Raw genomic sequence first — 115,343 nt, 5'->3', positions numbered from 1 at the left:
ATACTTGGTTCTGTGACCGGAATAATTGCCGCTGATCCAGCTCCAAACGCGACCACGGGACCAGCATCCGATTATGTTGAATATAATGGTGCAATAGGTTCAAATGTTAACGCATTTGGTGTCGGATCAAATGCACTTCGTTTTTATTATAACGGTGTTCATGTGGGGGTGAATTTGCTAGGTGATGGTATTTTAACTTTGAACCTAGGTAATACCTATGGTCGTGAAGCAACACTATGGTCAAGTGATAAACAATTAAACTTACTCGGACTGGCCGGTGTAGGTGCGTGGGGATACCATGCTGCAAGAAGGACTGCACTCCTTGGAGGTAATTATATTAAAGCGCAAAAAACAGCAGAATTACTTTCAAACATTGATATTCTTGGCATTAACCTATTAACTTCTACACTTAAAAATGTTCGTTGTGTGAGGAATTAAGAATTCGAAATACAATTTAACGAAGTGAAATAGTTATTACTTTGAGTTATTACTAATCTCAAGTGCCCTTGAATTTGATTCATGGGCACTTTTTTTATCCTTTTTTTTTAAAAATACACAAGTTCCAACAGCCAAAAGTTAAAAATTGTAAAAGTGAGCTGTAATTGTTGCCATTTTATGTCTATACAATTCTCTTTTTGATATTTTTTTATTCCTGAATTTATACATATAATATATGGTTAACTCTTTATTTTTATAACTCCAATAGTCAATCTCCTATGTTAAATTTCATATCCTTGGCCAGTTTTTACATAACTGGCCATATTTACTATTATGAAGAGACTTTGTGCTTAAAAATTGGATAAGATCCCAGGTAGGAGAATCGTAGTGGTAGAAGTGATATATATTATTTGAGTTTGGTGAAGATAAAAGCAGCAAATGGGAGAGAAGCTGTAAGAATAAGATAATGTTACTGACGACACTTTATAAATAGAAGATATTATGAATAAGACAACAATAATTATAGATGACGATAAGATATCTGTTTTTTTATTGAAAATTTTGCTTAAAAATTCTGAGATAGTCCCTGGGGATATATTGACTATGGATGGTGAAAAAGTACTTGAGTATTTTTCTAGTAGTGCCAGTCATCATACTGAGTTTCTAGTATTCTTGGATCTCCGTATGCCAGGAATGAATGGATGGGAGTTGCTGGAACATTTTAATCGTTTTAGTTTTTCTGAAAATATTTTTGTTGTTATCGTTAGTGCGTCTGCGGAGAAGAATGATTATATAAAAGCTTTTGAAAATAAACTTGTGGTTGATTATCTAACAAAACCGCTGGATAAATATAAAATTTGCAATCTAACAAGTACTCTTGAAATTTTGGGTTTCGGCTGTGTTAATCGTATTTAGGCTTCGTGCGATATTTCAGCCGTGAAGATTACTCATATTGTACTATGGTTATTCTCTTATACGCTTTTGCCGCTTCATTTCCCCTCGCAGTAATAGAATGAAGTAAGGGAATAAGGGTTTTGCCAAAATCAGTCAATTCGTATTCCACTTTTAGAGGTGGTTTGCTGGTATAAACGGTTCGGGTCATCAATCTTTCTGCTTCCATTTCTTTTAGTGGCAGATTCAACGAGGATGTTATTGTTATATAGCATTAATAATAGTAGTTTTGTTCTATTTTACTTAATAGAATGAATGATGTATGAGAGTCGGTTTCTTTCAATATGCAGTTGTTTGGCGTGATAGAGATGCTAATTTATCTTATATAGAATCGAAAATACTGAATGAGAAATTCGATCTGTTAGTGCTGCCCGAATTGTTTACAAGTGGATATGCCTATAATGACAGGAAAGAATTACTTCCATTTGGCGAAGATTTATCAAACAGTCCAACAATAAAATTCTTCACCCAATTGATGCAAAGATGCGGAGGTTATATCACCGGTAGTATACCAGAACTTTACGATGGCAAGTTGTACAACTCGTCTATCCTCGTAGGTCGAGACGGATTAGTCGCATCGTACCGAAAAATTCATGTTACAGATTATGAAAAACGAGCTTTTACGGCAGGCAATGAACCGATATGGGGACAATGCGGAGATGCAAAAGTGGGATTGACCATCTGTTTCGATGCTTGGTTTGCTCCACTTTCTTCCCTGCTAAGAAATCAAGGTGCAGCTATTATTTGCAACTCTGCAAACTTTGGCGGCGAGGTTACTCCAACCATCATTCCTATTCGCGCACTCGAAAACCAGTGCTTTTATATCAATTGCAATAGAGTAGGAACAGAATTTTTTGAAGGAGAGGAAGAAGCATATCGTGGCGAAAGTCAGATTGTTAGTCCTGACGGAAAAGTGATAGCCAAAGCTGATAACAAAGAGTCATTGCGTATTATAGATATAGACTTGGCAGAAGTCAATCATCCGGCATTTGGTAGTTTTATTACAAAAGATTTTGTGACGGAACACAATAAATATAGGGTTGAAATGTAGTGTTTAAGCTAGTGTTTACCTCATGATATTTTTAGCAGCTAGCGTTAACATTTTTTTAAACTCTTTGACAGCTTCCGTTTCATAACTGCCTTTTAATGAAATAATCTTTGCATATCTCATCAAACCCTCATCCTGGATTGCAATGGAAGCCAAAGTAGTTCCCACAACACTTGTTTTAATAAAGATACTGTACCAATTTCCAGAGTTGACGAGTCTAATCGCTGTGGGTATATCATTGACTTCAATCGTAAATTTTGGACTTAACCCTTTTGCTGAGAACGCCCTGTGAACCGTATGAGTCATATCATATCCCATTGTTGCAATGACCAAAGGAAGTTTGCAGATTTCTTCGAGGGTAATATTAGTTTTATAGGATACTTCCGTACCCGCTAATGCTGCCAGTACCATTGGACAGCTGAATAAATTTTTATAAGTAAAATAGGGGGCTATTTCAGTTTCATGAAGAGCCAAAACAAAATCCACCTGAGCTTGTTGAAGCTTCTCATAAAGACTGTGGGATGGCTCATAGATAACTTTAATGTTTATTTGAGGAAATTTCTCTGTAAAGTTTATTAAAGTTTCTACAAAAAAATCCTTAAGACCATAAGCTACACCTATGGTTATCGTGCCAACCTTTATCTTTTTTAAATCCTGGAGCATCAATTTTCCATCTGCAGCTTTTCTGACACTCTGTTCGGCATATTCAGTAAATAATCTACCAGGTTCTGTTAGTGTTATCTGCTTACCAATACGGTTAAAAAGAGAAACATCCAATTCCATCTCCAGTTGTTTGATTTGCTGTGATAATGTACTCTGGCTGATATTTAAGCGTTTTGCAGCTTCAGTAAAACTCAGTAATTCTTGTGCTTTAAGAAAATATTTAAGTTGTCTAAGTTCCATTTTACTTGTATGATTTGCTCGTCCAAAGGTATAAAAAGTATCATTAATCCATCGAAAAAACCGATCGATGTGATCGAATAAAAACGTTTTGCCGATTTGAAAAAAGGACAGAGATTTGTCATTATATGAAATCAGCATCTCAGTCTATAGAAAGTGAAAAGTTGGACTTTTTTAAAGTTCTGAATTTGGGTATAGCGCAAATCGTACTTTGGGGTGGTTCGTATTTTTTACTTTCTGTCTTAGCAAAGGATATTATGGCGGAAATGAACTGGTCTTATCAGCAAGTTTATGGTTGCCTCTCACTTGCCCTATTGGTTTCAGGATTGCTGTTACCTACAGTGGGTAGAACTATACAGCATACTGATCGTCATGCTGTATTACTTTTTTCGGGATTAGTGATGGCGATAGGTTTGATCGTGATCGGCAGCTCAAGTAATTTTCTGATATTTGCTTCAGGGTGGGTGATTATCGGTATAGCCATGGCAATGGGGCTATATGATGCATTGTTTGCTGCAATCGGTAAAAAGTATAGTTTTAATGTAGCAAAATCACTCGTTTGGATCACTCTAGTATCCAGTTTAGCACCTTCCGTTTCTTGGATATTTACCAGCTATATTTTGGATAGTTTTGGATGGAGAAATACTTGCTATACATATGCCATATTGCTGATAATTTCTATATTCCCGATTCATCTGTATGTTTTCAAAAATAAAGAAGGAAACAAAAGCACCTTAAAAAATGAGACTTTCCGATCATCAGTCGAGCTCTTCCGTTCTAAATTGTACTATTTACTATCAGCAAATTTTACTCTTGGTTCGGTCATAAGTTCCACCGTTATCATATACTTAATCGAAATATTACTACACGGCAGGATTGAGATGTCAATGGTACTAGTAATAATTGCATTTTTAGGCCCAAGTCAAGCCATGGCACGAGTTATTGAGTTGATCATTGGAAAAAGGACTGCTATTGAAATGTCCTTTATTTCTACCATAATCATTTTTTTGGGTATGGTATTGATTTTTATATCACCAATACTTGCAATACCAGGAGTAATAGTTTTTGGCATAGGAAACGGGATGCGTTCAGTTTTGAGAGGAACCTTGCCATTGTCGGTTTACGGGAGGGACAATTATGCCTTGATTATTGGAAGACTTGCAAGGATGCCGTTACTAGCACAAGCAACAGCTCCTTTCCTAGGAGGTTATCTTATTCAGCAATTTGGTATGGTATTTTTTTTATGTGTAATCAGTTTTATGGCAATCATAAATATTTTTTTAATTGCACTCATCAAACAAGCAATAGAACAGTATAAATTAATTTCAATCCATGAATAATATAAAATATTCTTTTAGACAGGCTACAGCAGGAGATGCTGTTCAAATTTGGAAAATTTTAGAAAAAGCGATCAAGAGACGAAAAGAGGATGGGAGTACGCAATGGCAAGATGGCTATCCCAATCTATCCGTTATTGAAAATGATATTAAGAATAGTGTTGGTTACGTATTGGTGGATGATGATATCATCACTGGTTATTGTGCTATTTTGATCAATGATGAACCAGCCTATGCTAATATAAAAGGAGCTTGGTTGACTAATGGTGATTTTGTGGTTTACCATAGAGTTGCAATTTCCGAAAAGTATCTTGGTCAAGGATTGGCGCAGAGGATTTTACAGCATATCGAAGATTTTGCACTTAAACACAATATTTATAGCGTCAAGGTTGATACTAATTTTGATAATACGGGCATGCTCTGGATATTGCAAAAAATGTGTTATCACTATTGTGGTGAAGTAACATTCAGAGGAAGTCCAAGAAAAGCCTTTGAGAAAATTTTAAGATAAGGTAGATTAAATGTCTTCATAATTACAGCATTCGGAGGTTTGCGACTATTGCATCATATTTGAAAAATTTATCATGGAAGCCAAGTTTCAAAGGAATTGACTGCACTGATCAGTGTATACTTCCCAAAAAACATTAATCCATTTGGTTTACATTTGTGAAATTGATAAGTGACTTGCAAACGTTATAAAAAAAAGTAATAGCAGTCGATTCATTTTTAACTCGTTATCTGTGACAAACCTTGCAAAGGGATAAATATTTGAACCCATCTAGCGTTAACATTAACGATCAACTATTTGTGGGATTAAGTGAAGCTTAAGATCTCTGACCGGTTAGCAAGTGTTTCGCTCATCTCCAATAAGTATCTTTTTTTACCTGATACTTTGAAATTTACCATTAAATGATCGTTTTCTTTTACAATTTCCATCCGTTCTACAGTAAGACCTTTTGTATTTAAAATATTTTCCAATTGTGGGATCTGATCAAAGTCAGGATTACGAAAGGTTACACTCAGGAGCTGTTCTTTTTGTAGTTGAGCAACCAGTCTTTCCACCCTGGTAACCATTAATAATACCCCAAGAGTAATTAAAGTAAGGCATAGTGCAAGCGCATGATAACCTATTCCTGCTGTCATTCCGATTGCAGCAGAAGTCCAGATCACAGCAGCAGTCGTCAAACCACGGATAGAAATTTTATCTTTAAAAATTACACCAGCCCCAATAAATCCAATACCTGTAATAATATTTGCCGAAATTCGGTCATCAGTACCTGCACCATGCTGCGAAACTATAGTGAAAATGGTTGAGCCCAGTGAAATTAAAATTATTGTTCGAAAGCCGGCAGATTTATTTTTGTATTCCCGTTCAAAGCCAATGGCTCCTCCACATATGATAGAAATAGCCATTGCTACCATGTCATTAATTTCTACTGTAAAATCCATTTGTAAATCCTCTTATATTTATTGCTTCTTTTAACTGTTTTGGTTTATTTTGTTAAGGCTGCAAAAGTAATTAGCTATTTTACAAACCTGTTGACAGAGATGCATAGCAGTCAAGCCCGTATATGTTCAAAGACCCTTCGGTCAGTGTGAGTTCAAGTAATAAAAATTGTGACGCATTTCATTTTTCCATAATGATCAAATTATTTGATATCTATAGTTTACGAATATAGCTAAATCAGTTGAAGATTATATTGTGTGATAGGTTTTTAATCAGCAAACAATCCCTTTTATCAAAAGCCATCAGGCGAACCTGAGTCGTATTAGGAGTGAAATCAAGTGATGATTTTTTAACATTTGCAAAATATTTGAGAATTTCTAACTGCTACCTTTGTATTAAATATTTAAAAATACTTAAGATGAATTGGATAGCATTAATTTTTGCGGGCATTTTTGAAATTGGATGGCCGTTGGGTATGAAGATGGCACAGACATCTTCGATTAACAAGTTTGGATGGATTGTATTGGCAATTACAAGTATGGCAATCAGTGGTTTCCTTCTTTTTTATTCTCAGAAAACTATTCCTATTGGTACAGCTTATGCCGTCTGGACCGGAATCGGAGCAGTAGGAACTCTCGTAGTTGGCATTTTATTTTTTAATGACTCAGCAAGTATCTTTAGACTTCTTTCTGCTTTGCTAATAGTTATTGGTATTATCGGATTGAAAGTATTTTAAATTCTTTTTCTATAAGAATTGCTTTTTAGGAGACATTACCATGTTCTCCTTTTTTTGTCAATACTTTTTCGGTAATTGGCTCTGTATCAAAAATATCTGAACAGTCAAAAGTCATGCAGCAGGTTTATTTGATATTTGCAAAATTCTTTGTAAATCAAAACGACGTTGTTAACGTCTAAAACGCGTGCGTAGGGATAAAGGAAACTATAATGATCTTATTTTAGCAGCCATCTTACTTGTAGATCAATTTCTGTATAAATACTATTTTTTTGTCCCCCGAATCCCAAGTTGAAACTTCTTGATCTACCAATTTTTTATGTTTTTTACTGATATCCCGCAACGAATTACCGATAGATTTTCGTAAGTATTCATTGTCATCTGATCTAAATTTTGCAATCAGTTTAATGGCATTTTCAGGATTCTCTTTGAAGTATGGTCTATTTGTCCAAATTCTTAACCCTTCAATAACGGCTCTTTTTACATTGGGATTGTTATCGTTGATCCATTTTTCAATTGTGGGCAAAGATTTCTCATAACCATTAGCGTGACAATAAAAATCAAATGCTTTGGCTAACATTTCCTGTACTCTCCAGTTAGCATCCGTTGCAACTTTAGTTTCAAGTATTTCAAGTGCTTTTGCATATTCGACTGACAATTGTCCTAAAAGATAAGTCGCCAACATTCGGATCTGATAAGCGTCATCATCCATTAGCTTTGTTGCAAATTCCAAATGATTGATTAAAATGTCCTTTAAAATAAGATTACCTGTTTCAATGATATGTGTGAAACCATGTTCAATGCTTTTTAATTTTTCAATGATTGCATCCATTTGTTTTTAATGTAAATATTTGATTCCAACATTTTAGAAATACTTTACAAAACATGTGCATGTAATTTCCAGAAGCTTATTTTCCTTCTTGTCAAAAATCCCAATTTCTCATACAGTCTAATGGCATTAAAATTAGTATTAGCGACGTGCAGGTATGGAATTTTGGATTCATTGAAAATCCTATTGCTTGCATGTACGATGAGTTGTTTAGCATAACCTCTTCCTGTATGTTCAGGGTGGGTCACGATTGCACTCAGTTCAGTGTAGCTCTCCATTTTCATCCGCTCTCCGACAACAGCAACAAGCTGATGATTTTTGTAGATACCATAATAATTTCCCAGATCAGCTGTCATATTTTTGAAATAGCCTGGCTGCACAAGATTAACAAGCTTAAATAGGTCATTCTTATGTATTTCTGTCTGAAGTTCAGTAATATTTTCGTGAATGTCCATGTCAATTCTACTGTCAAGAACCATTTGATTACAGATTAATTCACTTTCCACCCGAACTTTATCAGTGATATCTGGTCTATTTCCTATTACAAAAAAACTGTCAGTAAGAGTGGCGTACTTTGCAATTCCTGATGCTATCTCTTCATCATTCAACGCTCCTCCAAAAGGACAATAATTAGGGTCGTAAAATTTTATTTTCTCATAGTCAACTACAAAATCTTTGTGAGTTTCATTTAAGGAATACCATGCTGGATTATCTAATTTATTTATTTCCATTTTTAAATATAGTACTTTCTTTCAAAAAAATATTTTCTCACTGTCATACTTTTATTTGATAAATTCTTGATTTCTCTTCGGTAGGCGCTTCCCCAATTATGAAATCAAATTACAGGAGCTAGACAAGATTGTGGAGCTATAGAAGTCAAAACACAAGAATTAAGTTAAATAAGCGCAGAAAAAATACGATAGTTTAAATTTCTTATAAACAACTTATGCGATTTTATGAATGAGATTAAGTAAAAGCTTAAAATATAATAACAAAATCATTATGTAAAGTTTATTTTGCATTATTGAACAGTGTTCAGTATTTTTGTTGTCAAATATTTTTAAAATCATTATGAAATGAAAACAGCATTAATAACAGGCGCCAGTGGGGGTATAGGCCTCGAGGTTGCAAAACGTCTTGCAGCGCAGAACTATCAACTTACCTTGGTGGCACGAAACGAACAGAAACTCAAATCACTTCAAGCGCTATTAGGGAGAGATCACCATAATATTCTCGTAGCAGATTTGACAAATAAGGAAGACATTCAAAAAGTTTGTAATCATTTAATGAGCAACGCATATGATCTACTGGTCAATAATGCTGGTACTGGTACTTACGGCAAATTTATTGAAATAAGACTTGAAGAGCAGTTAGATACAATGACGCTCAATATGGAATCCCTGGTAGCTTTATCATATGCATTTCTAAACAGAGCGAAATCTGGTGATGCTTTAGTAAACGTAGGATCATTGCTCGCTCATTCATCTTTGCCGGGAGGGGCAGTGTATGCCGGAACAAAAAGTTTTGTTGCTAACTTTTCAGAATCACTTTGGTACGAATTTAAAAATAAAGGTATATTTGTCACATGCTTTAATCCAGGGGCGGCCGATTCTGATTTTCATTCCAATGCAGGACGGAAAACAAGTTCATTTCCGAAATTTGCAGTATCTTCTGTTGCACAGGTCGCTGACGAACTGATACATGTGTTAAATAAAAGAAGTAAGCCAAGGACCGTTCAAGGATTTAAAAATAGATTTATGCTTTTTGCTTTTAGATTCACGAGCAGAAAAGTCATTATCAATTTAATGGGCAAGATAAGTCCTGGAATGTCTTATTAATTTAATAACGCCGAGCAATAATTTTATAACGATTTGATTTTATCACCGAATGAGTATAGCTGAAAGAAAACAAGAAGAGAAGCAGGAAATGCACAAGCGTATTTTGGATGCAGCACGCAAGATATTTCTTGAGAAGGGATATGAAAAAACCAGTATGAGAAATATTGCAAACGAAATCCATTACAGTCCAGGAATGATTTATTTTCATTTTAAGGATAAAAGTGAAATATTTCAGGAGCTTCATAAAGAAGGTTTTAGGCTGTTGCTCGCTCAGTTGAAAATTTTAGATACAGTAGGTGACCCTTTCGAACGTCTAAAAGCAGTAGGACGAGTCTTTATTCAATTTGCACAGGATAATAAAGACTATTATAATTTAATGTTTATTGTCGACGAACCTGCAAAATCAAGTGAAGAGGGCGGCTTCCAAATTGCACAAGAAGCGATCAGTCATCTCATGGAACTTGTTAAAGAATGTCAGGCTGCAGGTAGATTTCAGGGAATGGATGTCGAGTATTTTTCCTTTATGATACTTTCATCTTTTCATGGTATATGTGCTTTATTCTGTAAAGATCGGACCACTAGTTTTCAGAACAGATCAAATGAAGAATTAATGAAGTATGGGTATGAATGCTTTATTTCATTACTCGAAAAAGGTTAAACCTTTTTTTTAACCAATTATTGAACAGTGTTTAAATTTATTACAATGATTAAAAATTATCAAAAACTAGCATGTTGGTGTTATCTAGTTCTCATCCTATTTTGTGCCCCTATAGTAAAAAGCCAAAGTAAATTGGATGATTATATTAAACAAGGTCTTGAATCCAATCAAAGCATAAATCAGCAAAATTTTATTCTGGAAAAGAATGTGTACGCCCTCTCTGAGGCAAAAAGCATGTTTTTTCCGAATATCGCTTTTTCCACTACTTATACAAAAGCAGATGGCGGCCGTTCGATAGATATCCCCATAGGTGATTTAATGAACAGCGCTTATGCTACACTTAATCAACTTACCGGTAGCAACTCCTTTCCTCAGTTGCAGAACCAGAGCGTACAGCTAAATCCAGATAATTTCTACGATGCAAAATTTCGTGTTACCCAGCCTATTCTGAATGCAGAACTGAACTATAATAAAAAAATAAAAAGTAAGCAGCTTGATCTTCAAAAAACAGAAATACTCCTGTACAAACGGGAGTTGGTAAAAGAAATAAAAACAGCTTACTATAATTATCTTAAGGCCGTAAATGCTGTCGAAATCTATCATTCCTATTTGAAATTGGTCAATGAAGGAGAAAGAGTCAATAAAAAACTTTTTGATAATGGCAAGATAAACCGAACAGCATTGATCAGAAGTCAAAATGAAGTTTCAAAAATTGAAGCTTCGATCGTTTCAGCGGTAAAAACACAAGAATCTGCACAATACTATTTCAATTTTTTACTGAACCGTCCTCTTTCAGACAGCATTTCAATTGATGAAATTATGGATCTGCCTTCAGGAAGTCTGTTAAAAGTCGAAGATGTCAACAACCGTGAGGAACTCTCAAAGCTCAAAATAGCCAAGGCGATCAATGAAGATCTAACCGGTCTAGCAAAGTCGCATTTGATTCCAAAGATTGGAGCTAGCCTTGATTTAGGCTCGCAGGCATTTGATTTTGAAGTAAAGAAGCAGAGCCGATATTATCTTTTCGGAATTTCTTTGGAATGGAACCTGTTCACATTTGGGAGGGATAAATATCGAATCAAACAAACTATTTCTGATCAACACGCGATCAGCTCAAAGACAGATTACTTACAGCAGCAGCTGCTTACCGAGCTTAAAGTTCGACAGGCAAATATGCAGAGTGCAATTGCGCAGTACGATGCTGCCCGCAGTCAGTTAAAAACCAGCCAGACCTACTTTAATGACATATCAAAATTGTATAAGGAAGGTATGGCTATTTATATTGAGCTGTTAGATGCCCAGAACCAATGGGTCGACTCCCAGCTCCAAGCAAATATTGCACTATTCGATACCTGGGTATCCTATTCTGCTATCGAACGTGCCAACGCCAGTTTTAATATACAATAAATCAAACATGAAAAATATTCAATTTACCATTGCAGCATCTGCATTATTTCTGATCTCATGCAGCGAACAACCAAAAAATACCAATCCTTTAGGCGAACCAGACATTATAGCTGTAAAAGTTGCTGATGTTTCTTCATTAACAATGCCCAGTTCTATCGTTGCGACCGGATTGGTGGGGACAGAAGATCAGGCAAATTATTCCTTTAAAATCGGTGGAGTCATCAGTAAGATACTGGTTAACGAAGGCGAGTTTTTCCGAAAAGGTCAATTATTGGCAACGCTTAATATTACAGAGATTGCTGCAGGTGTTGCACAATCTGGTCTGGCTGTCGAAAAAGCCCAGCGTGACTACGACCGTGCCCATAATCTATACCAGGACAGCGTCTTTACTTTGGAACAACTAGAGAATACAAGAACAGCTCTTGAGGTTTCAAAGAAGGCAAAAGAAGCTGTTGCTTTTGACGAGCGCTATGCAAAAATATATGCCGCCTCTGATGGATTTGTCTCCAAAAAAATTGCCAATCAGGGAGAAGTAATTGGCGGTGGTATGCCTGTGCTATTAACCAATTCAATAAAGCACAACTCAAGTTATCTGCTGAAAGTCGGCGTCACTGATCTGGAATGGGGAGACATCAACATCGGTCAAACAGCTAAAGTTACCTTGGATGGCTATCCAGACCAGCAATTTGATGCAACTGTGTTCCGTAAGCTCCAGTCGGCAGATAGAGAGATCGGCACTTTTCAAGTTGAATTGAAACTACAGTTAAAAAATGTGACACCTCCAGTTGGCATGTTTGGCAAAGCTAAAATAGCAGTCATTAGAGATCAAAATGCCGTTGTTATTCCTTATAGTTCGTTAATAGAAGCAGATGGTAATCAAGCTTTCATATATAGCGCGCACGAAAAAAACGGAGTTAAAAAAGTGCCTGTTCATATTGTGAAAATTGAAAACGATCGGGTATTCGTAAGTGATAAGTTAGAGGGAATCAATCAAATTGTTATTTCAAACAGTGCTTTCCTAAACGAACAATCTATTATCAAAATAATCAAGTAAACTGTATCAAATGAAAATTACAAATTTCGCTGTAAAAAATTACCAGTTTACCCTTATCATATTTGTTTTGATATCGGTAGTCGGTATGCTTACGTTATTCAACATGCCGCGGTCCGAAGATCCTACAACTAATCCGCCGCAATACCTGGTAACAGTTATATATCCTGGTACCAGTCCAAAGGATATGGAAGAGCAGGTCGTAAAACCTATTGAAAATAAAATCTATGGACTTGAAAATATAGACAAAGTCTTGACCACCATCGCGGATGGTGTTGCCGCAGTTCAAATTAAGTTTAAGTACGGTGTAGATGTGGACAATAAATACCAGGAAATATCGACCGAAATAAACGCACTTAAAAATGGGGCACTGCCTAAAGATATTTATCTGATTAAAACAGAAAAGATATCTTCTGCAGATGTGAAAATAATACAGACAGCATTGATCTCCAACACCGCTTCGGCAAAAACATTGAGAGACCAAGCAGACCTCCTAAAATCAAAGCTTGAAAAGATCACTGCACTACGGGAAGTGACGTATTCAGGAATGCCGGAACAGGAAATACGTATTGACATGCAATTGGATAAACTAGCCCAATTAAAAATACCGTTAAATCTGGTTATAGGCAGCTTGCAGAGCGATGCGGCAGATATCCCTGGTGGTACTATTAATTTGGACGACAAGGTATTCAATGTAAAAACTAGCGGTAAATTTAAAAATGTGGACGATGTCGCCAATACCATCATCTTCAATGCAAATGGAAAAATAGTTTACCTGAAAGATGTTGCAGAAGTAAGTTATAAAGATGGCGTGGTTAATTATATCACGCGTATCAATGGGCATCGTTGTATACTTGTAAATGCTGCAATGAAAGATAATGTTGACATCAGTAAGGTTAAAAAAGAATACACCCCTGTGTTGGACGAGTTTAAGGAAAGTTTGCCTGAAAACATAAAAATGGTCAAAAATTTTGACCAGGCAGATATGGTCGAAAAACGTTTGGGACATCTCGGTTTCGATTTCGGAGTGGCTATTCTCCTGGTTGTGATTACCTTATTGCCGTTAGGTTTTAGGGCGTCATTCATTGTCATGATTTCTATTCCTTTGTCTCTTGCATTAGGTCTTATTGCTATGGATATGATGGGCTTTTCTCTTAACCAGCTCAGCATAGTGGGGCTTGTTGTAGCTTTAGGATTATTGGTTGACGACAGCATTGTTGTGGTGGAAAATATAGAGCGATGGTTAAGGGAAGGACACTCGCTGAAAGACTCGGTTTTAAAAGGTACCAAACAGATCGGTATCGCTGTTGTCGGATGTACCGCTACATTGGTCATTGCCTTTTTACCCTTAGCTTTTCTTCCTGATATGGCAGGAGAATTTATTCGCAGTCTTCCTGTAGCGATCATCACTGCAGTATTGGCCTCTATGATCGTTGCATTGACTTTGGTGCCCTTTATTGGAAGTAAAATACTAAAAACGCATGCCCATGGAGAAGGTAATTATTTTTTGAAGAAATTACAACAATTCCTGACATTTGCTTACCGGAGAGTAATGCCAATGGCACTAAAATGGCCCAAAGTCACTATTGGTATATCTGTTGGATTGAGTGTATTGGCTTTCTTACTATTTCCCCTTGCTGGGTTTAAACTGTTTCCGACTTCAGAAAAACCGATGTTCTTAGTTAATATCAAAATGCCTTTGCAAGCTGCTATTTCAGAAAGTGACCGTGTCACCAAGTTAGTGGAGAGCGAACTAAAAAATCACAAAGAAATTGTTTATTATACTTCCAACGTGGGGAAAGGAAATCCACAGATTTACTACAATGTGCGTCAACAGGATCTTAAACCCGATTTTGCACAGATTTTTGTACAGATGGACAAGGATACGAGTCCCATTAAAAAAAACCAACTCATTAAGAAACTTCGCAACAATTTTGATAAGTTTCCCTATGCCCGAATAGAGGTCAAAGATTTTGAACAAGGGACACCTATTGAAGCTAATATTGTTGTCAGGATCTTCGGAGATAATCAGGATACGTTAAGATCCCTTTCATTTAAAGTGGAAGAATTGTTGCAAAAACATGAAGGAACATTTTTCACAAACAATCAATTAAACACCTATAAATCAGATGTAAAAATCACGATAAATAAAGAAAAGGCCAGAACCCTGGGGGTTTTGACCAGTGATATTGACAAGATTATCAGATTGGCTGTTGCTGGATTAAACGTCGGAGATTACATTGATGATCGGGGAGATGCGAGAAATGTCGTCATAACGATGCCGAGGGCGAAATTTTCAAATCTTGATGCGTTAAAGAACCTGTATGTCAATAATATGCATGGAGAACCAGTTAAGGTTGACCAGATTGCAAGCATCGGATTTGAAACGTCACCCACCACAATCAATCATTTTAATAAGTCCCGCTTTGCTAAGGTAACAACATTGACAAAGGATGGCTTTTATGCCAATGATGTATTAAAAGACATTGTTCCGCAACTTGACAAAATGAAATTTCCAAAAGGATATTATTATAAATTATCAGGAGAGGCCGAATCAGAGGGTGATGCATTAGGCGGAAACTTCCTTTCTGTAATCATTTTAAGTGGCTTTCTTTTTATAGCCGTTTTACTTTTGCAGTTCAAAAATTTTAAAGGTATAATCATTGTATTATCCATCATCCCATTGGGGGTACTTGGGGGTGTTATCTTTTTATTACTTACAGGAAATCCTATGTCTTTAGTGTCCATTATTGGTTTCATAGGCCTGTCGGGCATTCAGGTCAAAAATTCACTCTTATTGGTTGATTTCACTAACCAATTGCGAGTAAAAGGGGAAAGTTTAGATACAGCAATTCATATAGCTGGTGAAACCAGATTTCTACCAGTAGTGTTGACATCTATAACCGCAATTTGTGGATTGATTCCGATAGCGATGAATCCTAATCCGCAAATTGCGCCATTAGCAATCGTACTGATAGGCGGATTGATAAGTTCGACCATTCTTTCAAGGATTGTAACACCGGTCATGTATAAATTAATACCGCCAGAAATTGAAATTGAAAGCCAGGAAACAGTATAGTTGAAACAATCATCGAAGAAGTTGAAAAGCTGAAATAAATCCGATAGGTCATAAAAAAATAAGGAAAGCCATTTTATCAAGAATGGTTTTCCTTATTTTTTAATCAAACCGATCATCACAACAATCCCATTTCAGCAACAGCTATGATTGGAGCCCATGCTCTGAGTGTAATCCGGAGCCAGCTTCGTAGTGTTGGCTTCGCAGATATTTTCGGGATTCTTCGGTGGCCGCTCCCGCAATTATGAAAACAAAAACTATATAAGAGCTTAGTGGAGTCTTTAAAAGCAAAATGTAGATAGCTTTTAACTGGCAAAACTATCGGTATTTCAGACGGCGTTAGGGCTTGAATGGTAAGGTAAAGGAGAATATACTTCCTTCATCTTTTACACTCTGAACCTGAATGGTTCCATCATGCAGTTCGATGATTTCTCTACAAAGATAAAGTCCAATACCGAACCCCGATATCACGCCGCCACTAATTTCCTTCACGCGATAATAGCGATCGAATATCCGTTGCTGATCTTCCTCTGCAATCCCTTTTCCAAGATCTTGAACATTTACTTTTAAACTGTTATCATTGGCAGCATAATCTACTCTGATCGTCGATCTGAGAGGCGAATATTTGACCGCATTTCCAATAAGGTTATGGAGTACCTGCGCTACTTTTTCACGATCTGCATGTATCATTATTTTTCCAGGTGCTTTAAACAGAAAATGATGAGTTTTGATCGTCGACAGCACTTCATCTTCAATTTCGGCAAACAGTGATTGAAAATCAAAAACAGTTTTCATTAGATGCAGCTGACCCGAATCAAGCCTGGATACGTTAAGAAACCCATTAATCATGGTGTTCATATAGTGTACCTGCTTTACAGATTTCCCCAGCATATTTTGCGACATAGGATCTTTTGTAGGTAAGTCCATCCGTTGCAATATCTGCAGATAAGCCTTAAGAGAGGTAAGTGGTGTTTTAAGTTCATGGCTTACCATTCCAATGAAATCATCTTTTCGCTGTTCCTCTTTTTTTTGTTCAGTAATATCCCTCAAGGTTCCATTTAAGCTGAGTGGATTACCATTACTGTCATAGAACACTCTTCCGTTGGCCTGCAGCAATCTAATTTTTTTATCAACATTATTTTGAATCCGATATTCTATGAAATATTGACCATCAGAATCTTTACTTAATACGTGCTCGATGGCCAGTGAAACCCGATCCCGATCTTCCGGCAAAATAACTGCGATGGCCAGAGAAAGATCCATGTTTTTGTCCGATGAAAGTCCGAACCAACTCTTTAAAAGCGTATTTCCGGAAAAGAGATTTGTTTCAGTTTGATAGTAAAAGGTCGCGAGCTCGCCAGCATCTACTGCTAGGTTCAGCATCTGTTGATCATTTTCATTCTTCTTCCGCAGCATGATCTGCTGGGTAATTTCTTCAAGGATGACCAAAACACCTGAAATAGTACCGTCATTAGAAAATATGGGCTGATAGATGGAATTGACGATTGCCTCTCTCAATCCACCTTTATCAAACAGCTTTACTGTCAATTCTGTGTTTATCTTAGGCTCACCACTTTGGTATACTTGTTTAAGCCAATTGTTAACAGGCTGTCCACGCATTTCTGGACGGGCACTTTCGTGCGGGTATCCAATGACTTCAGACTCCTTTCGACCCCATATCTTAAGAATTGTAGGATTGGCGATTTCAATATGATGTTCAGGCCCATTTAACATGGCGATACCAACAGGCGCCTGTTCTATAATTGTACGAATGTATTCCCTGCTGTCGGCCAGTTGCTTTATATATCTGTTGAGCTCTTCGTTCGTAGATGTCAATTCTTCGAGAGTAGCAGCCATTTCCTCGTTGAGCATCTGCTCTCTTTCTTCTTTAAGCTTGATCTGCTCTAAAAACTCACGGCGAGAGGTCACCTCCAGGGCCGTATTCAGTATACACCATGTCCTATTGTTGTCATCAACAAGAGCTGTATATTCGTAATCGAAATAATCAAGTGTCTCCTTTCCGTTCTTTATTAACCTTGCAGGAGCCGCAGAAACGGAGTACGTTTTCCCAGTGCGCCAAACCTCTTGCAACAGCTCTAAAAAAGGCTGTCCTTCCAATTCAGGAATAGCCTCTATCAAAGGTTTGCCTATGACCGAAGCATCTTTACCCCAAACAGCCAGCATTCCTTTATTAGCAAAACGGATGATCATATTCTCACCGCTATAAATGGCTGTAGGTGAAGGCGAAGATGCCAGTGCCTGAATAATTAAATCAGAGCTAAAGGGAATCATATTTGGACTTTCTTGGAAATTCATTACAAACAAAAATATGAAAGATAATTAATTTATGTATACTGGTTTTTAAAATATTATTTTGGTGTAAAGACCTATGTGTTATCATTAAATCGCATGGGGGGCTTATGCGCCGTAGCCCTTTTCTTGCGGCGCGAATGCTGCTACTTCCTCTCGAAATAAAAATCGTTGAAATTGAGGATAGAAGAAAAGAATACGTTAGAATGAACGTAGTGAAGAGGTGCATAGACTACACTTATTTGAAGATACTTCTCTGAAAAATACAGCTTCTCTGATTAAATGCGAAGTGAAATCTGTTATTAGGAAGAAAGTTAAAGCAAGTTTGATCATAGAACGCCACACCGGTATTTATACGATGGACAATGCTACAGCCGAATTTATAGTTGCATCCCGATTGACCGAGTTTGTACCTTGGTTATTTAAAGCAATGAATGAAATTTTAATTCCTACTTAATTAAAACTGTATTAAGTTTGGTGATGGGCTAAAGCTACATAGAAACTTTTAAGAGAAACCAATGACCGAGTTGGTGAACACTCCCGTCGGTACTTTACGTGCATTTCGAATTGAAATGCACGTAAATGAAAATATAAACTTTATTTTTTCTGAAGGATTAATTTTTCAGTTGGTAAATTGTCTTCCTCTCCGACAAAATAGCTTTTGAAGCCAAATTTTTCAAGTAATCCTTTCGATGCCACATTGGCGGGATCAATAATTCCGATTATATCTACTGCTGGAAATTCCCCCTCAGCGAGCGACAGTAGCTTTTCGCATATCATAGTACCATAACCCTTACCCCAAAATTCTTCTTTAAGAATATATCCAATCTCCAACTTGGTTCTATCCCGCTTATTCCACTCCATTTTTCCATCTCCGATAAATTTGCCTGCATTATTATAAATTTTAAAAATACCGATTCTGGCCTCTTGATTATTTATATTAATGATTGAGTCAAACTTTTTTCTTGCTTCTTCTTCAGTTAATCCCTTACCGGAAATATAACGCATTATGTTGTCTTCTTTTACCAGTGAAAAAAACGTTGAGAAGTCATTTTTTAAGTACTTTGTTAAAGTAATAGATTCCATATCAGTTCCGTCCTAAACGTTTAAAAATTGGCGGTGTTTTGGTATAGCAAAGTTGCTATATTTAAATCGCTAAATTTTCTTACACCGCCATGGTAAATTTAAACGTTTTTAGTCAGATTTTATCCCTTATCGACCGGGAATTATTCAAAGATTTGGTTGCTAAACATAAGAGTGACAAACATTGCAAAGGGATCAACAGCTGGACTCATCTTGCAAGCATGTTATTCTGCCATTTTTCTTCTGCAGATTCAGTTCGGGATATCAGTAATGGCTTGCGTAGTACGACCGGTAATCTGAACCATTTAGGTGTGGGCAGAGCTCCCAGCAAGTCCAATATTTCGTATATCAATAAGCATCGCACCCATGAACTCTTTAAAGATCTGTATTTTTCGCTATTGGATAAGCTGTGGCAAAAAGATACCCATTTCCGTAAAGAGCTTAACCAATTAAAGCGCAAGGTTTATCTAATGGATGCCAGTGTTATCCCATTATGCTTATCGGTATTTGACTGGGCTAAGTTTAGAAGTACCAAAGGAGCTGTAAAGTTGCACACTGTTTTGGATTATGATGGCTGTCTGCCTGTTTTTATGCAGATTACGGACGGAAAGGTTCATGAGAGCCAGCGTGCGGGCAGCTACAGTTTTTCTAAAGGAAGCGTCATGGTGGTGGACCGAGGTTATGTAGATTACAGCTGGCTCGGGGATTTGGACAGCAACGGCTGTTATTTCGTTACCAGGAGTAAAACTAACATGAAGTACAATGTTATCAAGTCATACCAGAGTGAAGCGCTCCTGGAAAAGGGAATCATTAAAGATGAGATCATTGCGCTTTCTGGCCCTTCTGCCAATAAGTACAATTCCAAACCACTACGCCTGGTTCACTTTTGGGACAGCACCACAGGCAACCAGTACCACTTTCTGACCAACAACACTGGGTGGAAAGCCTCCCTGGTAGCAAACATTTACAAACAGCGCTGGCAGATCGAAGTCTTCTTCAAGCACCTCAAACAGCGCTTAAAAGTATCGACATTTGTGGGTACATCCGAAAATGCGGTGATGATCCAGATATGGACTTCCTTGATCGGCATCTTGTTGCTAAAATACCTTCAAAAGAAGGCTAAATATGACTGGAATCTGTCTAATTTGGTCGGGTTTATCAGGATGAATATCTTCGTGAAAATAAATATATGGCAATGGATAGATGATCCTTTTATCAGGCCACCAGTTAAAGGGGAGAATGGACAGTTACAGATCTTTTCAGACTAAAAAATAGGGTCAAAATTGAAATGATCTAAAAATAGCTGTTTTTGGAATAGAAACATGTGTCTAAAATTTATTTAGGACGGAACTGATTCCATATCAATAAATATTAAATCTAAATATAAAATTTTTTTATTTTAAATATAAATTTAACTTCCCATCTTTTAGAATTTCTATTGATAATAAGATAGATAAGTTGTCAAAATCTCAAGCTGATAAAATTTGTTTGAATTTTGGTTAATGCACTTTAAGTGCAAATATCGATTTCACTGATCGGAGTTTTCAGTAAAACCATATTATCTAACGTACAGCTAAATGCGAGAGTTGAAGTTGCGGTGTTTATTCTATATAAAATTTAATAAAAAATTTGTGTCGAAATATCAAATAGCCTTTGAAATTTTATAAATAAATGATAATTCACATTCTAAAGTTGGTTTGCGCTAATATACCGTTAGACTTTGCTATTTTACATTTACAAAAGATAATTGGACTATAGTAATTTGGTGTTGTGTTATTTAAATGTTTTTGAAGCTATTTAAGTGTATAGATTCATACTTATGCAAAAAATCACTTGTGACACTGAATATTTCCGGAACTATTTAAATATCAAATTCGACGAAATTTATAAACAAAACCATGAAAAGCCCCGTTAAATTATTTCTTTTACTACTTTTAATTTATAGTGTAAATGTAAAAGGCCAGCAAACCAAGTCTAAATCCAAAGCTTTATTTCAAGCTGAAGTACAGTCTTTGCAACAGTATGAATGTCCAGAATGGTTCAGAGACGCAAAATTTGGAATATATTGCCATTGGAATCCACAGTCAGCATCTAAAAGTGAAAATAACGGTTGGTACGCTCGCGATATGTATATACAGGGAAGCCCAGCCTACAACGATCACCTTAAAAATTGGGGACATCCTTCAAAAGTAGGGTATAAAGATATTATCACAAATTGGAAAGCAGACAAATTTAACGCTAAAGAATGGGTAGATCTGTTTAAAAAATCGGGAGCTAAGTTTATTATTAGCATGGCTGTTCATCATGATAATTTTGATATGTGGAATTCTAAATATCAGCCGAAGTGGAATTCAACGAAATTTGGTCCAGAGATAGATGTATGTAAGGTAATCAAAGAAGAAACCCTAAAAGCAGGCCTTCGTTGGGGTGTTACCACACATCTTGAACGAACTTACAGTTGGTTTCAAACAAATAAATTGATGGATAAAACTGGAATTTATAAAGATATTCCATACGATGGTAACAATAAGGCTGATCAAGATTTGTACTTACCTAATCCAGACTTTGCAAGCCTTGGAAGTGCGGACGACCAGTTAAGGCATCCATTAAAAAGTCCGATCATGTGGCGCAACATGTGGAAAAACAGAATGTATGATTTAATAGATAATTACGATCCCGATTTCTTTTATTTTGATGGTGCACTGCCATTTATGGATGATGGAGGAAAAAGTGGTATGGAGGTACTGGCACATTATTACAATCACAATGCCGCAAAACATAATGGTAAAAATGAAGGGGTAATGGTCATTAAAAATATAACCCGTCATGGTTACTTCTATCCAAGTGTTTCTTCAATCGCGTTGGAAAGACAATACGCAGATAGTATTCAGGAGAGTCCCCAGGTGACAGATGAATCTATCGGACCATGGTTTCACACTGGAACCAATGCGGAGTATAAAAGTACCGAAGATATTATTAATTTATTGACTGATGTAGTATCAAAAAATTGCAATTTTTTATTGAATATTCCAGCTAAAGCAGATGGTTCATTTGATGAGGACGCAAAAACAGCCCTGATTGAAATCGGAAACTGGATGAAAGTCAATGGATCGGCAATTTATGGAACAAGGCCTTGGAAAACATTTGGTGAAGGAAGTGTACGTTTCACTACTACAAAAGATACTTTAAATGTCATACTACGCCAAAAACCAATTAATATTATTTTCCTAGGTTCATTCAAAGGTTGGAAAAAAGGAGATATAAAAACGATTGAGTTATTGGGATCCAATAGTAAGGTGCAATATCATGTCACTGAGGAAGGTCTTTTGATTATCCCTCCCAAATCTCTTAATCCTAATTTGGCAAATGTATTTAAAATTACGAGCAGAAATCTTGCATTATTGCCTTCAACCAGAGTAAGTCTTGAATCTACTAAAAAATTAAATGATGATGCTGAAAGTAAATTTGGGGCCGACGGACAAGGCAATCATAAAATAAATAACTAATCACTGAGTAAAATTTGTTTTTACAATAAACGTTTTAAATCATAAAACATCTTATAGATTTCATTGAAATAAGATCTGTAAGATGTTTTTTAATTTTTTTATGGATCTTGATCATTGTGATTACCAATTTTTGATATACACCGAATGCGTATTGTTAAACTATTAAGCAATAAACAATCCCGTATCTTCCAAGGCAATTTTCGTTAATTTTCAGCAAGCAGTAGAAAAGGAGCTATCCAAGAAATTACATTATTCCTTCTTTTATCAGCCAAGGAATACTGAGCATAGCTCCATTTTATCAACTATGAAGGAGCAGCAGTTGACAGCCTCGATTCATGGAAGTATACTTATCGCTTCACCAGAGACCAATCAGCAAATTAAGTAAATGTATATTAAGCATGTTGCGAAAGTCGTATACGGCTGCGCAAGCGGAATCACTGGACATTTTAGAAGTAAGATAACATTGAGTCAAATCATGGTAATATAGATGTAATACACACGTTTGGGTTAGGTTAATTTTGGAGTATAAACCTTATGGACTGTTCGATTGATGTAATCCAATAGCTTATTAGCTGTTTTCCAATCTAATCATCGTTGTATAAATATACATCTGAAGAAGCAGGTTTTAAGAAAAAGTGGAATACATGTATCTGATTCAAATCAGTCATTGCGTATGGCTCAATAAAGACTTTGAAACGAAAGATAACCTTAAAAAACTTAATAAAGATATGATATGAAATATTGTTTAAACATTCTCTTATTATTGACCATTGGTGGAACGTTGTCTGCTCAAATTAAAAAAGAAACAACTATTGTCAAAACATCGAAAGTCGTAATGGACCAATTTATGGATTTACGTTTTGGCATGTTCATCCATTGGGGACCTGTTGCATTGCGTGGTACTGAAATCGGGTGGAGTCGAGGAAATCAAGTTTCCTTTGAGGACTATGACCAATTGCATAAAGAATTCAATCCCGTATTATTCAATGCTGAAGAGTGGGTACAGAGTGCAAAAAATGCAGGTATGAAATATTTGACCATTACAGCCAAACATCATGATGGATTTTGCTTATGGCCCACCAAATTTTCAGATTTGAATATCATGGAGACACCTTTTAAGCGTGATGTTGTAGGCGAACTGGCCACAGCCTGTAAAAAGCATGGCTTGAAATTTTGCGTATATTTCACTGTACTAGATTGGCACGATCCACATTACCCTTATGTACGTGCAGGAGCAAAGGATATTAACCCAACGACCGATATGGCAAAATTTGTTGCTACTATGAAAGATGAGTTAACGGAGATCTTGACCAATTACGACCCATATATGCTTTGGTTCGACGGTAACTGGGACAAAGAATGGACCGATGCACATGGACAAGAAGTATATGCCCTGTTAAAACAGTTGAAACCCGATATAATTATTAACAATCGTTTAAAAGGTATAAGTGATTTTGATAGGACACGAGAAGATCATACACGTTTGTCTCCGGATGCTATCGGAGATTATGCGACACCGGAACAGAAGATAGGAGCTATAAATATGGTTCATCCATGGGAATCTTGTATGACCATTGGATCCCAATGGTCATGGAAACCAAATGATGAGGTAAGATCCACTAAGGAGTGTATACAGACTTTGGCAAAAACAGCCGCCGGAAATGGCAATCTTCTGTTTAATGTCGGCCCGATGCTGGATGGCCGTATTGAAGCCAGGCAGATCAATAGATTGAAAGAGATGGGCGACTGGTTACACAATTACGGCGAGAGTATTTATGGCACCAAAGGGGGCCCATTTATTCCGAATAGTACCTATGCTTCCACACGAAAAGGGCATATGTTGTACGTGCACATTTTTGACAGAAAAGAGGATGTACTGACGCTCCCTGCTTTAAAAGGGGTAAAAGTCAAAAAAGCCCGTGTATTAAACGGAGATGTAATAACTTTTTCACAAAATGTCACAGGAAGTATAGCGCTAAATTTACCAGCGAAATTACCGAACGCGGATGATACGGTGATTGTACTTGAATTAAACAAAAATGCCGAAAGCATTCCTGTTGTTGCGCAACTGTAACTAATCCACATCTGTTCCTAACGACCCATGACAAGTTCAAGTGAAAACTTAAACTTGTCATCCATGGAACAATCAAGATCTATCTTGGATATTATTACAACAACTATCAGCAACTTTATTAAGCTGCTGATAGAAAAAAGCGCTGTCTCATAGCGTTAAAAGATCAATTAATTTAAAACTTAGCAGAATTTCTTATAACACTTCGTAAGATGCGCATTTATTTTTTGCTCATTTTACAACTTTTGGTTAACAAGAGATTGAAAATCTTTTAAATGATAACCGACAGCAAACGACTACTATCCTTATGATATTCCTAATTTTCTAACCAGTCCGATCATCCCAACAAGGCCATTTCAGCGAGATTCAAGATGAGGCATCAAAATCACTTAGCTTTAAACATTAAAAAGAAGGTAAGTTCAAAAAAATGGAGCAATACTCTATAAATAGAAGGTATAGAAAAGAGGTGAGGTGACATTTTTGGTCCTAAAAGTATAATTTTTTACATAGTAACTCAACGGTTCAATTATTACAAAACTATTTTTATTAGTCATTTTAATGTCATCTTACTTTGTTTTTTTTGAGGAAAAGTTTATTTAAACGGCTTTGGAACCTCTGTAGTTAAGGAACTACAGGGACTTCTCTTTTTTTTATCAAATTTTGTTTCACTAAGAAAAACTAAACAAACACACTATGTGGGACAAAAAAAAGAGAATCCTTGTTGTCGAAGATAATGAGATTCTGTTAGGCACTATGCAATTTGTTCTTTTGCGTGAGGGATATGACCTAATACTTGCCAAATCTGGTAAAGAAGCCCTTTCTCTTGTTTCAGACGAATCGATTGATTTAGTTATTACTGATCTGGCACTACCTTTTGCCAATGGTTTTGAAATTATAGACCGTATCAGAAAGAGCGATACCAATAATCAGGTACCAGTTATTATTATTTCAGGATATCACGATGATAATAGTATCGTGGAGGGCTTTGATGTGGGGGCAAATGACTATATGAAAAAGCCCATATCTCCCTCTGAACTTATTTCCCGTGTACGTTTAAGAATCGGCCATGCTTAGTACATTAACACATATCATCCGTGATATACGTGCCTTTTTCGAAGGTGACGGCTGGCCGGTACTTGTTATCGTTGCCCTAGTCTTGAGCGTGCTGTTTTGGACTGTTTGTCTTATTGGAATCGCTTTTTTTTATTATCGCGATTATTGCTATCGGACAACCTATTTTAGAATCTATCCGGTATTACGTGATTTTATCTATGAACAGGTTCTGGTGGAAAACAGAACCAATCATTTTCCAGTAGAAAGATTGGGATTGGATTTGCATGATAAATTTGAGAATAAGGTTGTTCGTCATATTTTACACGAGTTCATCTTCACGATTGGAGGAGAGAAAGGTCAAAGCATGCGGCATCTTTTCAATGAGCTGGGCTTTGATAAAGAAGCGCAATATGAAATTCGACATTCGGCCACAAACATGGTGACAACGGTGAAATCATTATCTAATCTGGCTTTAATGAATGTTTCCATTCAGGAAAAGATTCTTGATCAGTTGCTAAAAAGCCCACAGACTGAAATTCGTGTCGAGGCATCTAAATACCTGTTGCAGGTAGAAGGTGAGCAAGCTTTTGACAGAGTATTTGAAGGACTATATGGAATTAATCAACTTCACGCGCTTGATATCTTTCAGGTAATAGTCCAGACTGATTATTTTGGTGATTATCCATTTTCGCAATGGCTGGATGTGTCAAAATCTTTTGCAGTTAACAGCTTAGTTATGGATTTAATGGTCTACTATCAGGAGTTAAATGAACCACATCTCTGGAAATTAATTACTGCCAATAAAGAATCAAAAACGGCATTAAAAGCTGTTAACTCTTTGGGAAAGCTGTTGGCAAAGAATAGTGAGGAAGGATTACTGGATTTATATAAGGAAGAAAGCAGCCTGGCAGGTAAGCTTGAAATACTGAAAGCTCTTGGTCGTGTGGGACAAGGAAAATCGATTGATTTCCTTAACGGATTGTTTATGGATACCAATTTAACTTTAAGCCTTCGAAAACATGCTTATCGCTCCTTGGTCGCTCAAAAGCCTTACAGTGCACTTCTTTTGCGAAAAATTGATCAACAGGTGGATTTTGTAGATCACAAACTTATCCACTATGTCAATCACCCAATGGTCCATTACATTTAATAGTTAAAAGGAAAGGTTTCGATATGACACATTTTATTTCTTCAGTCGAGTTTGTTTTTGGATTGTACTGTCTCTCGCTTTTAGTTGTGTATGTGATGCTATTTCGGCTGTCATCACTTTCGATTCGCAAGAATCTCCGAAAACGTAATTCCAGACGGGTTCAAACGTTAATGGAATCTGAAATTGCACCGGGAGTCAGCATTGTCGCACCTGCTTATAATGAGTCAGTGACTATCGTAAATAATGTACGTTCGTTGATGACGCTGTTCTATCCACGATATGAGGTGGTGATCATTAATGACGGCAGTAAAGATGATACGCTAATAAAGTTGATCAAAGAATTTGATCTAGTAGCGGTTGACTTTGTTGTTGATTATTTAGTTCCATGTAAGGAAATTAAAGCAATTTATAAATCACGTGATATTTCGCATAAACACTTGACTGTCGTTGATAAGATCAACGGTGGAAGTAAAGCTGATGCGGTCAATGCAGGTATAAATGTCGCTGCTTTTCCATACATATTGAATACAGATGTTGACTGTGTGCTTGCAAATGATACATTGGTATATCTAATGGAGGCTGTATTGGATGCTAAGGAGCGCGTCATTGCTGTGGGAGCCACTTTACGGATGTCCAATTCGAGTTATGTGGATTCAGGAATGTTAGTAGAAGCGGCTTTACCTAAACCGATCCTAGCCCGATTTCAAGAAATGGAATATATCCGATCTTACCTTCTTGGTAAAATGGGATGGAATTATCTGAATTGTATTCCGAATGTATCCGGGGGCCTCGGCTTATTTGACAAGGAGATTCTTATTGCAGCAGGCGGATATGATCCCAAATCCTTGGGAGAAGATATGGAGATGGTGACCAGGATGTGTATGAAGATGTGCGACAATAACGAAAAATATGAGGTCAAGTATATTCCACAGACATTATGCTGGACAGAGGGACCGGATAGTCTGAAGATGCTGACCCGCCAGCGGATCCGTTGGGCTAGGGGGTTGATGCAGATTATGCGTACCCATCGCAAGGCTTTCTTTAATCCCCGTTATAAAAAATTTGGTCTTGTGGTATTTCCATATAACGCAATTTTTGAATTCTTCGCGCCGATTATGGAAATTTTAGGTATTTTCTTTTATATCTATCTGATCCTGACAAACGGGATCAACTGGCACATGGCCATCCTGCTGCTGGTTTTTGTGTATATGTTTTCGGTTTTTTTAACCAGCTTTTCGATCTTATTGGACAATTATGTCTATAAGTATTATAAGCGCAGACAGGATATTGTTCGCTTATGCTTCACCGCATTTTTAGAACCTTTTATATATCATCCGATCATTGTGTACAGTTCCATCAAAGGATATATACAGGAGCTTTTTGGTAAAAAACACACTTGGGGAGAGATGAAACGCAAAGGTACCTTAACACCCTTACCACTGGACGGGGCTAAAAAATAGAGCAATGAAAAAATTATTGATATTAATAGTCGTTTTTTGTCAGTTCTTGTTAGCGGATACCATTTCAGCACAGGTGGTCTGGCAAAATAAAAAATACGATGTGGATAGTTTGGTACCGAAGGCAATAAGCTATCTACGCGACGGGAAGATGGATCAGTCGGTTATGCTGAGCCGGGCGGTATTGGCAAAATACCCGCAATACACTGATTTTAACTATATCTTGGGGTTGAGTTACCAAAAAATGGGGCGCGGTGATTGGGCGATTCCGTATTTCGAAACTGTAATGGCAAGTGATCCAAAGTATAAAGACAGCTACTCGCCCCTGGCATTATTGTATGAAGCGAAAGGTGATATAGAAAAAGCCAGAAAAATTTGGCAGCTGACACGTACGCGATTTCCTGATGATATGGAGCTTGCAGCAGCTTATCAGGAATTTGAAGCCAGGGATATGAAAAATGCTGTCAATCGTAATATCGACAATTGGTACAAAGAAGGTTTAAAATCTCTTGAACAGGGCGAATTTCAAAAAGCCATTGCCATTTCGGACAGTATGCAGCAGGCGGATGCTAGTGATAATCGCTATTTATACCTCAGCTCCAAGGCTTATGTGTCAGGAAAGGAGTATAACAAAGCAAAAAGTGGGTATGAGTTGCTGTGGGCTAAAGGTGATAGTACAGTGTTTATTCGTGAACAGTTTGCGAATATCGCCGCAGCAAATAAAGATTATCAGACAGCTTTGACTTATGTGCAACAACTGCAGCAGCAATTACCAGAGGTAGAACGCTATCGTCAACTGGCAAAAGTATATCGGGAAAATTTACCCTATAGTTTCTATGTTGGATTCAATCACACCCAAAGCGCACAAGATAGACCTAACGGACACTTCTTTATTTCTGGTGTGGAATATGGAAAAAAAGTGGGAGAAAAAAATATGCTTGTTGGTCAGTTCAACTATGGAAATAGAAGAGGAGAAAAAGGTTATCAGGTGGGACTTGATGCCTGGGTGAATTATAGTGAAAAAATTTATGCTTACCATCATTTAGCTTGGGCCGATGGCACAGTATTTCCGACATGGCGGGCCGCATACAGTATTTATAGGGAGACTGGTCCCTGGCTTTTTGATGTAGGTGGGCGTTATGTAAAATCTTTCGACCATACCCATAATTATGGAATGGTTGCTTCCGCAGGCCGTTATTTTGGACCGACATTTGTTTATCTTCGGGGATTTTTACTTCACGATGAACAACGTTGGAATCAAGCATACTCGCTGGCAATTAGGCATTATTACAATAGTGAAAAACCAAATTCCTATGTCACTATCATTGGTAACATTGGAACATCGCCGGACGACCCCTCGCGGTATCAATTTTTAAACAACAGTTTTGGTTTTTTGTCGAGATCAGTCAACGCTGGATGGCAGCATCGTATTGAAAGCTGGGGATTTATGCTAATGGGTGGATGGAGTTATTACAAAGTTGCTGAAAATAGATTTATGAATCAGTATGATCTGAATCTCTCATTAAGGAAATATTTTTAATATGTGGAAGTATATGTTATGTCTGCTTTTTATCGCAACAATTGCTCAGGGCAAAGAGCGCATTACATTGGTGAATAATGGAGTGGCCAAGTATGTTATCCGTACCGACCAAAACAATTCGACGCTACTGAAAGCAGCAAATGTAGTTAACGAATTTACAAGATTGAGTACAGGAACAGCATTTGAGTTTCAGGCAGATGTGCGAGATTTACCAGCAATCGTACTGGAGCAGGTTCCAATAGATAAAACATATCCCGAAGACAGTTATTCAATACAGTTTAGTGGGGCTAATATGTATATTAAAGGTAGTGGTAAGGGAGTTCTTTATGGCGCCTACCGGTACGTGAGAGATGTGATCGGTGGACGAAAATGGTATATTGGCAGGGAAAATACATCCATTCCAAAGTCATCTTCCTTGCAAGTTGATGCCACATTTTATGTTTTTGCGAAACCCAGATTTCAGTTTAGGGAAGTTTATTTTCCAATCGAGCTGGATCAGGAATATTTGGACTGGTATGGATTACATAATTTAGAAGAAAAATGGGGGGACTGGGGACATACATTTAACAAGATATTACCACCATCCGTTTATTTTAAAGAGCACCCCGAATACTACTCATTGTATCATGGAAAACGACAAGCTACCCAGCTATGTCTTTCTAATGAAGCTGTTTTTGAGCATGCCGTCGCTTATTTTAAACAAAGGATGGTTGAAAATCCGCAAGCGACTTATTGGTCTATTGCGCCAAATGACGATATTGGTAGCTGTACCTGTGAACATTGTCAAGCTATTGATAGACGAGAAGGCGGGGCTCAGGGTTCTTTGATCCATTTTGTGAATAGGGTCGCAGCTCAATTTCCGGATAAAAAATTTACAACACTCGCTTACTTGCAGACTGCTAATGCTCCTGCCCATCTCCGCGTAGCCGAAAATGTTTCGGTCATATTGAGTAATATTGATGCTTTTCGGAAAGGAGATATCGGCATTGAACCTTCAGCCGCGGCATTCCGAAGACAGCTGCGTGACTGGAAAATCAAAGCAAAGCATGTGTTCGTATGGGATTATTTAACTCAATTTACGAATTATCTTGCTCCTTTTCCTATTCAGGGAACTTTGGAGAAAAATCTGGACTATGTAAAAAAGCAGGGAGCTGAGGGAGTTTTTTTGCAGGGGGGAGGATCTAGCTATAGTGACATGGCTGAATTAAATGCTTATATTTTAGCCCATCTGGTATGGGACAGCAACATCTCCGAAGATCAACTTACAGATGAATTTTTAAGTGGTTATTATGAAAAAGCCGGTCCCATCATTAAAACGTATCTAAATGACCGAAGAAATGCATTGCCTGCCGTTTCATCAGCCTTGTCCATATACGGAAATCCAATTGATAATAGGAACGATTATTTAAGTCCCGAGAAAATGGATCACTATAGTACGTTATTGGAGAAAGCTGAAGTTATCAGTGAAGGCAATACACTTTTAGAACAACGTATAAGAAGATTGGGTTTAGGGTTAGATTACACCTATTTGCAACAAGCCCGCTTTTATGGGCCGCGTCAGCATGGGATATTTACCAAAGATAATGGAGAATGGAAAGTAAGGCCAGGTTTACAACGCAAGCTGCAGCAGTTTGTCGATGACACAAAGAAACTAGGCGTAATTGAACTAGCAGAGGGAGGAGCCTCTCCAGATCAGTATGCTGCAGAATGGACCGAGATATTTAAGACAGGAGTACTCCTCAATAATGCGTCCGAGGCAAAAGTGACAATGAAATACCCTTTTGATCCGTCATTCCCCGCCAATGGTTTAAGTACGTTGACCGACAGTGTTCCCGGTTATTTGGATTATAGTTATAATTGGCTTTTATGGACGGGCCAACCTATGGAAATTACCTTTAACTTTGAAAAAATAAAAAGAATTGATAGCTTGGAACTAAATTTCCTTCAGGATGCACGGCATTGGATTTTTCTTCCAAAAGAAATTCGTATAACAGTTTCAAAAGACGGTAAAAATTTCAAGGAATTACTTTCATCTAAAATTGAAAAAATAGAGGAAGACTATACGGTGCAGAAAGTCAATTTTAAAGCTCAAGTTGCCGACGATGTTAAAATAATTCATGTATATGCTATGCCATTTTCCTCACTTCCTGAATGGCGCTATCATCCTACGCGAAAAGTATCTATTGCCTGCGATGAAATTTTGATAAAATAACCAACCTGATGGTGTTTATTTAATACCTGATTGGTCTATTTTTAGATCTATATCAGTCATTCCAGTTTTACTCTGTGCCTGTTTTCAAGCTGTCTTGAATTTGTAACGGTGGTGATTTTGCCAAAATGTTTTATTTTACGCTCTTATTATATTATTAGCTAAAGTCTAGTCAAATGTAGCAATTCCACTCAGCAAAGAAAAAAAGGGCCCCATCTTCAGTATCATCATTTTGCGTAACGATATGGTTATAAACGCAAGTGCAAGTATTTAAAAATGCAATTATCATTATGCATTTTGACAAACTAATTGAATAGGCATTTATCTAAAATAGTCGACAACTTCGTAATTCCCGTCGTGATACTTTTCAAGTAATTCTTTAATATAATATTTATGTTGCACCCCAGTTAATATTACTATTTTCTTTCCTTTATGCTGGTAAGCTGTTCTTATAATATTTATTGCCATTGAATTATTTCTTAAATCCCAGAAATTACACCAAAGTTTATAACCCTCTCGAAATGAAATTCTTTGTCCATCAGGTTTTGTAACGAAACGTTTTGAGAAAATAATTTCAGAGTCAGTGATTTTGGTTAACGAGTGGTGCTGGATGTGCTGACGATCCCTATTTATTGAATCAAATTCAATAGAGTTTAAAGCCTTAAATCCCTTTTTAGAAAATTCTATCAGCGATTTATTTGCATCCACGTATTCTTTATAAATTTTGGTGTTTTCCAAATTCAATAAATTTTTGTTGTAAAGACTATCGATAAGCTTAATCGTTAAATTATCTGTAGGGGTCATTCCATTCGCCCTTCTATAAGCATTTCTTCCTTCGAATTCAAAAGGTAGATTTAATGTCTTAGGATATTTTTCCAAATATTTTATTGATGCATTTTGTTCATTTGAATTTGGCTTTACGTCTTCATGATACGCCGCTATTTGTTCACTATCGTTTTCTTGTAGTAGAATATCAGGTTTTATTTCATCTAAAAGTTCGAAAAGCATTTCAGGATTTAGAATATTCGAACTTTCATGCACTGTACCAATTATATATAATTTAGTCTTATCAGAATTTTGACCAAATAGCGTATTAATTGATAAACTAAATAAAATTAAAAATAGGAATTTCATCTTTTAAGATTTTAGGAATTATATTTACGGCAAACACTCACATATACCATAATGCGTATTAATATTTATCAATAAATATTAAATCTAAATATAACTTTCCATCTTTTATAATTTCTATTGATAATAAGATAGATAAGTTATCTAAATTTCAGGCTGATAAAATGTGTTGGAAGAAAGCAAATTTAGTTCATCTGCTGTTTGGGCACTTAAACTTTGACAAAGTATAAGAATGATAGATATTAATTTTTTCATTTATGGTATATCTAAAGCTAATATTATGGTTTGTCAATATATAAAAAGTTTTATAAATGGACGTTCCACAATATACTCAATCATCCTGAATTTGTAAAGAACGCTACCTATTTGCACACTTCTGAAAACTGTAAATTTGTCAAGAAAGTTTAATCATAATCACATTGGTTTTTTTTGTAAATTAGATGTTGATAAAATAACTTTACCAATTCATAATGGATATATTTATAGAAACTGAACGACTAATTTTAAGAGAGTTAGAATATACAGACCAAAGTGATTTGTTTGAAATGGATTCTGACCCACAAGTTCATTTATATATTGAAAACAGTCCTGTTAAATCTATTGACGAAATAACGAAAGTAATTGCAATGCTAAAAAAGCAATATGCTGAAAATGGGATTGCTCGTTGGGCTGTGGTTGACAAATTAACTAACGAATGTATTGGTTGGGCTGGATTAAAATATTTCAGAGAGCATTTGAATAATCACGTTAATTTCTACGAGCTTGGTTATAGGTTTAAGAGAAAACATTGGGGCAAAGGTTTTGCGACCGAAGCGTCAACTACAATACTTGACTATGGATTTAAAACCCTCAATGTAGACAAAATTTATGCAATAACCGACCCTAAAAACTTAAAATCAAAGAAGGTTTTAACTAAATTAGGCTTTGATTTGCAAAAAACTTTTGATTATGAAGGCGACCTCACAGATTGGTTTGAAATATCAAGAACAAGTTGGTTGAATAAAAGTTAAATCGCTAATAAATATTTTATCAGGTTAAAAAAGGTCTATAGCCAAGTCCAAGAACGTGTAGTTTCTAATCTAAGATAAATGGATATAGGTTTTCATTATTGCTATAATGACTAAAAATCGAAATTTTATAAAGAGTAAAAATAAAGAACAAAAAGATAAAGGTTCTGGAAGGCTACACATTGTATGGCGGATAACAATAATTCTGTACATTGTTGTCATGCTGTACTTTCTATTTACATGTGGTGGCAACGGAGCTGATTGGTTTCCAGGAAAACCTGTATATACGAGATAGCTAAGGTAGAACTTATCCGTTTCGAGCACTTCAAAAGCAAGTTATGCAGGGCATTTTTAAATCAAAAGTTTAGCTTCAATTGATGGTAAGGTATACTCCTAAACAACTCATGATTTTTATTTTATTTGAGCAATATTGATTGTATTTGATTTATCGCTATTCAAAATTAGAAATTATCTTTTTTAATAAAGAAACCTGACCTAAGTGATAATAGCTATGCTCAATAACACCTTCAATATTTCGTAAATAACTTCCATATTTTTCATCAACAAAAGGTTGGTCCAAAAGATTATCAGGTAATTGTTCTACCTGTTCTACAAACTTTTCAGAATTGGTTAAAAAATCATCTACTTGAATTTTCCAGTCCATTTCAGAGTGAATCTCTGGAAGGTCAAAACTATATTTATCACTAATATTAAGTTCTCCACCATTAAAAACATGCAACAGTCCCTTCAAATAATAATTGATATGAAAGGTTATGGCCGCGATAGTATTTAATTCTCCAACTTTTTGAGTTGCTTGCTTCCAATTTAGACTTAGGATCTGTTCTTTAAAATTTGTATTGGCAATCCATTGCCCATTAAGTAGAACCTCACGAAGTCGGTTTGCAATAACTAAGTTTCTTTCCATTAGTATAATTTTATTCAATCAATTTTCCGTCTAAATATTGGGATGACATACTACCCAAATAAAAACATCTTAGTTATTCATCTTATTTTTAATCAACCTAGCAACCTTTTTATTATCATATTTAACTGTTGTCTAACCTGATCATTAGAACATATTTACAGTGAAAAGATGGGTTTTATTTGATTGAGATTGTATTGCTTTTACTGGGATAAATAGAACTCATTAAAAGCAATACAATCGACACTTATCTCTTTTTGTTTTATGATAGCTCTTGAAGCAAAATATAATGATGGACTTATCAATTTAGATTCTTGTCCATACGATTTTATCTTTTCAATATTCCACATTTCTACCAGACCTACTGTCTTCTTATCAAAGAGAGAAGGACCATTAAAATTAAATTTATTATGAAAATACTGGTATGCGAGAGATTTATGCTTATTCCATATCATACCGTGCGTAATTCCAGTTTCATATTCAAAGGTCTCAAGAAAAAATACTATATCCCTATATGATAGAAAATTTAAACTATCCATATTGATGAGTTGTTTCCTAATATTTTCATAAAAATCATAACCCTTTTTTTTCACTTTATTCTTTAACTGACTTTTAGAAATTTCAGACGAAATATCTTGTATAAGTGTTGACTGTGCAGAGGAATACGCACTAAAGAATAATAATATCCAAAATACTAATAGAATCCTTTTACATTTCATTTTACCATTTCTTTAAACATCAATATAAGCTATCCCTTGTAAACATGTGATCATTACATTAGAATTCTATCATTGGTATATTTTAGCTCCTTTAAAATATCGGCAAATGTTGACCAATCTGCTTGGTCAGCATTTTTATTTTGCTTCGTGTTATCATAATATCCCTATATGTCTTCTGCATCCATACTTCGTGCTTCCAGTAAATCAGGTATTGATTTATTTTCCTAACTCTCGTTATTTTCCACAAAGTCCTTTTATAATAAATTAAGGAATTCGACAAAACTTTTTCTATCCGTGACCTTAAAGCTATTAATATCTTCTTTCATATATAGGAGGGCAACTAAAATTTATCTAAATATAACAAATCATTGATATTCAAGACGAACAAAATAAAACTCAATATAACTAAAATTTATAGTAAATAAAAGCTAATATATTTAGCTTTATTATTTATCTTTGGATATTGAATAAGGATGGGCGCGCTAAAAGATAACCGGTTGCTCAACATTCTTGCGTGTTCATCCTGTTCAATATTGATTTAAAGCAGGGGAGAATTCTGTAAGTTCACTTTATAGTAAAGGAATTTAAGATCGAAACTTAGACCTGTTTGAATGAGGTGAAAACGATAAATACTAATTGCTATGAATGTACCATTGACAACCGAGATCTTGAAGGACTTAAAGCATAAGGGATATAATATCCTGAAGTCTGACAATAGTGTGGATGATGTTATTCAGCATTTTGTCCCGACAAAAGTAAACGACTTATGGGCGTTTATGAGTGAATTTAAGGAAGAGTCTGCGACAGTCGTGATCGAGCAGATCCTAGATGTGCCCGAAGAAGTGTTAGAAGGAAAATTCCTAAGGGTTTTCTGATTGATCTATTAATTTTTAAAAACTATACAGATGAATTTAAAGCAAATACACCAAGAATATATACTTAATCATCCTACAGCTGTAAGAACAGGTAAAAGTAGATCACAGCTAACTTTTAGACAGATTGCTGGTATCCGAGAGTCTGCCTTTAGCATTTCTCAGTTATTTACCATAGCTGATGGGGAAGAGATTATTAGACAAGGTTTTGCTCGTTGGCCAGATGTAATAGCAGGAGAGTTGGAACTGCTCAAGAAGAGAATGGTTGATTAACATGTATAATGAGAGAGTTTTCGTCTTCAGTAGAAACTTTTCATTATGTAGAATAATGACATTTTCTTAAGAAAAAGACTAACAAAGTTGGGGAGGCTTATCTGAATTTTCTAATCTATATATATTGGTTAATTTTTACATTATTTTTTAATCAGTGTGGAAACTTTAGGCATCATATTTGTGTCGTCAGGTCGTGCAAACAGTTGAGGGACAATTTCCCAGTGTTTTGTACGACTATAATATAACCATTTATACCAATGTACATTTAAATATATAAATCAACCACAAAAATGATGAAGAGAAGTAGCCGGACCATGCTTTGCCTTATGGCAGGTATTGTTGTATTAGCATCCTGTAAAAAGGAACTTGTAGAAACATTGAAAGATAATCAGAACCAGCTCAGTTCTATAAGATCTTCTGAAGTTTTAAATTTTTCTACCGCAGAATTAAAGAATTATTTCGATCATGCCAGGAGTCAAGATGCGAGTGGAGTTAAAAAGTTGAAAGCCTCTTCTTCTGGGGGACCTGAAGGTTTTAGTTCTTTGGGAGCACTGGCAAGCACTGATCCCAACGCGCAGATGCTTGTTTCCGTGATCGATGATAATTACATGGAAGATGTACTGAATGGCAACGGCGAAATTGTTGTCAGCGATGTGCTTTATAAAGTGACACCTTATGGAACGTTCTTTGCCGGTAAAAACAATACCGACAACCTCAATAAAATGTACGCGTCAATTGCCTCTGCCTATCCCATTACAACAGATGATGACTCTTATAAACGTCTCGATCTTACTGCTTTCATGGATACGAATGCAGATTTAGGTCTTGGTGATGAGGTAGTTTTTTTAAAGGATAATATCGGCTTTATTCCAACTTTTGTCGATGATAAATCACTTAATTTACCTACAAGACCAAATAGATTAGAAGGTTTCATGGAAGATGAAGCCGATACAGGTCGTCCCACTCGTGAAAGCCGCCCTGATGACGGCACTACACGACCTAGCCGTTCCGGTGATGGAACGGATGGTACTACACGTCCAAGCCGTGGTGGCGATGGAACAGGTGGCACACGTCCTCCCCGTGAAGGTGGTGGTACTACCGTAACGAATGGTCCTCGTCCAAGTCGCGGCGGTGACGGTACACCACGTCCACCTCGTAACGCAGGAACACCGGTCACATCGAGTAATGAGCTTGATCCTGCTATGTTTGAGAACCTAGTGGCCCGCCAGATGAATAATCCTGAAGGAAAAATATTGAAAACAATATTTGAAAACAGTACAGAATACAATTATTTTGACGATAGTGATTATAGAACCAGTGTTTTACTATACAACCGAAATTATGGCTTTGCAAGAAGTGTCGGAATAAAAGTAAAACAGCAAAAAGCGGGTGGATTTTTTCAACTCGGAATCTGGGGTAAGGTCAATGCCGAAGAAATCGTTGCCGGTTGGACTGCGGTAGAATTTGAGACATTAGATCTTATTCCTCCTATGAGCTTAACTTCAGATGCTTGGCGCAGTTTTACCGATCCTACCTGGAATAAGCCCGATTATATTCCTGTATATAAAGCCGGTGATATCTTTCAGATTCTAGTTCCCTATGATATTCCTAATATCTTTCCGATTGGTCCCGATAATATTGCGGGAGAATTCAAGATTAATGAAAAGACAATTAAGCCTCTTTTGAAACTAGGGTGGGATGCACTTAAGAAAAAACTAGAAACCCCTGGGGGTGGCAAAGTGAAGACTATCAATGTTAAAGATGGGACTATTGAAGAAGTCGCGCTGGTAGATCTGGACAAAGCAACTTTAGGCTTGATCTATAAAAAGGTAGAAACAGCAGGAGCAGATGGTAAAGTTAAATGTGTTTTGATGCCATATGCAGCTAAAGAATATAATCAGGATAAAATCGAGAAAGAGTTTGCGTTTGCTATTCAGGACTTTGAAATTAAGGTATCAACAGATTTTACGAACATAAAATTCGATCCTAAAACACTTGATAATCTTAAGAAATCGATAAAAAATGGCTTTAAATTTACCAGAGCTGATGTATTTGGAGCTTCAAAAAGAAATGGAGCATGGCGTGGCGTTCGTGTTTATACCAAGTAAGAGCAGCGCTGTAAATGATTTACTTACTGCTTTATTAAATAAATACTTTGCTCATTAGCAGGACATTTTATTCGTCAAGGCGTTTAAACAACTATTAAGTATTATTCATAGCATCATGATGCATATGCCTTACTTTTAGCGAGTCACGGGAACACAGATTCCCGTGACTTTTTTATTTGACCTGCTTAAGTCAAAGGACAATCCGCTAACCCAGCCACTCGCTGCATTTGAAGAGCATATTGGTGTACCACTTTTGGTCTTTCCATCACTCATAATCACCATTCGGCAATGTCTACTTGAGAACAACCTTTATAAACTATGAAACGACTACGAACCATATCAATAAGTTAATCCGTTTTTTGGAAGAAAAGACGGACAATTTGAAAGCAATTAATAGTAAAATTTGATTATGAAAAAATGCGTATTAATAATAAACCCGATTTTATCAACAGGAGTGATAGCTAACGTTGCATTGCCATTTATGGTGATAAAACAACCATAAATAACTAACAAAAAAATTAAAACTAATAGGGGTTTAGCTTATGATCAGGAAGTAATTTTAAGAAAAAACAGGAGTATAATAGATAGCGCTCTCATAATGCAGATAATTTTATGTTTTAATGTATCATTATTCCCGAAAAGTGATATTTTCCGCACCTTAATTCCTTTGTGGAGCATTCATTATCAAGTACCTTCGTATAGTAAATTTTATAAGTTATGGAAACAAAAGAAACAGGAGCTGCTTGGCAGTACAAGACTGAAGAAGAAAAGCAATTAGCAGCGCACATCATAGGCTTAGAAGAAGCTGCACTTGAAAAATGGTTCAAAGGTGATACATCAGGTTACGCACAACTTTGGTCTAAACGAAGCTTTACCTATTTTGATGCCGTGGAGACCAAGCGTTTGGAAGACTTTGAATCAATGGAAGATCTTTTCCAGAGAGTTGAAGGCAAATTATCAGCCAACAGTTATGAAGTTTGTAGCCCACGTGTACAAATCGGTGTGGATATGGCAGTTTTGACCTATCAGCTCTTTGCAAAGTCAAACCTGCTAGATATGGAATACAACTGCATCGAGGTTTTTCAGAAAGAAGAAGATGGAAATTGGTATGCCATCCATTCCACCTGGTCAATTATCCGTCCGATGGAAAAGGACTTTAGTAAATTGAAAGATATTGTTTAGTGAGCTGCAGACCATTAAATATTTTCATTCCATAAACTATTTGTTAAACTTATATTTGTTTCAGTAGTTTATGGAATCTATCTTGTTTGATTTTCAACGATCGTTAACTTTTAAATATTGATCTGAATATATTATGAAAAACATTCATAGATACAATTTCTTCAAGAAAAAATATGGGGTGCATTTGCTCGCGGATGTTGTCGCGATTTCAGAATTCAGACAATATATTCAGAAAAACCCAACGCATAGGCTGACCTATTTTGATCTTACATTCATAACCGAGGGGGTTGAATACATTACCATTAATCAAAACAAATTACTTGTCCAAACTGGGGATGTGGTCTGTTCAACTCCTGGAGATGTTTGGACCTGGGAAAAAAATACAACTTTAGAAGGATTTGCATTGGTATTTGAAGAAGATTTTTTTCAATCTTTTTTCATCAACAAGTTGTTTCTGAATGATCTGAGCTTTCTAAAAGCTGATCGCTTATCTCCGCTCATAAGCCTCAAAGCTGATTTGTTTGCTGAAATTCTGGAATCTTTACAAAAGATCAGAAATGAACTAAAAGTAAAAGATAGAAGCGAACATGTCATCAGGGCGCTCGTCTATTTAATTTTGGCTCAACTAAACCATGTGGAGAACGGGCAAGATAAATCGGATGTTGCTGCCTTACCTGACAATCAAAATAACAGACACCTGCAGGCATTTGTAAAGCTTGTTGAAGAGCATTATCTTAAGGTACATGATGTTCAGTTTTATGCTGACGAGCTTTTTATATCAGCCAATTACCTCAATAAGATTGTGCGGGAGCTACTGGGCACAACTTCTAAAAAGTATATCGCTCACAAGATAGCCCAGGAAGCGAAAAATTTGCTCGTTTTTACGGACCTGTCAATTTCGGAGATCAGTGATCAGCTGAATTTCGAATCGCCAAGCTATTTCACACGGTTTTTTAAAAAATCAGTAGGCTTAAGACCAAAGGAATATCGCATTGAAAATAAGTCTGCTACAAATACTTAATTTATGGATATAGAAACCTTTAGAAAATATTGCCTTTCCTTTGATGGTGCTATGGAAAAGCTTCCTTTTGAAAAAGCAACCTCACAATACGATAAGGACCTGCTTGTGTTTTATGTGGCAGATAAATGGTTTTGCTTCGTCAACATCGAAAAGTTTGATTTCTGCGATCTAAAATGCGACCCGGAAGAGTCGAAAGATCTGCAGGAAAAATATCAGGGCATCAAGCCGGGATACCATATGAATAAGAAGCATTGGATCAGCGCCTATTTTAACGGTGATGTCCCCGATTCAGTCATCAAGGAACTTGTCCGAAAGTCATATGATTTGATTGTTAATAGTTTGCCCCTTAAAGTGCAACAGTCATTAAAAGATGATAAGTAAATTTAAACTATGGATATCGAAGCGTTCCGGGAATTCTGCCTGTCATTTCCCGATACACATGAAGGCATGCCCTTTCAGGGATTTTTCAAAAATTCAAGGTCTATCCTTGTATTTTATATTGGAAAGAAAATGTTCTGCTTTTTTGACATCGATAAATTTGATTACTGCACGTTGAAATGTGATCCCGAAGCTGTGCAGAAACTTAGGCAACACGAGGGTATCCAAAAACCTTTTAATCTGAGTGAGAAATATTGGATCAATGTCGCATTAAATGGCCAGGTGTCCGAGGAAATGGTACAAGATCTCGTTAAAAAATCTTATACGCTGGTTGCAGCAGGTATTTCAAAGAAAAGCACATAAAATTAGCGAACCGTATGTCAGTAATATGGAATTTATGGCATGGATGCATCAAGATCAGCGAAGGCTGTAAAAACTGCTATGTCTTCCGGCGGGATTCATTATACGGAATTGATAGCAAACAGGTATATAAGACCAAAAATTTTGATTTGCCCCTGAAAAGGAAAAGAGACAGAAGTTACAAAATTCCCTCTGGCGAACATGTTTGGACCTGCTTCACTTCGGATTTCTTTATAGAAGAAGCGGACAAATGGCGTGACGATGCCTGGAGCATGATAAGCCAACGTCAAGACTTGACTTTTTCGATGGCTACAAAACGGATAGATAGGGTAGAGCAGTGTCTGCCGGATGATTGGGGTACAGGTTATGATAACGTAACGATCTTATGCTCCGTTGAGAACCAAAAACAGGCAGAGCTTCGGCTTCCAGCCTTTAGAAAACTTCCCTTTAAACAAAAGTCGATTATCTGCGAACCCCTTATAGGACCAATAGATCTGTCAGAACTTTTAGAAGGGGACTGGATTGATAAAGTGATCGTGGGTGGGGAATCCGGGGATAAATCCCGTGTATGCAATTATGATTGGGTCATGGAGATCAGAAAAGCCTGTGTTCAGAATAATGTTTCCTTTCTATTTAAGCAGACGGGTACATTGTTTTTAAGAGATGGCAAAGAATATAAGATTGAGAGAAAACACCAGTCCTGGCAAGCTCGAAAAGCTGGGATCAACTTTCACGATCATGTCAAATAAACTTTGTTTTGTAAAAAACCTTCTCTTCATATTTAACACCATGATGAAAACCTTTCCATTTTTTGATGTTGTATTAAGTGCTTTCCAGCCAGCCTAATACCCTGTGTTTCATTTCTTCAATGTTTAAAACTCCATAGGCAAAACCTTTTCTGATAAGCTCCTCTTGCAGGATATCGACATATTTATCAAATACCGGAGCCTCTTTGGGATAAAGGAATGTCATCGGGTCTTTTTCTTTTTTATTTCTTCCTCCACTATACGGTAAAAATCATGTTCAGTCACGTTCATGGTGAATTGCATGTAGTAAGGAAGTTTCGAGTAGAACCCTTTAAGACCCATTAAAGAAAAAAATATCACGAAAAATCTTTCTTAGCGTAGGTGATAGAAACGGTATCCCTTTGCTAGGCAAAAGACATAGTGGACAATAAGGCCTCCGTTACTTTTAGGAATGTAACGTGGAGGAGTGAGGGAAGCACCCAAAAGAGCTCGCTCATGCTAATGGAAGGGTTTTCCTACATGATTTCATAAATTATTAACGCAATAAGGACATATAAAAAGAAAAAAGAATTATATTGTTTATCTGTATTCTCATGAATACTGGCCTGTAAGAATAATTAATTTCGGCATGCCACCGACCGAAATGTAATTGTATTTTTATAGAACTGACGACAATGACAGGAAAGATGAATAAAGAATAAAAATATGACACATAGATATTGGGGAAATGTTGAAGCAGATTGGGCTGGATTTTCGTCCGACATAACTTTCTCAAATCCTTTTTTTGACACCCAAAACGTTGAAGTTTTTTTGGGAGATGAATATGATGAAGATGGAGAAGAAATTGATGAACTACCGAGCGAAAAACAGCTGACAGAATTTGAAGAAACTTATCAAAATTTTATAACGGATATTGAGACGAATATCAAAAGTATTCAAGACAAAGCCTATGAAAGATATTTAAAATTATATGCACATTTCTATGAAAATTCTGAAAAATCAGGTGAACCAGCATTGAATATTGACAGCGCCGATAAACATAATGGCCATATTAAAGAGATTATGTATTTGAGAGTTTTGGATGAAAAGACAATTAAAGTATCTATTCGTTACAAATTGGATTCAGAACATGGACTTGAATTTAAGTTTGTAGGTGGACAAATAACAGATATTGGTGGAATTGCAGAAACATAACGATAAAAAATTCCACTAATAAGGGTTTTGCATCAGGCTGGATGAAGTGCAAATTCAACAGTAGTTTTTCAATTGAATTTTAGTAATACAGATCTGTGTTTCGATTTTCGGAAAATCGTCTATCCCCGAAACACTGACTTTGGAGATACAGCATGATGAGCTTTGGACGAAGGACTAGACTGATGGAAAAACCAAAAGCATCATCTCCAGAAGACAGAGCTAAAATTTAAATAAAATGAGTAACATACCATTTTAGACAATAGACTGGTTATTAATTGAATACATAGGAGAGTCAGCAGCATTTTGCCGGACAATTCAATTTGTAAGAATTTATAATACGGTTGGTGGAATATTCAAATGGATATTTAGCACACCATTGGTGTCTAATATGACACATTGTTTAGAAGGCGAATTCAAACAGGAGAGAAAATTAAATTAACCTTAGCTGTAACCATAGAACTGATGACGACCATGAAAAATAATGTAATTTTAGTAATACTTGCCATCTTTTTGAATTCTTGCAATTATGCGCAAGAGCTAAAAGTAAATTCAGAAATTCAAGATTTTTTTGATGTGAAAGGAAATGTAAAAGAAATTACTACCACTAAAAAAATTTTTACAACAATGGGCGAAAGAAAATATGAGAGTAAAACTACTTTCAATAAAGTAGGAGAACCCATTGAAACTATTGATTATGATGAAAACGGAAATGTGGAAAGTAAAAAACCCTGGACAAAAGCTAATGAAAATGATTTCAAAGGATGGGAAGTAAAAGAGGTATTTGACGTACAAAAAAGGTTAATAAAAAGGACAAAATACAATAATGGGAAAATTTCATTTGAAAACTATTACAAATATGATTTAAATGGAAATAAAATTGAAGATTTTGAGAAAATAAATAATGAGAAAACAGAATTCAAATACATAAACAATCTTTTATCCGAAGAAATAACTTTCATTATTAATAAAGCGGAAGGCAGCAAATTTTATTGGTACTGTAAAAAGAAGTTTTATTATGATGAGAAATCAAATTTAACAGAAATGGTGGTCTATTATTATCCTGATGACAAAATAATGAAAGGAAAATACAATTATAAATATGATAGCAAAGGAAGTTTAATAGAAACAATAGCATATGTTGAAAATAAAATTTCGGAAAAATCGACAAGGAAAATAGTTTATTACTAAAAATACCTACAGCTAACAAGGGTTTTTAGCCACTTTAAAAGAGAACACAAAAACAAAATTTAAAGAAATCTATGGATAAAAAAGCCAAAAACATATTGTTCAAAACGTATTGGAAAAATGGTTGGATTGATGCTAATGAAATACAAATAGGTGCTGCTGACTTTGAGTATGCAAAATCAAAAGGTTTGATGTTTGAACCTTTGACCATTTCTCATGACCAATGTTTGGACAAGATTTTTGAGATACTTCCAACAATTTCAATCGACAAAGTTTCAACAGCATTTTTAAGTAGTCTTTCTAATAGGCGTTTAGATTGGCGTTCCAGTTTGGCTTCCTATTTTATAGCGAAACAATTGGTTCCTCATCAATATACAAAAGCAGTAAGTGGACAAAGTTTTGGAGAAAATGGAGAAGTAACACACGAGAGTTATACTTGTGGAATTTGCAGAGATTTAAAATATGGTATTATAGGAGACAAGGATTATATCAATGAGGACTTAAATGTATTGAATTTTGAACGAATAAAATGGGGCGGAATTAGACACGGAAACCTTATTTACACTTTGTTCGACCTTCAACAACTACAAATAGCAGAAATCCCGGAACCTTCTACTGAAGATGTTGAGATTTTTAAAAATATATTATCGATTATCAAAAATTCTCAACCGAACGATTATCCAAGTGCATTAGAAAAAAACTTATCTACTGTTTTGAAATCAACGAAAGATGAGCGAAAAATATTAATTGAAATTTTAGCTTGTATTAACATTCTTAAACCAACCTCCTACGACAGACCGAGTAGAGGCAAGCACGATTGGACTTTTGTTGAATACTGGCGTGGAGAAGACAAATATAATGAAGAAGCTCTGAATACATATTTTGGAAAATATATGATGTAAAAAAGCGAACTAACAACGTTGAATTAAGAATTTCGTAACTGAAATGTTTATCTTATATTTTTTGTAAACTTGAACTTTAGTGCTTCATAGCAAAGAAAACATCATGAAAACTCAGAACAACATGTGCGGTCAGCTGATCTGAAAAAATAAGATATACTTATAAGAAAATCAAAGCGTTATGAAATTTCAGACGCTTTTTTTATTTAAATGTGTAACATTTTCTTTTTCTTATGCTCTAAATCCTAAAAACAGCAATGCAGGTTTTAAATTTCGAAGAGATATACCACGAGTACTGGAAGAGAATATTTCGTCTTTGTATGGGTTATGTGAATGATCATGATGCGGCAAAAGATCTTTGTCAGGAAACATTTGTGGCTGTTTTTCAGCAATTGCCAAAATTCAGGCAGGAAGCATCAATTGGAACCTGGATTTATAGAATTGCTACCAATATCTGCTTAAGACAGATGAATATCGACAAGAGAATGCCAAAAAGCGAGCTCCCTGTTGAGATCAAAGATAATTCGGAAAAAGATAAGAAACTGGAACAAGATAAAATGACCGATTTTCTTTATCAATGCATCTCAGAATTACCTGAATTGGAAAGGATCATCATCTCTCTGGAACTGGAAGAAATGAAACAGGCTGAAATTGCTGAAGTCGTAGGGATTTCGCCTGCCAATGTCAGAGTCAAAATACACAGAATCAAAGAAAAATTAACCAAAAAATTTAAGAATTATGCAAACCGATAACATCAATTTCCGAGATATTTGGAACAATAAAAATGCAGATATTCCTAATATTCAGCAAATAAAAACTACTGCAGAAAAATACAGAAAAAAACAATTGAGCGGAACAGTTTTAATGATGCTTTGTTTTTTGGCAACAGCATTCGGAATGATTTTCATTTGGAATGTCATTAATTTCAAAATGTTTACAACCAGTTTAGGAATTATATTAATACTTATTGCGCTGGCTCTCTTCATTTATTTATCTTATCAAAACGTCAACGTGATCAGGACAATAAATCCATCGATCAGCAATCAGGAATACCTTTCTTCTCTAAAAAAACTACAGCGTCAGCAGCTTTATATGCAGACGAAAGGGATTAGTATCTATTACATTTTGCTTTGTGCTGGCTTTGCCTTTTATTTTTATGAATTTGCTTTATTCATGTCAACAACGTTTGCGTTTTTAGCTTATGGATCAACTTTCTTATGGTTGGCAATCGCATGGTTTTTCCTGAGACCCAGACAGATCAGAAAGCAGAACCAAAAGATATCAAAGATTATCGATTCTCTGGAAACTATTGAAAAAGATTTAGGAGAATAAATGTATTCAATTAATACCTATCAATAGTAATTTCCGATCATGCAAGTAATGGAAAAATGTACAGTCTGCGAGAGAAACGAACTCGAACTATACTATATGCATAGAAAATAAGCTTTACCTTTGGCACATTTAGATTATCAAATTTATGATTTTAGAAAAATTATTTAAGGAATTTGATGTTGATACGAGCTTATTTACTTCAAAAGAAGCAGAATTATTTGATAATTCTTTTGAAAAAATACTTGTCAAACGCAACGGCTTCTTAATTCGGGAGGGGGAGTTAGAAAAGTACAGTTATTTTATTTTTGATGGAATTGCACGCTGCTGGACATTAAATGATAAAGGCGAAGAACAAACTTTTTGGTTTTGTAAAGAAGGAACATTTTCCATGTCGAATATATCATTTACCTTAAAAAAGAAATCGGACTTCAACGTACAAACTCTTGTAGATAGTATAATTTATAGAATCGACAAAGATAGCGTAATCCAAATTTATGAAGTAATTCCCCACTTAAAAGCAATTTTTGATGATATGACGGCTATATTGTTAAGTAGAATCTTAAAAAGAAATATTGACTTGATTAAATATTCACCTGAGCAGTATTATTTACTGTTGATGGCTCAATATGGTAGTGTGTTAAATTTTATACCACTAAAAGATATTGCATCTTATCTTGGAATAACTCCACAAGCCCTAAGCAGAATACGCAAGCGTGTATTTTAACTTGAGTTCAGTAGTCAGTGTGATAAAACCCGGTTGCTCAATATTCTTGCTTGTTCATCCTGTTCAATAATTGGATTAAAGCAGGAGAGGGTTCTGTAAATTCACTCAGTCCCGATTGACCGAATTTTTACCCTTGCTATTCAAAGGGAAGAATGAAACAGGGGAGGATCAGGTATTTTTCGGTCAACTTCGATCTTTTCATCTGTTTTCCTCCTATTTAGAATTAGTAATTCATCTCCAAATTCTATACTATTAAAATGTCAAAATTTTTTGGAGGAGGTAAGAGGTCAATCTTTTTGAGGGGGTAAAACGATAGGGAATATGCTAATGTTGCTTTCGGACAAAGACAATATAATCTGTGCTGACCGGCTCAAGACCATTCTTTCTCATTTCTGTTGCTATTTGAGCTCTATGATAGGTTCCGTGATTAAAGGTATGTAGCAATATCTCTTCAATGGAGTTTACAAATTTATCATTTTTAGTGTTTTTATATTGAATGCTATGTTTGTCATAATCGTTGTGTTTTTTGATCTTTTCACCTAAGCCAGCTGAAGCCAAATTATGGTATTGTTCGCATTCCATAATACTATGTTCATCCCAAACGCCTAGGTAAGGTTTTTCACCATTTAATCTACTTAACCAGATTATTTGTGCATTAACAATATGACTCATTAGTCGTAAACAGGAGGGAGGAATTATGCTTCCTTGAGATTTTATTGTACTGATGACAGATTTATTGGCCCAGTCATTATATAACCATAAATGTTCAATCGGATTTGACATTGTAAATAAATTACTTTGATTTAAATATACGCAATAATTTCTCTAAGAATTCATTTTGTGAACGGACTTCTTATTTACTTTGGGGAGTGATTACTTTAAAAAAGATGGATAGCTTATCATTTTATTATAAATGTGTTATCAAGCCTAGTTGAGTAGGTGTCGCGATGAGCATTTCTTAATAGTCACCTAGATTGTAGTGGAAGCATTGTTCCTATGGAAGAGCAAGCACTATTGGTCATTGACGATGCACTTGCCAATATAGATGAGGGGCAGCTTTTAGGAGAAGTATTTATAGAAATAGATCATTTAGAAGAATTGGAGGATAAAATCCCGTTTTACGGCAAGCAGTATAAGTTTATCTCCAATCCAGAATATTATGTTTTTTCATTCGATCCAAAGCGGGTCTTAATACGCAATTATGCCTTACGTACAGGCAATCATCTTCTGTATTTAGCTTATATTGGCGTAAATTATCCCACTCATATCATCGATGAGATGCGAGGTCTTGAAGATCTAACCCGTTCCCTGATCTGCCTAGATCAAAAAGAGGCAAGGGAATGGTTTAACAAACATGATGTTACTATGGTACAATCTGATATCTCGATATATGACAAGGATGCTATTTTAACCTTTTTTTTACTTGAAACGGATCAACAAATAACGATTCCTTTAGACGAGAAAGATGAGCTGGTTTATAACTTGATGGACATAGAAAAACTACTGCAACTCCGTGATCTATTCTGGATAGATCCAAGAATAAATTAAAGGTTCATTAGTTCAATATTTATTTGTTAATGGTTGCGATGGAGTAAATGACAGACGATGAGGATTATGTTTATAACCAAAAGTTCAATAAAATATCATTTTGCTTATTGCAGAGTCATTTATTGTGGCAACGGAGAGTCCATATTAAGAAAAGTGAAAGTCTAATAAAAAAGAAGTAATATTGTTAGGTCACCAGCTTGAATTAGGCTTTATTCTTTATAGGGGAAGAACAGCAGTATTTCATCTTTAGCCGTCATAATATGGACAATTCAAAATATAGGAAAGTACTTTTTCGACAAGAAAACAAAGAAACTGACTTGACGAATGAATATCGCCAAAAATTGAAAAATTTATTTCCGGAATTTTTGAGTTCAGACGTTGAAAAAGTGTTAGCTATAATGCCATTGGCAGGACCAATTTATGGTGATCCATATGAACAACGATCTAAAGTTAAAAATGGTATACATGGAAAATTAACAGACATTCAATTGACGACAGGTGAAGTCATTTGTTTAATTTCAAGAATTTATTTTGCGGAACCAAGTGTAGAACTTGAAAATGAACTGACCGAAACGCAGAAACAAATCCTAAATTGCATATACTCGAGACATCACAATGGATACATTAGAGAAGAGCGGCTAAAACACTTATTTGGTTCTGACCACGAATGGGTTATATTTTTTAAATTGCAATTACTTGGAGAATATGTTATTGAAATACTTTTTGAACTTGATAAGCATATAAATGGCAGCAATATTAATCAGTATAAACAGTTGATATTTAATAATATAAAATATTGGGAACAAACAAAAAGTAGAGTTACAAGTTATTGGAACGAGTATTACAGATATCCAAATTACAAAAAAATAGAGGACTATATCGGTTACAAAATAATGAAAAGGATAACCTAAACACATGATCAATAAAAGAGTGATTTTTTTCTTCCAGTGCAGATTCTTCAAGAGCTCAGTTACAGGAATAAGGTTATGATGTATTGGTTAAGTTTAATATGAAGCCAGATGCAATGAATTACTTTAATCAAGTTGGTGTAATCCATAGAACAGCAGCAATGGCATGCGATTGAGCAGGTAGGGGAAGTTTTCTGTGGAAATCAGAATAAGTAGTAATGAATTTAAGTATACAGTCTAATACACATATATTTAATAATTGGATTAATAGCTTTAAAGTAATTAAGTAATGTTTAATTTTTGGAAATTTTATAAAGGACTATTTAATAGGGATGACCATTTCGATAATTATTGGGATAAGTTCCCTGAGGGGGAAAATTTACAGTTTAAAAAAGAAACACTTTCTTTACTGAAAAACAATGTTGCAGATAAAGATGAAAAGGGATTAGCTAATACCTTCGCAGTTCTTTGTAGTGATGGAGCAGACAGCGATTATACAGATATTTTGCTACAACTTTTAGATGAGAAATGGCACATTTCTGAAGAGGACATTATAACCGTTCTTGAATTAATTAAAGACCCTAAAAGTGTGAACAAATTATATGAAGTTGCTCTTGATGTTCCTGATTACGATGAAATGAGAGCTATAGCAAAAAAATGTATATGGGCATTTAGTGCAATTAATACACCTGAAGCAGTTCAAAAGTTAAAGTTGTTAACACAAGTTGATGACCCAATTATAAAGGAAAATGCAATATTTGAACTTGAAGTGGTTCTCAAAAAGAAATAACTGTTAAGGTAATTATGAGTTGGAGTAAATAACAAAAAAGTTTTGACAATATGCTTGACGGCAGGTATTGCACTACAAAAAACTGAATGACGACAAAAAAGGCATATGAAGTATTGGCATCTTTGCCAGTTTATGGACCAATGTATGTGTCAGTAACAGAAAATGGAGAACCATTTTATTCCGAAGGTTTTCCTGTTCGTTTCTATAAAAATGACGGCACAGAATGGGTAGCGAACTTTCAACCAGGTTGGACAGACTTTGCAGAAATTATAGAACTAGAAAAAACTCAAAACTTGTTAGTAATTGCTCGTGGCGCGTGTTACATAATGAATCCCAACGACACAAAACCTATCGACGTTTTCGGAGTTGGCTATTGTAATATTTTTAAAGCAAGTAAAAATAGATATGTATTTCAGGACCAGATCGACCTGACAATTTTTGAGCAAGATGGAACACATTGGAATACAGAACCAATTTCGTGTGATGGATTAAAAGAAATTAAAGTTGAAAATAATTTAGTATCGGGATTAGCGTTTTATCCAATGAATGATGCTGACGAATGGATTGAGTTTCAGTATGAACTTGACTCAAAAACTTTGACGGGTGGAAGTTTTATTCATTTTGAGAACAAAAAACCTTGGTGGAAAATATGGTAACAGAAAAGTTTGCATACCCCTGTTGTGGCTACAAGACATTTATAGAAAGATCCAATGGTTTAATAAAATAAATGCTAATATATTTAGTTTTTGTTTGTATCTTTATTACTGTTAACCAATTGATAAACAGTAATGAGTGTAGATTCAAGACGTTTTAAGCCGCCTAAGAAGAATGATGAGCTTTTGAAAGCCATTTTTGAGGATAATTTTCCTGATTTTTTGCGGTTTATGTATCCAGATGCCGATGCTACCTTTGATCTCGGGCGTGGATTGACTTTTATGGATAAAGAACTGTTGGAGATCATTCCCTATCGTGAGCGTAAGAAAGGGAAGCGAGTAGCAGATCTTCTGGTCAAGGTTTATTTAAAAGACGGAAGCGAGAAGTGGATTTTAGTGAATACGGAAATTGAAGGCGGACATGATTCCGATTTCTCACATCGTATCTTTCAGTATTTTTACAGACTACTAGATCGTTACCGTGTTCCTGTGGAGACCATTGCTGTTTTTACTGGAGGACGTTCGCAGCCATGTACTGATGAATACCATTTTGCCGTTTTCCGTACGTCGTTACGCTTTCAGTATTTGAGTTATCAAATTTTTGATCATGACGAATCAGAGCTACTCGATATGGACAATATATTTGCGTATATTGTTTTGGCATGCCAGAAAGCTTTAGATGAAGATAAGATTCCAGAGCAGGAGCTCGCCGAGCAGCGTAGTACAATCGCTCGAAGGCTCATCGAGACGAATAAGTATAGTAAAGATCGTATAATGAGCTTTTTAGTTTTTTTAAAGAGTTTTCTTTTTATACGAGATAAAGAAATAAATAGTAACTTTGATCAATACATTTATCAAGTGACAGGAGGCACAATTCAAATGGGTGTAATAGAAACAATCAAACGACAAGAAAGAGAAAAAGGAATCCAAGCTGGAATCGAAAAAGGAATTCAGTCAGGAATTGAAAAAGGAATTGAAAAAGGCAAGCGAGAAGAATCTATTGCCATTGCTTTAGAATTCAAGAAAATGGGCTTGCCTATTGCAGATATTGCAAAAGGTACAGGTCTTACCATTGAAGAGATCGAAAAACTGAAATAAAACTCAGATCATATAAAAAACGTATACAGCCATTCTGTGAAGAATGGCTGTGTACGTTTAATACCATCCTTATGGCTTCCCGTATTTTTTAATCAAAGTGATTCTTTATTTTCGGGCTTTTAAAACAGTATACATCATACACCATGATCGTTACCAGTACCAATATCATCGAGGATAGAGAAGTCCTGCGTTATTTTGATCCCATATCAGCAACAGTCGTTATAGGAGCAAACCGTTGGTGTTAATAAACATCAAAAGGGCCTAATTCTCATTAGACCCTTTATCTTGGCGTTTAACTGCACAGTAAGTTTTATGTTTCCTATCGTTTCCTCTTTTTTGTTTCGTCATCCAAATTGTTTTCAAGCAATTGGATTTATTTACTGTACTACGTCATTTATCGTTTTACACTTTCATGCTGAAAGTATGTTTGTTATCGCTTTGTATAATAAGAACACCTGTCGAATAGAATAGTTCAAAAAAGTTTAAAATAATTTCACCTATTCATTTCCTTCATTCACCGAATTTTTAGTTGGTTTAGTCTAATTGTCATAGGGTAGGGACGATTTACACCCTACTTTTGAATCAACAAATAAGAACTAACAAACTATAAAATAAAGACATTATGAAAACTTTAGCAAAAACATTCGCAGCAGCAGCCTTGATCGCAGTCTCTACTTTCACTATGGCAGCAGGCAAACCTGAGGTATCAAACCCTAAAAAAGCGGTTGTCAATTTATCTACAGCAGATCTAGCCATTGATCATTACGTTGCGGTTATGACAGCAGGTCAATCGGCAGGAGTGGAGCAGTTGTTTACAACAGACTTCAGCCAAAAAGTACAGGCATCAGAAGATAAGACTAATAGCCGTTCAGAAGTCATATCCTTTTTGAAAAAGCAAAAAGGTGAGCAGTTGAATTGTAAAACCAGCACCTCTATCATACAGGAGTCAGCAGACTATATGATCGCCAAAGTAATGATGCAGTTTGAAGGTTTTACCAAAACCGATCTCGTGACTTTAGTCAATGACGGTGGTAACTGGAAAGTATCCCAATCGATCAATTCGTACAAGTAATATACTGTTTAATCATATGTTTAGTTAAGGCCATGTCGTAAGATGTGGTTTTTCTTTTTTCTGTTGTATTTCTAAAGACTGATTCAAGTTTCACTAGCCGACAACAAACGACTACTGTCGACAACAAACGTTTAATAACCGTCTAATAATTTTAGTTTTTCTGATGTTTGCTTAGCAACATTAATTATTTAAGCAGATCCTAAAATTATGAAAAATCACGTTCAACCCGTTTTTATTGATCCGACCACCGATGAGGGCTTCAAACGGTTATTCGGAGACAAGATCAACCTGATCAACTTTCTTAACATCATCTTTCGAGGTCGAAAGACCATTGTTGATCTGACGTATCGAGATACAGAGCGTATCGGTGTAACCGAAGAAATCGGCAAAGTTATCTTTGATCTTGTAGTTCAGATCAGTACAGGCGAAGAGATCATCATTGAGATGCAGACGAGCAGCCAGTCTAATCTAAAGCAACGCATGCTTTATTATGCCAGCAAGGTTATTTCAGATACGGCTCCCAAAGGAAACCGTAAAGCCTGGGGCTATGCCATTCCCGAGGTTTATACCATTGTCCTGATGGATGGTTTTCATATGCCAGGAGGTGATCATAAAACCTATTTCCACGATACTTGTCTGTGTAATAGAGATTCAGGGCAAATTTTTTACGAGGGTTTGGGGTTTATCTATTTAGAAATTATTAACTTTGTTAAAAGCGAAGCTGAGGTTGAAGACGAACTGGATAAAGTATTCTTTATGCTCAAAAATATGTCTACGTTAAAGACCTTGCCACGGATCATGAAATCGGCGGTATTTCAACGATTCTTTCAATTGGCCAGCTACGCAAAATTGACAAAGGAGGAACGAACTATGTATGATATTAGTTTAAAACGAAAATGGGATGCCGAAGCAGTGCGGATGTATCAACAGGAACAAGTTGAAGGACTAGAAAAGCAATTGGGAGGACTAGAAAAACAATTGAAAGAGGCTAAGAAAGCTGCAATAGAGGCTAAACAAGTTGCAATTGAAGCTAAAGCTGAAGGCCAACACCAAAAAGCTATTGAAACAGCTTTGAATTTGAAAGAGATGGGGCTGTCTACTCATCAGATTGCTAAAGCTACAGGCCTTACCATCGACAAGATCGAAAAACTGAAATAAATTTCAGATCATATAAAAAACGTATACAGCCATTCTGTTAAGAATGGCTGTATACGTTTAATACCATCCTTATGGCTTCCCGTATTTTTTAATCAAATTGATCAGTACAAAAATCCCATTTCAGCAACAGCTGTCATTGGAGCCGATGCTTTGAGTGCAATTCGGTTTCAGCTTTCTTGCATTTGCTTCGCAGATTCCTTCGGGATTCTTCAGTGGGCGATCCCGCAATTGTGAGAACAAAAACAGCAGCTTAATAAGAGCGTAGTAGAGACTTTAAAGCAAAATGCACATATTGCTATCGGGCAGATGCCGAAATAGGCTTCAGCGTCAATATTGATGAGCTCTTGGGTAAAGGAACACCAATCATTTAAGATCACTGCTATCGATACACCCGTATTGCTCAATGAAATTAAACATATACAAGTCAAAACTGAGGATATTATCTTACTCTTTGTTTTACACTCGATTTAAAAATAGATATCTTCATTGGTAAGTTTCGAAATTTCGGACAAGAGGAGAACCGAAGGTAGGGTACAGCTGTTATAGTAAAAATCCCAATGATGTAGTAGAATAAACTATGAATCGACTATTAATTTTATTTTTAACATTTTTTGTTCTAACTGGTTGTTCTGAGAAAAATTCGAATGACGCACTTGAAACTTTTAGATATTGGTCAGGAACACAACCATCGACAGATTTAAAACTACTAAAAGGACAGTATTGGCAATCTGGAAATTGGTCAAATGAATACATAATGTATTTAAAGTTTAAACCGACTGAAAAGTGGTGGACTGAATTTATAAAACAAAACAATATTTTGGTAGACAAGGAGGATTGGGCTATACCTGATGATGCACCAACGTGGTTTATTCCATCTACCAATTCTATAAGATTTGGTGGCGGAGGCAACTTCGACCAAGGTTCAAGATATCTGCGTGACACTATCACGGGAATTTGCCTAATTTATGAAATTCAACTGTAAAATAGATTATACAATATTTAGAAGGTAATTTACAAAAAAATATTTCATCTAGATTTTCAAATAAAAACTGGAGACTGTAACGCGAACTGTGTCAACGAATAATTTGAAAAATCTTTTATATTTAATTACTCATATGACAAAATCACTCAACACATTTAATCTTTTGATTATTGCAAATACTTAACTAGCGGGCGATCCAATTTGAGTAGTTTTGAAGGTTTTTCACTTTGAATGTCCACTCTATTTCTAAAGTTATTTCCAAAGATATTCATCAGAGTTTTTGTTTTACTTGTCGTCTGCTTTGTTTTCAAAAGCTTGAATTTCTTTAATAAGCAGATTTAATTCTTTCATATAAGTATATGGGGCAGGTTTTAGTTTTTAAAACACTTTAATAACAATCCAATAGATCCCATTTTAGATAGCTAGTTATTTACTGTCAATATGTAACGAAATTAAATTTTATCTATCTTCATTGGATGTTTTTGAATTGGTCATTATATGTTTTTACGTGATGTGGAAATTCTTCTTCAAAAAATGGATATGATATACCACAAATTATAATTTCAAAAATGTCACTGTCCATTCCTTCAATATTTGTTACTTGCCCTTTAATTTCAATTCCATTTGGATTGACCACTGTCAAATTAGGAATGTTCGCTGTTCCAATCAATTTGTCTTCTGGATAGTCAGTAATGATTACAATATTGTTATTCACGCAATAAGTTTTTAAAAAGTCATAGCCTGAATCAATATGGTCAAACATTACGCGACCAAAAACAACACCCATTGGTGCATCTGCTTTTTCAAGTTCAGTCGCACCTATTTTTTTGTTGTCAAGAATTATGTCGTAAAGTTTTATTGTCATAGGTCGCGTGTTTACTAAAATTCTATGCTTTTATTGCCTTTTAATAATTTTAACAATCCAGTATAATACACAAAATATCAAAGCAATAGCAAATAAAGCTAAGCTAAAGTACAACGCGAACTTAATTAAACCATGTAAGTCATTCCAAGGAATTTTACCAGTGATTATTGAAATAATAATAAATCCAATAAGGAGTCTTAAATACAGTTTTAAAAAAGATACTAAACTGGATTCACGTTTCATATTACATAGGTTAATATCATGGCAATTGAAGAGGATGTTTTAATGATCATTTTTTTAATAACTTTCCAATGATGACACCCGATATTAAAGTGGGAATAAAGCCGTAGAAGAATGGTTTAGCGTAATATTCAATGACAGCTTCCAAAATCGGTTCCTATTATTATCAGTGCGTATTTTTAATCTCTTCGTTTTCTATTTTCTTTAATAACCTGAAATAGATAATGTTGTCATTTCCACCATCCAGCGTCATCATTAAATTTCCTTTTTTTAAATTTTCATTGATATCAATAGCAAATAAATTTACTCCCCATAACTCTTTGTAGTTTTTATCCTCTTTATTATCAACAGTTAAAAATTGTCCTTCCAGTTTGTAGTTAGGAGTCTTGTCGACAGGTAAATTACTGAATATTTCTTTAAGCTCTTTCACAGAGTAATTGCTATCCTTATCAGACATCATTGAATAAATCTTTCCATTTTCATAAAATGCAAACCATTGATATTTTTGTGGCCAAGGGTTTGTTAGATTCATTTTTTCCTCATCAGGAATTTCGACTTTTTTCCAAAAACCAATTAATTCAGAAAGTTTTGGTGGACCGCCAAATTCAGATTCTTTTTCTTGACCTACTGCTGTAGCAAATGAAAAAAATAAGAATAGAATTAGTATATTATTTTTAATTTGTGACGGTAATGATTTTGCCATAATGTTTTATTTTACGCTCACTTATTTTATGATCAGGTTCTTACTTTTTTAACGTAAGGTTAGCCTTTATTCTCTTTGTTAACCTCTACTTTTGTTTCACAGTCGACAACAATTATATTCACCAACACATTATTCATTAATTTGGATAGGATACTGTTTGCTTTTTCTTTCGACCTTTTTGCTCATCTTCAGTTAAACAGCTAGAGAACTAGACCTTTATCTGATAAATTCTAGTTTCCTCGTCCCATGGGTGGTATCCTTGCCCAATGTACTCAAATCCTAATTTCTCATAGTAACCGATATGGTCAGTAGAGAGGTTCAGATATGGAAAGCCAAATTTTTTTGTATCCGTCTTTGCCTGTTCAATGAGTAGGTTTCCATAATTCTGGCCTCTGTACTTTTCATCAATAAATAGCGCACACAGCCATGGATACAAATCCATTCGGCTAATGAAATCATTCGTAATCAAGCCTGCACAACCGATAATTTCATTTTCTTTCTCTAGCAGATACCATTGCGGTAATGATTGCGGAGCATTTATACAGTTTAAGATACAATCTTCATAGATAATTGGTAATACTTCAGACCAACTATTTTGGAAGTATTGGATTGCTTTTTCCTTATATTCTGGATTATCTCTTATGGAAATTATTTTCATTTTATTCGTTATTATTTTAAAAAGTTAATCTTATTTAAACGTCACAAAATCGCGAAGTATGAGATCTACATAATCCTCAGCATGGTGATCTCATTGGTCTCTACGGTAATTTTTTTGTTCTTTCTCATAATTTCCCCGTGTTTATAATTGGTCTAAATGCTACTTTTTGTTTTTAGATGCAGCAACATTCAATAGTAGAGGTCTTAAAAATTCAGGAATGTAGATTCTCATGAAATTATTCAGGAAACCTATTTAAGTTATTTACTTCTCTATTGTATGCTTTGATCAGCTCCAAATTATGTAAATATTCCTCTTGGTTATTAATTCTTAAATCTGGGAATCTGAAAGTACATAGATTGCCTATATTTTCCCCTAAGGTTAGTTCTAACTTGGTTATCTCCTCAATTTTAATATTTTCATCCTCATGGAAAATTAAATAGTCGCTTCTACTTGATTTTACGAATGAATTTTGAACAAATTCCTTTTTTGGAGAATTTCAAATTCTAAATTTAGATTTCGAATAAATAATACAAAGAGCGTGAATATCCCGCTATATTTTAGACCTTAATTAGTTTTGAAACTAAACCTTTTCTTTACATCAGTTATTTCTTTTTTTATTTCAATAAGTTCAATTCTTAATTTTTCAATTTCTTTGTCTTTGTCTGTTTTAGCACTTTGGATGATACTGTAAATAGAAAGTGCTGTTGGAATAATCAAAGCCAATATTGCAATAGCTAAAGTTGCTTTTGAACGTTTAAGGTCAGCAACAGTTAATAAGTTTAATTGTTTTTCGGTTTCAACATCTCTTTCATTTTTTTTATACCAACCTACTTGAGCTGCTTTTATTCCTGTTGGGGTCAACTCATAAGGTTCAATCCCAGATTCTGGTAATTTAATAAACCCATCATTTAAGAGTGTTTGTTTTAAAAATTCCATCTGCCAGGACTCAGTTTCTTCCCGTTTGGTCTGAGTATTAAATATGAAGTCGAAAGTCATCTTGAGATATCGTGGATCGTTTTCCAATTTCATTTTCTGGCCAAACAGATAGGAGTGGAGAATTGAATCGAGAATTTGATTGTTATTCATTGGATATTTTTTTATTTGCTTTTTGCTTTCCACATTATTCTTCTTAAATACATTGAAACTTCAGTACATATTAATAATGTTTTATGGACGTCTGTCATTTGCTTATCACCTTTATAGATCCACAAAGGTTCCATTTGTCCTGCACGAGAGAATCCCTTTTTTGTAGATGTAAAATTTGAATGTACTTTCTTTGAATCCTAGTTTCTTCTAAAATAGTCGACAATTTCGTAATTCCCGTCGTGATACTTTTCAAGTAATTCTTTAATATAATATTTATGTTGGACCCCAGTTAATATTACTATTTTCTTTCCTTTATGCTGGTAAGCTGTTCTTATAATATTTATTGCCATTGAACTATTTCTTAAATCCCAGAAATTACACCAAAGTTTATAACCTTCTCGCAATGAAATCCTTTGTCCATCGGGTTTTGTAACGAAACGTTTTGAGAAAATAGTTTCAGAGTCAGTGATTTTAGTTAACGAATGGTGTTGGATGTTCTGACGGCACCTATTTATTGAATCAAATTCAATAGAATTTAAAGCCTTAAATCCTTTTTTAGAAAATGCTATCAGCGATTTATTTGCATCTAAGTATTCTTTATAAATTTTGGTGTTTTCCAAATTCAATAAATTTTTGTTGTATAGACTATCGATAAGCTTAATTGTTAAATTGTCAGTCGGAGTCATTCCATTAGATTTTCTGTAAGCATTTCTTCCTTCGAATTCAAATGGTAGATTTAATGTCTTGGGATATTTTTCCAAATATTTTATGGATGCATTTTGTTCATTTGAATTTGGCTTTACGTCTTCAAAATATGCCGCTATTTGTTCACTATCGTTTTCTTGTAATAGAATATCAGGTTTTATTTCATCTAAAAGTTCGAAAAGCATTTCAGGATTTAGAATATTCGAACTTTCATGTACTGTACCTATTATATATAATTTAGTCTTATCATAATTTTGACTAAATAGCGTATTAATTGATAAACTAAATAAAATTAAAAATAGGTATTTCATCTTTTAAGATTTTAGGAATTAAATTTACGGCAAACACTCAAATATACCATAATGCGTATTTATATTTATCAATAAATATTAAATCTAAATATAACTTTCCATCTTTTATAATTTCTATTGATAATAAGATAGATAAGTTGTCAAAATCTCAAGGTGATAAAATGTGTTGGAATTTTGGTGAATGCAGTTTCGGTCCAAATATCGACTCCACTGATGGGAGTTTTCAGTAAAACCATATTATTTAATGTATAGCTAAATGCGAGAATTTAAGTTACGGTTTTTATTTTATGTAAAATTTAATAAAAAATTTGTGTCGTAAATATGGTTTATCCATGGGAATCCTGTATGAATAATGGATCCCAATGGTCGTGGAAACCCATTGACTTTTTGAGGGAGAGAAAATTATTCAAGATCTTCATTATAGGCCTGCCTATTAATTTTGAAAAACTATACAGATGAATTAAAGCAAATGCACCAAGAATATATACTCAATCATCATGAAGTTATAAAAGCTGTTAAAAGTAGATCACAGCTAACTTTCAGACAGATTATAGGTATCCGAGAGTCTGCATTTAGTATCTCTCAGTTATTTACCATAACTGATGGGGAGGAGATTATTAGGGCAGGTTTTGCTCGTTAGCCAGATTTGAATTGCAGTGGAGTTGGAACTGCTCAAGAAGGGATTGGTTGCCCATTAAAGCTCTTAGCAAATATCTAGCAAAATAGATTTCAAAAAAAGTATTCTTGTCGCATCTTATTATAGATAGTCTCGATTTAGATTATTCCTATTACAGATTCTTTTAATATAAAGTTATAAAAAGAATCTGTATGAATAATGCAACGACCAACAGGTATAAGATACAGCCTAACTCTATGGGATTATATTGAATACTTAAAGAGAGCTCTTTGAATTTGCATATTTCAATGTCCAAAAAGAACCCCAACAGGTACGGCATTTTTTCGTAAAAACAAAAATACACCATTTATTTCAAACACATAACTTCCCCTTACTTAAAAGATAGTTTATTTAGGATTGTGTTTATGAGAGCATGTGCTTTCGTCGCATCCTGCTTTTTGACATAAATAGTCCCCATTACTTTAAATTTCCCCTTTTTGTCTTGAATTAAAAAGTTTTTATCAAAACTACGTGTTTTATAATAGTCGACCAGTACATCAAAATTATTCACAGACTTTATTTCGCTGAAATAATCATTAGCTCGCGTACGATCAGGCTGTGTCCCCTTACGATAGAGTATTTCTGGTGCATAAGCTTTCTGTCTGTCATATAAGTCCACTTTTTTATTCTCTGAAGTTATTTTCCTTGTAACAATATTTACCAGCATATTATCAATCAACCAAAATTCACCCACCATTTCTTTGGAACTTTTTTCTATGGGATCGGGATTTATTTCTTTCAGTTTTGTAAAAGCCTGGTCAATGGTTAGTCTTTTTGTCTGTGGCAATTGGTCACAAGTTGCCGCCCCATTCAATGTTATTACATTATCTCCCTGAAGATATGTCTGAGAATTTGCATTTTGGAGCCCCAAAAAGCAGACTAGTATAAGTACGATATTATTTTTCATGATATTGATATTAGCAGTTAATATTGGATATAATTTTTTTAAGAGTCTTTGAATCAATTTTATAAATCACCGGTTCAAAGTTAGCTTTACCTACATCTGAACGGTAAAGCTGTATCATATCTCCGTATAGATCCAGCAGCGCAAGCTCTTGGGCTGTATGTCCATCATACCCCGATTTTTCATATTTTCTAAATAAGTCTCTGAATTTATCTTGATCTGCCGCCATGTTAGGATAACGACTTACCCATTTGGCAGGATCAGTAATTGTTATGGCATAATCATGATTTGTTGTCATTACATTGATACTATGATAATTAAGATACACTTGTTTCTGAGTAGTAGATAAAGTGGTCATGTTTCCAGTACTGGTCGCCATATAGGGAAATATCCCAGAGAATACATCCATTGCCGACGGGCCGCTCTGGAATGGGTGAGTATGAGAATAGTCTGCTGTCACTTCAACCTGATTATTTGGTAACCAATTCCATGCTTCATATGATGGTACTTCCTGACTGCCTCCACCAGTTGAGTATCCTACCTCAACATTGGTGAATCTTGTTATATTTCCATTATTAAGATTGATATAAGAATTATATCCGTGCTCAAGACCCTTTCCCGGTCCCTCATTTAAAGTTAAGTTTTTTATTTCATTGTTTTTAGCTAATATTTTCGAATTTTTTTTACGGTTATTTAACTCCTTTTTATTTGCACAAGGATCATTTTTATCAAACTTTTGGGCTATAGGATTAGATCCAATTGTTCCATTACCTCCACCTACATCAGAAGGAGTTCCATAAGGTGGAATTTCAGCATTACCTCCGTTCAATAGAATAGGGTCATCATTACATGCGGCATGAGGTAATGTAGTCTTTGGGAAATGCCATACTGTGTTAAGATGATCTTCAACATAACCATGAACCACCCTGTCATCTTCCTCTGGCTGACATCTAGGATCTCCGAGCGATCCTCCTGCCTTTAGTCTACGTTTAAAATTACTATTAAGCCAAGTATTATCTGAATTGAAAATTGAAAAATACCCCTGTCCCCCGTAGTATTTTATAACAGTAATATTTTTATCAAAATAACCTTCAGAAATTATTCGGCCAGTGAAACCCTCAGGTAAGTCATTTCCGAATTCTGGTAGAAATATTACTTTAACAAATTGCCATTCTCCTTTTTCATTTTTTGTAGCTTTAATAATCAAATTATTGTTAAGATCAAGAGGGATTGAATCATTGGTATAGACTTTGACATCTTCTAAAGTTTTTACTGGAATGATTGCCGTATCGGCAGTTTTGAATTTGATATTTTCCCATGATACTTCAGTTCTGAAATTCTCATTGAAGCTTAGGTCGTCATATTTCATCCCTTTTGTCGCAATTTGGGCGTCAAATGCGTTTTTCAATAACGAAGTTGGATTTTCTGCATCGGTTAAAGAATTTACGATGTCTTTTTTACAACCATATATACCGATAAACAGCATAATGCTCATTACGAAGAAATAAATATTTTTCATTTACAGTAAGTAATTTTTAGCTTAAACTGATTTTTGTAAATTATATGTGCAAATATAATTATTCAAAAAGAAAAAAATACTATAAAAAATTAAATAAATAAGGTATGGATAATTAACTATCTCGGGCGTTGAAAAATGCAAAATAGCAAAGTGGAGTTGCTACATTTGAGTTGACATCAAGTTAAGTGAATTAGGTAACTTAACAGAAATTATGTCACAAGAAAGAAAAACGTATCCAAAAGAGTTCAAGTTAATGAGTGTCGAACTGAGTAATACCCTTACAGACCTGGGCGCCCTTGTGAAAGAACTGGATATTAGTCCGGCGTTGTTATATCGCTGGGGGAAAGAGTTTTCCAGCAAACAAGGCAGTAGTTTTCCTGGAAACGGGAAATTCATACTCAGCGCAGCTGAGCAAGAGCTGGCTTTATTGAAGAAGGAATTGTGGGAAACACAGATGGAGCGCGATATCTTAAAAAAGGCTATCAGCATTTTCTCCAAGGGCGACAACAAATATTCGGGTTCATAAATGATCATTGCAGAATATTTTTAGTTGGGAAGATGTGTTCAGTATTTAAAGTGAGTAGGGCTGGGTTTTACAAATGGACGGTCAGCAGTCCATCAAACAGAAGCATTGAAAATTAAATGATTGAAATCGAGGTTTTACAAGCCTTTGAGAATAGTAAAAAGATATATGGCAGTCCCAGGATTACCTTGGAACTGCATAAAAAGGCTATTAGCGTATCCCGACCGAGAGTTGCAAGAATCATGAAAAAAGCTAAACTGAGAAGCACCAGGCAAGGCTGGCTGTATTTAACAACGGTGATTGATCTAGGTGATAGAAAAATCATCGGCTGGGCATTAAGTACCACAATGAAAGCAAACGATACCGTACTTCCTGCTTTCAAAATGGCGCAATCTAGACGACCAGTCACTCGGCAGCTCATTTTTCATTCTGATCGTGGGGTCCAATATGCTTGTAATGAATTTCGAGGGCTACTGGAGAAAAATCCTTTGATCATCAGAAGCATGAGCCGAAAAGGTAATTGCTGGGACAACGCAGTAGCCGAGAGCTTCTTTAAAACACTTAAAGCCGAATGTGTCTATCAATACAACTTCATTGACAAAGAGCAACATAGATTGAGTCATATAAGTTAATCACATTAAGATACTGATAAAAACCAAATATCTAGCATGTAAAATAGTTGCGAAAGATAGGTAATCCATAACATTAAAAGGGTCTAATTTACATTAGACCCTTTATCTTGGCGTTCAACCGTACAGTAATTTTGATAGGCGCGTCATTTTTTTCTAAAGAATTTTATTTGTTCAAGTCTTTGGTAGGCTTGTTCCTTAGTGTATTCTTGCTTTGGTAATTGTTCTATGGATTTATAATTTCCAAAACGATACTCTTTAATATTTGGTCCAGTTGAAAGTAAATTGAATTCATTGCAATTGTCGCATTGTATTATTGTCCAACTATGGTCTGGAATACCATCTTCTTTTCTTTTAATAAATGTCTCAAGCTTAGAACTGCATTGAGTGCAGTCTTGAGATAAGGTTTCAACAAATTTTTCCGGTCCCTTAAGAAAGGATGTTACTCTGAGTAAAGTACTAAGTACTTTTCCATAAAGCCAACTGTTCAGATTATCTTTAAAGTCAACCGATACAATTTTTGAAAGTTGGTCAAAATATTCACAGATCAATTCACGTTCTTCAGTATCATATTCTAAACTTTTAATGCTGTCTAATGAGTTTTTTAAAATATTTTTTATTTTTCTTGGCGTACAGTCTGCATTTGTTGCTTCTATTAAATTGTCAGCACAATTGTTTAACAAATTTTGAATTCCATTATACAAATCAACATCAGACGAATTTAGACCACGTTTTTCCCACTCAGAAGTAGAAAACTTGTTTCTTTCTCTAAAACTACTTAAATTATCTAAAATTGTCTGTTTGTCATTCATTATATTGTCTATTTTGTATCAGTACTTTTATTCGGATTGAGTATACATAGTAAATACATATGCAAAACTAATGTACAAAACTTTGTGCAGTTTTTTTATCCGTATATATTCACGAATTGCTATATTTTCAAAAAAATAAAAAATGGATATAACCCTGGTCAAATATATAGAAGATGACTTTGATTCTTTTAAAAGAATGGTAAGTGATGAGGAGACAATGAGATTCATAACCGGAATAGTTTGGACAGAAGACGATGCAAGATTACAGTTCGATGCAATGCTGCAAATGAATACTCAACAGGAAAAATTAGGGTTTTTTAAAGTAGTCAATCAGAAAAACGAATTTATAGGAAATTGTTCATTGGAATATTACAAATATGATGCTGCAATTCTTGAAATTGGCTATGTCCTTAAGAGAGAATTTTGGAGAATGGGCTATGGAACGGCAATTCTACAACAGCTCGTTTACAAAGCTAATAATTCATACCCAAACATGGATGTGATTGCGATTATCGATCCGGAGAATGAGGCTTCAAAAAAATTACTTTGCAAAAATGGTTTTGAAAGCTATTTCAGAGGAATGGAAGATGGTAAGTTTTCTGAAAAGTTTATATTGAAAAATCTGCACGCAGACTAAACCGTCATTTTCTTATATTCGTATCAACAACGCGATACCGTTATGCTTTACAATCCATTTGAACAACTCACCCGTGCTACCTTTCAGGAATTTCTGGAACAGGGCTATCGTCAGTGTTTGTGTTTATTAAGCTATCATAGATACCTATTTTCACTGCTATTTCTGTGATTGATCACCGGAGGTATCTGTTTTTTTGAGCTTTGCATGAATAGCTAGCAAAGATTCATATTTTTTTTTCGATTTTTCTAAGTAACGCTCTTTTTCAATAATCACTTTTTCTTGCTCTTGTATTCTTCTTCTTAAATATAAAATAAAGATCAAGCCAATAAAAATTGCCATTAGTATGATGATCATAAGGATGATAAGTATCTGCATAATATATGGATTTAGATATCTATTATAAAATTTTTCATTACCTTTTATAATTGTCTTTAGCTACCTTTTTATAAATTTCTTCCTGTTCTCTTAACACATTATTTTCCCTTTGAATTTCTGCGATGAGTTCTTTTTCTGAGGGTAATTCAAGCAAATATTTGCTCACAAATAATTGCTGATCGCTATCTGCAATAGCATATTCTACCAGTGCTTTGTTCTGATTAGTGACAAGCAGTATTCCTACAGGAGGATTGTCATCTTTCTGCATTATCTCTTTCTTATAATAGTTTACATAAGTTTTCAATTGGCCTATATGCTCATGCTTAGCTTCATCTACTTTTAGTTCTACTAAGACATGACATTTTAATATGCGATGATAGAAAACGAGATCGATAAAGAAGTATTCGCCACCGATCAATATACGTTTTTGTTTAGACTCAAAACAAAAGCCGTGTCCCATTTCTAATAGAAAATTCTCTAGATGATCCAATAGTGCTTTTTCAAGATCATTTTCGTAAACAACATCTTTAGGACTTATGCCGAGAAATTCGAAGGTGAAGGGAGATTTGATAATATCTTCCGGATTCATGCGTTCAGCCTTCTCATTTATAATTTTAGACAGTTGGTCAGGTTTCTTACTGATTCCACTCCTTTCAAAATAGAGTGTATTGATTTGCCTTCTCAGTTCTCTTACACTCCATGTGTTTTTTATAGTTTCGATTTCAAAAAATACTCTTTTACTTAGATCTGAAATGGATATCAATTCCAAGAAATGAGAATATGATAGCTTTGTAAGCAATTCTTCAGGCTTTATGTGGTAAGAATTAAACTGGTGATGCAATGATTTTTGATATGTATCGTTTTCAAAATTAGTGTTTTGTAATTGGTCAGACACTGTCCGACTAATTAGATAACCCTTGTTTTCAAACATAGTATTCTGTGTTAACTGTCGGAAAATGGAAGATTATGTATGGTCTGATCCCAAGATTTTACCAATCTTAACTAATGATGTAGTATTGATATCTTTATATGTAGATGATAAAAGGGAATTGCCAGAAAACGAACAATACGTATCGAAAGAAACGGGTAGAAAAATAAAATCGATAGGTGGTAAATGGAGTGATTTCCAGATTACCCGATATAAAGCAAACGCTCAACCTTATTATCTTATTTTAGATATTGATGAAAATAGTTTGAATGAAGCTGCTGGATATATGCCAGATGTTGACGAGTATGAGCAATGGCTGAAGTCAGGTATTCAAGAGTTTAATAAATAGAAAGAGATATCTTATTAAAAAAAGCTCTAATTGCTGACTTACAGGTGGCATAACCCTACTGTCGCAGAAGTAGAAAGTTATGGCATCACCCTATTTCAAAGCATATAGAACCGTTTGGAAGCAGAGAGCCAAACGGTTTTTTTTGTACCCTAGACTGAAACATGTAAAGCTGAGTATGAAGATACCAAGGCAATTGCACAAAAAATAATAGCTGTGATCGAAGAAGTTATTAAATAATCACTAGCAAAAAAATAAATAGAGCCTAAATATTTAGGCTCTATTTATTACTTATTTTAGTTTACATTATCTCAGAAAATCTTTCAGATCTAAATTGCTACCGTAAAGTGCTAATATATCTCCCTCCTGAATTACTGTTTTTGGGTTAGGTATTCCTTGAAGCACAGTGGCAACCATTCTATTGGTTCCGAAAATATTTCTTTGTTCTGTCTTCTTCAGTATGGTGAGAACCAAAATATTGAACTTTTCTCTAAATCCAATCTCCAGTAGATTTTTCCCAACATATTTATTGGGTACAACTGCCTCTATAATGCTATAATTGTCATTTAGCTCAAAAGATTCTAATAACCCATTAAGACAAAGTTTTTTTGACCATCGTTCTGCAGTTTCTTGTTCCGGATGTACAATTTCATTTACCCCGATAGCCAGCAAAACTTTTTCGTGCAGCGAATTGATTGCCCTACTGATTAACCGTTTTACAAAGTGGTTTTTACATAATGCTGTAGCCATGATGTTCGCACCTTCATTTTCACCGATTGCAACAATAACCGTATCGGTATTTTTAAGCGGCAGACTCATGAATGCTGCCTCATCTGTAGCATCTATGCATATGGTATGCGTAATCTTGTCTTTGAGCATATTTACTTTTTCCATACGGTTGTCCACGCCCATAACTTCATTTCCTTGAGCTGTTAATTTCTCAGCGAGGGAAGCCCCAAAACTACCTAGCCCTATTACGATAAATTTCATATTTTATATTATAGTCATTTCTTCCGTTGGATAACGGTAATTAGTAAATTTAATTTTTTTGAATAGTGATACCAATATTGACAGCATTGTTACCCGACCAATAAACATGATGATAATAATAACCAATTTACTTCCTGTACTTAGGTTTTCAGTAATACCGAGTGTTAAACCTACTGTGCTGTAAGCAGAAAAGCACTCAAATGCAATATCTAGTAAACTCATTTTTGGGTCAAAAGTTGTTATTAAAAATACGCCCAACCCGATCACCAATAAAGATAGTGTCATAGCCGCAAATGCTCTTCGAATGGTCCGTTCAGAAATTTCGCGTTTGAAAACCTCTATATGATCTTTGCCTTTAGCAAGTGAGATAAAATTAAAAATCGCCAATGAAAAGGTGCTCGTTTTGATACCACCACCTGTTGAGTTTGGTGATGCTCCGATCCACATCAACAAGATGATCAGTATGGTTGAAGAAAAATGCAATTCATGAAAATTAATAGAATTATATCCCGCAGTTCGTGGAGTAGTAGCGGTAAAAAGAGCAGTAATGAATTTGCCTATTCCTTCATGTGAAGCAAGGGTATTATGATATTCCTTGAAAAAAAGTATTATTGTTGCAATAACAATAAGTGCAAATGTGGTAATCAGGTTAACTTTACTATTGATACTGAGAACCCGGGGTTTGTAGTTATCTTGTTTTCTTTTTGTCAGCCGCATCATCAATCTATTTACTACATGTTTTAAGTACTTAAGCACATTTATAACTATCGGAAACCCCAGTCCTCCAAAAACAAATAATAATATGATGATCAACTGTAAATTATAATTATTTACATATGTTTCTTGCATCAGTCCATTTGGTAATGTTGAAAAACCAGCATTACAAAAAGAAGAGATCGCATGAAATACTGCGAAAAATATTCGTTCTTCCCACCTAGGTATTAATTGAGCATTAAGTGATAGGTAAATCATCAATGCACCAAATGCTTCTACGATCAATGTAATAAGTAAAATGCGTTTTAACATGATAAAAACTTCACCTACTTTTTCCGCATTCATATAATCTTTAGTCGCCAGCTGGTGTTCATAACTGGAGCCACCCTTGAAGAAATAACTAAAATAACTCGAAAAGGTTAATATACCAAGACCACCGGCTTGAATAAGTATCATGATTACCGTTTGACCAAATAAAGTAAAATGAGTATTTGTGTTTACAACAACCAAACCCGTTACGCATACAGCACTCGTTGATGTAAATAATGCATCAACAATCGAGAGGTCTTTATTTAAAGAGATAGGTAGTTGAAGTAATATTGTTCCTAACAATATCAATAACATAAAACTAAGAATAAATAGTTGTGTCGGACTTATTGAGGATCTATTAAACTGTAAATACTTCATTTCATAAATTTGGTGAAAATGCTGAGCAAATTTAAAAAAATTAGGCTAAATGCATATTGTTTTCTGTTTTATTAAAAATACCTGTAAAAATATTTTTTATTTAAATTGCCCTCGTTAATTTAAATATCTATAATAATTAGATATAATAGTATCTTGTCATCACCTAGATCTATTTTGGAGTTTAGGTAAAAAACATAAAAATATTATAATTTGAGCAAGTTAAAAGATTTTTTAAATCTACATCAGGGAGAAGATCAAAAGGAAAAAGTATTAGAAAATGTGATCGCTAATATTTCATTTCGCGGCGCTAATTTATGGATATTAGCATGTGCTATTGTAATTGCCTCTGTCGGCTTAAATGTCAATTCTACAGCTGTTATTATAGGCGCTATGTTAATATCGCCACTTATGGGACCTATAGTGGGAGCCGGGTTTGCTTTAGGAACTTATGATTTTGGATTATTAAAAAAATCTCTGAAAAATTTACTTATTGCTACATTGGTCAGTTTATTTGTTTCCTTTCTATATTTTTCACTAAGTCCTTTTAAAGAGGCTCAATCGGAATTATTAGCTCGAACAGCACCAAATATATATGACGTACTGATCGCATTTTTTGGAGGTATGGTTGGAGTTATAGCCATCACTCGAGTGGAGAAGGGAAATCCCATCCCTGGTGTAGCAATTGCTACAGCATTGATGCCTCCGCTCTGTACCGCAGGTTATGGGCTAGCCATTGGTAGCCTATCTTATTTCGGAGGTGCTATGTATCTCTATATGATCAATTGCTTCTTTATCTGTATATCGACTTTTCTTATTGTCAAATTTCTGAAATACCCGAGCGTAAGCTTTTTAAATGAAGGAAAGAAAAAGCGCATTACAAGAACAATCACTTTATTAATTCTAGTCATGATTGTGCCGAGTTTTTACTTAGCATATGCATTATTGCAAGAGAAAAAATTCACGCAGCAAGTTAATATGTTTATCCAAAATGAACTTGTGCAAAAAGGATATACCCTGATTTATGAAAAAACTAAATTCAACCAACGACCTAAAAAAATTGAACTCGCATTTTTGGATAAGAAATTCTCAAAATCTGAGTTGATTGATTTGAAAAGTAAACTCTTGCTATATAATATCGATAATACAGAATTGTTTATTCGTCAGGATAGTACTGATTTAAAGCGGGATATCTTGGCAGAAATCAGTAGACGTTCAGAAAATGTGTCTGAAAAAGATATTGCTATTCAAAATCTTAGAAAGGAGCTGACAACATATAAGTTTGATGATCAGGAGTTAATTAAAGAAATCACAACATTATTTCCAACTTTAACCCCTTTTTCTATTGGAAAGCAATTAACGGTAAATACTGCTGATAGTACCAAGATGGAAACGGTTTTGTTCTACAGCGGGAAAGGAAAATTAGATAACAAAGAACTTTCTAAACTGAGAGATTGGCTGAATATTAAGCTTGATGGATCTGATATCAAGATTTTAAAAGGGGAATAACAAGAAGGAATGGTTTAATGTCATTAATAACCATTCCTTTTCTTGGCTATCTATAAGAAAATTGAATTCGAAGCATTTCTATCAATAGCATTCGGATTAAAATAATCGATAGTTGGATTTCCTAAATCCATTGATTTTTTATCAGTTTACATTATACATACTAACCTTGATCTTTTAAATTACTCCCAATGAATATCGCATTTTTCTCATCTGATGATAGGGACAAAAAACGCTCATACTGTTTCAGCACATCACTAATAATTTCGTTTTTCGTAAAATACTGAATGTCATAACCCTCGCGTTCGTCACCAAAATAAGTCATGGGTACATGTGTTTTCATTGTACCGATATCGGGCGCATTTTCTTCCTCACGTAAAAAGTCTGATATTTTTTCGAGTTGACTTTTTACGCCATATCGAAAATCAGTCATCGCATCGTGCTTGATTTCGATTTCAACAGATGAGGGGCTTTCAGATTTTAAATTTACAGTAGCGACAATCCCTTTAGAACCAAACTCTTCAGCGAGTTCCTGAAAAGCGGGAAACACAGTATTTTTTAAGTATGCATCTATTGTATTTCGGTCTTTGTAGGACAGAATACGTCCTAAGCGCTCTTTCCAATATTCACCGGACCAATTGTTTGTGGAGTGCGAAAATTCACGCGCATGATATTCAGTATCGATGGTGAGTGCGTTCATGAGACAGTAGCAAAACAATAACATAATGATAGAAAAGGGGAGGGCTGTAATCAAAGTCATTGTTTGCAAAGATTTTAACCCGCCGGCATTTAGAAGTACTAAAGCAAGTATGGCCAGTAACACCCCCCAGAAAATATACTGCCATTTAGGTGATTTTGCGGCATTGTTTGAAGAAATACTGTTCATCACATAAATGCCCGAATCGGCTGATGTCACAAAGAAAATGAAAATTATAAAAATGGAAAGTATGTTTGTTATCTGTTGTAGCGGAAAGAATTCAAAAAATTTGAAAAGAAGTACATCAGTATTAGCAACTATAGCGCTAAGAGCACCATTAGCCTGGTGTTGATCCATCCATATGGCACTATTGCCAAATATAGTCATCCACATAAAATTAAATACTGAAGGTATAATGAGCACAGCACTGATAAACTCCCTAATTGTCCTTCCTTTGGATATTTTAGCGATAAATAGACCTACATATGGAGACCAGGATATCCACCAGGCCCAATAGAGTATAGTCCAATTGAAGAACCATTGCTGACGCTCGGGTTCATGTGCATGGGTATTAAATGTGAGATGAAAGAAGGCATTAATATATTCACCTAAACCTTCAGAAAATGTTCCCAATAAAAAAGTAGTCGGACCTAAAATAAGGACAAATAACATCAGAACCAATGCCGCTATTATGTTTATTTGACTTAATATTTTAACACCTTTCGTAACTCCAGATGTAGCCGACAGAATGGCGATGGTCATGATTACGATGACGATGATAACCTGATACATAAAATTACTTTCTGGAATTATTCCCAGATGTACTAAGCCGGCACTGAGCTGCACTACACCAAAACCCAATGTGGTTGTTATACCAAAGAAAGTGCTGCATAAAGCAAACATGTCAACAATATCGCCAGCACGACCTTGTATTTTGTCTTTTAATATTGGATAAAAACAACTTCTTAATGATAAGGGTAATTTATACCGATACGTGAAATAGGCCAATGAAAGGCCAACTACTCCATATATCGCCCAAGCATGTATACCCCAATGGAAGAATGTATATAATTGAGCGTCTTTAGCACGTGCAGCAGACGTTAGTCCGGCTACCGAGGGATCTGTGTAATGGGACATCGGTTCTGCGACACTGAAGTACATTAGTCCAATACCCATACCGGCTGCAAATAACATAGATATCCATGAGAAAAAAGAGAACTCAGGTTTCGTATCATTGGCACCTAATCTTATGCTTCCATATTTGCTAAATATTAAAAAAAGTAGGAAGAGCACAAAAATAGTTACAACCATGACATAGAGCCAGTTCATATTTTCAAACAAGAAAGTTTTTAGAATATTCAGGTAGTAATTTGCTCTCACCGGGAAAAAGCTTGATAAAAAAGTAATACCAAGTATAAAGATGAGACTGGGTAAAATAATACCAGGCACAAAGGTGCTCTTTAGCTTTAAGAGATTAGTTAATTTCATTAAAGTTTGATTTTAAGATTCAACGTATTAAGCTTATGTAGTTGAAATAAAATAATGTTGTGGTCTGTTTTTGTTGTTACTATTACATGATGTCAGTGGGGTATTTTCTTCATATTAAGAACCCATAATACTAGAACGGAATCACTCCAAATAAGTTTTCATTCTTTTCAGAATTTTATAAGATTAATCTTTTGCTCTGGCAAAATCTTTTAGAAATAGTTTGCACTAATGAATTGAATATTTTTTTAGCTCCAGATTAAAGAAATGCTACCGTATATTCTGGGGCTTTGAAATTGATGGCACATGTATTTGATTTAAATGCATCCGAACATCATCAGATGCAGGCAGTTCAAAGACTTCTAAGTCAAAAGATTTAATAGCTGCAAATAAATGATCAAAAATATCAGACATCGTATCCTCAAAAAATGACCATTGTGTTCCTTTAGTAAACATATACAGTTCCAAAGGAAGTCCATATTCATTTGGCGCCAACTGACGCACTAATAGGGTTAAATCCTGGTGAATGTCTGGATTTTGTATTGCATAGGCTTTAATATACGCCCTGAATAATCCAATATTTGTCATTCTTCTCCCGTTTACAAGTACTTTGGGGTCAATTTTGTTTTTTGTATTATATTCTTTTATTTCTCTTTCTCTTTTTTCAATAAAAGGTGTTAAAAGCGCAATCTTTTTAAGTTCCTGAATTTCTTCATCGCTGAGATACCTAATGGTAGATATTTTGATATAAATGGATCTTTTAATTCTTCTTCCTCCGCTTTCTTGCATACCTCTATAATTTTTGAAGGAATCGCTCAGCAAGGTATATGTCGGTATGGTAACAATTGTCTTGTCCCAGTTCTGCACGCGTACATTATTTAGATTTATTTGGAGTATATCGCCATCAACACCATATTTAGGCATTTCTATCCAATCACCAACACGTACCGAATCATTAGCAGAGACCTGTATACTTGCTACAAAACCAAGAATGGTATCTTTAAATACCAGCATCAAAATAGCAGAGGCAGCTCCTAGTGAAACAAGAAATGACCAAGGAGAATTTCCTGTAAGTACAGAAACAATAAGAGTTCCAACAACAAATATCAAAAATATCTGTAACACCTGAATATAACTGTCAACAGGTTTATCTACAAAACCTTTAGATGAACGAAGTATATCTCTTGCAGTCTTTAACAGTGCATTAGCCACACCATAAATAGCGAAGATCATCAAAATACCAAGCAGTTTTGTTAGTACGTCTATAAAAGATGGGAAGCCGATAAATATATTGGGTAGAAACTGCTGTGCAATTGCTATCAATATAAAACGGCTTAAGTGAATCTGTACCTTATTTTGAAGTAATTTATCATCCCAATTAGTTTTACTTTTTTTAATAAACCTGGTAACGATTGAATTGAAAAAGAAACGAAGAAAATAATCTAAGAACAGCAAGAAGATAAAAGCTACAATAATGAGAAAAGTGGCACTTAGAATATGTGCTGTTTTATCGTGTACTCCTATTGTTTCTGCAAGGTTAAATGTCCACTGGTAGATTGAACTTGTTGTTTGTCCGGTAATGTTAATACTATTTGATTTCTGCATATTAACAAACAAATCTACAAAAAAATAAATAGATGGGTTTTTGACCTCTTCTAAAGAGTTCTAATTTGTTCGTCTGTTTTCTTATCTGTCCATAAAAAGCAGACTATTTTTTGTTTAAAACAGAAGCAGGGCATTCCCCACTTCTGTGTTTCAGTTATATTTTTATGGTGATTAAGTATAATATGCCTTAGTGAAAGTAAACAGCCCCTTATTAGTTCTGCTTTGGTCAGATAGTAGTTATAAAGATGCTCGATCATAGGCCCTATTTTACCGCAATGAAAAAGTCAATTTCTGCATCAGTTGGATCTAGTGCCTTTTCTCCAAAGATTTCAAAATCTGTTGTAAATGCTCGATCTAAATCTAAATTCCAGATTTCCTGCCATTTGTTTACAATCAAACCCATCATTAAATTTCCTTTGGCAGTTAATTTCAGATACTTTCCGCCTTCAATTGATTTTCCTATCATTCCTTCCGGAATTGTCGATAAATTTTTCACTTTACATCCCAGTACTGCTGTATATGGCTCAGTATGGTCACTTACATAATTTGTGTATACAGAATATATCGTGTCGTCAATCTTATTTGGAATTGCCTCCAACACATTCTCCTTGATAAATCTATTCCATAAATCGGTAATATCTGTAGCGGCCAGATTGTTTTCGTTTGTTGTTCTGATAGAAATGCCAATTAATTTAAAGGGCTCGGTAGTAATTTTTTTCATGTATTAATTATTTAGTACGTTACAAAACTACTATGGTCCTGTGACAGCCTTATGTCAAGGGCTATGAATAAGATTTCTTTTTGCAGCTTTCAAAATATTGTTGCAAAGTTATGTCATGTGGCTCAAACTGTTCGTTCATCGTTAACAGATCTAAAATTCTATCAAGACGGAATGCTCTAAAATCTTTTCTTAAACGGCAGTAAGCAATAAGTAACCAGTTTTCCTGTGTGCTGTAGATTGCAAAAGGTTCAATAGTTCTTTCAGTAAATTGTTTGTTTTCTGAAGAAGACCGGTATTTGATTTTTATAAGTTTAAAATTCGTCATAGCCAGCTGTATTGTTGACAGATAATTACTGGTACTGTCATTGTCGGAATTTATTCTGAATACCACGCGATCGGAAAGTAAGTTTGCTTTATCTTTCGTATTATTTCTAAGTACAGATTTAATTTTATTTATTGCTTCCGAATACTCCTTAACGAAGGAACTGTCTTTATTTTTTAGGATCAGCTGTTCTGCCGTAATCAAAGCATTGGCTTCACTTTCAGTAAACATTATAGGTGAAACCCGATAGCCCTCCATTAAAGAATAACCTTTTCCCTCCTCAACCAGAATAGGTACACCAGCCATTTCTAAAGCTTTTATATCCCTATATATCGTCCTTTTTGTTACTAGGAATTTTTCGGCTAATTCAGAAGCTGTAATAAGACGTTTGGTTTGCAATTGGGTCAGGATCGCCGTTAGTCGGGAGAGTCTTTTTATATCTTTACCATTATCCATTTCTAATTCTGAGCTTTACAATTATTAATTTGTCAACATTCATCTATGATTAAATCAAAAATATACAATAGAATAATTGAAAAAGTATAGATTCAAATTAAATTTAAGTACTGAATTTTTTATGAGAATAATGTAACGTTTCACTGTCAAAATTTTTAAAACAATGTTATCCTGATATTGTTTTAAAAATAAGATTACATTTTTGATAAACCGATTGTATAATTTAATAACATGGAAACAATTATATTTTTAACCGACTTTTCTGTTGCTGCACGTCACGCATTTGATCAGCTACTTACCATAGCAAAACGGACAAAAATTAAAAATGTGATCATTTATCATTCTTTGGCCTATTTTAATAGCAAATTTTATAATACCGGAGACTTCATGCTTCCTCCTCCGGTAATTGATGAAATGGAAATAGACGATGTGAAAGGAAAATTGCGCATTCTGAAACAAGAACTTTCGACAGTATCTCCGACGACAGCGATAAGTGCACATTACGACTTATTGACCGTTATGGATGGTGTTCTGCGAATTTCTGAAAATGAGAAAATAGACCTTATCATTGTTGGTTTGAGAGGAAGTGACGATGGCGGGAAAAATAGTGTAGGATCAACAACCGTTGATCTTATCGAATCGCATGCCTTTAATCTGTTACTAGTTCCAGAAATGAATCCGGCACATCTTTATAAAAAAGTACTTTTAGCTGTAGATTTATCACATTTGCATGAAAGGCTACCTGTAAAAACGATATTTCAGATGCAAGAACTCCTTAGTTTAGAATGGCATGTAGTCAATGTTAGTGTCCAAGGTCAGCATTCTGCCGCTCAACTTATAGAAGAGCAGTCATTTTTACATTCAAGTTTAGACAGTCTTGAGCCGACTTATTCCTATCTGGAGGGAGAGGATATAGTTGAAAAAATTAACACCTATGTAGAAGATCATCATATAGACCTCTTAGTTACAGCACCTCGAAAATTAGGCTTTTTAGCCACTTTATTTCGTAAAAGTGCTTCTAAAAAGTTGGCTGTTCACACCAGAGTACCAATATTGATGCTCATCCCTTAGTTTATTTTAAAAACATTATAATGATCTTAAATTAAATATTATTTTACTTTATTTGATGAAAAGTAAAATAAAAGAGTTAACTATTTTATTTTAATAGAATATACATTGATGTACTTTTTAAAATGATTCAACACTCTTTCATCGATGATCAAGTAGATTAATGACCTGTTGCTTGTCTAGCTACTAGTTTCCAGCCACCTTTCTTGGTTACCCAAATATTCGTAAATCTTCGATTTTTAATTTTGCCATCTTTTCCATATTCTTTCTCATTTCCCATCACAATCGCTAGATTATCTTGAAAAGTGATTTTTTCTACGATCCGATCAACTTTTGGAAAAACATGGCCATTTTTTATTAAAGCTAAAATATCTTTAACGCTAACTATTTTTCCCATGGCATTATTAACAACATAGTTTTCTGTCCAAATTGATTTTAATGCAGTTGTATCATTTTTATCTAATAGAAGGGTCCATTCTTTTTCCAACTTTCTGATTTCCTGCTCTTTTGTTTGTGTCTGCGCCATTAACTTACTCGATAAAAATAGGATGCTAAATAAGCTTAAAAATAATTTCATAATATATTGTAATTTACAATGTGAAAAATAAATGCCGATCATTAAGATGTTATCAATTAAAAAAATAACTTTTCCATCGTAACTGAACACTTCTAACAAAATAGCATTAAAATACTGGAAGTGGTGCATTATCATTGAAAAGCGCTACTAATTCGGTGAAAAGCACTACATAAAATGTAAGTTTCATCTGAGCATACTTCCTTGAGCTTCTATTGATATTTTTGAAGTTTTTTTTAATCAATCGTGACTTTGTATTTGCAAATTATGTTGGATGTGAACGATTGACCGGATCTTTCTAGGTGTTTATGTATTGACCAATAAGTTTATGGAAAGTTCAAAAAAATAACATGCAAAAATTCGCTTCATTGCAGTAGATCATATTAGTAATTTATTATCTTTATAAAGTATATGGAATTAATTATTATCATTGGTTTAGTTCTTTTGAATGGCGTTTTTGCCATGTCAGAAATGTCTTTAGTTGCCTCGAGAAAATTCAAACTCGAAAGTTTAAAAAAGAAAGGAAACTCAAATGCTAAGACGGCATTGGAGCTGTCCGAAAATCCTACGCGATTTCTTTCCACGGTTCAAATAGGTATTACCTTAATCGGTGTGTTATTAGGTGTATATAGTGGGGAAAATCTCACGACAGATCTAAAAAATTTTTTATCTCAGTATGTATTATTAGCACCCTATGCCGCTTCCTTATCAACAATCTTAATCGTGGTATTCATTACCTATCTTTCAATTGTTTTTGGTGAGCTGTTTCCAAAACGCTTAGGAATGAAATTTCCGGAAACAATTATTGTTCTCTTGGCTAAGCCGATGTCTATTTTGTCAAAGATAACTTCTCCTTTTGTCTGGTTATTAAGTACATCAAACAATCTATTATTGAAGATATTTGGAATTTCGGGTAAAAACGATGAGACCATGAGTGAGGAAGAAATCAAATCGATTATAGCGGAAAGCACAGTTGGTGGTGAGATTCAGGAAATTGAGCAAGAGATAGTGCGCAGAGTATTTGAACTTGGCGATCGTAAAGTAACATCACTGATGACACATCGACCAGATATTGTTTATTTGAAAATTAGTGATACTTGGGACGAAGTAAGAGCTAAAATAAACGAAGAGAAGCACTCAGCTTATCCTGTTTGCAGTAGTAAAGGATTAGATGAAATTCTTGGGATAGTTCTTATCAAGGATCTATTTGTTATTCTTGATAGAAATGAATTTAGTTTGGAGAAGTTTATTAAAAAACCTGTTTTTTTTAACGAAAATTCTGATGCTTTTAAGGTTCTTGAGAACTTTAAAAGAGAAGGTACTCATTATGGGTTTATAGTTGACGAATATGGTGTTATTTCAGGAATTGTAACAATGGATGATGTGCTTGATGCACTAGTTGGCGATGTTTCTGAAAATTCGGATGAGGATCAGGAGATCGTTCAAAGAAGTGAGAACAGCTGGCTAGTGGATGGCCAATATTCAGCTTTTGAGTTTATCAAAAGCTTTGAAATTGAATTAGATTATGAATTAAGTAACCAGTATAGTACTGTTGGAGGAATGTTTATGTTCCATGTCAATGACATTCCAAATGTAGGAGATAGGATACAAATAGGACAATATGAACTTGAAATAGTCGATAAAGATGGACAGCGGATTGATAAAATAATGCTTACAAAATCCAGTTAATAAAAAAATAAAACTAAGTTACAGAGCAACAATGGGCGCAAAACTAAGGGATTTTGATGTTTTAAAATGTGTGGAGGGTAATTTGCTGATGGTAAGCATTAATGAGTTTATTGAACAGCAAATAGATAACTACGATCAAGCAAAGGATCTCTATAAAAATCTAGCTTTATTTCGAGATCGATTTTTAGAGATCACTTATATAAGTACACTTTTTCATGATTCTTTACTTGACAAGGAAAATTTTATTGATCATAAACATAATCTCAAGAGTTCTCAGGAGCACGTAGGACTGCTGCTTTTGCCTGAAACTTTATATTCTGATTTTAGTTTTGTAGATAACGTAGACGAAACTGAATTTCCGATGGACGCTATCTTATATAGTTGGTCAAATGTTAATCGTCATGATAAATTACTGTCTGAATATGATCAGGAAGATCATCATGTTAATGAGGATGACCGTTACTTGTATATTTTACCTATTTTTGGGAATGCCACAACTGTTGGATCGAATAGATTTGAGATGACAAATATCGATGATCAGTTTTTAACTCCATATGATCATCAGGACGGGCGTACATGGTATGGAAAAATACATGATTATGTAATGGCTTTCATTATTGCAAAAAACCAGCCCCATAATGAGTTTTTTATAAACAGTGTAAATCTTAAAGATCATAGCTCAAATAGCATCTTAGTTCAAGAAGATATTTTTAGTTATTGATTTTTGGAAGTTCTCGATTATTAGAGACTAATCTCGCTATTACCACTGCAGGGTACAATATCCCAATAACAGATAACATAACTGATAGCATTCGGGCCGACATTCCGTCTGGATAGATATCGCCATATCCTACAGTGGTAAGGGAAACTAAACTGTAGTAAATATACACAGAATAGTCCATGTCATTGTTTACTAACAGCACATTTCCTGTAATAGATTTTCCAGTCTGTATGTTTAAAATTTCAAAAGTAAAAGCTCCCATCAAAGCAAATAATAAATACACATTTATAGCACCAATAATGCGGTACTTATTGGTATTACTGTCTCTGAAAAGTAACCTGATATTAATGAGTATAAATTGACTCATATTGATAAGCCCTGCCAGTCGTTCGATTAGGTAGTATTCCTTTGGTGTATCGTCAAATCTGATCAACTGTAGGATTAAATGAGCACAAAACAAGAGTGATGATAGGTAAATACTCCACTTTTCTTTACTGGAAAAAATTCCAATAAAATACAATACCAAAAATAAAACATTTAAGATGATGATATTTGCAAAACCTTGCTCCAAGAGAACAGGCATTACAAATACCATAAACATCAACATCACCAGCAAGGTGACAAAACTAGCGTCAGAAAGCCAGTAGTTCTTTATTTTGCGTAGCGTATGTTTCAAAATTAAGTAGTGTGATTTTTTTATATAAATATCGTCTCAGTCAAATCATGTATTAAAGCTGTTAAGCGGCTCTTTTATTGCTTAAGCTTTTTAATAAAAAATATCCAAGTAATCCAGCTAAAATTGAAGAGATCAGTATAGATAATTTTGCTTCATTAACATATAAAGGGTTTTCAAAAGATAATATGGAAATAAAGATAGACATTGTAAAACCAATACCCGCTAATAATCCAATTCCTATTATGTGTTTAAAATTACTACCTTCGGGTAGACTGCTAATTTTTAATTTAGAGCAGATGAAAGCCATTAGAAATATCCCTAAAGGTTTCCCTAATAAAAGTCCAAGGCTGATACCGAGACCCAAAGGAGCTATTAAGCCATGAATCATTTCACTTTCAATAGTAATATTGGTATTTGCAAAAGCAAAAATGGGAATAATTAAAAAATTGACAGGTTTTACCAGAGCATGCTCTAATCGCTCTAAAGGCGATTCGATTGCCGTATCGTTGGTCGGTATCGTCATAGCAACCAATACTCCGGCAACAGTAGCGTGAATACCAGAATGGTGTATAAAATACCAAATAAATATACCTGGTATTAGGTATAAGTAAGGATTTAAGATATTTAATCTATTCATTATAACTAGAATAGCAAGACCAATTCCTGCATATATCAGATAAGTTATTTCAATGCCAGAGGAGTAAAATAACGCAATTACTAAAATTGCGATCAAATCATCTACAATTGCAAGAGCTGCCAAGAATATTTTTAAGCTTGCTGGTATCCTGTTTCCAAGAAGCGTTATAACAGCTAAAGCAAATGCGATATCTGTAGCCATCGGAATGCCCCAACCAGAAACAGTATCTGTTCCTGCATTTATACTTAAATAAATCAGTGCTGGAATAACTGCTCCACCTATCGCGCAGAGGATAGGTAATGAAGCCTTCTTAGGAGAGGACAATTCGCCTTCAACAATCTCTCTTTTAATTTCTAAGCCTACCAGTAAGAAGAAGATCGCCATTAAACCATCATTAATCCAAAGGAGCATGCTATATTTCAAATGGATGGCAGTTGATTCATATCCCAGTTCCCAATCTAAAAGAGCCTGAAGAGATGATCCAAGTGATGTGTTTGCAATGATTAATGAAATAATGACGCAAATAAATAATAGTATTCCGCCAGCATTACTAGATTTGAAAAAATCTTTAAAAACATTTAGATTAATTCCTTTTTCCATAATTTCAATTGTAAAAGTTCAGTACAAAAATACAAATCAATGGAACCTCTAACTAGTAAAAAAGAGACATAAATACAAACATATCGTTTCTTAATTTGCTTAATTAGTTCCAAGAATAATGCTTAGGAGAAACACCTAAATATTGTTTGAAATCCTTGAAAAAATGATTGTAATCATAATATCCTCCCTCAAAAGGTGCAATATTTAATGGAGTAGGCATTTCTTTTTCATACCTTTCGTAGGTGTATATGAAGCGTTGAAGTGAGATATATTTCTTTGGTGTAATTCCAAAATATCTCAGAAAATTTCTTTGTAACCATTTTTTATTTACATTTTCACCTAATAAACTCAGCAGTTGAGAAACAGTTACATTGCCCTTATATGTGTCTATAATGCCTATTGCAGATTTCAGAATAGGAGGTAAAAAATCATCTATTTTTACTTGTTCAAGGGCACTATTCCAGACTTGAAGTTTATCTTCTACTTTATTCTTGGTATACATCTCTGTAATCACAGAAGACCATTTCGTATCGACGACATCTTCAAAACTGCAAACAGTATTATTAATTAGCGCGGTGCTATCGATATTAAAGATGGAATAAAATGATGCCGGATCAAAACGAATGACAGTAATATATGCTAAACCATCTGGTATTTCCCACTGCATATCTTTAATTATTCCACAACATAACCAAACGGATTTTAATTTGCTAAGGTTACCATTTTTTCTTAGTATAGTTTCACTCGATAAGCTAGGCATAAAAATAAGCGAAGGAATACCATCATTGAATAAGGGCTGGTTTTTTTCTAGATCTTCGCATGCAAATACGTAAGTTCCTAATATATGTTTATTAGAGCAATTTTTAGAAAGTAAGCTGTCATTTAAAGAATGTCGTTGACTTAGCTCATTTTTTTTGATTCGATTTAATAATTTTATTGGCATATATATACGTTTTATCAATTGCTCGCTTACTTTGGTAGGTTCGATATTTACTGCTTATTTATAGCAATAATCATACCTATAAATGAGTATCCAACTTATATTTTAACAAGGTTTATTATACTACAGTTGTAAGTAATAAGAGTATTACAAAGTAATTTTTGTGACCTTAATATAGTCTGTAATTCAGTATATTAATGCTTAACATGTTTATTAAATTTAGACCAGACATGCTTCTATAAGTCATAATTTACGATACTTGAAAAAAAATATGGTTAAATTGGAACCTTAATTAAACAAAAGGCATGATGAGTGAATCGATCAAATCTATCATTGTTGGCATTGTACAAGGATTAACAGAATTTTTACCCGTTTCATCTTCCGGGCATATTGTTATTGCCCAACAGTTACTAGGTTTACAATTTGATCCTGAGGAGAATTTATTGTTTGCTATTGTATTACATTTAGCTACAGCTTTGAGTACTATTGTAATCTTTAGGAAGGACATTTTGAAAATTATCAAAGGAATATTTCAATTTAAATGGAATGAGGAAACAAAATACTCTTGGTACATCCTACTTTCAATGATTCCCGCGGCATTGGTGGGAGTTTTTCTAAAAGATACGCTAGAAGAGTTGTTTTCCAATTTATTAATTGTGGGAATGATGCTTTTAATTACAAGTTGCCTCCTATTTTTTGCAAATAGAGCTAAAAATACCAGTAAATCGATAGGAACAAAAGAAGCAATTCTTATAGGACTTGCTCAATCCTGCGCTGCACTACTTCCTGGTTTATCTAGATCTGGCTCTACTATTTCAACATCTATATTATTGGGCGTTGATAAGTCTGCAGCTGCACGTTTTTCATTTCTTATGGTTTTGCCTTTGATACTTGGAGCTTCAGCCAAGATGGTATTAGATTTAAATGTTGAATATCAGTCCATAGCATCTTTAACGATTAAACCATCTTCATTGTTATTAGGGTTTATAGCGGCATTTGTTTCTGGTTTGTTTGCGTGTACGTGGATGATTAATATTGTGAAAAAAGCTAAATTAACCTATTTTGCTATTTATTGCTTTACAGTAGGAATTACAGTCATAACCTATGCGTTTTTTTATTTGTAATATTTATACTTGTAATTCAGTGGTCGGGTATGACTTCGCGATGTAATTCACTTCAAATAAGAATTATAAGACAGTCAATAACAATATTGGAACAGGTTTAATTTTTAAAAGTGTCGAACTCTATAAGAGTAGTGATCATGCTCGTTTTAAATTAGTGAAGGTTTATTATTCTTTTTTTAATGATGTTTTATTTTAGTAAAGGGTATAAAGAGTTAAATTGCCATATTGATTACTCTTTATCGTTCAAGTATTCTTTGATTTCACTTATTGTACTCTTTGCTGATCTTCCAACTCCTATTAGTGTAGCAGACGCAAAACCTGTCCAATTTCCATATCCAACTAACCAAAGTCCGGAAACTGCATTTGCTTTAGTACCGGTAGTTTCAATTCGGCCGTTGGGATTAGTTACAGCTAAGTTTGCGAGATGTTGAGTTGCATACTTAAAACCGGTACACCAAACTATAGCATCAAATTTTTCTGTTTCCCCAGATTCCCATTGCACACCTGTACTTGAAATAAAGTTTATACGACCTTTACTATGTAGAACATCTCTTTTCCTTGCTTCGACGACTGATGGTACCATGACAATACTGGATAGATTATATAAGTTTGGGTCAATTGGCTTTCCTTCTTTTTGTGCATTATACATTAAAGTTGCAGTATCAAATAAAACACGACCGTCTACATCATCAGGAAGAAAAGTAGGATTTTCAAGCGTAGACCATTCGGTTTGTGCTATTTTTGATATTTCAGCAAGCAATTGTGCTCCAGAATTACCACCGCCTATTATTATTACTTTTTTATCTTTAAAAATATCAGGATTTTGGTAAACCGGCTTGAAGATTGACTAACCAGGAAAATCCAGCGGCAGTAGATTTTTTTGTTTTTAGATTGATGATGCCACCTTTGCCATCCGGATCAAACTGTGCGGTGGGACTGGTGATATATTCTATTTCGGTGACATCATTGGCCGCTATCTGATTTAAGATAGTTGCAGGATCCAGGAAAGAGGGTTTCCCATTTATTAATACAATGACACCCGTATTACCACGCATACTGATATTGCCACTCGCATCAACCGATGCTGAAGGTAAATTTTTTACAATATCCAATGCAGTGCCACCTGTGGCATTTTTGTATTGACTTGCCATATACGCCTGTCTATCACTACTGTGTTTTTGTGTTGCTGTATTGGCAGTAATGGCTACCTCTTGAAGATTTTGCCCAGTTGAAGCCAGTAAGAGGGTTCCAATATCGATTTTCTTTTGATCCTTGATTTCAATAGACCGGTGTATTTGGCATAAGGTATTGGAGTGTTTGACAAGGAGTCTTTAACCAGACCGGAAAGCTTTATTCTCTGGGCAATTCCAAATTGAACTGTTAATAAGAAGTAAAGTGCAATTAAATATCTAATCATCGGGCTTAAGTTTGGGCAAAAGTAGAAAAGATAAAAAGCTTTCTGCCCAAGATCGCATATTATACCCCAATTTTTTCAAATGCACTTTTTTTATCTGGTATGTGCTCTCATTTATCCTAAATTGATTTTAAGAAGTATGAAATTTATCAGATTTATAATAGGTTTTAAAAGGAATATAAAGATTTATGTCATATCTAACATTGATTGACTATGCACATTCATTGAAAGCGATGTTGGTATCTATGAAAATATACTGTGACAACTGTCACGAAAATTTTCTTATATACTTTATATCTACTTCACTATGACAATATGAAGTAGATATAAAGTATATACATTTAAATTCGTGTAGTTAATCCTATTCAATATTAACGAAAGCAACACTTAACATTAACTTAATATATGGCTCACCTTTTGTTCATACCTTTGCAAAAATAATAACTATGGACAATTATTTATATCTCGTAATTATTACGCTGATCACTTTAGGGATTATTGACCTCATGGTCGGCGTAACCAATGATGCTGTCAATTTCTTAAATTCGGCTATTGGCTCCAAAGCTATTTCTTTCCGCCTGATTATGATTCTCGCTAGTGCGGGTATTTTGTCTGGGGCGGTTTTCTCAAGTGGAATGATGGAGATTGCACGAAGTGGAATTTACGTTCCTGGTATGTTCAGTTTTAATGATGTTATAGTTATCTTCCTCGCCGTCATGATTACAGACATCATACTCCTTGATGTATTTAACTATTTCGGACTCCCGACCTCTACAACAGTATCCATCGTCTTTGAGCTCCTAGGGGCTGCGGTCTGTCTTGGGCTCTATAAAATAGTAAGTACTACAGGTGATTGGTCAACGCTTTCGCAGTATATTAATACAGAGAAGGCCTCCGAGATTGTTATCAGCATCCTCTTATCCGTGGTGCTGTCCTTCACTGTGGGTATGGCGGTACAATACCTTTCTCGACTCATATTTACCTTTCAGTACGAACGTAAGATCAAATCTTTCGGAGTTATATTTGGAGGTATCGCCTTAGCATCCATAAGTTATTTTATCCTTATTAAAGGAATGAAGACCGTTTCTTTCATCGATAAAGCGACAAAGGAGTGGATTAACACGCACGAGCTGCAGTTGATATTGGGAAGCTTTGTGCTGTTCACGGTCTTTAGTTTTATACTTATCAGGTTAAAAGTGAACATCCTTAAGGTCATAATCGGTGTCGGTACATTCGCTTTAGCTTTATCCTTTGCAGGAAACGATCTAGTCAACTTTATCGGAGTACCCGTAGCAGCCATTCAGGCCATCGGTTTCTTCCAGGCATCAGGCGGCAATCCGGACACCTATATGATGTCAGAATTAGCTTCTGCTGATATCGTTGCCCCAGCTTGGATATTATTTATCGCAGGTGGTATTATGATGATTACCTTATGGACATCTAAAAAAGCCAAGACCGTTATTGAAACGGAAATGAGTCTCAGCAGTCAAGACGGCGGTTCCGAAAAGTTCGAACCGAATACTTTATCGCGTTGGATAGTACGTGGTTTTGTAAATATTGGAGGAGCAATTAGCTATCTAATGCCACGAACCTTACGATCTCGTTTAGATAGCCGTTTCGAAAATACTTCCTTGGGCAAAAAGAATAAGGAGGAAGAGCCAATGTTTGACATGGTGCGTGCTTCTGTCAATCTAATGGTGGCCAGCAGTCTTATTGCTTTAGGAACATCAATGAAGCTTCCGCTGTCTACAACCTATGTCACATTTATGGTTGCTATGGGAACAGCTTTCGCCGACAGAGCTTGGGATAGAGAAAGTGCAGTATACCGTGTGTCGGGTGTATTCCATGTCATTGGAGGCTGGTTTCTTACTGCTGCTACTGCCTTTGCGGGTGCATTTATCATCGCTTATTTACTTAAAATAGGAGGGATTATTACCTTTGTTGGTGCACTTATATTCTTGGCCATACTCTTAGTATTTAACGCTAAAAGCCATAAAAAGAAAGTCGCCGCACAGGCAGAGCGTAAATTGAAACTTGGTCGAGAAGATATCCATACCTTACAGCAGGTTTCTGATGCTAGTGCCAATCAGATCAGTGAAGTTTTTGCCAAGTCCAATATCTTCTATAAAGAGATTGTAGACGGTCTTACCAAGAACGATTTGACAACGCTATCGATGAACAAGAAATTGATTAAGAAATTCTTGCGTGATCTGGATTCTACCAACGACAACCTTTACAACTTTATTCGCAATCTGGATGACACTTCCGTTAAAGGAAGCAGATTCTATATTATTTCTTTAGGCTATCTGCAGGATATCGTCGAGAATCTTTATGTAATTGCCGGCAATGCACACAATCACGTCGATAATAACCATAAATTGCTCAAGGAATATCAAGGGAATGATCTGAGGTTAGTAGCCGATAAGCTGGGTAACTGGTACGCCGAAGTGTATAGTTTGTATAAGCGCCGTGACTTCTTAAAGCTTGATTCAACCATGAAACAGCGCGATCAGCTTCAGAAGGTTATTAACGATCTTTTGGACAAGCAGATCGACCATATCCGGACAACTGAAAATAGTCCTAAGAACAGTAAACTCTATTTCTCTATCCTGTTAGAAACAAACGAGCTGATCAGTTCTACCTTTAAACTCTTACGTTTATTCAAGGAGTTCGAAGAGTTCAAACTGAACAATAAAAAACAAAACTAACATCAGTTAGTATCTAAAGCCCGAGATTCATCGGGCTTTACTTTTTTTCAATAATTTATTCTAAATTTCTATTTCTTAGTATTTGAATCTTGTATATCTAATTTTTTTTTATATCTACTCGATATATAATTCGATGCAAAGAAAAAACTCAATGTAATGCATTTAACTTTACAAATATATTTGCTTCATTAAGTTCTATAGAAATAATATTCTGAACAGTATCATTATAAAATTACTCAATGCACTCGGAATTGCTCTTGTAGTGATGTCAAGATCATTTATACACCTGGAGGAAATGGGAAAAGTTCGGCATGGCTAAAATAAAATCACCCTTATGTAACAAATGTAACTTTAGAGTTCTCCAAAATGATGCAAATTTGTTATATTAATTTAAAAATCTATGGATATAGCGGGTTATTTGGCTTCAATTTTCATTGGCATCACTTTGGGTCTTATAGGTGGTGGAGGCAGCATTCTTACCGTTCCAGTTCTTGTTTATCTATTTAGTCTTGATGCAGTATTGGCTACTGCTTATTCTCTATTTATAGTTGGTTCAACGAGTGTTGTTGGTTCATTTTCTTATTTAAAAAAGGGATTGGTAAATATAAAAACAGCAATAGTTTTCGGTATTCCTTCCATTACCGCTATTTTTTTAACTAGGGAATATGTACTCCCTGCTATCCCGCATAAAGTCTTCAAGATAGAAAGTCTTATTATTACAAAAGATATATTGCTGATGTTACTTTTTGCATTACTGATGATTGCTGCATCGTACAGTATGATCAAGAAAGATCAAGAGCCAATTGATGAAGCTCTTTCGCAAAAGCCATTCAATTATTTTCAAATTCTTTTTCAGGGAGTTTTTATTGGCATCATTACCGGATTGATTGGTGCCGGTGGTGGATTCCTTATTATCCCCATATTGGTCAATATACTAAAATTGCCGATAAAAACAGCCATAGGTACATCATTAGTTATTATTTCTATTAATTCACTACTGGGATTTTTATTTTCCCTATCGCACACATCAGTACAATGGGGATTTTTATTAAGCATAGCAGCAATTGCTATCTTCGGTATAATTATCGGCAGTTATCTTTCAACATTAATAACAGCTACTAGGTTAAAACCAGCATTTGGTTGGTTTTTGCTGGTAATGGGTATTTACATTCTGATTAAGGAAACTTTATTGCGCTAAAATCATTACCATCTATGAAGAGACAATCGGAAGAAAGCTAAATAGTCTAACTTGATAAAAAATCCTTGTGTAACCTAAGTAGCTTTACCTGAAAAAATAACATTGTAATTTAGCATTGTAAATTATAAATAGAAAATAATAGGCGATACAATTCCTCATTTTAAAACAGTAACAATAATTGGGAAACTATAGTTGTTTTAATTAAATATAGGAAGTTGGGCAAAAAAAGCTGGTAAGGAATTGGTAATTCACAAAAAATAATAATTAAAACTAAAGCATTATGTTTTTTCAACACGTTTATGATAAAAGTTTAGCACAAGGCAGCTATGTTATTGGCTGTCAAAAAACTGGGGAAGCCATCGTAATTGATGCGCAACGTGATATTGATGTGTATCTTGACATTGCAAAGCAGAATAATCTCCGTATTACACATATCGCTGAAACGCATATACATGCAGACTTTCTTTGTGGTTCAAGGGAACTTGCTGCAGTGACCAAAGCTACAGTTTACCTTTCTGATGAAGGCGGTGACGACTGGCAATATCAGTTTCCGCATCATGGACTCAAAGAAGGTGATATCATCAAAGTGGGCAACCTCACATTTCAAGTGATTCATACACCGGGTCATACGCCCGAAAGTATCAGTTTTCTATTGACTGACAACCCGGCCACAGATAAGCCTGTTATGGTCTTCACGGGTGATTTTGTATTTGTAGGAGATATCGGCCGACCGGACCTGCTAGAAAAAGCCGCAGGGCTTGTCGGAACTAAAGAAGCTGGAGCCAAACAGATGTTCCAATCTTTGAAAAAGTTTGCTGCACTTCCCGAATATGTTCAGGTATGGTCGGCACATGGGGCAGGTTCTGCCTGCGGAAAGGCCTTGGGAGCGGTGCATAGTTCTACCGTAGGTTACGAAAAAATACGCAATTGGGCATTTCAATACGGAGAAGATGAAAATGGATTTTCCGAGTACCTGCTAGCTGACCAGCCCGAGGCTCCGAAATATTTTGCGATGATGAAACATTTAAACAAGGTACATCGTCCATTATTGATAGAAGTTCCGAAACATCCTAATCTCACCAAGGAGCAGTTTATTTCTGCCTATGAAAAAGGGATAAAGGTAATAGATACCCGAAATAAAGAAGATTTTGCCAAAGGTTTTATTCACGGCAGTCTTAATATTCAGGGGAATAATTCTTTTTCTACTTGGTGTGGTTGGATGCTGAACTATCAAGAGCAGTTCATTCTGGTAGCCCAAGACAACCAAATGGAAGAGCTGACCCGTAAATTGATGCGTATCGGGTTAGATAACATTTATGGATATATTTCGGATGTAAACCATTTAGGAATTGAACTGCAAATGGCAGATGTGATTTCTTTGACCGAATTTAAAGTTATTTTAAATCAAGAAGATATACAGATCATCGATGTCCGTGGCGCATCAGAATATGAAGCGGGGCATATAGAGGGGGCAGAGAACATTTTTGTCGGAACATTGCAAGACAACTTGTGTAAGGTTAGTAAAGAAAGACAAATTGTTATTCATTGTCAGGCAGGTGACCGTTCAGCTCTAGCATATTCTATCTTAGCTAAAAACGGATTTAAAAATATGAAAAACTTTTCCGGAGGAATGAAAGAATGGTTAACGGAAAATGGTAAAACAATTGGATGCAAAGACACATATTGTACAAAAGATTAAAACTATGCGATTTTTTTTAGCAATATTAGGTAAAACAGATAATAGCCCGTTATGAGAAATTATAAAAGACGGTGCATTTTTAGTAGATGTTCGTACACCTGCCGAGTTTTCGGCAGGTATCGTAAAAGGATCTGTAAACATTCCATTAGATAAAGTGCAGATTCAAGTATCAAAAATTTAAAAACAAGAAAAATATCGTGGTTTTTTGCAAAAGTGGTAATTGTAGCAGTCAGGCAAAAAATATTTTGGAGCAGAACGGTTTTCAGAACATAATTAACGGAGGTCTTGGAAAAATGTACATCAGTTGTTAAATAAGTAGAGTAGCAAAATATTCTAGGCTTTGTTATATTGATAATAAATTGATTATGAAAAAATATCTAAGAAATTGGAATTTTATGCGTGTGCTACGATTAGCAGTAGGCATTTTGGTCGTAGTGCAGGGCATTCAGACAAAAGAATGGCTAATAGTAGGATTGGGTAGCTTATTCTCATTAATGCCGTTGATAAATATAGGCTGTTACGGTGCTTCAGGATGCAATATACACGTATCAAAAAGCAATAAGAAAGAGGAAAATATTATCGATGAAGAAGTTCATTAAGTACCAACATTTATTTTTTCGGTATTATAAGATATAATGATTATGGATCTAGATAACATAAAGAGGCATTGGGAAACCGTTTACGAAACCAAAAATTCAAGCCAGGTGAGTTGGACACAAGAAGTGCCAAAAACTTCACTCGATTTTATTTCCTCTTTCGGATTGGGAAAACAGGCAAACATCATTGATATAGGAGGTGGGGACAGTAAATTAGTTGACCATTTGCTTGATCAGGGCTATGAGCGAATAAGCGTCCTGGATATTTCTGCCAAAGCACTTGAAAAAACTAAAAAACGGTTAGGTATCAGAGCAGAAAAAGTAAATTGGATAGTCAGTGATATTACAGAATTTGAACCCGATAATAATTATGAAATTTGGCACGACAGAGCAACTTTTCACTTCCTTACAACAACAGAATAAATTGAAAAATACCTGAGCATTGCAAGAAAATCCATAACCGGTTACATGACCATCGGAACTTTTTCAGAAAACGGACCAACAAAGTGCAGTGGTCTTGAAATTAAACAATATTCTGAACAAGCTTTAATCGCAGAATTTAATAATGGATTTGACAAAATCCGCTGTACTACCGAAAACCATATTACGCCATTCGATACAATACAAAATTTTTTATTCTGTAGTTTCAAAAGGAAGATATAAATAAATAACTTTCAATTGAACAGCAATAAGCTGTATAATGACAGTGGAAGAGATGATAAGTAAAAGTGGACTTCATATGTTTACCTGAGAACATGTCATGAGATGTGGCTTCCTATAGTTGATTTTTAACTTAATTTCATTGAGGTTTGAAAAGAATTTATCTTATTGATCTGAACAAGAACTATTGTTAGAATAAAAATATATTAATATATTTATTTGACCAATCCTTGATTGATCTACCTATTCCATTTGTTTCCAAAACAGTATGGACTTTTTTATTATTATTATGCGAGAGAAATTATATAAGATTTTTATCATTACTGTTATTCTTCAATGGTCTTCGATTGTATTCAACAGTATTTTTTAATTTCTGCTGAACTTCTGCGGTATTTAAATTGTACTTAACTAGATAAAATATAGCAATCAGCATCACACAATTAACCAAAATTAACAATGTCAAATAATGTATAAGAAAATGTTTTCAGGAGTACTTCTCCTTTTCGGACTTCTCCTACAGTCCTGCATTAAAGATGCACCACTCAATCCAGAAGCCGATATTGAGCTTTTTGAATTACCTAAATCGCAACTTACCGGTGATGTATTTATAGACCAGATAAACCGTACTATTACGCTCAACCTGACAAAGGAAGCTTTTGAAAATGGTGTTTCACCAGTTTTAAAAATCTCCGATGGTGCAAAAGTATCTCCAGCATCTGGAGCACAGATAAAGCTGAATGGAGCCGATATAACCTATGAGGTTACGTCAGCTTCCGGTGAGAATAAGAAGATCTATACCATCAAGGTGATCAATGTGGGGAAATGGGATTTCGATTTTGAAAAATGGCAGACTCACCCTACCGACATGTATGCCTACCCCGTGGAAGATATTGGTGTTGAGCTGTGGTCTTCCGGAAATCCTGGAGTGGCGCTATCGGGTGTCCCAAAACGTACAGATGCTTATCCGACCCGATCTACTGCCGACGGTTACCTGGGTACAACAGGTGCAGAGATGGTTACGATAAAAGGAACGGTGTTATCGGAGTTTATAGGAATTAAGCTGTTTGCCGGTTCACTTTTTTTAGGGGATTTCAATTCATCGCAGGCATTGTTAAATCCCTTGGCTGCAACCGAATTTGGCGAACCTTATATCGGACTTCCTGATCGCTTTACAGGCTATTACAAATATGCTTCTGGACCACAGTTTATGAACAAAGATGGACAGGTACAAGCAGGTGTGAAAGATAAATGTTCTATTTATGCGATCCTTTATAGTGGTAATGAACGGCTTAATGCATCCAATATTATGACTTCAGACCGTGTCATTGCAAAGGCAGAATTAGCAGATGGCAGTGATCGTAAAGATTTTACAAAGTTTGATATTCCTTTTGTTTATAAAGAAGGAGCAGTGATCGGAGATAATCTGATGATGGCTATTGTAGCCTCCTCAAGTGCCCTGGGTAATGTTTACAGTGGTGCAATAGGATCAAGATTAGTTGTTGACAGTTTAAGAATAGTACCAAAATTATGATGAATTTAAAAAAGTTATCCATATTTACACTGCTCGTTATATTAGTTACCGCAACAAAAGCGCAGGAAGGTTTTCAAAGTAAACGATTAAAGCATTATGCAACACTAGGTTATAATATCGGTGCCGCAGCACCATTAGGTTTGCCCAATACGATCCGAAAGATCAAAAGTTATTCACCACTTTTTACACCTTCCTTTGGATATGCAGCTACCTATGATCTTTCTTCTAGGTGGTTTGTAGGAGCCGGATTACGACTTGATTTTAAGGGCATGAAAGTAACCGATAGCGTGCAGTATTTCAGAACACAGATAACAGTCGGTAACGGTGGGAGTGATGATGGTGTATTTGAAGGTGATTTTACCGGTACCAATGCTACAGAAGCAAATAATACATATCTGACTATGCCGATTTATGGTGGGTATCGAGCTGGCGCTTGGAATTTAAAATTAGGGATGTATTTTGCAGTACTTCTGTCCTCCAAATTTGAAGGAAATGTCTCTGATGGTTATATCAGAAAAGGAGGATCGTTAGGAGAGAAGGTTTTAATTGATCATGCTACTTTTGATTTTGGAGATAAAATGCGCTCCTATGATGTTGGTTTGCATGCCGCTGTAGAACGGAATCTAGCAGAAAGGTGGCAAGTAAACCTGACAGGACAGATGGGGTTTGTACCCTTATTTCCTTCCTCTTTTAAAGGAGTTGGTTATGATCTGCACAATATGTTTGTAACGGTAGGGGTCTCTTATCGTATTTGGTAGGCGTTACTTACCAAGTCTTAATTTTCAATAACAAGTGACACGAATATAAATACTAAAAAAGCAACCTTCTATCTCAGTGGTTGCTTTTTTAGTTGAATCTTATCCTGAAAAAATATCATAATAAGATTTCTGGCTTATTCTTGCACTTATTTCAGAGGAATCCGCTTGGCCAATGTTTTTAATGCCCCTTTATAAGAATCTACACCACCCATAAACGGTTTTCTTGAATCCGAGAATAACTGCCGTCCATTAGCATCATAAATTGTCATCAGAACTTTTGTATCATAATTTGTGGTCGTGTAGGAATTATTGGACTGATATACACTGCCTTTAGTTTTATCATCCTTCTTCTTATCATTATATGTCGCAGATCCTGATCCGAAACTGGATGTTCCTTTATTCTCAATATCATAAACTCCTAAGATGATATAGTCTACTCCAAGTAGTTTGGCAAGTTCCTCAGGAGTGTGATTTGCGATATCGGCAATATTAATATTTGATTTAGCAAGGGTAGCGTTTGTCGTTCTAGGATCTTGGATTTGGAAAGAAAAAGATCTTGATCGCAATGCCTCAGCGCAGGCCTGCTGTACTTCTCGTCTCATAACATCCGTTGTCAGTCCCTGGTCGTTGCTTGCAATTTCAAATGGGACAATAGCAAGTTTATTTCCGCCTGATAGACTGCTTGTTTGATTTGTAGTTGTGTTGGCAACATTGGAAGCTGTGTTCGTTTCTTTAAACAATTCGACCCTTCCGTTACCAAAAACAATCTTTTCAATTAGTGACTTTTTAAGTTCATATTGAAGGTCTTCGCCTGTATAATTGAACTTGACGATTTCATCTCCGATCGTGAGCACTTTGCCTTTTTTCTGACCGCCATCTAAAAGATAAATAATATCTTCCTTCTGCTGTGCAAAAAGGCTGGAAATGCTCAGTACGAGGGAGAAGAGGAAAACTAAAAAATGTAAATTCTTTTTCATAAGTAGTAGTTTAAGTAATTTTTAAGTAGTATCTTTTAGTAAACAGCTGTATTTCAAAAAGGTTCAAATGTAAAATAATTTTTTTATAATCGTTACTCATATTGAATTTTAATCAATAATCAGAGTCGCTTTTGCAAAATTAGATAAAAATCTGGTCAGTATACATATTGAAATATTGAACAATTTCAAAGTATTTTTCGCTAAAAGGGAAAGTGGAAAAAAGGACCGTCTACATTAACTTTAAAAGTAAGTTTTAAATATCACAAATAATCTACACGTGATATATCAAAAGATGTGCAAACTATCTTTTGTTCCATTTGTATCATAAATAGAAAGATCTGACTTAAAAAATTTTTAAATGATTTTTGATAAATACAAATAATCACATGAGCTTTTTTATGTTCCAATGTTTAAACCACTATGTTATGACCAAGAAAAAAGTTTTTGTGTGCGACGACAATACCAGCATAGTAGAAGTAATAAAGGTAGTGTTGAGTGAGTGTCTTGACCTTGATGTGCTTACCGAAACAAAAAGTGTAAATGCACTATCTTACATGGAGCAAGAGTTTCCTGAAATTTTAATCGTTGATCTCTCGATGCCCGGTATGTCCGGAGATCAATTAATTAAAAAAGTTAGAGGACATGATATATTGAAAGATTTATTTATAATTTGTATTTCTGCTAATTCGGATGGTAAAAAGGTTGCTATGGATGCAGGAGCTGATATCTTTTTATCAAAGCCGTTCAATCTTGTCGATCTTATCAAGTCCCTGGAAGGATATGAAGCGCATAGAAAAAAAAGGTACATTTCTAATAATAATGCATTAATGAATTGATTGAAATGCAGAGAACTTTTACAGTTTCGTATAAAATTAAACTTTATCTACCTTTAAATACATGTAATCCAAAGCCATTCTGTAAAAGATGGCTTTGGTTCTTTAATTCTTCGTTGAAATCCATATTTAGTAATATTTTATTTTGAATAAAATAGTGGAGCTACCAAGGAATAGTTAAATATTTCACTTTTTATCTATTTTAACATCAAATAAAGTGGTAAGTCAAGAATTAAACATCTAAATAGAGGTATTAGGGATGTTCCAATTGATTCTGTTCAATATTTTATTAATTATAAATTGTAATTTTCTATCTTTTAATTCTATTTGTCACTGTTGAAACAAAGATAGATCGATTGTCCTTTCCGGCTTTTCATTGTTTATAAAAGTGCAGTGAACAATAAGGTGTTTTTTTGTAAATTTATTTTTCACTCGGTGTGAGGATTTATTCAAAGGGCTAAAATCTGAAAACATACAGCAACAGAGTTAGTACAATTATATTATAAACTAAAAAATTAACATGAGCAAAATCATATTTGACAGCGGAATATCACTTGATGGATATTTTGCAGGCGATCATAGAAGTCCTAACAATCCAATGGGTGGTGTTTCAGAAAAGCTACACCAATGGATGTTTAACCAAAAAGCCTTTTGGGAATACCTGGGGTTCGAAGGAGGAAAAGAGGATGGGCCTGACGGTAAATATATTAGAGAGACAATTGAACGAACAGGTGCATTCATTATGGGGAAGAGAATGTTTGAAGAAGGCGAGGTAAGTTGGCCCAATGACCTCTACAAAGCAGATGTTTATGTGTTAACACATGAAGAGCGAGAGCCCTGGGTTCAGGAAGGAGCCACAACCTTTTACTTTATAAATGATGGAATAGAGTCGGCTTTAGACAAGGCAAGACAATCAGCAAATGGAAAAGACATCAGAATACAAGGAGGAGCTAACACTATTCAACAATTTTTAAATGCAGGTCTAGTGGACGAATTTTTAATTCACATTGCACCTGTATTTTTAGGTAGCGGTATCCGCCTTTTTGACGGAATTGATAAAGACCAATATGATATAAAAATTGCAGAAATAATACCTTCAGACCTAACGACCCATTTGAGATACAAGCTGACAAAAATATAATAATAACCAATCAATATAATAAATCATTTGGTATTCAAATCTTATAAAAAACAATGCTATATAGTTCAATATTATAGTAATTAAAATGTCTTACTGGAATATAAGGGAAAAGTAACCACCGATTTAGAAATCTATCCACCAAGCTTCAAAATATGTGTGATAAACACGCTATGCCAAAAAAATAAATAGAAATTTTATTGGATTTATTTGCGCAATCAAATAATTGCACATATATTTGCAATCAAATGGTAGCAAATAAAATATATGAAAACTAGAAGAGACGTATTTCAGGCTATAGCAGATCCAACAAGAAGGGCGATCCTGACGCTGATTGCTTTGCAGTCTTTAACACCTAATGCAATCGCTGAGCAATTTGATTGCAGTAGACAGGCGGTATCAAAGCATATCCAGATTTTAGCAGAATGCCAATTAGTAAATCAGCAGACAATAGGGAGGGAGATTTATTATCAATTAAATCCCACCAAAATGAAAGAAGTATCCGATTGGTTAGCGCCGTTCCAGAAACTTTGGGAAGATCGTTACGACAGATTAGACAGCGTATTAAATAACTTAAAAAATAAGACAAATGGAAAATCAGAAAACTAAAATTACTGCAGAACAAGGAAAGCATGAAATTTTTATTGTTAGAGAGTTCGATGCTACAACCGATCTAGTTTTTCAAGCACACACTCAACCAGAATTGCTTGTACAATGGATGGGGTTAGAAAATCATAAAATGGAAATTCCGATTTTTGAAAATAAAAACTTAGGTGCCTGGCGATTTATTCATTCGGATGAAAATGGAAATAGCTTTGGGTTCTGCGGAGTTATTCACGAAACGGAATTCGCAAAAAGAATCATACGAACCTTTGAATTTGAGGGACTGCCAGAAAGAGGTCATGTATCTTTAGAATTTTTAAATTTTGAAGGACTGCCAAATGATAAGACAAGGCTCACGACCCACATTATATTCAAATCTTTAGAAGATCGTAACGCAATGGTGGAATCAGGAATGGAACATGGCGTCATTGATTCATATAACAAACTTGACAGCTTATTATCTGGAAAAAACTAACTTATGAGGACTTACAGGACACAATTATTGAGCAGAATAAGCATTCTTTGTAGTATTGTTTTTATTGCGCTACTTGCTATACTACATCTAATAAAGAACGACGTAAATCCATTCTGGCAACCCATAAGTGAATATGCACTAGGAAAAAACGGGTGGGTAATGAGGTTAGCATTCTTTTCAATGACGATAGCAACAGGAGCAGCAACAGTTGTTGCTTTTAAGCTTTACAAAAAAAGTTCCGGAAAAATTGGAAGTATTCTGTTGGCAATTTCCACTATCGGATTTTTACTGGCGGGAATATACAACACAGACCCTTCCACAACAGCTAATGAAAATATGACAACTGCCGGAACCATTCATAGTGTTGGCGCAGGATTTTCGGGAATGATAGTTTTTGCTTCTTTATTTTTTTTCTGGCAAGTTTATAAAAATCCTATTTACAGAGAATTAAGAAATCCTCTGGCTTATGCGACGGTTTTGCTCTGGGTTTCTGAAGTTATTCTCATCATTAGTATGGCAATTTACCTTCCGAAAAATGATGGGAATCTAGGTCCTGAAGTATTAATTGGTTTACAAGGAAGGTTTATGATTATCTGCGCAGCAATTTGGACAGTAATATTCATGAAACAAACAATGAGAATAAAAGAAATCTAATGATTAACATACTATATCTGTAAAACTTTATGATGTCATTACAATAATAAATGTATTAATCTAAATCTTTCGCAAATAGAAGATTTCTTCTATTGAATAATCAAGTGCATCATGCGAATAGATATCTTCTGAAAAAATGAATAAAACTAATTGTATTTTAGTGGTACGTTAAAAAGCAAATGAGAGAAAAACTAACCAAGCATTTTTGTGTAAGACTTTTAATTGGTGCAGCACCTTTGGTTTTTTTTGCAATAGGAATGTTTGCTAAAGGACAGAGTGGTAACAATGGTATGTCACCAAACTTGGAGAAATTTTTACCGGTTTGTCTAATTTTGATTTATGTTTCTTTTCTAATTATTGAAGGGCTTAATCATCTTATAAAAGGTAGAATCGGTTATGGATTATGTAGTATTATTGCAGTTTTCATTTTAGTTATGGTATTTTTATTTATTATGTATTTAGAACACCTGGTGTGAAAAAAAACGCTCAAAATATTTATTTTACTATTCAGCGGAATCCCATATTTTCCGTCAGTTGTGCAATAAGTAGCCAATACCCTTTATAAAGAAAAGTTAAACGAGGAATTGGCTCTGAGCAATTAAAACTTGAGGCTGTCCATAAACTGATTAATCGGAGGTTAGTAGTTATTGAAGGGGTTTAATGATATATATAACTATTTTTCTTTTTATTTTTTAATCTTCACGGTATTCTGTGGTTGGTTTTGAGAATAAAAAAATGAACATGAAATCCATGATTTTCACAAGAGTGTCTGGAAGTATTTAAAGTCGGTCAGAAAAAAATACTTTTAGAGCTGCAGCAGGTACAGGGAAAATCAAAATATGCACAACAAAAACTCAAGATTGCCAGACAGGAACGCAATAAAAATTATTTAAATCAAAATTCTGTATGGCAAAAGTGTGAGGAAGAGTACTATGAAAAGTAGTAAGTAAAATCATTAAAGAAATGCAGCATGCATAAATTCTTCGCAAACTCTTTTTATTGGTAGACTTTTTATGGATATAGTAATAGGCTCGGCTTGTGCAGTAACGTTAGACAGAAATTTTAAACATGTCATACAGATACTGTTTTCCTTTTGATGTAATAACCATTGCTCTCGAGTTCTCTGTTCTCCTGATATAGTCAAGGGACAAAATTTTGTCTAGCACAGCGGCACCAAGTGAACCCGCTAGGTGATGTCTTCTTTCACTCCAGTCCAGACAGGGCCTTGCAAAAATTCTTCGGTTCTTTTTAAGACTGTCAATATTTATTTCAAGTTCTAAGAAAAATGTTATTCCTGCTTTTGTTACTATGTAAGTGGTATTCAAGGCGCACAAAATAAAATTCAATAAAACTAAAAATAATAGTAAATAAAAGCTAATATATTTAGTTTTATTATTTATCTTTGGATATTGAATAAGGATGGACACGCTACAAGATAACCGGTTGCTCAACATTCTTTCGTGTTCATCCTGTTCAATATTAAATTAAAGCAGGGTAGGGTTCTGTAAGTTCGCTTTATAGTAAAGTAATTTAGGATCGAAATGTCAATCCTGTTGGAAGAAAGCAAAAACGATAAATACTAATTGCGATGAATGTACCATTGACAATCGAGATCTTGAAGGACTTAAAGCATAAGGGATATAATATCCTGAAGTCCGATAATAGTGTGGATGATGTTATACAACATTTTGTCCCGACAAAAGTAAACGACCTATGGGCGTTTATGAGTGAATTTAAGGAAGAGTCTGCGACAGTAGTGATCGAGCAGATTTTGGATGTTCCAGAAGAAGTGTTAGAAGGGAAATTCTTGAGGGTTTTCTGATTGATCTATTAATTTTTAAAAACTATACAGATGAATTTAAAGCAAATACAGCAAGAGTATATACTCAATCATCCTGAAGCTGTAAAAACTGCAAAAAGCAGAGCACAGCTAACTTTTAGACAGATTGCCGGTATCCGAGAGTCTGCCTTTAGCATTTCCCAGTTATTTACCATAGCTGATGGTGAAGAAATTATTAGACAAGGTTTTGCTAGATGGCCAGATGTCATCGCAGGGGAGTTGGAGCTACTCAAGAGGAGATTGGTCGATTAATATGTGGTGATTGGCTGTTTTTTTTCTCATTCTAGAAGTTTTAAAAAAAAGAGAATATCGACGCTTGTCTTCTGAAAATTGACTAGGCAGTTGTTCAAGAATCAGAATTATGATCTAAAAAACTCCTTAACTTATCTTCGGATTTTATTTCTAGCTGCAACCGAAGAGCATATCAAATTCCCTCCATCAATTGATCATTAAAAAGTTGTGGATAATTTTTAGCGAGTTCAGATTTCCAATTATGCATTTGGAAATCATCATTCCTGATTCTACCATCCGGGTCCATCAAAACATACCTAGGGATACCGTTAAACTTAAATAGTTCGCGCAATGCCATATACTCATCTGCAGATACTCTATATGATTCAGACATATCATTTTCAACAATATAATTATTATAAAAATCTACATCTGGTGTACCTACATTATCCGTTACGAAAACAAATACCAAATTCGGATTATCCTTGAGTTTTAACCGTTTTTCCTTCATTGATTCTATTCCTTGGCGACACGGTCCACACCATTGTGCCCAAAAGTCGACGACGACGACCTTACCACGATACTTATCTGTCATCTTAGTAAAGAGAGCACCAGCAGGAGTATTAGGTAATAAATAGCCGTCTTTGGATCTTTTTACACGCTCCGCCAATTTAAGTGCTTCATATTTTAAATCTTTATTGGTTAATACTGTTAACAGATCATGTGTTAAATTTGTAATCTTTATGGTGTCTGTAGCATAATCTAATTTAGACTTCAAGGTACGCAATTTAGCAACTTCTGTAACTAAGGTATTGGCTATTGTCGGATTAAACTTTTTGTTTGCCGAATCCAGCACCAAGTATAAGTTGCCTTTAAACTGACGATTCAAGGCATTATAATATTCTTCTTTACGAAAAAGTGGTGAAAATTCGAACCGATTGATAAAACTTGAAAATTCATTTGGTACCAACAAAGCAAAATCGTTTAGGTCTAATCGATCCATAAAATCAAAATAATCGGTCGGAAGAGGTTCTTTAAGAAAGGAATTTTCAGGATCTTCCCTTAAAAGACTTTTTTTGGTCATTTGGAGATCCATTAATTGTGTCGCATAGTAAAGTGCAATATCTGTATGGATCAGATTTTTTAATTTGGGTGAAAAATTGGATTTCCTAAAACGTACGTCTACTTCATGTTTCACCGAATCCCAGGCAGAAATAATTTGCATTTTAGTTTGTGAAATAGGTTGTTCTTTCAATATCTTTTCCAGATTTTGATAGAAGGCTCGAGGATTCTTTCCCCAATCAAAATCTTTTAATTGCTGGTTTTCGACAGCAAGAGGCCCGTCAAAACCTATTAATTCTAAGTTTTGATCTTGAGTAACTTTGAATCGCAAAGCTAACGTTTGCCCAGGTTCAATATAAAAAGTAAACCTGTCATTTCTATATTTTATATAGGAAATTTCAGGATTTGTCACAGGGTAGCTCGCTTCAAAACGACCATCAGGAAAGATCTGAACGGTTGTTGGATAATCTTCCCTAGTCAGCTGATTGCTACTAAATATTATGCCACTGGTAAATTCGGATTTAGGATTATAACCTTCAATAAATCCAATTAGTCTTACGGTATCAAATTGGAAGAAATTATCCTTATAACTTACTTTACTTGTTTTTACTTTAGCCTTTGCTAGTTCTTTTAATATCCAGCTGTTCGGATCGGGTTCAGCTGATTGGTTTAGCGAAATCTGTGCGGTAGCACAATACAAAGAGAATAAGGGAAAAAAAAGGCACAATAAATATTTCATAATTTCGGGTTATGGGTGGTTATAAAGTTAAATAATTTTAACGAAAAAAGGAATATAAAATCGATGTTTTTATTTCTCTTTCCAATATGTGAAATACAGTAAAATAGTTATTAGCGGTCAGTAACTTCCAAATAAAATTCAGTGATCAAAGAGCATAGTGAAACCTTACATTAGATCCCTATAATCCTTTTGTTATTTTGGACTGCATCAGTAAAAAGACAATGATGAAATGGATGTTTCTGATCATAAAAGATATATCAAAGAAATTGAAGATACCAATGTACAATTAGGATAATATATGCGCCATAATATGTGTAAATTCATTTTAAGATTTAAGCATATAAGCGTCACTGTTTTTGATTATTTCGTCCACGATATAGAATTAGCAATTTGTTCAAACTAGATTTATCTATTGTGTAGTCATTAATTAACAGTTGCTCTATACCATTTGGATGTTCGTAGGTTAAATAATGGCGTATGTGTTTTCCTGAACTTTCATCAATTACTTCCTCGTTTTTTATTTCATTCCAGTTATAAAAGTCTGTTGATATTGTTCTGATTCCATCAGCATTTATCGTAATTTGTGGTAGTTTATTGATCATCTTCATACATTTTTTGAATGTAAAATATACCCCTAAGACAACTATAAGGTACCCTGCGATATGATTAGAGCTGTTAATTATAAAAATACAACATCCTACAACTATTAACATTATTAACAGCTGTAAAAAGCTCTTTCTTTTAGAAAAGTAGATATTTGTTTCATTTGGTAGTGATAAGTCGTCCTGAAATATGTCTTCATATTGAAAATTTTGCTTTAGTACATTCCACTTTTCTTTTTCTGTAGCATTAGAGATTTCCGTTTTATTAAAAATTACATCATCAGGCCAAATTAATTTTTCCTGTATTGCTCGTTTTTTAAGTTCATGTACATTTCTAACATTTTCGAAAGCCCAAAGTCGCCATTTCGTGATCATTATACTCCACCAGAGCCAACTAAATGCAATTGCAAAAACAAAACCAATTGGAACTATCCAGAAAGGTAAATGGATACATAAGTAAAAGCTAATTCCTAGTGTGGTCAAAATAATAACAACAACCGGATAGTTTACCATTCGATTTCCCTTTGATATTGCTTGATCGACGCTTACATTCTTACTCTTAGTTATCATATATTTCTAATACTTTTCAAATAAATGAGGTCTAATTATACTCGTTATTTACCAGATATATAAACAGAACAAGTATTAACGACAAATCTATTAAGATTTTTACTAAAATATGGGCTACTTTTATCAATCCAAGCAAAGAACAAACGAGAAATGTTTATCGACTCCTGACATACAGTTGTCGTATCTGCGTTATACATTTGTAGCTTAACGAAATAATTAGCATGATGAACAATAACACAGTTACACGAAAATTAATCTTAAATGCAAGTCCTCATGAAATTTGGTTGATTTTAACAACCCCATCCGAAACTAAAAAATACATGTTCAATTGTGAGGTTTCATCAACTTGGGAAATAGGAGGCGAGATAACTTGGAAAGGTAATTTTCAAGGATATGAAAGCGGGGAGCGTGGAATAATCTTAGATATTATACACAATAGGTATTTAAAATACTCTTCAATTGATCCAAACTTTGGAATAGAAATTCTTCCTGAAAACTATCTCCATATTTCATATCATTTGGACTCTCAAGAAGAACAAACTGTTTTAACTACTACCATTGAAAACTTTAATGGAGATCTTAATAGACTTGAGCATATTGCTAAAGGTTGGGACAACTTTGTTTTGCCTGGCATAGGGCAATTATGTAACCAATAGAAGTTTAAAAGTTACTTTCATGGCTAAAATGACTGAAAAAATTAAAATTCAGGTTGCAAACAAGTCAGTGATATTTATGTGGTATATCGCTTATCCAAGTAGATATACAAACATTATTTGTTGCTTGTAAGCTTACTAAAACTATTTATTCCCCCAAAGAACCGATTTGAATAAAGTTGGTTCTTTGGTCATTTTAAATTTGATCCCGATCATTTACCATAGCTGATGGGGAAGAGATTATTAGACAAGGTTTTGCTTGTTGGCCAGATATGATAGCAGGGAGTTGGAAGATCTAAAGAAGAGAATGGTTGACTAATAATACCGTGTTTATTTAAATTAGGTGATTTTTATTGTCTTTTAATAATTTTAACAATCCAGTATAATACACAAAATATCAAAGCAATAGCAAATAAAGCTAAGCTAAAGTATAATGCGAACTTGATTAAACCATGTAAGTCATTCCAAGGAATTTTACCAGTAATTATTGAAATAATAATAAATCCAATAAGGAGTCTTAAATACACTTTTAAAAAAGTTATTAAACTCGATTCACGTTTCATATTACATAGGTTAATCTCATAGCAATTGCAATAGTTGCCGTGATGATCATTTTCTTAATAACTTTCCAATCATGACACCTGATATGCCACGAATATGGATTTTTTTCTTGAATTAAAGAACCATCATCCGATTTTTCACGGTAAAGTAGTATTTAATTTCTTATTGTCATTTTAACTTATCCTGAAGCATTACAATTTGTAGTATCACCCGGTTTCTTATGTTGAGAAAATTTCAATTTTGTTATAATTAATCCATCTTTTTAAATTTCCAACCATTCTTTTTAAATGATCTTCATTAAGGAAAAGATTGGTCCAATAATCAAATCTTTCACACTGAATCCTAATGTAATATAGCATAATTGCTAAACACGCATAGTGTAAGAGCTCTTTTTCTTCATTACTTATTTGGATTACAGATTCGTAACCTTTTAAGAAACTGCTTGCTTTTATCTGATATTCCTCTTCGTTCAAATTTGTTGCAAGCAACTGATACAGGAAATAGGAGATATCAAAGCAAAGATATCCGTTGCCACAAAAATCAAAATCAAAAAATGTTATTCCTTCTTCATCATCAATGTGCAAATTGTCAAACCACACGTCCAGATGAATACTACCAAACCTTACTTTCTGTCTATTAATATTGTTTATTTTTTCAGTTAAGAAAATAGACAGATTTTCTAAAAATTCAATTTCACAGGTATTTTTACTATAAAACGCTTTAGCTTTTAAAAATGAATTTTGGACTAAGTTTTCCGCATTGTAAGATATTCTTCGCAATTCAAAATTATCTGTCGATTGATGAACCCTTGCTAATGACTGGCCAATTAAAAAACTTGTTTGTTCTGTGAATTTTGCGGTCTTTGTACCTTTGGCAAACGAAAACAAAACGCCATATCTCTTTCCCTCTGACGCTTCAATTTCTTGAATGAATTGATTCGATTTGTCCACAATTGGATAAGCAATTTGTCCACTGGTTTCTTTTAAGTGAAGTAAAAGTCTTAATTCCTCCTCAATTTCTAGTTTTGTCCGCAAATTATGGGTATACACTCTGAAAACATAATTGATCAGGCCATTTTTGACAATATATAAATGGTTCATCCCAAGTCGAAATATTTTACATTCGGTTTTTTCACTCAGTCCATATTTTTGTTGAATTAATTTTCCAAGTTCATTTGGAGCAAGTGTACTATTTAATGTTGGGAATTTTTCTATCATTGGTTTATTGTTAGTTTTTTGAACATCTGTCATAAATTGAATGTTCCAATTATTTTTACCTAAAAAATAAAACAGAGTTAAATAAAGCTCAAAAATTTGACAGGGGGACAAAATTAAAGAATTCTTCTTATATATTCTCAAATCATACAACAAATTACATTTGTTGTATGATTTGAGAATATTTTATAAATTGCATAAAAAGATTCTAGAATGAGTACAAAACAAGATCAGATTAAGCATTGGTCCCGTGTTGAATATTTGCACGAAACTCATTCCAATCCCAATATTCATATTAAGGGCAACACAAGTTATTACAGTAACACCTGGACTGGAAATTTTGAAGAATGTGTTGTTCGTTATTTGTATGGAGATGTGTACAGTTTAAATCAATGGGAACCTGCCTGGGTAATAGATCAGTTATATATTGGTTCGTATGTGTGTATTGTAGCTGAAGCTGTAATATTGATGGGGGAAATAACACTCATCGTTCTGATTGGTTTAGTTTATATCCTTTTGTTGAATCTATCGTAGAATCGTATCAAAGTAAAGGAGATACTATAATTGGTGATGGTGTTTGGATAGGGATGCGTGCTATGATTCTTCCGGGTATTCAGATTGGAGAGGGCGCTATTATTGCTTCAGGAGCTGTTGTTACAAAAGATGTTGCGCCCTATAGTGTTGCTGGTAATCCGGCAAAGCATATTAAGTTTAGGTTTCAATCGGATACGATTATTTCATTTCGTGATTTAAAAATTTATGATTGGGATAGAACGATTGATAGAAGAAGAATGCAAATATGAAGCCTCCCTGTAATATGTAGTTTAATGTTTTCAGTTAGTTAGAGTGCAATTAGCCCCGGTAGGGAATAATCATTCCCTTATTGTACGGATATTATAGTAGTTATAACTTTATCCGTTTATTTCACAAAAATTGAGAAAAAAAACAATATCATGAGTCTAGTAAAAGATATATATTCGCCTGCCTTTTACAGGTTGATAGCCGAAACGTTTTATTCTGCTGATCCGAATTTCGATCAGGATAAATTTATTGCAGACATTTTTGTCGAAAAGTTTGATCGTCTGGAGTGGAAACAGCGGACCAAGCATACCACAGAGGTATTATACCAGTTTTTACCCGCTGATTTTTCGGAAGCAGCCCATTTAATTACCCAGAGTGTAGCACATTTAATATCTAAAGGAATCCCGGGAGGTGGACTGGAATATATCATCTTTCCTGATTACATAGAGTCTTATGGTATTGACCATTTCGAAGTCTCTACCAAAGCTTTTGAGGTAATTACTAAATTTATATCTTGTGAGTTTGCCGTTCGACCGTTCATAATTAAATACAAAGGTCGAATGATAACCGAAATGGAAAAATGGTCGAGAAACCCGAATCCAGATGTCAGACGGCTTGCGAGTGAAGGCAGTAGACCCAGACTTCCCTGGGCAATGGCAATTCCGTTTTTGAAGACTGATCCTTCACCGATCTTACCGATCTTGTATAATTTAAGAAACGATCCGTCCGAAATGGTGAGAAGAAGTGTGGCGAATAATCTAAATGATATAGCTAAAGATCACCCTGATGTAATTGTAGAAATTGCGGGACAGTGGAAAGGAATAGGTAAAGATACAGATGCAGTAATTAAACATGGTAGCCGGACATTACTCAAACAAGGACATCCTAAAATACTCGCTTATTTTGGATTGGACAGTGCAGGATTTGAAGTAAGCGATTTAGCCATAAAAACACCTGCCGTAAAAATTGGCGATAGTCTGAGTTTTTCATTTCAGGTGAAGAACCTACAAAATGACCCTAAATTATTAAGGCTTGAATATGGAATTTATTACCTAAAATCTAATGGGCAATTATCTCGGAAAGTATTTAAAATAAGCGAAAGAACATATGAGGGTGGAAAAATAGATATCATAGAGCGTAATCAGTCCTTTAAACTGATAACCACTAGAAAATTTTACCTCGGAAAACACAAAATATCCATTATTGTTAATGGATTAGAAACATTAATAGCTGAATTTGAATTGCTTTGATTTATTTATACTTTGCTTTTTTTCAGTCACTTATCATTGAGCAACAGCTGTTATTGGAGCCAATGCTTTGAGTGAAATCGGGGAGAGCTTCGTTTAATTTGCTTCGCAGATCCCTTCGGGATTTTTCGGTGGGCGCTCCCGCAATTATGAAAACAAATTACAGGAGCTATATAAGAGCGTAGTGGCGTCTTTAAAGCAAAATGCAGATAGCTTTTAACAGATGCCGTTATAAGCTTCAGCGTCAATATTGATGAGCAAAGATTTAAATAGCGAAGGCTTTTAATAGATAGTGGTTTAAGTCTATTTTGTGGTAGTTTATTTTTGGGTTTTAAAAACTGTCAATAACATGAAATAAGAATTATGAGTGTTATTGACAGTTTTTAGCATTAGTGCCAAAATTATAAAACCTGTAATCTTTTAGAATTACAGGTTTTAAAGCGTTTAGACCATTTTGAAAGCTTTTTGCTTTCTTTTATTGTAGAAAAGTGAGTTACAATATTCAGGTAGCGGTGGTTGAAAAGCTCTAATTCGTTGTGAGTTGTTATTTTATCGAGATATTCTTACTTTCAGTTACTTTAGGAATATATATAAGATAATCATAACCCTTTATAACTCTCGATAAGTATATATCATCTACTTTTAGCTTGTTTTGTAAAATAGATTTCTTTAAAGGTCTTAAATCAAAGCAGTACCACTGATCATCTTTTAGCACATTTAGAAAAGATCTAAAACTGGTATTGTCGTTTTCTCCTTTTCCAACAAGCATTATATGCAATGATTTCCTGAAATTTGCCTCTTCAATATTAGAAATTAAGCTGCCTATATCATAAATATCAGTTTTTGTTAATATGGTTTCACCTCTTGGTACATGGACAGAACCAAATTTGAAAAGATTTTTTTTGTTATTCCAATCTGGCATTTGGTTTAGCAAGATGTTTTTCATCAATTGAATTCTTAAGGGATGATTTCTTTTTGTATAAATCTCTCTGCTTAACTTCAATGCTTCAATTTGTTTTCGCTCCTTATCAGAAAGTTTTAACATCAACAATAAATCTAATTTTTGAAGGCAATCTTCGGATAATAGATAGTATTTTTCAAGACCCTCCTTATCCGCAAGTTGTTTGGAATTAAAAAGCATTTGCTCATATATCTCAATCACTTTTTTATTTTTCGAAGTTTCTTTTAAAGTTGAAATGATCATCTGATCTGCAAAAAGGCTAATTTGTTCGACACCATACACCTTTTTATTACGTTTAACTAAATTCTTAAACAAAGCAAATTCGGGTTCGTATTCCAAAAAAGAAAAATTTGTACTATATTCTTTAACAAATAAATTAAGCTGTTCAGGAGATAGAGATTTAATTTTTGTTTCGATGATATCTACCGAATAAGGATCAACCTCAAGAAAATAGTTGTCAAAATCAACCTCATTGATAATAGCATTTGTGAAATAAGGAATTTCGTTGGTAGAATGAGTTTCTCCCAACAAAACAGAATTAGATTGTTTTATTTCGTTCAGTAAAACATCCCATCCTTTGCCCTGAAATGAAATGTTTTTATCATTTTGGAAAGGGAAACCATTCTTTTGAACTATGCTGTCAAGTAGTATGTTTTGAGCATAGTTGAAATTTGTAATGGATAATGTAAGAAGTAAGAGTATTATTTTTTTCATTTTGTATTATCTTTTTTTATTTTGGTTTATCGAAGTTGTATTATAATAACGCAAAACGCTAGGGGCTTTGCGAACTGGCTACTTGTTTAGCTGTTAGTTTTAAGTATATCAAATTTTCCTTTTTGAGTAAATTCTGTCTCAGAAATATAACCCCGTCATTTTACCAAACAGACTTAGCGCCTGTTTATTTTTTACTTTATATCATCATACTGGATATACTGGTGATATTAACCCCTTTAAAAAGAGTAGCATCTCAGTCCGACTGATGACCTGACAATATTACTTCTTTTTTCTTAGACTTTCACCTTTTAGCTCAATTCGATATGATCCATGAATTAGTCTATCGAGTATTGCATCTGCAATCCTTGGATTGAGTTTGAACTACTCAAGAAAAACTTGGTTGATTAATGTGTCTAATGAGAGAGTTTTCTTCTAATTTCAGCAGCTTTTCATAATGGTGAATATTAACATCTTGAGAAACTGATTATTATAAGGAGTCTAAAATCAAAAGTTTAATCGAGAACTTTATTAAGATCAACTACCAGCAGAAGTTGATTATGGCATCTGCCATTTATTCAATTTTAATTCAATAAATTCGGAGTTTAATTTTCTAAGTTTTACAATGATAATAATTTGATCTTTAATGGCAGTTCTACAAATTGAGACAGAAAGAATTCTTCTAATTCCCTACGATAAAATTCTGATAAATAAGATACAAGTAGCGGATTATTCCATATTTAATGATATGGGGATAATTCCAGCTGAAGGTTGGCCAGATGAAGATGTTTTAGATACATTGCCACGGATATTGATTAATTTAGAAAAGGTATCATCTCCAACAGGATTTGAGTCATGGATGGTTATCGTAAAAGAAAAGAATGAAATTATCGGTGACATCGGATTCAAAGGTCGGCCAGATTCTCTGGGAAGGATAGATCTAGGATATGGAATTGTTGAAAGCGCCCGGAAAAAAGGCTACGCAAGGGAAGCTGCTTTAGGCTTGATAAATTGGGCATTTAAGGATGTACAAGTTATTGAGATAACTGCTAAATGTGACGTTGAAAATATTGGATCCATCAATTTATTAAGTTCTCTTAATTTTGAAAGAAAGAATCCAGAAGAAAATATGATAGGATGGAGTTTGGTTAGAAATTAAATTTTGCTGGAAGAGTCTATGTTTGTCTATTTATCAGATTGCCAAAGCTACATGCCTTACCATCGACAAGATTGAAAAACTGAAATAAATTAAATCATATAAAACGTATAAAGCCATTCTGCCAAGAATGGCTTTATACGTTTTATACCTTACGGCTTTCCGTATTTTTTGATCAAACCGATAATCACAAAATCCCATTTCAGTAACAGCTGTTATTGGAGCCAATGCTTTGAGTGCAATCCGGAGCGAGCTTTGTCTTGTTTGCTTCGCAGATCCCTTCGGGATTCTTCGGTGGGCGCTCCCGCAATTATGAAAACAAAAGCTATATAAGAGCGTAGTGGAGTCTTTAAAGCAAAATGCCCGTAGCTATCGGGCAGATGCCGTTATAGGCTTCTGCGTTAATATTGATGAACTCTCGTGCAAAGGAACCCCAATCGTTTATGATCACCGCTATCGGTAGATCTGGATTGCTCAATGAAATTCAACAAATACAATCAGAAGAAGTAGGTGGAGATATCGATGGCTCTGTTATTAAGAACAAAGTCAAAGTAAGCTTGATCATTGAACGTTACACCAATATAAAAATGGACTTTTGAGAAACACAGTGTATTCTAATATCGTTGATCTTTGACTTAGTAAAACAATCTTAGTTTTAAAATAGTTAAACGTAAATAGAATTTTTATGGATCAAGCACAAATAAAGAATTTACTGGACAGTCAAAGAACTTATTTCCTTTCAGGCGCAACTTTGGATGTAGATTTTAGAATAGAGCAATTGCTAAAACTAAAAGCAAGTTTTGTAAAATACGAACCACAAATCATAGAAGCGGTAAAAAAAGATATGGGCAGAAATGAAATGGAAACGTATTTAATAGAATTGAACTGGGTGTTAGATGAACTCAATAATACCATTAAAAATCTGAAAGATTGGGCGCAAGAGCAACATGTACAAACGCCTGCAATTTTTATGGAAAATGAAAGTATAATAAAGCCAGAGCCTTTAGGCACGGTGTTTATTTTGAGCGCATGGAATTTTGCTAACTGGCAGGTTTTCGGTCCATTGGTTGGAGCGATAGCCGCAGGGAATACAGCTGTCGTAAAGCCTTCTTCTGATTCTCCTGCCTGTGGCGAAGTAATCAATGAAATTGTGGAAACTACCTTTTCACCTAATTATATCAAATGTATTTTGGGTGATGTTGAGCTAGTAAACCGTGTTTTAGAAGAGCGTTTTGATCTCCTATTTTTTACAGGAAGTCCTCGCGTCGGTAAAATCATTCAAGCGGCCGCATCAAAACATTTAACGCCAACAATTCTAGAACTAGGTGGTAAAAGTCCAGCCATTGTAGATGAGACTGCAGATTTAGAAAAGGCTGCTAAGCGCATAGTAAGGGCAAAATTATTCAATACAGGTCAGATTTGTGTATCAGTAGATCACGTATATGTCCATTCGAGCATCAAAGAAAAATTCATCACATTATGTAAAAAATACATGGTTGAATTTTACGGGGAAGATGCATCTCAAAGTGAGGATTATGGTTTTATCATCAACCAAAGGAATTATGAGAGACTGGTCGGGCTGATGAACAACAGTGGTACATTGGTTTTTGGTGGACAGTCAGACGCTTCAAAACGCTACATTGCACCCGCTATTTTAGATAATGTAACCGAGGATGATCTTATTATGCAAGAAGAAATTTTTGGACCAATTATGCCTGTACTTACATTCGATTCCATTGACGAATTAGTCGCACTTCAAAAAACGAAAGAAAAGCCATTGGCCCTGTACTTTTTTAGTAAAGACAAAAAGAGTCAAGATTTGGTAATTACACATACCAGTGCGGGCGGTGTAACTATTAATGACTGCATGATTCACGCGGCATCAAAATATCTGCCATTTGGGGGTGTAGGAAACAGTGGAATGGGTAATTATGTTGGTGAAGCAAGTTTCAAAACCTTTACCCATTTCAAACCTATCATGGTCGCCGTTGATAATGATTCGATTGATGATTCATTAAATTACCCGCCATATGCTGGCAAGTTGGAAAAGTTAAAATTATTCAGTGAAAATGCTGATTAATTTTAATCAACTTACATTAATAAATAAAAATTCCAATAACTAATAGAGCTGCATTTACATAAGTGTTTTTTGAAAATTTATAGCGATACCGTTTTTTCCAATTTTAATGTTGGATTGTTCGGTATCGCCTTTTATGATTAAAAATACACAACAGTATAAATTGCAATTTTGAACAACAAAATAGAAATAAT

At 34.8% G+C, this 115,343-nt stretch carries 117 protein-coding genes and 1 pseudogene (1 of these 118 cut by a window edge); 77 read left to right on the top strand and 41 right to left on the bottom strand.

The window, feature by feature from the left end; translation table 11 throughout:
* Both FHR29_RS07480 and FHR29_RS07475 read left to right on the top strand, forming a co-directional pair.
* Positions 1 to 438, top strand: the 3' end of a protein-coding gene (locus tag FHR29_RS07480; RefSeq protein ID WP_183913530.1) for a hypothetical protein. The gene continues 1,326 nt to the left of window position 1, outside the view; only the last 438 of its 1,764 coding nucleotides appear in the window; its start codon lies off the left edge, out of view; it ends in the stop codon at positions 436 to 438.
* Between the two features lie 501 nt (positions 439 to 939).
* Entirely contained in the window at positions 940 to 1,353 is a 414-nt protein-coding gene (locus FHR29_RS07475; RefSeq protein WP_183913528.1) for a two-component system response regulator, read from the top strand.
* Between the two features lie 28 nt (positions 1,354 to 1,381).
* Here the strand turns inward: FHR29_RS07475 and FHR29_RS26845 are convergent, their stop codons facing one another.
* Entirely contained in the window at positions 1,382 to 1,579 is a 198-nt protein-coding gene (locus FHR29_RS26845; protein WP_409321977.1) for a winged helix-turn-helix transcriptional regulator, read from the bottom strand.
* Between the two features lie 72 nt (positions 1,580 to 1,651).
* Here FHR29_RS26845 and FHR29_RS07465 point away from each other — a divergent pair, with 72 nt between their 5' ends.
* Positions 1,652 to 2,440, top strand: a complete 789-nt coding sequence (locus FHR29_RS07465; RefSeq protein ID WP_183913524.1) for a carbon-nitrogen hydrolase family protein — start codon at positions 1,652 to 1,654, stop codon at positions 2,438 to 2,440.
* A 15-nt stretch (positions 2,441 to 2,455) separates the two neighbouring features.
* Here FHR29_RS07465 and FHR29_RS07460 read toward each other — a convergent pair whose 3' ends face one another.
* The gene (locus tag FHR29_RS07460; RefSeq protein WP_183913522.1) at positions 2,456 to 3,340 is read right to left on the bottom strand and encodes a LysR family transcriptional regulator; all 885 of its coding nucleotides are present in this window, start codon (positions 3,338 to 3,340) and stop codon (positions 2,456 to 2,458) included.
* Between the two features lie 125 nt (positions 3,341 to 3,465).
* On the opposite strand from FHR29_RS07460, the gene FHR29_RS07455 reads away from it, so the two are divergent.
* Both FHR29_RS07455 and FHR29_RS07450 read left to right on the top strand, forming a co-directional pair.
* The gene (locus FHR29_RS07455) at positions 3,466 to 4,677 is read left to right on the top strand and encodes an MFS transporter (RefSeq protein ID WP_183913520.1); all 1,212 of its coding nucleotides are present in this window, start codon (positions 3,466 to 3,468) and stop codon (positions 4,675 to 4,677) included.
* Positions 4,670 to 5,185 (top strand): GNAT family N-acetyltransferase, encoded by a 516-nt coding sequence (locus FHR29_RS07450; RefSeq protein ID WP_021189200.1) that lies wholly within the window; start codon positions 4,670 to 4,672, stop codon positions 5,183 to 5,185. Before FHR29_RS07455 ends, FHR29_RS07450 begins: the two co-directional genes overlap by 8 nt.
* A 302-nt stretch (positions 5,186 to 5,487) precedes the next feature.
* On the opposite strand, the gene FHR29_RS07445 is transcribed toward FHR29_RS07450, so the two are convergent.
* A complete protein-coding gene (locus FHR29_RS07445) occupies positions 5,488 to 6,123 on the bottom strand; it encodes an MgtC/SapB family protein (RefSeq protein WP_183913518.1) in 636 nt (211 codons plus the stop codon).
* Between the two features lie 416 nt (positions 6,124 to 6,539).
* Here FHR29_RS07445 and FHR29_RS07440 point away from each other — a divergent pair, with 416 nt between their 5' ends.
* The gene (locus FHR29_RS07440) at positions 6,540 to 6,857 is read left to right on the top strand and encodes a multidrug efflux SMR transporter (RefSeq protein ID WP_183913516.1); all 318 of its coding nucleotides are present in this window, start codon (positions 6,540 to 6,542) and stop codon (positions 6,855 to 6,857) included.
* Positions 6,858 to 7,089: 232 nt separating this feature from the next.
* Here the strand turns inward: FHR29_RS07440 and FHR29_RS07435 are convergent, their stop codons facing one another.
* Both FHR29_RS07435 and FHR29_RS07430 read right to left on the bottom strand, forming a co-directional pair.
* Positions 7,090 to 7,686: a DNA alkylation repair protein gene (locus FHR29_RS07435; RefSeq protein ID WP_183913514.1), complete on the bottom strand. Its 597-nt coding sequence runs from the start codon at positions 7,684 to 7,686 to the stop codon at positions 7,090 to 7,092.
* 44 nt (positions 7,687 to 7,730) lie between these two features.
* The gene (locus tag FHR29_RS07430; protein ID WP_183913512.1) at positions 7,731 to 8,414 is read right to left on the bottom strand and encodes a GNAT family N-acetyltransferase; all 684 of its coding nucleotides are present in this window, start codon (positions 8,412 to 8,414) and stop codon (positions 7,731 to 7,733) included.
* Positions 8,415 to 8,759: 345 nt separating this feature from the next.
* Between FHR29_RS07430 and FHR29_RS07425 the strand changes: the two genes are divergently transcribed.
* The 5 genes from FHR29_RS07425 to FHR29_RS07405 are packed head-to-tail and all read left to right on the top strand — an operon-like array spanning position 8,760 to position 15,716.
* The gene (locus tag FHR29_RS07425) at positions 8,760 to 9,521 is read left to right on the top strand and encodes an SDR family oxidoreductase (RefSeq protein ID WP_183913510.1); all 762 of its coding nucleotides are present in this window, start codon (positions 8,760 to 8,762) and stop codon (positions 9,519 to 9,521) included.
* Between the two features lie 49 nt (positions 9,522 to 9,570).
* The gene (locus FHR29_RS07420; protein WP_183913508.1) at positions 9,571 to 10,179 is read left to right on the top strand and encodes a TetR/AcrR family transcriptional regulator; all 609 of its coding nucleotides are present in this window, start codon (positions 9,571 to 9,573) and stop codon (positions 10,177 to 10,179) included.
* Positions 10,180 to 10,224: 45 nt separating this feature from the next.
* A complete protein-coding gene (locus FHR29_RS07415; protein WP_183913506.1) occupies positions 10,225 to 11,586 on the top strand; it encodes a TolC family protein in 1,362 nt (453 codons plus the stop codon).
* Positions 11,587 to 11,593: 7 nt separating this feature from the next.
* Positions 11,594 to 12,640, top strand: a complete 1,047-nt coding sequence (locus FHR29_RS07410) for an efflux RND transporter periplasmic adaptor subunit (RefSeq protein WP_183913504.1) — start codon at positions 11,594 to 11,596, stop codon at positions 12,638 to 12,640.
* 10 nt (positions 12,641 to 12,650) lie between these two features.
* A complete protein-coding gene (locus FHR29_RS07405; RefSeq protein ID WP_183913503.1) occupies positions 12,651 to 15,716 on the top strand; it encodes an efflux RND transporter permease subunit in 3,066 nt (1,021 codons plus the stop codon).
* A gap of 336 nt (positions 15,717 to 16,052) precedes the next feature.
* Here FHR29_RS07405 and FHR29_RS07400 read toward each other — a convergent pair whose 3' ends face one another.
* Positions 16,053 to 18,029, bottom strand: coding sequence for an ATP-binding protein (locus FHR29_RS07400; RefSeq protein WP_183913501.1), 1,977 nt, complete (start codon positions 18,027 to 18,029; stop codon positions 16,053 to 16,055).
* 217 nt (positions 18,030 to 18,246) lie between these two features.
* On the opposite strand from FHR29_RS07400, the gene FHR29_RS07395 reads away from it, so the two are divergent.
* Positions 18,247 to 18,480, top strand: coding sequence for a hypothetical protein (locus FHR29_RS07395; RefSeq protein WP_183913499.1), 234 nt, complete (start codon positions 18,247 to 18,249; stop codon positions 18,478 to 18,480).
* Positions 18,481 to 18,620: 140 nt separating this feature from the next.
* Here the strand turns inward: FHR29_RS07395 and FHR29_RS07390 are convergent, their stop codons facing one another.
* Positions 18,621 to 19,109, bottom strand: coding sequence for a GNAT family N-acetyltransferase (locus tag FHR29_RS07390; RefSeq protein ID WP_183913497.1), 489 nt, complete (start codon positions 19,107 to 19,109; stop codon positions 18,621 to 18,623).
* Between the two features lie 89 nt (positions 19,110 to 19,198).
* Here FHR29_RS07390 and FHR29_RS07385 point away from each other — a divergent pair, with 89 nt between their 5' ends.
* The 8 genes from FHR29_RS07385 (at position 19,199) to FHR29_RS07350 (ending at position 32,095) form a co-directional block, all read left to right on the top strand.
* On the top strand, positions 19,199 to 20,374 hold the full coding sequence (locus tag FHR29_RS07385; protein WP_183913495.1) for an IS4 family transposase: 1,176 nt from the start codon (positions 19,199 to 19,201) through the stop codon (positions 20,372 to 20,374).
* 630 nt (positions 20,375 to 21,004) lie between these two features.
* The gene (locus FHR29_RS07380; RefSeq protein ID WP_183913493.1) at positions 21,005 to 22,612 is read left to right on the top strand and encodes an alpha-L-fucosidase; all 1,608 of its coding nucleotides are present in this window, start codon (positions 21,005 to 21,007) and stop codon (positions 22,610 to 22,612) included.
* A gap of 733 nt (positions 22,613 to 23,345) precedes the next feature.
* The gene (locus FHR29_RS07375) at positions 23,346 to 24,686 is read left to right on the top strand and encodes an alpha-L-fucosidase (protein ID WP_183913490.1); all 1,341 of its coding nucleotides are present in this window, start codon (positions 23,346 to 23,348) and stop codon (positions 24,684 to 24,686) included.
* Between the two features lie 690 nt (positions 24,687 to 25,376).
* Positions 25,377 to 25,757 (top strand): PleD family two-component system response regulator, encoded by a 381-nt coding sequence (locus FHR29_RS07370; protein WP_183913488.1) that lies wholly within the window; start codon positions 25,377 to 25,379, stop codon positions 25,755 to 25,757.
* Positions 25,750 to 26,886: a hypothetical protein gene (locus FHR29_RS07365; protein WP_183913486.1), complete on the top strand. Its 1,137-nt coding sequence runs from the start codon at positions 25,750 to 25,752 to the stop codon at positions 26,884 to 26,886. The genes FHR29_RS07370 and FHR29_RS07365 overlap by 8 nt, the downstream gene beginning before the upstream one ends.
* A 23-nt stretch (positions 26,887 to 26,909) precedes the next feature.
* Positions 26,910 to 28,346 carry a glycosyltransferase gene (locus FHR29_RS07360; protein ID WP_183913484.1) on the top strand — a complete coding sequence of 479 codons (1,437 nt, stop codon included), beginning with the start codon at positions 26,910 to 26,912 and terminating at the stop codon, positions 28,344 to 28,346.
* A 4-nt stretch (positions 28,347 to 28,350) separates the two neighbouring features.
* Positions 28,351 to 29,883: a YaiO family outer membrane beta-barrel protein gene (locus FHR29_RS07355; protein WP_183913482.1), complete on the top strand. Its 1,533-nt coding sequence runs from the start codon at positions 28,351 to 28,353 to the stop codon at positions 29,881 to 29,883.
* 1 nt (position 29,884) lies between these two features.
* Complete coding sequence (locus FHR29_RS07350; RefSeq protein ID WP_183913481.1) at positions 29,885 to 32,095, top strand: DUF4838 domain-containing protein; 2,211 nt, start codon at positions 29,885 to 29,887, stop codon at positions 32,093 to 32,095.
* 318 nt (positions 32,096 to 32,413) lie between these two features.
* Here the strand turns inward: FHR29_RS07350 and FHR29_RS07345 are convergent, their stop codons facing one another.
* Positions 32,414 to 33,226 carry a hypothetical protein gene (locus tag FHR29_RS07345; protein ID WP_183913479.1) on the bottom strand — a complete coding sequence of 271 codons (813 nt, stop codon included), beginning with the start codon at positions 33,224 to 33,226 and terminating at the stop codon, positions 32,414 to 32,416.
* 467 nt (positions 33,227 to 33,693) lie between these two features.
* On the opposite strand from FHR29_RS07345, the gene FHR29_RS07340 reads away from it, so the two are divergent.
* Entirely contained in the window at positions 33,694 to 34,233 is a 540-nt protein-coding gene (locus tag FHR29_RS07340) for a GNAT family N-acetyltransferase (RefSeq protein ID WP_183913477.1), read from the top strand.
* A gap of 448 nt (positions 34,234 to 34,681) precedes the next feature.
* Here the strand turns inward: FHR29_RS07340 and FHR29_RS07335 are convergent, their stop codons facing one another.
* Positions 34,682 to 35,155, bottom strand: coding sequence for a DUF1572 domain-containing protein (locus tag FHR29_RS07335; protein WP_183913475.1), 474 nt, complete (start codon positions 35,153 to 35,155; stop codon positions 34,682 to 34,684).
* Positions 35,156 to 35,355: 200 nt separating this feature from the next.
* A complete protein-coding gene (locus FHR29_RS07330) occupies positions 35,356 to 35,871 on the bottom strand; it encodes a hypothetical protein (protein ID WP_183913474.1) in 516 nt (171 codons plus the stop codon).
* A 641-nt stretch (positions 35,872 to 36,512) separates the two neighbouring features.
* On the opposite strand from FHR29_RS07330, the gene FHR29_RS07325 reads away from it, so the two are divergent.
* The 8 genes from FHR29_RS07325 (at position 36,513) to FHR29_RS07290 (ending at position 42,814) form a co-directional block, all read left to right on the top strand.
* Positions 36,513 to 36,746 carry a hypothetical protein gene (locus FHR29_RS07325; RefSeq protein ID WP_168126463.1) on the top strand — a complete coding sequence of 78 codons (234 nt, stop codon included), beginning with the start codon at positions 36,513 to 36,515 and terminating at the stop codon, positions 36,744 to 36,746.
* 30 nt (positions 36,747 to 36,776) lie between these two features.
* Complete coding sequence (locus FHR29_RS07320; protein ID WP_183913472.1) at positions 36,777 to 37,016, top strand: hypothetical protein; 240 nt, start codon at positions 36,777 to 36,779, stop codon at positions 37,014 to 37,016.
* 290 nt (positions 37,017 to 37,306) lie between these two features.
* Entirely contained in the window at positions 37,307 to 39,124 is a 1,818-nt protein-coding gene (locus FHR29_RS07315) for a hypothetical protein (protein WP_183913470.1), read from the top strand.
* 717 nt (positions 39,125 to 39,841) lie between these two features.
* Positions 39,842 to 40,306: a nuclear transport factor 2 family protein gene (locus FHR29_RS07310; RefSeq protein ID WP_183913468.1), complete on the top strand. Its 465-nt coding sequence runs from the start codon at positions 39,842 to 39,844 to the stop codon at positions 40,304 to 40,306.
* Positions 40,307 to 40,439: 133 nt separating this feature from the next.
* Positions 40,440 to 41,327: an AraC family transcriptional regulator gene (locus FHR29_RS07305; RefSeq protein WP_183913466.1), complete on the top strand. Its 888-nt coding sequence runs from the start codon at positions 40,440 to 40,442 to the stop codon at positions 41,325 to 41,327.
* 3 nt (positions 41,328 to 41,330) lie between these two features.
* Positions 41,331 to 41,708 carry an MmcQ/YjbR family DNA-binding protein gene (locus FHR29_RS07300; protein ID WP_183913464.1) on the top strand — a complete coding sequence of 126 codons (378 nt, stop codon included), beginning with the start codon at positions 41,331 to 41,333 and terminating at the stop codon, positions 41,706 to 41,708.
* Positions 41,709 to 41,717: 9 nt separating this feature from the next.
* On the top strand, positions 41,718 to 42,068 hold the full coding sequence (locus FHR29_RS07295) for an MmcQ/YjbR family DNA-binding protein (RefSeq protein WP_183913462.1): 351 nt from the start codon (positions 41,718 to 41,720) through the stop codon (positions 42,066 to 42,068).
* Between the two features lie 14 nt (positions 42,069 to 42,082).
* Positions 42,083 to 42,814: a DUF5131 family protein gene (locus FHR29_RS07290; protein ID WP_183913460.1), complete on the top strand. Its 732-nt coding sequence runs from the start codon at positions 42,083 to 42,085 to the stop codon at positions 42,812 to 42,814.
* 73 nt (positions 42,815 to 42,887) lie between these two features.
* On the opposite strand, the gene FHR29_RS07285 is transcribed toward FHR29_RS07290, so the two are convergent.
* Complete coding sequence (locus tag FHR29_RS07285) at positions 42,888 to 43,037, bottom strand: hypothetical protein (RefSeq protein ID WP_183913458.1); 150 nt, start codon at positions 43,035 to 43,037, stop codon at positions 42,888 to 42,890.
* 479 nt (positions 43,038 to 43,516) lie between these two features.
* Here FHR29_RS07285 and FHR29_RS07280 point away from each other — a divergent pair, with 479 nt between their 5' ends.
* The 7 genes from FHR29_RS07280 to FHR29_RS26840 all read left to right on the top strand — a co-directional run bounded on the left by FHR29_RS07280 (position 43,517) and on the right by FHR29_RS26840 (position 48,453).
* Positions 43,517 to 44,005: a DUF6985 domain-containing protein gene (locus FHR29_RS07280; RefSeq protein WP_183913456.1), complete on the top strand. Its 489-nt coding sequence runs from the start codon at positions 43,517 to 43,519 to the stop codon at positions 44,003 to 44,005.
* Positions 44,006 to 44,476: 471 nt separating this feature from the next.
* A complete protein-coding gene (locus FHR29_RS07275; protein ID WP_183913454.1) occupies positions 44,477 to 45,193 on the top strand; it encodes a hypothetical protein in 717 nt (238 codons plus the stop codon).
* Between the two features lie 71 nt (positions 45,194 to 45,264).
* Positions 45,265 to 46,092, top strand: coding sequence for a hypothetical protein (locus FHR29_RS07270; protein WP_183913452.1), 828 nt, complete (start codon positions 45,265 to 45,267; stop codon positions 46,090 to 46,092).
* 254 nt (positions 46,093 to 46,346) lie between these two features.
* Positions 46,347 to 46,841: an RNA polymerase sigma factor gene (locus tag FHR29_RS07265; RefSeq protein ID WP_183913450.1), complete on the top strand. Its 495-nt coding sequence runs from the start codon at positions 46,347 to 46,349 to the stop codon at positions 46,839 to 46,841.
* Entirely contained in the window at positions 46,828 to 47,421 is a 594-nt protein-coding gene (locus FHR29_RS07260; protein WP_183913448.1) for a hypothetical protein, read from the top strand. The genes FHR29_RS07265 and FHR29_RS07260 overlap by 14 nt, the downstream gene beginning before the upstream one ends.
* A gap of 145 nt (positions 47,422 to 47,566) precedes the next feature.
* On the top strand, positions 47,567 to 48,145 hold the full coding sequence (locus FHR29_RS07255) for a Crp/Fnr family transcriptional regulator (RefSeq protein WP_183913446.1): 579 nt from the start codon (positions 47,567 to 47,569) through the stop codon (positions 48,143 to 48,145).
* A gap of 233 nt (positions 48,146 to 48,378) precedes the next feature.
* Positions 48,379 to 48,453: a stage V sporulation protein M gene (locus FHR29_RS26840; protein ID WP_183916576.1), complete on the top strand. Its 75-nt coding sequence runs from the start codon at positions 48,379 to 48,381 to the stop codon at positions 48,451 to 48,453.
* Between the two features lie 16 nt (positions 48,454 to 48,469).
* Here the strand turns inward: FHR29_RS26840 and FHR29_RS07245 are convergent, their stop codons facing one another.
* Positions 48,470 to 48,928 (bottom strand): DinB family protein, encoded by a 459-nt coding sequence (locus FHR29_RS07245; RefSeq protein ID WP_132767920.1) that lies wholly within the window; start codon positions 48,926 to 48,928, stop codon positions 48,470 to 48,472.
* A 213-nt stretch (positions 48,929 to 49,141) separates the two neighbouring features.
* Here FHR29_RS07245 and FHR29_RS07240 point away from each other — a divergent pair, with 213 nt between their 5' ends.
* From FHR29_RS07240 to FHR29_RS07205, 8 genes are all read left to right on the top strand, one after another.
* On the top strand, positions 49,142 to 49,693 hold the full coding sequence (locus FHR29_RS07240) for a hypothetical protein (RefSeq protein ID WP_183913444.1): 552 nt from the start codon (positions 49,142 to 49,144) through the stop codon (positions 49,691 to 49,693).
* Between the two features lie 260 nt (positions 49,694 to 49,953).
* Positions 49,954 to 50,604 (top strand): hypothetical protein, encoded by a 651-nt coding sequence (locus FHR29_RS07235; protein ID WP_183913442.1) that lies wholly within the window; start codon positions 49,954 to 49,956, stop codon positions 50,602 to 50,604.
* 286 nt (positions 50,605 to 50,890) lie between these two features.
* Positions 50,891 to 51,391 carry a HEAT repeat domain-containing protein gene (locus tag FHR29_RS07230; protein WP_183913440.1) on the top strand — a complete coding sequence of 167 codons (501 nt, stop codon included), beginning with the start codon at positions 50,891 to 50,893 and terminating at the stop codon, positions 51,389 to 51,391.
* Between the two features lie 86 nt (positions 51,392 to 51,477).
* A complete protein-coding gene (locus FHR29_RS07225) occupies positions 51,478 to 52,047 on the top strand; it encodes a hypothetical protein (protein WP_183913437.1) in 570 nt (189 codons plus the stop codon).
* A gap of 132 nt (positions 52,048 to 52,179) precedes the next feature.
* Positions 52,180 to 53,142, top strand: coding sequence for a hypothetical protein (locus tag FHR29_RS07220; RefSeq protein WP_183913435.1), 963 nt, complete (start codon positions 52,180 to 52,182; stop codon positions 53,140 to 53,142).
* A 622-nt stretch (positions 53,143 to 53,764) separates the two neighbouring features.
* Positions 53,765 to 54,214: a nuclear transport factor 2 family protein gene (locus FHR29_RS07215; protein WP_183913433.1), complete on the top strand. Its 450-nt coding sequence runs from the start codon at positions 53,765 to 53,767 to the stop codon at positions 54,212 to 54,214.
* A gap of 207 nt (positions 54,215 to 54,421) precedes the next feature.
* On the top strand, positions 54,422 to 55,372 hold the full coding sequence (locus FHR29_RS07210; protein WP_183913431.1) for an Rpn family recombination-promoting nuclease/putative transposase: 951 nt from the start codon (positions 54,422 to 54,424) through the stop codon (positions 55,370 to 55,372).
* 577 nt (positions 55,373 to 55,949) lie between these two features.
* Positions 55,950 to 56,354 (top strand): hypothetical protein, encoded by a 405-nt coding sequence (locus FHR29_RS07205; RefSeq protein WP_183913429.1) that lies wholly within the window; start codon positions 55,950 to 55,952, stop codon positions 56,352 to 56,354.
* A 469-nt stretch (positions 56,355 to 56,823) separates the two neighbouring features.
* On the opposite strand, the gene FHR29_RS07200 is transcribed toward FHR29_RS07205, so the two are convergent.
* The 7 genes from FHR29_RS07200 to FHR29_RS07170 form a co-directional block, all read right to left on the bottom strand.
* Positions 56,824 to 57,219: a hypothetical protein gene (locus FHR29_RS07200; RefSeq protein ID WP_183913427.1), complete on the bottom strand. Its 396-nt coding sequence runs from the start codon at positions 57,217 to 57,219 to the stop codon at positions 56,824 to 56,826.
* Between the two features lie 406 nt (positions 57,220 to 57,625).
* Positions 57,626 to 58,162 carry a hypothetical protein gene (locus tag FHR29_RS07195; protein ID WP_183913425.1) on the bottom strand — a complete coding sequence of 179 codons (537 nt, stop codon included), beginning with the start codon at positions 58,160 to 58,162 and terminating at the stop codon, positions 57,626 to 57,628.
* A gap of 208 nt (positions 58,163 to 58,370) precedes the next feature.
* Positions 58,371 to 58,820: a GNAT family N-acetyltransferase gene (locus FHR29_RS07190; protein WP_183913423.1), complete on the bottom strand. Its 450-nt coding sequence runs from the start codon at positions 58,818 to 58,820 to the stop codon at positions 58,371 to 58,373.
* 564 nt (positions 58,821 to 59,384) lie between these two features.
* Complete coding sequence (locus FHR29_RS07185; protein ID WP_183913421.1) at positions 59,385 to 59,906, bottom strand: hypothetical protein; 522 nt, start codon at positions 59,904 to 59,906, stop codon at positions 59,385 to 59,387.
* A gap of 197 nt (positions 59,907 to 60,103) precedes the next feature.
* Entirely contained in the window at positions 60,104 to 60,922 is an 819-nt protein-coding gene (locus tag FHR29_RS07180; protein ID WP_183913419.1) for a hypothetical protein, read from the bottom strand.
* A 1,007-nt stretch (positions 60,923 to 61,929) separates the two neighbouring features.
* The gene (locus tag FHR29_RS07175) at positions 61,930 to 62,505 is read right to left on the bottom strand and encodes a hypothetical protein (protein ID WP_183913417.1); all 576 of its coding nucleotides are present in this window, start codon (positions 62,503 to 62,505) and stop codon (positions 61,930 to 61,932) included.
* A gap of 10 nt (positions 62,506 to 62,515) precedes the next feature.
* Positions 62,516 to 64,021: a hypothetical protein gene (locus FHR29_RS07170; RefSeq protein ID WP_183913415.1), complete on the bottom strand. Its 1,506-nt coding sequence runs from the start codon at positions 64,019 to 64,021 to the stop codon at positions 62,516 to 62,518.
* A 211-nt stretch (positions 64,022 to 64,232) separates the two neighbouring features.
* Here FHR29_RS07170 and FHR29_RS07165 point away from each other — a divergent pair, with 211 nt between their 5' ends.
* The gene (locus FHR29_RS07165; RefSeq protein ID WP_183913413.1) at positions 64,233 to 64,547 is read left to right on the top strand and encodes a transposase; all 315 of its coding nucleotides are present in this window, start codon (positions 64,233 to 64,235) and stop codon (positions 64,545 to 64,547) included.
* 116 nt (positions 64,548 to 64,663) lie between these two features.
* Positions 64,664 to 65,176 carry a DDE-type integrase/transposase/recombinase gene (locus FHR29_RS07160; RefSeq protein WP_183913411.1) on the top strand — a complete coding sequence of 171 codons (513 nt, stop codon included), beginning with the start codon at positions 64,664 to 64,666 and terminating at the stop codon, positions 65,174 to 65,176.
* Positions 65,177 to 65,319: 143 nt separating this feature from the next.
* Here FHR29_RS07160 and FHR29_RS07155 read toward each other — a convergent pair whose 3' ends face one another.
* Positions 65,320 to 65,985 (bottom strand): DUF4844 domain-containing protein, encoded by a 666-nt coding sequence (locus tag FHR29_RS07155; RefSeq protein WP_183913409.1) that lies wholly within the window; start codon positions 65,983 to 65,985, stop codon positions 65,320 to 65,322.
* 142 nt (positions 65,986 to 66,127) lie between these two features.
* Here FHR29_RS07155 and FHR29_RS07150 point away from each other — a divergent pair, with 142 nt between their 5' ends.
* Positions 66,128 to 66,622, top strand: a complete 495-nt coding sequence (locus FHR29_RS07150; RefSeq protein ID WP_183913407.1) for a GNAT family N-acetyltransferase — start codon at positions 66,128 to 66,130, stop codon at positions 66,620 to 66,622.
* 156 nt (positions 66,623 to 66,778) lie between these two features.
* On the opposite strand, the gene FHR29_RS07145 is transcribed toward FHR29_RS07150, so the two are convergent.
* Entirely contained in the window at positions 66,779 to 66,997 is a 219-nt protein-coding gene (locus FHR29_RS07145) for a hypothetical protein (protein WP_183913405.1), read from the bottom strand.
* Between the two features lie 37 nt (positions 66,998 to 67,034).
* On the bottom strand, positions 67,035 to 67,928 hold the full coding sequence (locus tag FHR29_RS07140; protein ID WP_183913403.1) for a YhcG family protein: 894 nt from the start codon (positions 67,926 to 67,928) through the stop codon (positions 67,035 to 67,037).
* A 25-nt stretch (positions 67,929 to 67,953) separates the two neighbouring features.
* Between FHR29_RS07140 and FHR29_RS07135 the strand changes: the two genes are divergently transcribed.
* A complete protein-coding gene (locus tag FHR29_RS07135; RefSeq protein ID WP_221197822.1) occupies positions 67,954 to 68,274 on the top strand; it encodes a hypothetical protein in 321 nt (106 codons plus the stop codon).
* Between the two features lie 303 nt (positions 68,275 to 68,577).
* On the opposite strand, the gene FHR29_RS07130 is transcribed toward FHR29_RS07135, so the two are convergent.
* Positions 68,578 to 69,261 carry a TrkA family potassium uptake protein gene (locus tag FHR29_RS07130; protein ID WP_183913401.1) on the bottom strand — a complete coding sequence of 228 codons (684 nt, stop codon included), beginning with the start codon at positions 69,259 to 69,261 and terminating at the stop codon, positions 68,578 to 68,580.
* Between the two features lie 3 nt (positions 69,262 to 69,264).
* Entirely contained in the window at positions 69,265 to 70,662 is a 1,398-nt protein-coding gene (locus FHR29_RS07125; protein ID WP_183913399.1) for a potassium transporter TrkG, read from the bottom strand.
* Between the two features lie 210 nt (positions 70,663 to 70,872).
* Between FHR29_RS07125 and FHR29_RS07120 the strand changes: the two genes are divergently transcribed.
* On the top strand, positions 70,873 to 72,168 hold the full coding sequence (locus FHR29_RS07120; RefSeq protein WP_183913397.1) for a DUF389 domain-containing protein: 1,296 nt from the start codon (positions 70,873 to 70,875) through the stop codon (positions 72,166 to 72,168).
* Between the two features lie 160 nt (positions 72,169 to 72,328).
* Here FHR29_RS07120 and FHR29_RS07115 read toward each other — a convergent pair whose 3' ends face one another.
* The 5 genes from FHR29_RS07115 to FHR29_RS07095 form a co-directional block, all read right to left on the bottom strand.
* The gene (locus FHR29_RS07115; protein WP_183913396.1) at positions 72,329 to 74,350 is read right to left on the bottom strand and encodes a BCCT family transporter; all 2,022 of its coding nucleotides are present in this window, start codon (positions 74,348 to 74,350) and stop codon (positions 72,329 to 72,331) included.
* 267 nt (positions 74,351 to 74,617) lie between these two features.
* Positions 74,618 to 75,952, bottom strand: coding sequence for a mechanosensitive ion channel family protein (locus FHR29_RS07110; RefSeq protein WP_183913394.1), 1,335 nt, complete (start codon positions 75,950 to 75,952; stop codon positions 74,618 to 74,620).
* Positions 75,953 to 76,002: 50 nt separating this feature from the next.
* Positions 76,003 to 76,209, bottom strand: coding sequence for a DUF1801 domain-containing protein (locus FHR29_RS07105; RefSeq protein ID WP_221197820.1), 207 nt, complete (start codon positions 76,207 to 76,209; stop codon positions 76,003 to 76,005).
* 5 nt (positions 76,210 to 76,214) lie between these two features.
* Positions 76,215 to 76,673: a GyrI-like domain-containing protein gene (locus tag FHR29_RS07100; RefSeq protein WP_183913392.1), complete on the bottom strand. Its 459-nt coding sequence runs from the start codon at positions 76,671 to 76,673 to the stop codon at positions 76,215 to 76,217.
* A gap of 61 nt (positions 76,674 to 76,734) precedes the next feature.
* Entirely contained in the window at positions 76,735 to 77,451 is a 717-nt protein-coding gene (locus tag FHR29_RS07095; RefSeq protein WP_183913390.1) for a YafY family protein, read from the bottom strand.
* 231 nt (positions 77,452 to 77,682) lie between these two features.
* Between FHR29_RS07095 and FHR29_RS07090 the strand changes: the two genes are divergently transcribed.
* Entirely contained in the window at positions 77,683 to 78,522 is an 840-nt protein-coding gene (locus tag FHR29_RS07090) for a universal stress protein (RefSeq protein ID WP_183913388.1), read from the top strand.
* A gap of 157 nt (positions 78,523 to 78,679) precedes the next feature.
* On the opposite strand, the gene FHR29_RS07085 is transcribed toward FHR29_RS07090, so the two are convergent.
* Positions 78,680 to 79,096 carry a nuclear transport factor 2 family protein gene (locus FHR29_RS07085; RefSeq protein ID WP_183913386.1) on the bottom strand — a complete coding sequence of 139 codons (417 nt, stop codon included), beginning with the start codon at positions 79,094 to 79,096 and terminating at the stop codon, positions 78,680 to 78,682.
* Positions 79,097 to 79,504: 408 nt separating this feature from the next.
* Here FHR29_RS07085 and FHR29_RS07080 point away from each other — a divergent pair, with 408 nt between their 5' ends.
* The gene (locus tag FHR29_RS07080) at positions 79,505 to 80,782 is read left to right on the top strand and encodes a hemolysin family protein (protein ID WP_183913384.1); all 1,278 of its coding nucleotides are present in this window, start codon (positions 79,505 to 79,507) and stop codon (positions 80,780 to 80,782) included.
* Between the two features lie 31 nt (positions 80,783 to 80,813).
* Positions 80,814 to 81,503, top strand: coding sequence for a hypothetical protein (locus FHR29_RS07075; RefSeq protein ID WP_183913383.1), 690 nt, complete (start codon positions 80,814 to 80,816; stop codon positions 81,501 to 81,503).
* On the opposite strand, the gene FHR29_RS07070 is transcribed toward FHR29_RS07075, so the two are convergent.
* The 3 genes from FHR29_RS07070 to FHR29_RS07060 form a co-directional block, all read right to left on the bottom strand.
* Positions 81,493 to 82,179: a potassium channel family protein gene (locus FHR29_RS07070; protein ID WP_183913381.1), complete on the bottom strand. Its 687-nt coding sequence runs from the start codon at positions 82,177 to 82,179 to the stop codon at positions 81,493 to 81,495. The genes FHR29_RS07075 and FHR29_RS07070 overlap by 11 nt on opposite strands.
* 61 nt (positions 82,180 to 82,240) lie before the next feature.
* Positions 82,241 to 83,416, bottom strand: a complete 1,176-nt coding sequence (gene nhaA / locus FHR29_RS07065) for a Na+/H+ antiporter NhaA (protein ID WP_183913379.1) — start codon at positions 83,414 to 83,416, stop codon at positions 82,241 to 82,243.
* A 103-nt stretch (positions 83,417 to 83,519) separates the two neighbouring features.
* On the bottom strand, positions 83,520 to 84,359 hold the full coding sequence (locus FHR29_RS07060) for an AraC family transcriptional regulator (RefSeq protein ID WP_183913377.1): 840 nt from the start codon (positions 84,357 to 84,359) through the stop codon (positions 83,520 to 83,522).
* 302 nt (positions 84,360 to 84,661) lie between these two features.
* Between FHR29_RS07060 and FHR29_RS07055 the strand changes: the two genes are divergently transcribed.
* Positions 84,662 to 85,480: an undecaprenyl-diphosphate phosphatase gene (locus tag FHR29_RS07055; protein ID WP_260291941.1), complete on the top strand. Its 819-nt coding sequence runs from the start codon at positions 84,662 to 84,664 to the stop codon at positions 85,478 to 85,480.
* 229 nt (positions 85,481 to 85,709) lie between these two features.
* On the opposite strand, the gene FHR29_RS07050 is transcribed toward FHR29_RS07055, so the two are convergent.
* Positions 85,710 to 86,294, bottom strand: coding sequence for a hypothetical protein (locus FHR29_RS07050; protein ID WP_409322010.1), 585 nt, complete (start codon positions 86,292 to 86,294; stop codon positions 85,710 to 85,712).
* A gap of 1 nt (position 86,295) precedes the next feature.
* Positions 86,296 to 86,631 (bottom strand): hypothetical protein, encoded by a 336-nt coding sequence (locus tag FHR29_RS07045; RefSeq protein WP_183913375.1) that lies wholly within the window; start codon positions 86,629 to 86,631, stop codon positions 86,296 to 86,298.
* A gap of 709 nt (positions 86,632 to 87,340) precedes the next feature.
* Between FHR29_RS07045 and FHR29_RS07040 the strand changes: the two genes are divergently transcribed.
* The 9 genes from FHR29_RS07040 (at position 87,341) to FHR29_RS07005 (ending at position 96,044) form a co-directional block, all read left to right on the top strand.
* Positions 87,341 to 89,602 (top strand): inorganic phosphate transporter, encoded by a 2,262-nt coding sequence (locus FHR29_RS07040; protein ID WP_183913373.1) that lies wholly within the window; start codon positions 87,341 to 87,343, stop codon positions 89,600 to 89,602.
* Between the two features lie 400 nt (positions 89,603 to 90,002).
* Positions 90,003 to 90,800 carry a sulfite exporter TauE/SafE family protein gene (locus tag FHR29_RS07035; RefSeq protein ID WP_183913371.1) on the top strand — a complete coding sequence of 266 codons (798 nt, stop codon included), beginning with the start codon at positions 90,003 to 90,005 and terminating at the stop codon, positions 90,798 to 90,800.
* A 280-nt stretch (positions 90,801 to 91,080) separates the two neighbouring features.
* On the top strand, positions 91,081 to 92,499 hold the full coding sequence (locus tag FHR29_RS07030; RefSeq protein ID WP_183913369.1) for a rhodanese-like domain-containing protein: 1,419 nt from the start codon (positions 91,081 to 91,083) through the stop codon (positions 92,497 to 92,499).
* 58 nt (positions 92,500 to 92,557) lie between these two features.
* Positions 92,558 to 92,680 carry a rhodanese-like domain-containing protein gene (locus FHR29_RS26765; RefSeq protein WP_311732305.1) on the top strand — a complete coding sequence of 41 codons (123 nt, stop codon included), beginning with the start codon at positions 92,558 to 92,560 and terminating at the stop codon, positions 92,678 to 92,680.
* Positions 92,681 to 92,696: 16 nt separating this feature from the next.
* Positions 92,697 to 92,810 carry a hypothetical protein gene (locus FHR29_RS26835; RefSeq protein ID WP_409321975.1) on the top strand — a complete coding sequence of 38 codons (114 nt, stop codon included), beginning with the start codon at positions 92,697 to 92,699 and terminating at the stop codon, positions 92,808 to 92,810.
* Between the two features lie 54 nt (positions 92,811 to 92,864).
* On the top strand, positions 92,865 to 93,098 hold the full coding sequence (locus tag FHR29_RS07020) for a hypothetical protein (RefSeq protein WP_183913366.1): 234 nt from the start codon (positions 92,865 to 92,867) through the stop codon (positions 93,096 to 93,098).
* A 42-nt stretch (positions 93,099 to 93,140) separates the two neighbouring features.
* A complete protein-coding gene (locus FHR29_RS26580; protein WP_260291937.1) occupies positions 93,141 to 93,518 on the top strand; it encodes a class I SAM-dependent methyltransferase in 378 nt (125 codons plus the stop codon).
* 703 nt (positions 93,519 to 94,221) lie between these two features.
* Positions 94,222 to 95,286, top strand: a complete 1,065-nt coding sequence (locus FHR29_RS07010) for a PCMD domain-containing protein (RefSeq protein WP_183913364.1) — start codon at positions 94,222 to 94,224, stop codon at positions 95,284 to 95,286.
* Positions 95,283 to 96,044, top strand: coding sequence for an outer membrane beta-barrel protein (locus tag FHR29_RS07005; protein WP_183913362.1), 762 nt, complete (start codon positions 95,283 to 95,285; stop codon positions 96,042 to 96,044). Before FHR29_RS07010 ends, FHR29_RS07005 begins: the two co-directional genes overlap by 4 nt.
* A gap of 146 nt (positions 96,045 to 96,190) precedes the next feature.
* Here FHR29_RS07005 and FHR29_RS07000 read toward each other — a convergent pair whose 3' ends face one another.
* Positions 96,191 to 97,021 carry a hypothetical protein gene (locus FHR29_RS07000; RefSeq protein ID WP_183913360.1) on the bottom strand — a complete coding sequence of 277 codons (831 nt, stop codon included), beginning with the start codon at positions 97,019 to 97,021 and terminating at the stop codon, positions 96,191 to 96,193.
* A gap of 425 nt (positions 97,022 to 97,446) precedes the next feature.
* On the opposite strand from FHR29_RS07000, the gene FHR29_RS06995 reads away from it, so the two are divergent.
* The 8 genes from FHR29_RS06995 (at position 97,447) to FHR29_RS06960 (ending at position 102,816) form a co-directional block, all read left to right on the top strand.
* A complete protein-coding gene (locus FHR29_RS06995) occupies positions 97,447 to 97,857 on the top strand; it encodes a response regulator (RefSeq protein WP_183913358.1) in 411 nt (136 codons plus the stop codon).
* Positions 97,858 to 98,374: 517 nt separating this feature from the next.
* Positions 98,375 to 98,995 (top strand): dihydrofolate reductase family protein, encoded by a 621-nt coding sequence (locus tag FHR29_RS06990; RefSeq protein ID WP_183913356.1) that lies wholly within the window; start codon positions 98,375 to 98,377, stop codon positions 98,993 to 98,995.
* 264 nt (positions 98,996 to 99,259) lie between these two features.
* Entirely contained in the window at positions 99,260 to 99,601 is a 342-nt protein-coding gene (locus tag FHR29_RS06985; RefSeq protein WP_183913354.1) for a helix-turn-helix transcriptional regulator, read from the top strand.
* Positions 99,582 to 100,070, top strand: coding sequence for an SRPBCC family protein (locus tag FHR29_RS06980; protein ID WP_183913352.1), 489 nt, complete (start codon positions 99,582 to 99,584; stop codon positions 100,068 to 100,070). Before FHR29_RS06985 ends, FHR29_RS06980 begins: the two co-directional genes overlap by 20 nt.
* Positions 100,071 to 100,073: 3 nt before the next feature.
* Complete coding sequence (locus FHR29_RS06975; protein WP_260291933.1) at positions 100,074 to 100,724, top strand: DUF998 domain-containing protein; 651 nt, start codon at positions 100,074 to 100,076, stop codon at positions 100,722 to 100,724.
* A 179-nt stretch (positions 100,725 to 100,903) separates the two neighbouring features.
* Positions 100,904 to 101,200, top strand: a complete 297-nt coding sequence (locus FHR29_RS06970; protein ID WP_183913347.1) for a hypothetical protein — start codon at positions 100,904 to 100,906, stop codon at positions 101,198 to 101,200.
* Between the two features lie 1,112 nt (positions 101,201 to 102,312).
* The gene (locus FHR29_RS06965) at positions 102,313 to 102,546 is read left to right on the top strand and encodes a hypothetical protein (RefSeq protein WP_094772536.1); all 234 of its coding nucleotides are present in this window, start codon (positions 102,313 to 102,315) and stop codon (positions 102,544 to 102,546) included.
* A gap of 30 nt (positions 102,547 to 102,576) precedes the next feature.
* Positions 102,577 to 102,816 (top strand): hypothetical protein, encoded by a 240-nt coding sequence (locus FHR29_RS06960; protein ID WP_183913345.1) that lies wholly within the window; start codon positions 102,577 to 102,579, stop codon positions 102,814 to 102,816.
* Between the two features lie 172 nt (positions 102,817 to 102,988).
* Here FHR29_RS06960 and FHR29_RS06955 read toward each other — a convergent pair whose 3' ends face one another.
* On the bottom strand, positions 102,989 to 104,596 hold the full coding sequence (locus FHR29_RS06955; RefSeq protein WP_183913343.1) for a TlpA disulfide reductase family protein: 1,608 nt from the start codon (positions 104,594 to 104,596) through the stop codon (positions 102,989 to 102,991).
* A gap of 347 nt (positions 104,597 to 104,943) precedes the next feature.
* Positions 104,944 to 105,768, bottom strand: coding sequence for a hypothetical protein (locus FHR29_RS06950; RefSeq protein WP_183913341.1), 825 nt, complete (start codon positions 105,766 to 105,768; stop codon positions 104,944 to 104,946).
* Between the two features lie 221 nt (positions 105,769 to 105,989).
* On the opposite strand from FHR29_RS06950, the gene FHR29_RS06945 reads away from it, so the two are divergent.
* Entirely contained in the window at positions 105,990 to 106,424 is a 435-nt protein-coding gene (locus tag FHR29_RS06945) for an SRPBCC domain-containing protein (protein WP_183913339.1), read from the top strand.
* Between the two features lie 776 nt (positions 106,425 to 107,200).
* Here the strand turns inward: FHR29_RS06945 and FHR29_RS06940 are convergent.
* Entirely contained in the window at positions 107,201 to 108,340 is a 1,140-nt protein-coding gene (locus tag FHR29_RS06940; RefSeq protein WP_221197819.1) for a phosphotransferase, read from the bottom strand.
* A 69-nt stretch (positions 108,341 to 108,409) separates the two neighbouring features.
* Here FHR29_RS06940 and FHR29_RS26575 point away from each other — a divergent pair, with 69 nt between their 5' ends.
* From FHR29_RS26575 to FHR29_RS06930, 3 genes are all read left to right on the top strand, one after another.
* Positions 108,410 to 108,730 (top strand): hypothetical protein, encoded by a 321-nt coding sequence (locus tag FHR29_RS26575; RefSeq protein WP_260291930.1) that lies wholly within the window; start codon positions 108,410 to 108,412, stop codon positions 108,728 to 108,730.
* A 53-nt stretch (positions 108,731 to 108,783) separates the two neighbouring features.
* Entirely contained in the window at positions 108,784 to 108,999 is a 216-nt protein-coding gene (locus tag FHR29_RS26570; protein WP_260291929.1) for a hypothetical protein, read from the top strand.
* Between the two features lie 150 nt (positions 109,000 to 109,149).
* Complete coding sequence (locus FHR29_RS06930; protein ID WP_183913336.1) at positions 109,150 to 110,247, top strand: DNA alkylation repair protein; 1,098 nt, start codon at positions 109,150 to 109,152, stop codon at positions 110,245 to 110,247.
* Between the two features lie 541 nt (positions 110,248 to 110,788).
* Here the strand turns inward: FHR29_RS06930 and FHR29_RS06925 are convergent.
* Together FHR29_RS06925 and FHR29_RS26440 are read right to left on the bottom strand one after the other, a co-directional pair.
* The gene (locus tag FHR29_RS06925; protein WP_183913335.1) at positions 110,789 to 111,919 is read right to left on the bottom strand and encodes a hypothetical protein; all 1,131 of its coding nucleotides are present in this window, start codon (positions 111,917 to 111,919) and stop codon (positions 110,789 to 110,791) included.
* Positions 111,920 to 112,198: 279 nt separating this feature from the next.
* A pseudogene (locus tag FHR29_RS26440) lies at positions 112,199 to 112,291 on the bottom strand (ATP-binding protein); the annotation flags it as partial.
* Between the two features lie 271 nt (positions 112,292 to 112,562).
* Between FHR29_RS26440 and FHR29_RS06920 the strand changes: the two are divergent.
* The 3 genes from FHR29_RS06920 (at position 112,563) to FHR29_RS06910 (ending at position 115,152) form a co-directional block, all read left to right on the top strand.
* Positions 112,563 to 113,075 (top strand): GNAT family N-acetyltransferase, encoded by a 513-nt coding sequence (locus FHR29_RS06920; RefSeq protein ID WP_183913333.1) that lies wholly within the window; start codon positions 112,563 to 112,565, stop codon positions 113,073 to 113,075.
* A gap of 404 nt (positions 113,076 to 113,479) precedes the next feature.
* The gene (locus tag FHR29_RS06915) at positions 113,480 to 113,671 is read left to right on the top strand and encodes a hypothetical protein (protein WP_183913331.1); all 192 of its coding nucleotides are present in this window, start codon (positions 113,480 to 113,482) and stop codon (positions 113,669 to 113,671) included.
* Between the two features lie 86 nt (positions 113,672 to 113,757).
* Complete coding sequence (locus tag FHR29_RS06910; RefSeq protein ID WP_183913329.1) at positions 113,758 to 115,152, top strand: aldehyde dehydrogenase family protein; 1,395 nt, start codon at positions 113,758 to 113,760, stop codon at positions 115,150 to 115,152.
* The last annotated feature ends 191 nt before the right edge of the window (positions 115,153 to 115,343 follow it).

Source organism: Sphingobacterium sp. JUb56, from assembly GCF_014191365.1.
In the GTDB taxonomy this organism is placed as follows: domain Bacteria; phylum Bacteroidota; class Bacteroidia; order Sphingobacteriales; family Sphingobacteriaceae; genus Sphingobacterium; species Sphingobacterium anhuiense.
The sequence above is the reverse complement of the archived record's forward strand: the minus strand, read 5'-3'. Positions and strand labels throughout refer to the sequence as shown.

Coding starts and splice junctions, on each gene's coding strand:
- FHR29_RS07105 (WP_221197820.1), bottom strand. CDS start 76,209: ATGATCGAGCATCTTTATAACTACTATCTGACCAAAGCAGAACTAATA.
- FHR29_RS07255 (WP_183913446.1), top strand. CDS start 47,567: ATGATTTTAGAAAAATTATTTAAGGAATTTGATGTTGATACGAGCTTA.
- FHR29_RS07145 (WP_183913405.1), bottom strand. CDS start 66,997: ATGCAGATACTTATCATCCTTATGATCATCATACTAATGGCAATTTTT.
- FHR29_RS07000 (WP_183913360.1), bottom strand. CDS start 97,021: ATGAAAAAGAATTTACATTTTTTAGTTTTCCTCTTCTCCCTCGTACTG.
- FHR29_RS07410 (WP_183913504.1), top strand. CDS start 11,594: ATGAAAAATATTCAATTTACCATTGCAGCATCTGCATTATTTCTGATC.
- FHR29_RS07340 (WP_183913477.1), top strand. CDS start 33,694: ATGGATATATTTATAGAAACTGAACGACTAATTTTAAGAGAGTTAGAA.
- FHR29_RS07055 (WP_260291941.1), top strand. CDS start 84,662: ATGATGAGTGAATCGATCAAATCTATCATTGTTGGCATTGTACAAGGA.
- FHR29_RS07445 (WP_183913518.1), bottom strand. CDS start 6,123: ATGGATTTTACAGTAGAAATTAATGACATGGTAGCAATGGCTATTTCT.
- FHR29_RS07020 (WP_183913366.1), top strand. CDS start 92,865: ATGAAAAAATATCTAAGAAATTGGAATTTTATGCGTGTGCTACGATTA.
- FHR29_RS07420 (WP_183913508.1), top strand. CDS start 9,571: ATGAGTATAGCTGAAAGAAAACAAGAAGAGAAGCAGGAAATGCACAAG.
- FHR29_RS06995 (WP_183913358.1), top strand. CDS start 97,447: ATGACCAAGAAAAAAGTTTTTGTGTGCGACGACAATACCAGCATAGTA.
- FHR29_RS06965 (WP_094772536.1), top strand. CDS start 102,313: ATGAATGTACCATTGACAATCGAGATCTTGAAGGACTTAAAGCATAAG.
- FHR29_RS07355 (WP_183913482.1), top strand. CDS start 28,351: ATGAAAAAATTATTGATATTAATAGTCGTTTTTTGTCAGTTCTTGTTA.
- FHR29_RS07245 (WP_132767920.1), bottom strand. CDS start 48,928: ATGTCAAATCCGATTGAACATTTATGGTTATATAATGACTGGGCCAAT.
- FHR29_RS07215 (WP_183913433.1), top strand. CDS start 53,765: ATGAAAACTTTAGCAAAAACATTCGCAGCAGCAGCCTTGATCGCAGTC.
- FHR29_RS07295 (WP_183913462.1), top strand. CDS start 41,718: ATGGATATCGAAGCGTTCCGGGAATTCTGCCTGTCATTTCCCGATACA.
- FHR29_RS06945 (WP_183913339.1), top strand. CDS start 105,990: ATGATGAACAATAACACAGTTACACGAAAATTAATCTTAAATGCAAGT.
- FHR29_RS07155 (WP_183913409.1), bottom strand. CDS start 65,985: ATGAATGACAAACAGACAATTTTAGATAATTTAAGTAGTTTTAGAGAA.
- FHR29_RS07200 (WP_183913427.1), bottom strand. CDS start 57,219: ATGACAATAAAACTTTACGACATAATTCTTGACAACAAAAAAATAGGT.
- FHR29_RS06960 (WP_183913345.1), top strand. CDS start 102,577: ATGAATTTAAAGCAAATACAGCAAGAGTATATACTCAATCATCCTGAA.
- FHR29_RS07125 (WP_183913399.1), bottom strand. CDS start 70,662: ATGAAGTATTTACAGTTTAATAGATCCTCAATAAGTCCGACACAACTA.
- FHR29_RS07330 (WP_183913474.1), bottom strand. CDS start 35,871: ATGAAATGTAAAAGGATTCTATTAGTATTTTGGATATTATTATTCTTT.
- FHR29_RS07190 (WP_183913423.1), bottom strand. CDS start 58,820: ATGAAAATAATTTCCATAAGAGATAATCCAGAATATAAGGAAAAAGCA.
- FHR29_RS06920 (WP_183913333.1), top strand. CDS start 112,563: ATGGCAGTTCTACAAATTGAGACAGAAAGAATTCTTCTAATTCCCTAC.
- FHR29_RS07365 (WP_183913486.1), top strand. CDS start 25,750: ATGCTTAGTACATTAACACATATCATCCGTGATATACGTGCCTTTTTC.
- FHR29_RS07430 (WP_183913512.1), bottom strand. CDS start 8,414: ATGGAAATAAATAAATTAGATAATCCAGCATGGTATTCCTTAAATGAA.
- FHR29_RS06950 (WP_183913341.1), bottom strand. CDS start 105,768: ATGATAACTAAGAGTAAGAATGTAAGCGTCGATCAAGCAATATCAAAG.
- FHR29_RS26575 (WP_260291930.1), top strand. CDS start 108,410: ATGAGTACAAAACAAGATCAGATTAAGCATTGGTCCCGTGTTGAATAT.
- FHR29_RS07240 (WP_183913444.1), top strand. CDS start 49,142: ATGGAAGAGCAAGCACTATTGGTCATTGACGATGCACTTGCCAATATA.
- FHR29_RS06910 (WP_183913329.1), top strand. CDS start 113,758: ATGGATCAAGCACAAATAAAGAATTTACTGGACAGTCAAAGAACTTAT.
- FHR29_RS07180 (WP_183913419.1), bottom strand. CDS start 60,922: ATGAAATACCTATTTTTAATTTTATTTAGTTTATCAATTAATACGCTA.
- FHR29_RS07270 (WP_183913452.1), top strand. CDS start 45,265: ATGGATAAAAAAGCCAAAAACATATTGTTCAAAACGTATTGGAAAAAT.
- FHR29_RS07450 (WP_021189200.1), top strand. CDS start 4,670: ATGAATAATATAAAATATTCTTTTAGACAGGCTACAGCAGGAGATGCT.
- FHR29_RS07360 (WP_183913484.1), top strand. CDS start 26,910: ATGACACATTTTATTTCTTCAGTCGAGTTTGTTTTTGGATTGTACTGT.
- FHR29_RS07285 (WP_183913458.1), bottom strand. CDS start 43,037: ATGACATTCCTTTATCCCAAAGAGGCTCCGGTATTTGATAAATATGTC.
- FHR29_RS06975 (WP_260291933.1), top strand. CDS start 100,074: ATGAGGACTTACAGGACACAATTATTGAGCAGAATAAGCATTCTTTGT.
- FHR29_RS07230 (WP_183913440.1), top strand. CDS start 50,891: ATGTTTAATTTTTGGAAATTTTATAAAGGACTATTTAATAGGGATGAC.
- FHR29_RS07415 (WP_183913506.1), top strand. CDS start 10,225: ATGATTAAAAATTATCAAAAACTAGCATGTTGGTGTTATCTAGTTCTC.
- FHR29_RS07175 (WP_183913417.1), bottom strand. CDS start 62,505: ATGAAAAATAATATCGTACTTATACTAGTCTGCTTTTTGGGGCTCCAA.
- FHR29_RS07455 (WP_183913520.1), top strand. CDS start 3,466: ATGAAATCAGCATCTCAGTCTATAGAAAGTGAAAAGTTGGACTTTTTT.
- FHR29_RS07305 (WP_183913466.1), top strand. CDS start 40,440: ATGAAAAACATTCATAGATACAATTTCTTCAAGAAAAAATATGGGGTG.
- FHR29_RS07335 (WP_183913475.1), bottom strand. CDS start 35,155: ATGGAAAGAAACTTAGTTATTGCAAACCGACTTCGTGAGGTTCTACTT.
- FHR29_RS07165 (WP_183913413.1), top strand. CDS start 64,233: ATGTCACAAGAAAGAAAAACGTATCCAAAAGAGTTCAAGTTAATGAGT.
- FHR29_RS07185 (WP_183913421.1), bottom strand. CDS start 59,906: ATGAATAACAATCAAATTCTCGATTCAATTCTCCACTCCTATCTGTTT.
- FHR29_RS07320 (WP_183913472.1), top strand. CDS start 36,777: ATGAATTTAAAGCAAATACACCAAGAATATATACTTAATCATCCTACA.
- FHR29_RS07300 (WP_183913464.1), top strand. CDS start 41,331: ATGGATATAGAAACCTTTAGAAAATATTGCCTTTCCTTTGATGGTGCT.
- FHR29_RS07100 (WP_183913392.1), bottom strand. CDS start 76,673: ATGAAAAAAATTACTACCGAGCCCTTTAAATTAATTGGCATTTCTATC.
- FHR29_RS06980 (WP_183913352.1), top strand. CDS start 99,582: ATGGAAAATCAGAAAACTAAAATTACTGCAGAACAAGGAAAGCATGAA.
- FHR29_RS07140 (WP_183913403.1), bottom strand. CDS start 67,928: ATGTTTGAAAACAAGGGTTATCTAATTAGTCGGACAGTGTCTGACCAA.
- FHR29_RS07465 (WP_183913524.1), top strand. CDS start 1,652: ATGAGAGTCGGTTTCTTTCAATATGCAGTTGTTTGGCGTGATAGAGAT.
- FHR29_RS07130 (WP_183913401.1), bottom strand. CDS start 69,261: ATGAAATTTATCGTAATAGGGCTAGGTAGTTTTGGGGCTTCCCTCGCT.
- FHR29_RS06955 (WP_183913343.1), bottom strand. CDS start 104,596: ATGAAATATTTATTGTGCCTTTTTTTTCCCTTATTCTCTTTGTATTGT.
- FHR29_RS07460 (WP_183913522.1), bottom strand. CDS start 3,340: ATGGAACTTAGACAACTTAAATATTTTCTTAAAGCACAAGAATTACTG.
- FHR29_RS07325 (WP_168126463.1), top strand. CDS start 36,513: ATGAATGTACCATTGACAACCGAGATCTTGAAGGACTTAAAGCATAAG.
- FHR29_RS07135 (WP_221197822.1), top strand. CDS start 67,954: ATGGAAGATTATGTATGGTCTGATCCCAAGATTTTACCAATCTTAACT.
- FHR29_RS07160 (WP_183913411.1), top strand. CDS start 64,664: ATGATTGAAATCGAGGTTTTACAAGCCTTTGAGAATAGTAAAAAGATA.
- FHR29_RS07380 (WP_183913493.1), top strand. CDS start 21,005: ATGAAAAGCCCCGTTAAATTATTTCTTTTACTACTTTTAATTTATAGT.
- FHR29_RS07315 (WP_183913470.1), top strand. CDS start 37,307: ATGATGAAGAGAAGTAGCCGGACCATGCTTTGCCTTATGGCAGGTATT.
- FHR29_RS07115 (WP_183913396.1), bottom strand. CDS start 74,350: ATGAAATTAACTAATCTCTTAAAGCTAAAGAGCACCTTTGTGCCTGGT.
- FHR29_RS07030 (WP_183913369.1), top strand. CDS start 91,081: ATGTTTTTTCAACACGTTTATGATAAAAGTTTAGCACAAGGCAGCTAT.
- FHR29_RS07110 (WP_183913394.1), bottom strand. CDS start 75,952: ATGCAGAAATCAAATAGTATTAACATTACCGGACAAACAACAAGTTCA.
- FHR29_RS07090 (WP_183913388.1), top strand. CDS start 77,683: ATGGAAACAATTATATTTTTAACCGACTTTTCTGTTGCTGCACGTCAC.
- FHR29_RS07150 (WP_183913407.1), top strand. CDS start 66,128: ATGGATATAACCCTGGTCAAATATATAGAAGATGACTTTGATTCTTTT.
- FHR29_RS07345 (WP_183913479.1), bottom strand. CDS start 33,226: ATGAAATTCCTATTTTTAATTTTATTTAGTTTATCAATTAATACGCTA.
- FHR29_RS07350 (WP_183913481.1), top strand. CDS start 29,885: ATGTGGAAGTATATGTTATGTCTGCTTTTTATCGCAACAATTGCTCAG.
- FHR29_RS07400 (WP_183913501.1), bottom strand. CDS start 18,029: ATGAATTTCCAAGAAAGTCCAAATATGATTCCCTTTAGCTCTGATTTA.
- FHR29_RS07425 (WP_183913510.1), top strand. CDS start 8,760: ATGAAAACAGCATTAATAACAGGCGCCAGTGGGGGTATAGGCCTCGAG.
- FHR29_RS07265 (WP_183913450.1), top strand. CDS start 46,347: ATGCAGGTTTTAAATTTCGAAGAGATATACCACGAGTACTGGAAGAGA.
- FHR29_RS07385 (WP_183913495.1), top strand. CDS start 19,199: ATGGTAAATTTAAACGTTTTTAGTCAGATTTTATCCCTTATCGACCGG.
- FHR29_RS07220 (WP_183913435.1), top strand. CDS start 52,180: ATGAGTGTAGATTCAAGACGTTTTAAGCCGCCTAAGAAGAATGATGAG.
- FHR29_RS07290 (WP_183913460.1), top strand. CDS start 42,083: ATGTCAGTAATATGGAATTTATGGCATGGATGCATCAAGATCAGCGAA.
- FHR29_RS07440 (WP_183913516.1), top strand. CDS start 6,540: ATGAATTGGATAGCATTAATTTTTGCGGGCATTTTTGAAATTGGATGG.
- FHR29_RS07085 (WP_183913386.1), bottom strand. CDS start 79,096: ATGAAATTATTTTTAAGCTTATTTAGCATCCTATTTTTATCGAGTAAG.
- FHR29_RS07005 (WP_183913362.1), top strand. CDS start 95,283: ATGATGAATTTAAAAAAGTTATCCATATTTACACTGCTCGTTATATTA.
- FHR29_RS07195 (WP_183913425.1), bottom strand. CDS start 58,162: ATGGCAAAATCATTACCGTCACAAATTAAAAATAATATACTAATTCTA.
- FHR29_RS26570 (WP_260291929.1), top strand. CDS start 108,784: ATGCGTGCTATGATTCTTCCGGGTATTCAGATTGGAGAGGGCGCTATT.
- FHR29_RS07045 (WP_183913375.1), bottom strand. CDS start 86,631: ATGGCAAGTCAATACAAAAATGCCACAGGTGGCACTGCATTGGATATT.
- FHR29_RS07375 (WP_183913490.1), top strand. CDS start 23,346: ATGAAATATTGTTTAAACATTCTCTTATTATTGACCATTGGTGGAACG.
- FHR29_RS07040 (WP_183913373.1), top strand. CDS start 87,341: ATGGACAATTATTTATATCTCGTAATTATTACGCTGATCACTTTAGGG.
- FHR29_RS07075 (WP_183913383.1), top strand. CDS start 80,814: ATGGGCGCAAAACTAAGGGATTTTGATGTTTTAAAATGTGTGGAGGGT.
- FHR29_RS07280 (WP_183913456.1), top strand. CDS start 43,517: ATGACACATAGATATTGGGGAAATGTTGAAGCAGATTGGGCTGGATTT.
- nhaA (WP_183913379.1), bottom strand. CDS start 83,416: ATGGAAAAAGGAATTAATCTAAATGTTTTTAAAGATTTTTTCAAATCT.
- FHR29_RS06970 (WP_183913347.1), top strand. CDS start 100,904: ATGAGAGAAAAACTAACCAAGCATTTTTGTGTAAGACTTTTAATTGGT.
- FHR29_RS07060 (WP_183913377.1), bottom strand. CDS start 84,359: ATGCCAATAAAATTATTAAATCGAATCAAAAAAAATGAGCTAAGTCAA.
- FHR29_RS07435 (WP_183913514.1), bottom strand. CDS start 7,686: ATGGATGCAATCATTGAAAAATTAAAAAGCATTGAACATGGTTTCACA.
- FHR29_RS07205 (WP_183913429.1), top strand. CDS start 55,950: ATGAATCGACTATTAATTTTATTTTTAACATTTTTTGTTCTAACTGGT.
- FHR29_RS07210 (WP_183913431.1), top strand. CDS start 54,422: ATGAAAAATCACGTTCAACCCGTTTTTATTGATCCGACCACCGATGAG.
- FHR29_RS06990 (WP_183913356.1), top strand. CDS start 98,375: ATGAGCAAAATCATATTTGACAGCGGAATATCACTTGATGGATATTTT.
- FHR29_RS07405 (WP_183913503.1), top strand. CDS start 12,651: ATGAAAATTACAAATTTCGCTGTAAAAAATTACCAGTTTACCCTTATC.
- FHR29_RS26580 (WP_260291937.1), top strand. CDS start 93,141: ATGGATCTAGATAACATAAAGAGGCATTGGGAAACCGTTTACGAAACC.
- FHR29_RS07390 (WP_183913497.1), bottom strand. CDS start 19,109: ATGGAATCTATTACTTTAACAAAGTACTTAAAAAATGACTTCTCAACG.
- FHR29_RS07170 (WP_183913415.1), bottom strand. CDS start 64,021: ATGAAAAATATTTATTTCTTCGTAATGAGCATTATGCTGTTTATCGGT.
- FHR29_RS07370 (WP_183913488.1), top strand. CDS start 25,377: ATGTGGGACAAAAAAAAGAGAATCCTTGTTGTCGAAGATAATGAGATT.
- FHR29_RS07095 (WP_183913390.1), bottom strand. CDS start 77,451: ATGGATAATGGTAAAGATATAAAAAGACTCTCCCGACTAACGGCGATC.
- FHR29_RS06985 (WP_183913354.1), top strand. CDS start 99,260: ATGAAAACTAGAAGAGACGTATTTCAGGCTATAGCAGATCCAACAAGA.
- FHR29_RS07475 (WP_183913528.1), top strand. CDS start 940: ATGAATAAGACAACAATAATTATAGATGACGATAAGATATCTGTTTTT.
- FHR29_RS06925 (WP_183913335.1), bottom strand. CDS start 111,919: ATGAAAAAAATAATACTCTTACTTCTTACATTATCCATTACAAATTTC.
- FHR29_RS07035 (WP_183913371.1), top strand. CDS start 90,003: ATGGATATAGCGGGTTATTTGGCTTCAATTTTCATTGGCATCACTTTG.
- FHR29_RS06930 (WP_183913336.1), top strand. CDS start 109,150: ATGAGTCTAGTAAAAGATATATATTCGCCTGCCTTTTACAGGTTGATA.
- FHR29_RS07235 (WP_183913442.1), top strand. CDS start 49,954: ATGGACAATTCAAAATATAGGAAAGTACTTTTTCGACAAGAAAACAAA.
- FHR29_RS07260 (WP_183913448.1), top strand. CDS start 46,828: ATGCAAACCGATAACATCAATTTCCGAGATATTTGGAACAATAAAAAT.
- FHR29_RS07080 (WP_183913384.1), top strand. CDS start 79,505: ATGGAATTAATTATTATCATTGGTTTAGTTCTTTTGAATGGCGTTTTT.
- FHR29_RS07275 (WP_183913454.1), top strand. CDS start 44,477: ATGAAAAATAATGTAATTTTAGTAATACTTGCCATCTTTTTGAATTCT.
- FHR29_RS07225 (WP_183913437.1), top strand. CDS start 51,478: ATGACGACAAAAAAGGCATATGAAGTATTGGCATCTTTGCCAGTTTAT.
- FHR29_RS07010 (WP_183913364.1), top strand. CDS start 94,222: ATGTATAAGAAAATGTTTTCAGGAGTACTTCTCCTTTTCGGACTTCTC.
- FHR29_RS07310 (WP_183913468.1), top strand. CDS start 39,842: ATGGAAACAAAAGAAACAGGAGCTGCTTGGCAGTACAAGACTGAAGAA.